Source organism: Nocardiopsis sp. TRM 82005, assembly GCF_056312425.1.
This window is the reverse complement of sequence record NZ_JBWDTQ010000014.1, coordinates 1-113009: the sequence shown is the minus strand read 5'-3', so window position 1 is coordinate 113009 and position 113009 is coordinate 1. Positions and strand designations below refer to the sequence as shown.

103 protein-coding genes, 3 tRNA genes and 1 other RNA gene (1 of these 107 running past the window's edge) are annotated in these 113009 nt (G+C 70.7%); 55 read left to right on the top strand and 52 right to left on the bottom strand.

The window, feature by feature from the left end; genetic code table 11:
- Nucleotides 1-452, top strand: partial view of a GntR family transcriptional regulator gene (locus AC0T5L_RS10985; protein WP_476165313.1) — the 3' portion only. Its footprint begins 238 nt before the window's first position; 452 of the gene's 690 nt are visible here — the last part of the coding sequence; its start codon lies off the left edge, out of view; it ends in the stop codon at nt 450-452.
- Between the two features lie 139 nt (nt 453-591).
- On the opposite strand, the gene AC0T5L_RS10980 is transcribed toward AC0T5L_RS10985, so the two are convergent.
- Both AC0T5L_RS10980 and AC0T5L_RS10975 read right to left on the bottom strand, forming a co-directional pair.
- On the bottom strand, nt 592-768 hold the full coding sequence (locus tag AC0T5L_RS10980; RefSeq protein ID WP_476165312.1) for an antitoxin VbhA family protein: 177 nt from the start codon (nt 766-768) through the stop codon (nt 592-594).
- A 69-nt stretch (nt 769-837) separates the two neighbouring features.
- Nucleotides 838-2301, bottom strand: a complete 1464-nt coding sequence (locus tag AC0T5L_RS10975; protein WP_476165311.1) for an NAD-dependent succinate-semialdehyde dehydrogenase — start codon at nt 2299-2301, stop codon at nt 838-840.
- Between the two features lie 146 nt (nt 2302-2447).
- Here AC0T5L_RS10975 and AC0T5L_RS10970 point away from each other — a divergent pair, with 146 nt between their 5' ends.
- From AC0T5L_RS10970 to AC0T5L_RS10960, 3 genes are all read left to right on the top strand, one after another.
- Nucleotides 2448-3704 (top strand): aspartate aminotransferase family protein, encoded by a 1257-nt coding sequence (locus tag AC0T5L_RS10970; RefSeq protein WP_476165310.1) that lies wholly within the window; start codon nt 2448-2450, stop codon nt 3702-3704.
- Nucleotides 3705-3863: 159 nt separating this feature from the next.
- Nucleotides 3864-4982, top strand: coding sequence for a hypothetical protein (locus tag AC0T5L_RS10965; protein ID WP_476165309.1), 1119 nt, complete (start codon nt 3864-3866; stop codon nt 4980-4982).
- A 151-nt stretch (nt 4983-5133) separates the two neighbouring features.
- A tRNA-Arg gene (locus tag AC0T5L_RS10960) sits at nt 5134-5209 on the top strand.
- Between the two features lie 400 nt (nt 5210-5609).
- On the opposite strand, the gene AC0T5L_RS10955 is transcribed toward AC0T5L_RS10960, so the two are convergent.
- The 6 genes from AC0T5L_RS10955 to AC0T5L_RS10930 all read right to left on the bottom strand — a co-directional run bounded on the left by AC0T5L_RS10955 (nt 5610) and on the right by AC0T5L_RS10930 (nt 9976).
- On the bottom strand, nt 5610-7136 hold the full coding sequence (locus AC0T5L_RS10955; protein ID WP_476165308.1) for an MFS transporter: 1527 nt from the start codon (nt 7134-7136) through the stop codon (nt 5610-5612).
- A gap of 279 nt (nt 7137-7415) precedes the next feature.
- The gene (locus tag AC0T5L_RS10950) at nt 7416-7574 is read right to left on the bottom strand and encodes a hypothetical protein (protein WP_476165307.1); all 159 of its coding nucleotides are present in this window, start codon (nt 7572-7574) and stop codon (nt 7416-7418) included.
- Nucleotides 7575-7742: 168 nt separating this feature from the next.
- The gene (locus tag AC0T5L_RS10945) at nt 7743-7919 is read right to left on the bottom strand and encodes a hypothetical protein (RefSeq protein ID WP_476165306.1); all 177 of its coding nucleotides are present in this window, start codon (nt 7917-7919) and stop codon (nt 7743-7745) included.
- 37 nt (nt 7920-7956) lie between these two features.
- Nucleotides 7957-8529, bottom strand: a complete 573-nt coding sequence (locus AC0T5L_RS10940; protein WP_476165305.1) for a hypothetical protein — start codon at nt 8527-8529, stop codon at nt 7957-7959.
- A 193-nt stretch (nt 8530-8722) separates the two neighbouring features.
- On the bottom strand, nt 8723-9685 hold the full coding sequence (locus AC0T5L_RS10935) for a protein-L-isoaspartate O-methyltransferase family protein (protein WP_476165423.1): 963 nt from the start codon (nt 9683-9685) through the stop codon (nt 8723-8725).
- Between the two features lie 111 nt (nt 9686-9796).
- A complete protein-coding gene (locus AC0T5L_RS10930; RefSeq protein WP_476165304.1) occupies nt 9797-9976 on the bottom strand; it encodes a hypothetical protein in 180 nt (59 codons plus the stop codon).
- 28 nt (nt 9977-10004) lie between these two features.
- Here AC0T5L_RS10930 and AC0T5L_RS10925 point away from each other — a divergent pair, with 28 nt between their 5' ends.
- On the top strand, nt 10005-10244 hold the full coding sequence (locus tag AC0T5L_RS10925) for a hypothetical protein (protein WP_476165303.1): 240 nt from the start codon (nt 10005-10007) through the stop codon (nt 10242-10244).
- 16 nt (nt 10245-10260) lie between these two features.
- On the opposite strand, the gene AC0T5L_RS10920 is transcribed toward AC0T5L_RS10925, so the two are convergent.
- Nucleotides 10261-11712, bottom strand: a complete 1452-nt coding sequence (locus tag AC0T5L_RS10920) for a phytoene desaturase family protein (RefSeq protein ID WP_476165302.1) — start codon at nt 11710-11712, stop codon at nt 10261-10263.
- Between the two features lie 270 nt (nt 11713-11982).
- On the opposite strand from AC0T5L_RS10920, the gene AC0T5L_RS10915 reads away from it, so the two are divergent.
- Nucleotides 11983-13239: an FAD-binding protein gene (locus AC0T5L_RS10915; protein WP_476165301.1), complete on the top strand. Its 1257-nt coding sequence runs from the start codon at nt 11983-11985 to the stop codon at nt 13237-13239.
- 37 nt (nt 13240-13276) lie between these two features.
- Here the strand turns inward: AC0T5L_RS10915 and AC0T5L_RS10910 are convergent, their stop codons facing one another.
- Together AC0T5L_RS10910 and AC0T5L_RS10905 are read right to left on the bottom strand one after the other, a co-directional pair.
- Nucleotides 13277-14164 carry a polysaccharide lyase gene (locus AC0T5L_RS10910; RefSeq protein WP_476165300.1) on the bottom strand — a complete coding sequence of 296 codons (888 nt, stop codon included), beginning with the start codon at nt 14162-14164 and terminating at the stop codon, nt 13277-13279.
- A gap of 168 nt (nt 14165-14332) precedes the next feature.
- Nucleotides 14333-15541, bottom strand: coding sequence for a cation:proton antiporter domain-containing protein (locus tag AC0T5L_RS10905; RefSeq protein WP_476165299.1), 1209 nt, complete (start codon nt 15539-15541; stop codon nt 14333-14335).
- Nucleotides 15542-15832: 291 nt separating this feature from the next.
- Between AC0T5L_RS10905 and AC0T5L_RS10900 the strand changes: the two genes are divergently transcribed.
- The gene (locus tag AC0T5L_RS10900; protein ID WP_476165298.1) at nt 15833-16543 is read left to right on the top strand and encodes a DUF2267 domain-containing protein; all 711 of its coding nucleotides are present in this window, start codon (nt 15833-15835) and stop codon (nt 16541-16543) included.
- 140 nt (nt 16544-16683) lie between these two features.
- On the opposite strand, the gene AC0T5L_RS10895 is transcribed toward AC0T5L_RS10900, so the two are convergent.
- The 4 genes from AC0T5L_RS10895 to AC0T5L_RS10880 form a co-directional block, all read right to left on the bottom strand.
- Nucleotides 16684-17487: a MerR family transcriptional regulator gene (locus tag AC0T5L_RS10895; protein ID WP_476165297.1), complete on the bottom strand. Its 804-nt coding sequence runs from the start codon at nt 17485-17487 to the stop codon at nt 16684-16686.
- Nucleotides 17480-18019, bottom strand: coding sequence for a VOC family protein (locus tag AC0T5L_RS10890; protein ID WP_476165296.1), 540 nt, complete (start codon nt 18017-18019; stop codon nt 17480-17482). The genes AC0T5L_RS10895 and AC0T5L_RS10890 overlap by 8 nt, the downstream gene beginning before the upstream one ends.
- Nucleotides 18020-18116: 97 nt before the next feature.
- Nucleotides 18117-18533, bottom strand: coding sequence for a hypothetical protein (locus tag AC0T5L_RS10885; RefSeq protein WP_476165295.1), 417 nt, complete (start codon nt 18531-18533; stop codon nt 18117-18119).
- A gap of 411 nt (nt 18534-18944) precedes the next feature.
- Nucleotides 18945-19709: a protein phosphatase 2C domain-containing protein gene (locus tag AC0T5L_RS10880; protein ID WP_476165294.1), complete on the bottom strand. Its 765-nt coding sequence runs from the start codon at nt 19707-19709 to the stop codon at nt 18945-18947.
- Between the two features lie 419 nt (nt 19710-20128).
- Between AC0T5L_RS10880 and AC0T5L_RS10875 the strand changes: the two genes are divergently transcribed.
- Nucleotides 20129-21673, top strand: coding sequence for a stealth family protein (locus tag AC0T5L_RS10875; RefSeq protein ID WP_476165293.1), 1545 nt, complete (start codon nt 20129-20131; stop codon nt 21671-21673).
- Between the two features lie 51 nt (nt 21674-21724).
- Here the strand turns inward: AC0T5L_RS10875 and AC0T5L_RS10870 are convergent, their stop codons facing one another.
- The 3 genes from AC0T5L_RS10870 to AC0T5L_RS10860 all read right to left on the bottom strand — a co-directional run bounded on the left by AC0T5L_RS10870 (nt 21725) and on the right by AC0T5L_RS10860 (nt 23641).
- Nucleotides 21725-22456 (bottom strand): L,D-transpeptidase family protein, encoded by a 732-nt coding sequence (locus tag AC0T5L_RS10870; RefSeq protein ID WP_476165292.1) that lies wholly within the window; start codon nt 22454-22456, stop codon nt 21725-21727.
- A gap of 54 nt (nt 22457-22510) precedes the next feature.
- Entirely contained in the window at nt 22511-23368 is an 858-nt protein-coding gene (locus tag AC0T5L_RS10865; protein ID WP_476165291.1) for an ACT domain-containing protein, read from the bottom strand.
- A 78-nt stretch (nt 23369-23446) separates the two neighbouring features.
- Entirely contained in the window at nt 23447-23641 is a 195-nt protein-coding gene (locus AC0T5L_RS10860) for a hypothetical protein (RefSeq protein WP_476165290.1), read from the bottom strand.
- Between AC0T5L_RS10860 and AC0T5L_RS10855 the strand changes: the two genes are divergently transcribed.
- From AC0T5L_RS10855 to AC0T5L_RS10820, 8 genes are all read left to right on the top strand, one after another.
- Nucleotides 23640-24545 carry a DMT family transporter gene (locus AC0T5L_RS10855; protein ID WP_476165289.1) on the top strand — a complete coding sequence of 302 codons (906 nt, stop codon included), beginning with the start codon at nt 23640-23642 and terminating at the stop codon, nt 24543-24545. The genes AC0T5L_RS10860 and AC0T5L_RS10855 overlap by 2 nt on opposite strands.
- Before the next feature lie 357 nt (nt 24546-24902).
- Nucleotides 24903-25475: a hypothetical protein gene (locus AC0T5L_RS10850; RefSeq protein WP_476165288.1), complete on the top strand. Its 573-nt coding sequence runs from the start codon at nt 24903-24905 to the stop codon at nt 25473-25475.
- Between the two features lie 105 nt (nt 25476-25580).
- A complete protein-coding gene (locus AC0T5L_RS10845) occupies nt 25581-27020 on the top strand; it encodes a PepSY-associated TM helix domain-containing protein (RefSeq protein ID WP_476165287.1) in 1440 nt (479 codons plus the stop codon).
- Nucleotides 27021-27078: 58 nt separating this feature from the next.
- Nucleotides 27079-27444 carry a hypothetical protein gene (locus tag AC0T5L_RS10840; protein ID WP_476165286.1) on the top strand — a complete coding sequence of 122 codons (366 nt, stop codon included), beginning with the start codon at nt 27079-27081 and terminating at the stop codon, nt 27442-27444.
- Nucleotides 27434-29035, top strand: coding sequence for a sensor histidine kinase (locus tag AC0T5L_RS10835; protein WP_476165285.1), 1602 nt, complete (start codon nt 27434-27436; stop codon nt 29033-29035). Before AC0T5L_RS10840 ends, AC0T5L_RS10835 begins: the two co-directional genes overlap by 11 nt.
- Nucleotides 29032-29691: a response regulator transcription factor gene (locus AC0T5L_RS10830; protein WP_476165284.1), complete on the top strand. Its 660-nt coding sequence runs from the start codon at nt 29032-29034 to the stop codon at nt 29689-29691. Before AC0T5L_RS10835 ends, AC0T5L_RS10830 begins: the two co-directional genes overlap by 4 nt.
- Before the next feature lie 166 nt (nt 29692-29857).
- Complete coding sequence (locus tag AC0T5L_RS10825; protein ID WP_476165283.1) at nt 29858-30481, top strand: DUF4956 domain-containing protein; 624 nt, start codon at nt 29858-29860, stop codon at nt 30479-30481.
- Nucleotides 30478-31335: a polyphosphate polymerase domain-containing protein gene (locus AC0T5L_RS10820; protein ID WP_476165282.1), complete on the top strand. Its 858-nt coding sequence runs from the start codon at nt 30478-30480 to the stop codon at nt 31333-31335. Before AC0T5L_RS10825 ends, AC0T5L_RS10820 begins: the two co-directional genes overlap by 4 nt.
- A 376-nt stretch (nt 31336-31711) precedes the next feature.
- On the opposite strand, the gene AC0T5L_RS10815 is transcribed toward AC0T5L_RS10820, so the two are convergent.
- The gene (locus tag AC0T5L_RS10815) at nt 31712-32254 is read right to left on the bottom strand and encodes an ATP-binding protein (protein ID WP_476165281.1); all 543 of its coding nucleotides are present in this window, start codon (nt 32252-32254) and stop codon (nt 31712-31714) included.
- Nucleotides 32255-32485: 231 nt separating this feature from the next.
- On the opposite strand from AC0T5L_RS10815, the gene AC0T5L_RS10810 reads away from it, so the two are divergent.
- The 5 genes from AC0T5L_RS10810 (at nt 32486) to AC0T5L_RS10790 (ending at nt 35930) form a co-directional block, all read left to right on the top strand.
- A complete protein-coding gene (locus AC0T5L_RS10810; RefSeq protein WP_476165280.1) occupies nt 32486-33292 on the top strand; it encodes a helix-turn-helix domain-containing protein in 807 nt (268 codons plus the stop codon).
- Nucleotides 33289-33462, top strand: a complete 174-nt coding sequence (locus AC0T5L_RS10805; protein WP_476165279.1) for a DUF397 domain-containing protein — start codon at nt 33289-33291, stop codon at nt 33460-33462. Before AC0T5L_RS10810 ends, AC0T5L_RS10805 begins: the two co-directional genes overlap by 4 nt.
- 461 nt (nt 33463-33923) lie before the next feature.
- Nucleotides 33924-34478, top strand: coding sequence for a hypothetical protein (locus AC0T5L_RS10800; protein WP_476165278.1), 555 nt, complete (start codon nt 33924-33926; stop codon nt 34476-34478).
- Nucleotides 34475-34984 carry an ATP-binding protein gene (locus AC0T5L_RS10795; protein WP_476165277.1) on the top strand — a complete coding sequence of 170 codons (510 nt, stop codon included), beginning with the start codon at nt 34475-34477 and terminating at the stop codon, nt 34982-34984. Before AC0T5L_RS10800 ends, AC0T5L_RS10795 begins: the two co-directional genes overlap by 4 nt.
- A gap of 70 nt (nt 34985-35054) precedes the next feature.
- The gene (locus AC0T5L_RS10790) at nt 35055-35930 is read left to right on the top strand and encodes a hypothetical protein (RefSeq protein ID WP_476165276.1); all 876 of its coding nucleotides are present in this window, start codon (nt 35055-35057) and stop codon (nt 35928-35930) included.
- Nucleotides 35931-36227: 297 nt separating this feature from the next.
- Here AC0T5L_RS10790 and AC0T5L_RS10785 read toward each other — a convergent pair whose 3' ends face one another.
- Nucleotides 36228-38369 (bottom strand): heavy metal translocating P-type ATPase, encoded by a 2142-nt coding sequence (locus AC0T5L_RS10785; RefSeq protein ID WP_476165275.1) that lies wholly within the window; start codon nt 38367-38369, stop codon nt 36228-36230.
- Nucleotides 38370-38701: 332 nt separating this feature from the next.
- Between AC0T5L_RS10785 and AC0T5L_RS10780 the strand changes: the two genes are divergently transcribed.
- Nucleotides 38702-39214 (top strand): SRPBCC family protein, encoded by a 513-nt coding sequence (locus AC0T5L_RS10780; RefSeq protein ID WP_476165274.1) that lies wholly within the window; start codon nt 38702-38704, stop codon nt 39212-39214.
- Between the two features lie 90 nt (nt 39215-39304).
- Here AC0T5L_RS10780 and AC0T5L_RS10775 read toward each other — a convergent pair whose 3' ends face one another.
- Entirely contained in the window at nt 39305-40069 is a 765-nt protein-coding gene (locus tag AC0T5L_RS10775; RefSeq protein WP_476165422.1) for a phosphatase PAP2 family protein, read from the bottom strand.
- Nucleotides 40070-40807: 738 nt separating this feature from the next.
- On the opposite strand from AC0T5L_RS10775, the gene AC0T5L_RS10770 reads away from it, so the two are divergent.
- The 4 genes from AC0T5L_RS10770 (at nt 40808) to AC0T5L_RS10755 (ending at nt 45478) form a co-directional block, all read left to right on the top strand.
- The gene (locus AC0T5L_RS10770; protein WP_476165273.1) at nt 40808-41485 is read left to right on the top strand and encodes a GntR family transcriptional regulator; all 678 of its coding nucleotides are present in this window, start codon (nt 40808-40810) and stop codon (nt 41483-41485) included.
- 509 nt (nt 41486-41994) lie between these two features.
- Nucleotides 41995-43101: a pyruvate dehydrogenase (acetyl-transferring) E1 component subunit alpha gene (pdhA, locus tag AC0T5L_RS10765; protein WP_476165272.1), complete on the top strand. Its 1107-nt coding sequence runs from the start codon at nt 41995-41997 to the stop codon at nt 43099-43101.
- Nucleotides 43102-43114: 13 nt separating this feature from the next.
- The gene (locus AC0T5L_RS10760; protein WP_476165271.1) at nt 43115-44128 is read left to right on the top strand and encodes an alpha-ketoacid dehydrogenase subunit beta; all 1014 of its coding nucleotides are present in this window, start codon (nt 43115-43117) and stop codon (nt 44126-44128) included.
- 15 nt (nt 44129-44143) lie between these two features.
- Nucleotides 44144-45478, top strand: a complete 1335-nt coding sequence (locus AC0T5L_RS10755) for a dihydrolipoamide acetyltransferase family protein (protein WP_476165270.1) — start codon at nt 44144-44146, stop codon at nt 45476-45478.
- A 169-nt stretch (nt 45479-45647) separates the two neighbouring features.
- On the opposite strand, the gene AC0T5L_RS10750 is transcribed toward AC0T5L_RS10755, so the two are convergent.
- Complete coding sequence (locus tag AC0T5L_RS10750; RefSeq protein WP_476165269.1) at nt 45648-46295, bottom strand: HhH-GDP family DNA glycosylase; 648 nt, start codon at nt 46293-46295, stop codon at nt 45648-45650.
- 256 nt (nt 46296-46551) lie between these two features.
- The gene (locus AC0T5L_RS10745; RefSeq protein ID WP_476165268.1) at nt 46552-46899 is read right to left on the bottom strand and encodes a PLD nuclease N-terminal domain-containing protein; all 348 of its coding nucleotides are present in this window, start codon (nt 46897-46899) and stop codon (nt 46552-46554) included.
- A 373-nt stretch (nt 46900-47272) separates the two neighbouring features.
- On the opposite strand from AC0T5L_RS10745, the gene AC0T5L_RS10740 reads away from it, so the two are divergent.
- The gene (locus tag AC0T5L_RS10740) at nt 47273-48016 is read left to right on the top strand and encodes a GntR family transcriptional regulator (protein WP_476165267.1); all 744 of its coding nucleotides are present in this window, start codon (nt 47273-47275) and stop codon (nt 48014-48016) included.
- An 87-nt stretch (nt 48017-48103) separates the two neighbouring features.
- Here the strand turns inward: AC0T5L_RS10740 and AC0T5L_RS10735 are convergent, their stop codons facing one another.
- The 4 genes from AC0T5L_RS10735 to AC0T5L_RS10720 all read right to left on the bottom strand — a co-directional run bounded on the left by AC0T5L_RS10735 (nt 48104) and on the right by AC0T5L_RS10720 (nt 51810).
- Complete coding sequence (locus tag AC0T5L_RS10735) at nt 48104-49165, bottom strand: aspartate-semialdehyde dehydrogenase (RefSeq protein WP_476165266.1); 1062 nt, start codon at nt 49163-49165, stop codon at nt 48104-48106.
- On the bottom strand, nt 49162-50433 hold the full coding sequence (locus AC0T5L_RS10730) for an aspartate kinase (protein WP_476165265.1): 1272 nt from the start codon (nt 50431-50433) through the stop codon (nt 49162-49164). The genes AC0T5L_RS10735 and AC0T5L_RS10730 overlap by 4 nt, the downstream gene beginning before the upstream one ends.
- Nucleotides 50434-50612: 179 nt before the next feature.
- Complete coding sequence (gene recR, locus AC0T5L_RS10725) at nt 50613-51212, bottom strand: recombination mediator RecR (protein ID WP_476165264.1); 600 nt, start codon at nt 51210-51212, stop codon at nt 50613-50615.
- 253 nt (nt 51213-51465) lie between these two features.
- Nucleotides 51466-51810, bottom strand: coding sequence for a YbaB/EbfC family nucleoid-associated protein (locus AC0T5L_RS10720; protein WP_476165421.1), 345 nt, complete (start codon nt 51808-51810; stop codon nt 51466-51468).
- A 429-nt stretch (nt 51811-52239) separates the two neighbouring features.
- On the opposite strand from AC0T5L_RS10720, the gene AC0T5L_RS10715 reads away from it, so the two are divergent.
- On the top strand, nt 52240-53406 hold the full coding sequence (locus AC0T5L_RS10715; protein WP_476165420.1) for a methyltransferase domain-containing protein: 1167 nt from the start codon (nt 52240-52242) through the stop codon (nt 53404-53406).
- A gap of 72 nt (nt 53407-53478) precedes the next feature.
- Nucleotides 53479-54108: a TetR/AcrR family transcriptional regulator gene (locus AC0T5L_RS10710; protein ID WP_476165263.1), complete on the top strand. Its 630-nt coding sequence runs from the start codon at nt 53479-53481 to the stop codon at nt 54106-54108.
- A 52-nt stretch (nt 54109-54160) separates the two neighbouring features.
- Here AC0T5L_RS10710 and AC0T5L_RS10705 read toward each other — a convergent pair whose 3' ends face one another.
- Together AC0T5L_RS10705 and ffs are read right to left on the bottom strand one after the other, a co-directional pair.
- On the bottom strand, nt 54161-56323 hold the full coding sequence (locus AC0T5L_RS10705) for a DNA polymerase III subunit gamma and tau (protein ID WP_476165262.1): 2163 nt from the start codon (nt 56321-56323) through the stop codon (nt 54161-54163).
- A 108-nt stretch (nt 56324-56431) separates the two neighbouring features.
- Nucleotides 56432-56527, bottom strand: an RNA gene (gene ffs, locus AC0T5L_RS10700) — signal recognition particle sRNA small type.
- 118 nt (nt 56528-56645) lie between these two features.
- On the opposite strand from ffs, the gene AC0T5L_RS10695 reads away from it, so the two are divergent.
- The 6 genes from AC0T5L_RS10695 (at nt 56646) to AC0T5L_RS10670 (ending at nt 63011) form a co-directional block, all read left to right on the top strand.
- A complete protein-coding gene (locus tag AC0T5L_RS10695; RefSeq protein ID WP_476165261.1) occupies nt 56646-57998 on the top strand; it encodes a DUF2252 domain-containing protein in 1353 nt (450 codons plus the stop codon).
- 80 nt (nt 57999-58078) lie between these two features.
- Nucleotides 58079-58163: transfer RNA gene (locus AC0T5L_RS10690), tRNA-Ser, on the top strand.
- A gap of 214 nt (nt 58164-58377) precedes the next feature.
- The gene (locus AC0T5L_RS10685) at nt 58378-59175 is read left to right on the top strand and encodes an SGNH/GDSL hydrolase family protein (protein WP_476165260.1); all 798 of its coding nucleotides are present in this window, start codon (nt 58378-58380) and stop codon (nt 59173-59175) included.
- 250 nt (nt 59176-59425) lie between these two features.
- Nucleotides 59426-61435: an oxidoreductase gene (locus AC0T5L_RS10680; RefSeq protein WP_476165259.1), complete on the top strand. Its 2010-nt coding sequence runs from the start codon at nt 59426-59428 to the stop codon at nt 61433-61435.
- 123 nt (nt 61436-61558) lie between these two features.
- Nucleotides 61559-62413, top strand: coding sequence for a Rieske (2Fe-2S) protein (locus AC0T5L_RS10675; protein WP_476165258.1), 855 nt, complete (start codon nt 61559-61561; stop codon nt 62411-62413).
- Nucleotides 62414-62438: 25 nt separating this feature from the next.
- Nucleotides 62439-63011 carry a PadR family transcriptional regulator gene (locus tag AC0T5L_RS10670; RefSeq protein ID WP_476165257.1) on the top strand — a complete coding sequence of 191 codons (573 nt, stop codon included), beginning with the start codon at nt 62439-62441 and terminating at the stop codon, nt 63009-63011.
- Nucleotides 63012-63024: 13 nt separating this feature from the next.
- Here AC0T5L_RS10670 and AC0T5L_RS10665 read toward each other — a convergent pair whose 3' ends face one another.
- Nucleotides 63025-64275: an ROK family transcriptional regulator gene (locus AC0T5L_RS10665; RefSeq protein WP_476165256.1), complete on the bottom strand. Its 1251-nt coding sequence runs from the start codon at nt 64273-64275 to the stop codon at nt 63025-63027.
- Nucleotides 64276-64744: 469 nt separating this feature from the next.
- On the opposite strand from AC0T5L_RS10665, the gene AC0T5L_RS10660 reads away from it, so the two are divergent.
- Together AC0T5L_RS10660 and AC0T5L_RS10655 are read left to right on the top strand one after the other, a co-directional pair.
- Nucleotides 64745-67219 (top strand): glycoside hydrolase family 2 protein, encoded by a 2475-nt coding sequence (locus AC0T5L_RS10660; protein WP_476165255.1) that lies wholly within the window; start codon nt 64745-64747, stop codon nt 67217-67219.
- Nucleotides 67219-68079 (top strand): LacI family DNA-binding transcriptional regulator, encoded by an 861-nt coding sequence (locus AC0T5L_RS10655; protein ID WP_476165254.1) that lies wholly within the window; start codon nt 67219-67221, stop codon nt 68077-68079. The genes AC0T5L_RS10660 and AC0T5L_RS10655 overlap by 1 nt, the downstream gene beginning before the upstream one ends.
- Before the next feature lie 198 nt (nt 68080-68277).
- Here the strand turns inward: AC0T5L_RS10655 and AC0T5L_RS10650 are convergent.
- The 4 genes from AC0T5L_RS10650 to AC0T5L_RS10635 all read right to left on the bottom strand — a co-directional run bounded on the left by AC0T5L_RS10650 (nt 68278) and on the right by AC0T5L_RS10635 (nt 69887).
- Nucleotides 68278-68362 (bottom strand) — tRNA-Ser (locus tag AC0T5L_RS10650).
- 10 nt (nt 68363-68372) lie between these two features.
- The gene (locus tag AC0T5L_RS10645) at nt 68373-68855 is read right to left on the bottom strand and encodes a nucleoside deaminase (RefSeq protein ID WP_476165253.1); all 483 of its coding nucleotides are present in this window, start codon (nt 68853-68855) and stop codon (nt 68373-68375) included.
- On the bottom strand, nt 68852-69340 hold the full coding sequence (locus AC0T5L_RS10640; protein WP_476165252.1) for a tRNA adenosine deaminase-associated protein: 489 nt from the start codon (nt 69338-69340) through the stop codon (nt 68852-68854). The genes AC0T5L_RS10645 and AC0T5L_RS10640 overlap by 4 nt, the downstream gene beginning before the upstream one ends.
- A 46-nt stretch (nt 69341-69386) precedes the next feature.
- Nucleotides 69387-69887, bottom strand: coding sequence for a tRNA adenosine deaminase-associated protein (locus AC0T5L_RS10635; RefSeq protein ID WP_476165251.1), 501 nt, complete (start codon nt 69885-69887; stop codon nt 69387-69389).
- A gap of 325 nt (nt 69888-70212) precedes the next feature.
- On the opposite strand from AC0T5L_RS10635, the gene upp reads away from it, so the two are divergent.
- The 6 genes from upp (at nt 70213) to abc-f (ending at nt 75326) form a co-directional block, all read left to right on the top strand.
- On the top strand, nt 70213-70866 hold the full coding sequence (gene upp / locus AC0T5L_RS10630) for a uracil phosphoribosyltransferase (protein WP_476165250.1): 654 nt from the start codon (nt 70213-70215) through the stop codon (nt 70864-70866).
- Nucleotides 70867-71262: 396 nt separating this feature from the next.
- Nucleotides 71263-71496: a hypothetical protein gene (locus AC0T5L_RS10625; protein WP_476165249.1), complete on the top strand. Its 234-nt coding sequence runs from the start codon at nt 71263-71265 to the stop codon at nt 71494-71496.
- A gap of 306 nt (nt 71497-71802) precedes the next feature.
- Entirely contained in the window at nt 71803-71967 is a 165-nt protein-coding gene (locus AC0T5L_RS10620; protein WP_170293704.1) for a hypothetical protein, read from the top strand.
- A gap of 18 nt (nt 71968-71985) precedes the next feature.
- Entirely contained in the window at nt 71986-72495 is a 510-nt protein-coding gene (locus AC0T5L_RS10615) for a PH domain-containing protein (RefSeq protein ID WP_476165248.1), read from the top strand.
- A gap of 407 nt (nt 72496-72902) precedes the next feature.
- A complete protein-coding gene (locus tag AC0T5L_RS10610; protein ID WP_476165247.1) occupies nt 72903-73133 on the top strand; it encodes a hypothetical protein in 231 nt (76 codons plus the stop codon).
- Nucleotides 73134-73673: 540 nt separating this feature from the next.
- Nucleotides 73674-75326: a ribosomal protection-like ABC-F family protein gene (gene abc-f / locus AC0T5L_RS10605; RefSeq protein WP_476165246.1), complete on the top strand. Its 1653-nt coding sequence runs from the start codon at nt 73674-73676 to the stop codon at nt 75324-75326.
- Between the two features lie 112 nt (nt 75327-75438).
- Here the strand turns inward: abc-f and AC0T5L_RS10600 are convergent, their stop codons facing one another.
- Entirely contained in the window at nt 75439-79149 is a 3711-nt protein-coding gene (locus tag AC0T5L_RS10600; protein ID WP_476165245.1) for a replicative DNA helicase, read from the bottom strand.
- A 351-nt stretch (nt 79150-79500) separates the two neighbouring features.
- Here AC0T5L_RS10600 and AC0T5L_RS10595 point away from each other — a divergent pair, with 351 nt between their 5' ends.
- Entirely contained in the window at nt 79501-80850 is a 1350-nt protein-coding gene (locus AC0T5L_RS10595) for an MATE family efflux transporter (protein ID WP_476165244.1), read from the top strand.
- A gap of 73 nt (nt 80851-80923) precedes the next feature.
- Here AC0T5L_RS10595 and AC0T5L_RS10590 read toward each other — a convergent pair whose 3' ends face one another.
- From AC0T5L_RS10590 to AC0T5L_RS10565, 6 genes are all read right to left on the bottom strand, one after another.
- The gene (locus tag AC0T5L_RS10590; protein WP_476165243.1) at nt 80924-81757 is read right to left on the bottom strand and encodes a peptidoglycan recognition protein family protein; all 834 of its coding nucleotides are present in this window, start codon (nt 81755-81757) and stop codon (nt 80924-80926) included.
- 247 nt (nt 81758-82004) lie between these two features.
- Nucleotides 82005-82451 carry a 50S ribosomal protein L9 gene (gene rplI / locus AC0T5L_RS10585; protein ID WP_476165242.1) on the bottom strand — a complete coding sequence of 149 codons (447 nt, stop codon included), beginning with the start codon at nt 82449-82451 and terminating at the stop codon, nt 82005-82007.
- A 26-nt stretch (nt 82452-82477) separates the two neighbouring features.
- The gene (rpsR, locus tag AC0T5L_RS10580; protein ID WP_017570272.1) at nt 82478-82714 is read right to left on the bottom strand and encodes a 30S ribosomal protein S18; all 237 of its coding nucleotides are present in this window, start codon (nt 82712-82714) and stop codon (nt 82478-82480) included.
- A gap of 105 nt (nt 82715-82819) precedes the next feature.
- Nucleotides 82820-83398: a single-stranded DNA-binding protein gene (locus AC0T5L_RS10575; protein ID WP_476165241.1), complete on the bottom strand. Its 579-nt coding sequence runs from the start codon at nt 83396-83398 to the stop codon at nt 82820-82822.
- A gap of 111 nt (nt 83399-83509) precedes the next feature.
- Nucleotides 83510-83800, bottom strand: coding sequence for a 30S ribosomal protein S6 (gene rpsF / locus AC0T5L_RS10570; protein WP_476165240.1), 291 nt, complete (start codon nt 83798-83800; stop codon nt 83510-83512).
- A 236-nt stretch (nt 83801-84036) separates the two neighbouring features.
- Entirely contained in the window at nt 84037-86982 is a 2946-nt protein-coding gene (locus tag AC0T5L_RS10565) for a transglycosylase domain-containing protein (RefSeq protein ID WP_476165239.1), read from the bottom strand.
- Between the two features lie 1064 nt (nt 86983-88046).
- Between AC0T5L_RS10565 and AC0T5L_RS10560 the strand changes: the two genes are divergently transcribed.
- Both AC0T5L_RS10560 and AC0T5L_RS10555 read left to right on the top strand, forming a co-directional pair.
- Entirely contained in the window at nt 88047-89117 is a 1071-nt protein-coding gene (locus AC0T5L_RS10560) for an inositol-3-phosphate synthase (RefSeq protein WP_476165238.1), read from the top strand.
- 95 nt (nt 89118-89212) lie between these two features.
- Nucleotides 89213-90508, top strand: coding sequence for an MFS transporter (locus tag AC0T5L_RS10555; protein WP_476165237.1), 1296 nt, complete (start codon nt 89213-89215; stop codon nt 90506-90508).
- Between the two features lie 82 nt (nt 90509-90590).
- Here AC0T5L_RS10555 and AC0T5L_RS10550 read toward each other — a convergent pair whose 3' ends face one another.
- Nucleotides 90591-92087 carry a CCA tRNA nucleotidyltransferase gene (locus AC0T5L_RS10550; protein WP_476165236.1) on the bottom strand — a complete coding sequence of 499 codons (1497 nt, stop codon included), beginning with the start codon at nt 92085-92087 and terminating at the stop codon, nt 90591-90593.
- 352 nt (nt 92088-92439) lie between these two features.
- Between AC0T5L_RS10550 and AC0T5L_RS10545 the strand changes: the two genes are divergently transcribed.
- The 6 genes from AC0T5L_RS10545 to AC0T5L_RS10520 all read left to right on the top strand — a co-directional run bounded on the left by AC0T5L_RS10545 (nt 92440) and on the right by AC0T5L_RS10520 (nt 102203).
- A complete protein-coding gene (locus tag AC0T5L_RS10545; RefSeq protein ID WP_476165419.1) occupies nt 92440-94908 on the top strand; it encodes a DUF6049 family protein in 2469 nt (822 codons plus the stop codon).
- A 176-nt stretch (nt 94909-95084) separates the two neighbouring features.
- On the top strand, nt 95085-96860 hold the full coding sequence (gene murJ / locus AC0T5L_RS10540) for a murein biosynthesis integral membrane protein MurJ (RefSeq protein WP_476165235.1): 1776 nt from the start codon (nt 95085-95087) through the stop codon (nt 96858-96860).
- A 134-nt stretch (nt 96861-96994) separates the two neighbouring features.
- Nucleotides 96995-98785, top strand: coding sequence for a murein biosynthesis integral membrane protein MurJ (gene murJ / locus AC0T5L_RS10535; protein ID WP_476165418.1), 1791 nt, complete (start codon nt 96995-96997; stop codon nt 98783-98785).
- A 279-nt stretch (nt 98786-99064) separates the two neighbouring features.
- On the top strand, nt 99065-100675 hold the full coding sequence (locus tag AC0T5L_RS10530) for a protein kinase family protein (RefSeq protein WP_476165234.1): 1611 nt from the start codon (nt 99065-99067) through the stop codon (nt 100673-100675).
- Between the two features lie 35 nt (nt 100676-100710).
- Complete coding sequence (gene sigM, locus AC0T5L_RS10525) at nt 100711-101337, top strand: RNA polymerase sigma factor SigM (RefSeq protein ID WP_476165233.1); 627 nt, start codon at nt 100711-100713, stop codon at nt 101335-101337.
- Entirely contained in the window at nt 101334-102203 is an 870-nt protein-coding gene (locus AC0T5L_RS10520; protein WP_476165232.1) for an anti-sigma factor family protein, read from the top strand. Before sigM ends, AC0T5L_RS10520 begins: the two co-directional genes overlap by 4 nt.
- 30 nt (nt 102204-102233) lie before the next feature.
- On the opposite strand, the gene AC0T5L_RS10515 is transcribed toward AC0T5L_RS10520, so the two are convergent.
- Together AC0T5L_RS10515 and AC0T5L_RS10510 are read right to left on the bottom strand one after the other, a co-directional pair.
- Nucleotides 102234-102926: a response regulator gene (locus AC0T5L_RS10515; RefSeq protein ID WP_476165231.1), complete on the bottom strand. Its 693-nt coding sequence runs from the start codon at nt 102924-102926 to the stop codon at nt 102234-102236.
- Nucleotides 102923-104071 carry a sensor histidine kinase gene (locus tag AC0T5L_RS10510; RefSeq protein ID WP_476165230.1) on the bottom strand — a complete coding sequence of 383 codons (1149 nt, stop codon included), beginning with the start codon at nt 104069-104071 and terminating at the stop codon, nt 102923-102925. Before AC0T5L_RS10510 ends, AC0T5L_RS10515 begins: the two co-directional genes overlap by 4 nt.
- A gap of 197 nt (nt 104072-104268) precedes the next feature.
- On the opposite strand from AC0T5L_RS10510, the gene AC0T5L_RS10505 reads away from it, so the two are divergent.
- The 3 genes from AC0T5L_RS10505 (at nt 104269) to trxA (ending at nt 106327) form a co-directional block, all read left to right on the top strand.
- Complete coding sequence (locus AC0T5L_RS10505) at nt 104269-104715, top strand: hypothetical protein (protein ID WP_476165229.1); 447 nt, start codon at nt 104269-104271, stop codon at nt 104713-104715.
- Nucleotides 104716-105001: 286 nt separating this feature from the next.
- Nucleotides 105002-105934, top strand: a complete 933-nt coding sequence (gene trxB / locus AC0T5L_RS10500) for a thioredoxin-disulfide reductase (RefSeq protein ID WP_476165228.1) — start codon at nt 105002-105004, stop codon at nt 105932-105934.
- A 69-nt stretch (nt 105935-106003) separates the two neighbouring features.
- Nucleotides 106004-106327, top strand: a complete 324-nt coding sequence (gene trxA, locus AC0T5L_RS10495; RefSeq protein ID WP_476165227.1) for a thioredoxin — start codon at nt 106004-106006, stop codon at nt 106325-106327.
- Nucleotides 106328-106525: 198 nt separating this feature from the next.
- On the opposite strand, the gene AC0T5L_RS10490 is transcribed toward trxA, so the two are convergent.
- The 8 genes from AC0T5L_RS10490 to rpmH form a co-directional block, all read right to left on the bottom strand.
- Complete coding sequence (locus AC0T5L_RS10490; RefSeq protein ID WP_476165226.1) at nt 106526-107485, bottom strand: ParB/RepB/Spo0J family partition protein; 960 nt, start codon at nt 107483-107485, stop codon at nt 106526-106528.
- Nucleotides 107486-107551: 66 nt separating this feature from the next.
- A complete protein-coding gene (locus AC0T5L_RS10485; protein ID WP_476165225.1) occupies nt 107552-108376 on the bottom strand; it encodes a ParA family protein in 825 nt (274 codons plus the stop codon).
- A 158-nt stretch (nt 108377-108534) separates the two neighbouring features.
- The gene (gene rsmG, locus AC0T5L_RS10480) at nt 108535-109263 is read right to left on the bottom strand and encodes a 16S rRNA (guanine(527)-N(7))-methyltransferase RsmG (protein WP_476165224.1); all 729 of its coding nucleotides are present in this window, start codon (nt 109261-109263) and stop codon (nt 108535-108537) included.
- 518 nt (nt 109264-109781) lie between these two features.
- Nucleotides 109782-110270 carry a Jag family protein gene (locus AC0T5L_RS10475; protein ID WP_476165223.1) on the bottom strand — a complete coding sequence of 163 codons (489 nt, stop codon included), beginning with the start codon at nt 110268-110270 and terminating at the stop codon, nt 109782-109784.
- A 143-nt stretch (nt 110271-110413) separates the two neighbouring features.
- Nucleotides 110414-111358 (bottom strand): membrane protein insertase YidC, encoded by a 945-nt coding sequence (yidC, locus tag AC0T5L_RS10470; RefSeq protein WP_476165222.1) that lies wholly within the window; start codon nt 111356-111358, stop codon nt 110414-110416.
- Nucleotides 111359-111386: 28 nt separating this feature from the next.
- Nucleotides 111387-111701, bottom strand: coding sequence for a membrane protein insertion efficiency factor YidD (gene yidD, locus AC0T5L_RS10465; protein WP_476165221.1), 315 nt, complete (start codon nt 111699-111701; stop codon nt 111387-111389).
- Nucleotides 111698-112171 (bottom strand): ribonuclease P protein component, encoded by a 474-nt coding sequence (rnpA, locus tag AC0T5L_RS10460; RefSeq protein ID WP_476165220.1) that lies wholly within the window; start codon nt 112169-112171, stop codon nt 111698-111700. The genes yidD and rnpA overlap by 4 nt, the downstream gene beginning before the upstream one ends.
- A 94-nt stretch (nt 112172-112265) precedes the next feature.
- A complete protein-coding gene (gene rpmH / locus AC0T5L_RS10455; RefSeq protein WP_476165219.1) occupies nt 112266-112409 on the bottom strand; it encodes a 50S ribosomal protein L34 in 144 nt (47 codons plus the stop codon).
- Between the last annotated feature and the right edge of the window lie 600 nt (nt 112410-113009).

The following is a 113009-nucleotide window of genomic DNA, read 5'->3' as shown; positions in this document are numbered from 1 at the left end:
TCACCCCCGCGGACGTGCGGGATGTCTACGTGGCCCGGCTCGCCGTCGAGCGAACCGCGTGCGAGCTGATCATGCGCGGCAACCGGGGTGAGGCGGTCGCCCGGCTCACCCCGGTCGTGGACCGGCTCGCCACGGCGGCGGCCAGCCGGGACCGGAACACGATGAGCGACGCCGACCAGGACTTCCACCAGACTCTGGTGAGCTGCGCGGACAACGGCCGGTTGGAGCGCATGGCGCAGACCCTGCTGGTCGAGACGCGGATGTGCCTGACGGTGATGCAGGACGTGTACCCGGAGCCGGAGGAACTCCTGGACGAGCACCGCCGCATCCTGGACGCGATCGTGGACGGGGCGGAGGAGGAGCTGATGCGGCTGATCGAGACGCACATGATGGACACGGTCGACCGCGTCAACGGTGACGTCCAGGAGCCGGAGGCGGACTCCGGCGCCTGACCGGGACGGCGGGCCGGCCTTCAGGGGCTGCGGAACCGGCGGGCACGGCCTCGGGCCTCTGCCGCACCCGCCGAGGACCGGCGGCGCAGCGGACCTCGGGAGCCGGCTCCCGAGGTCTTCCCCGCGGTACCGGGGCCGGTCACCCCTGGCCGCGGTACCTCGCCAGAATGCGCTCCCGGGCCTCCTCGAAGCTCATCTCACCGCGTGCCACCCGCTCCATGTCCGCTCGCGCCTCCGGCGTCGTCTCACGGGCCGCCGCCCTGACGGAGGCCAGGGCGGCGGCGGTATCCCCGTCTTCAAGAATCCACGTATCCATGAGGTGAAGCGTAAGGGGATCCGTGCCCGGCCTCGCGGAAATCCCGAGAGTTTCCGTCATCGGCCCCGGTCAGACCCCGCCGATCCCGATGTACTTGGTCTCCAGGAACTCCTCGATGCCGACGTTGCCGCCCTCGCGGCCCAGTCCGGAGTGCTTCACCCCGCCGAAGGGTGCCGCCGGGTTGGAGACCACGCCCTGGTTGAGGCCGACCATGCCGGTCTCCAGGCTCTCGCTGACCCGCAGCGCCCGGTTGAGGTCGCGGGTGTAGACGTAGCTGACCAGGCCGTACTCGGTGTCGTTGGCGTCCCGCAGCGCGTCCTCCTCGGTCTCGAAGGGCAGCACAGGCGCCACCGGGCCGAAGATCTCGGTGGTGGACAGCTCGGCCTCGAAGGGCACGTCGGCGAGCACCGTCGGCTGGTAGAAGTGGCCGGTTCCCTCGCCGGGACCACCGCCTACCAGTACGCGGGCCCCCCGGTTGACGGCGTCGTCCACCAGGCTCTGCACCTTGTCGCGGGCCTTGTCGTCGATGAGCGGCCCCACGTCGACGCCCTCCTCCGTGCCGCGGCCCATGCGCAGCGCGCCCATGCGCTGGCTGAGGCGCTCGGCGAACTCCTCGGCGATCCCCGCCTGGGCGTAGATGCGGTTGGCGGCCGTGCAGGCCTCACCGATGTTGCGCATCTTGGCGAGCATCGCGCCGTCCACGGCGGCGTCCATGTCGGCGTCGTCGAAGACCAGGAAAGGCGCGTTGCCGCCCAGCTCCATGGAGGTGCGCAGGACCTGCCCGGCGCTCTGTTCGAGGAGCTTGCGGCCCACGGCGGTGGAACCGGTGAAGGAGACCTTGCGGATGCGCCCGTCACTCAGCAGCGGCTCGGTGACCGATCCCGGGTCCGTGGCGGGGATGACGCTGAGGACACCCTCGGGGAGCCCGGCCTCGGCCATGATGCCCGCGAGCGCGAGGGCGCACAGGGGCGTCTGCTGGGCGGGCTTGAGCACCATGGTGCATCCGGCGGCGACGGCGGGGCCGATCTTTCGGGTTCCCATCGCCATCGGGAAGTTCCAGGGGGTGATGAGCATGGAGGGGCCGACCGGCTGGCGCATGACGAGGAAGCGCGACTTGCCGTCGGGTGAGAGGGAGTACTGTCCCCCGATGCGGACGGCCTCCTCGGCGAACCAGCGCAGGAACTCCGCGGCGTAGGCGATCTCCCCCCTGGCCTCGGCCAGGGGCTTGCCCATCTCCAGGGTCATCAGGACCGCCAGCTCCTCCTGGCGTTCCATGAGCAGCTCATAGCTCCGGTGCAGGATCTCGCTGCGCTTCCTCGGCGGTGTCCTCATCCACTCGGGCTGGGCCCGGTGCGCGGCGTCCAGGGCGTCGAGGGCGTCCTCCTTCCCCGCGTCAGCGACCTCGCAGAGCACCTCGCGGGTGGAGGGGTCCTCCACTCCGAAGGTGGCCCCGGAGGCCGCGTCGCGCCACGTTCCACCGATGAACAGCCTCTTGTCCACCTGCGCGACGACCCGTGCTTCCTGATCCGACATGTTCACTACTCTCCAGTCGAGAATCGGCCTGTGGTCAGAACTGCCCAACGTGCGTCCACTGGACACCGTCGCTGCCCGGATGTTTCCATAGCAGCGTCGATTGTCAACAATCCTACGGAACACGCGACACGGAATCGAGGCATCGCATGGCGGAGCTCTCCCCGATCCTCAAACAGGCGACACAGGTCATCGCCGCACGAGGCGAGGGCGCCTACATCTACGACGAGGATGACCGCCGCTATCTCGACTTCACCGCGGGCATCGGCGTCACCAGCACGGGGCACTGCCACCCCCGGGTCGTGGCCGCCGCGCAGGAGCAGGTGGCCACCCTGGTCCACGGCCAGTACACCACCGTGATGCACCGTCCCCTGCTGCGGCTCACCGAGCGGCTCGGGGACGTGCTGCCCCCGGGCCTCGACCGGCTCTTCTACGTGAACTCGGGCAGCGAGGCCGTGGAGGCCGCCCTGCGGCTGGCCCGGCAGGCGACCGGTCGACAGAACGTGATCGTGTTCCAGGGCTCGTTCCACGGCCGCACCATGGGCGCCGCCTCACTGACCACGTCCGGGGTCAAGATCCGCGCGGGCATCGGCCCCCTGATGCCCGGCGTGGCGGTCTCGCCGTTCCCGCACGCCTACCGGCTCGGCATGTCCGAGGCCGACGCGGTCGCGTACGCGCTGCGCGAGCTGGACCACCAGTTCGCCACGGTGACCTCCCCGAAGGACACCGCGGCCGTGTTCATCGAGCCGGTGCTCGGCGAGGGCGGCTACGTGCCGGCACCGGACGCCTTCCTCCAGGGGCTGCGCGAGCGCGCCGACCGGCACGGGTTCCTGCTGGTCGCGGACGAGGTGCAGACCGGCTTCGGGCGCACGGGCACGTTCTGGGGGCACGAGCCCTCGGGCATCCGCCCGGACGTGGTCGTCACCGCCAAGGGGCTGGCCAGCGGCTTCCCGCTGTCGGCGATCGCCGCGCCCGCCGCGGTCATGGAGAAGGCATGGCCCGGTTCGCAGGGCGGGACCTACGGCGGCAACGCGGTGTCCTGCGCCGCCGCGCTCGCCACCCTGGACGTGATCCAGGAGGAGGGCCTGGTGGAGAACGCCGCGCGCATGGGCGAGCGGCTGCACCAGGGCCTGGAGAAGGTGGCCGAGGCCAACCCGGTGATCGGTGACGTACGTGGCCGGGGGCTGCTGCTCGGCAACGAGTTCACCACCGCTGACGGGATGCCCGACGGCGCCACCGCACTGCGCGCCCAGCAGGCCGCCGCCAGGAACGGACTCCTGCTGCTCACCTGCGGCCCGGAGGGGAACGTGGTGCGGATGATCCCGCCGCTGGTCGTCGACGGCGACCAGGTCGACAACGCGGTGTCGCTGTGGGCGGCCTCCGTGGAGGAGGCCGTCGCGGGCTGACTCCGGCGTATCCCGCCTGTGGAGCGCCGCCCCGGCACGGTTCTGCGCGCCGGGGCGGCGCCGTGCGCGGGCGGTACCGTGTACCGGCGGACGCCCCCGGGCAACCGTGCGCCGGATCCGTGCGTCGGACACGGGAGGAGTCGGATGGAAGGGGCCCCGATGGCAGGTCGCGGGAAGAAGGCCATGAACACCATGGGCGGCGGTTCGCGCCCCGTCCTCGATCCCGCGCTGCCGCCCCGCGTCGCCCGGAGGCTCGTGAAGCGGCCGTCCGCCCTGCTGCCGGGAAAGGCCCGGGCGAGGCAGCCCCGGTTCCCGAACCGGACGCGCATGGCGGTGGGCGGGACGGCGGTGGCCGCGCTGAGCACGGCTTGGGCGCTGGGGAGCGCCCCGCTCCTGACGTGGTCGGCGCTTCTGTACTTCGTCGCCTTCCTGGCCCAGAGCGCGGCCGTGGGTGTGGCGGGGTTCGCCGCCACCCGCGTACGGTTCCGGTCCCGGCTTCCCCCATGGTTGAACACCAGGTCCGGGCAGCGCTGGTGGAGGGTGCTGTCCCTGGGCTTCGCGCCCGTCACCATGGCGACATGGTTCCTCTCCCCGGCACCGGACTGGGTCTTCACCGCCGGATGGTACGCACCGGGCGCCGTGTACACGGCCGCCGCCCTGTGGGCGGGCTGGTGGTGGCCCCGGGACGACCGGCTGGCGGCGGCGTACGCGGACCGCTACCTGGTGGCCGGCGACCTCGGCGGGTACGGCTCCGAACTCATACTCCGCGTTCGGAGGACGATCGACGCCGTCGAGGAGGCGGAGCGGCGGCTGGGCGGCTCCTTCGACCCGACGCGGTCGCTGGCGGTACTGCGCGACGAGGAGTGGCGGATCGCCTCGATGCTGTACCACCACGACCGGATTCGCGAGGAGCACCGCGCCGACTCCCGTGACGCCGTCTCCGGCCGGGTGCGTGCCCTGCTGAACCAACAGCACGAGCGGCAGGAGGCCGCCTACCGTGAGCTGGCGGCACGGGTCGACGCGATCCGGGAGTACGGTGTCGCCGTCGAGGAGGCGCTGAGCGCCCACACGGAGTGGGAGCAGCTCGAACGGGCGGAGGCGCGCAGCGCACGGCTCACCGAGCTCCTCGCCCGCTCGGCGTCCGACGGGGGCAACGGTGAGCTGCTCCAGGACGGGTTCCTGGATGCCCGGGCCGCCAAGGAGGCGCGGGACGAGCTGATCGGCCGGGCGTTGGAGGCCGGGCGCTTCCTGGAGGCACCGTCATCCGCGACGGTGTGAGCGGCGGGCGGCCCGGCCGGTTCCCCCCTGTCGGGGGCACCGCCTCGCGGTGGGCCGCCTCACACCAACAACGTGGTCTGACCCTGCTCTACACCGTGATAGAGTCAAAGACGTCGCCAGGGAGACCGGGTGACACACAACTGAACAACCCGCACTCGTAGCTCAATGGATAGAGCATCTGACTACGGATCAGAAGGTTGGGGGTTCGAGTCCTCCCGAGTGCACCACCTTGAGACAGTGGCAGAGCGGCCCTGAGCAGCGTCGAACGCAGCTCGGGGCCGTTCTGCGTCCGGCCTGCTCTCACATCCGCTCCCCGCGTGGGAGCGAAGTTGGTTCCACACGGGCCACCGCGCTGACCTGCACTCACACAGAACGGCTCAGAAGGTAGCCCGCACCCCGGGGTGTACTTTCCCGACAACCGCGTTCTCGAAGGCACTCCGACAGTGCCTCGACGGTGACCTTGTCCAACGGCCGAGCACACCTCGCTCAGACGCGATCACGGACTCCGGTGCCCTCTCTGTCCCAGAATCCGAAAATCCGTGCCGACCGGCCCCGCTCCTGGCCGAGGGGGAGCTGGTGCTGCCCCGCAGGATCACGGCGGTGCAGCTCCAACAGGCGGCGAGCACGTCAGCGTTCGACGGTGTCAACCACCGCCTCATGTGTCGTGCCGTCCTGACCGGGTGCAGACTGACCCGCTCCAGCAGCGTCCCGGCGCCGAACCAAAAGCACGAACACCCCGACCGTGGCGACCAGCGACAGGGCCGCAACCCCCCAGGACGTGATGTCCCAGGCCGCCGTGAAGTGGTCGGCGAGCTCCCCGGAGCCGCCCACATCCCCCGCGGTCACCCGCGCGGCGACCTCGAACGATCCCGTACGAGCGGCCACGATGCCACTCAACGCCGCCCCGAAGACAGCGATGACCAAAGCCTCGGCACCACCACGAAGCGTGTTGAGGAAACCCGCAGCCATACCCACCTTGCGGGACTCGATGACACCCATCGCCTGACCGTCGGTGATACCGAACGACAAGCCCATGCCCGTGCCGATCAACACCAGCGGCAGAGCCAGCCCCAGAGCGCTGATCTGCGGATGGAGCACGGTGAGCAGCGCGTTGCCCCCAGCCACGGACAGCAACGCGAGAACGATCATCCCGCGGGCCGACACCCCCTTGGTGACCAACCACCCACCCAGGGACGGAGCCACCAGGACCGGAGCCGTGAGCATGAGCATCATCAGACCTGCGGTCTGGGCGGACACCCCCTGCACTCCCTGGAGGTAGGTCGGCAGGAAGACCAACACCCCCAGGAAACCGATCGAGGTGGTCAGCGTCGCCAGACACCAGGCCATGAATCGGCCGTCACGGACCAGGGTCAGGTCGAGCACCGGGTGGGCCACCCGGCGTTCGATGGCCAGGAAGACCACCATGAGCACCACCCCGGCCGCCAACGCACCGATCACCACCGGGGTCCCCCAACCCGCCTCGGGCGCCTCGATGACCGCGTACATCACCAGCGTCAGGCTGAGCACGAAGGTCACCGCACCACCCCAGTCGACGCGGGGGCGCTCGGAGGCGCGTGACTCGGCCACGAACGCCGACCCGAGCAGGATGAGCAGACCGACCACGGTGTAGGTCAAGAACGCCGTGCGCCAGCCCACGGCGCCGATCAGCAGACCCGACAGGGTCGGGCCGACCGCGATACCGACCCCCGCCATGGTGCCCATGGCGGCGAAGGCCCGGGTTCGCGCGGCGCCGTCGAAGGCGGTGGCCAGCAGGGCCCCTCCGCTGGCCATGATCGCCGCGCCGCCGACGCCGGTGAGCAGGCGCGCCGCGTCCAGGAGGAGGATGTCGCCGACCAAGGCGCTGGCCAGGTTGCCCGCGGAGAAGACGACCGCGCCGACGACGAACAGCAGCCGCCGCCCGAACAGGTCGGCCAGCGATCCGCAGACCAGGGTGAACGCGGCGAAGGTGAGGTTGTAACCAGCCACCACCCAGTGCAGCGGAGCACCGGAGGCCTCCAGGTCCACCCCGATCTCGGGGACGGCCACCGCCGTCCCCGAGATCGACATGGCCACGATCAGAACGCCCAGCATGACGCTGGCGAGCAGGATCCCCGGACGTGATCTCTGCCGCGGTTGACTACGCGTCGTACGCACGCGCCTCTCCTTCGTGTCGTGAGTCTTGACCGCCATTCTTGAACCTCAAGTTCAGTTGAGGTCAAGGCTCGCGACGCCCCCTCCCTCGGCAGTGCCTCCTGCGTCAGCGCACGACCCGGACTGTTCGGCCTGGAGATGCCCGCAGAGGTCGTCGCGGCTGCGGTCACCGTGGTCGTCGCGGTCGCCAGGTACCTGGCACCGCACACCCAGCGGTAGACCCGACAGCACGGAAGCCCCACCCACCGTGGTGGTGGGGCGGAGCACTTTCGCCATGTCCGCCTACAGTGCGATCTCCACGGGTGTGGCCGATTCGGCCTCTGCCTGGTCCACGGTCACCTCGGCGGTGACCTCAGCCCCGGAGTCGTCGCCCTCGAAGAGGCTGACGATGTCGAGTCCGATGGTGGTGACCTCGATGGTGTAGAAGTCCGCAGCCGCCACACCCTCGGCAAGGAACGGCAGTACGCACAGGTAGGGGTCGCTGGTGCGCTGGCGGCCGAGCTCTGCCCGGTGGTCGGCTGCTTCCGCGTTGCCTTTCAGTGTGCTGGTGGCTTCTCCGATGGCGGTGATCTCGTCGGCTCCGTCGCGAATGGTGTAGGTGGGATCGCGTCACACGCACTGCTTGTCGTCACCGTCGGGGGCCTGGCCGATGTTGTGACTGCTGGTGGTCAGGGTGACGTGGATGTCGACGGACTGCGAGGCGGCGGGGTCGGCCTCGTCCTGGGTTGCGCAGGCGGTGAGCAGACATAGCAGGACAGCGGAGAGCACAGCGGTGGCGCGGCGCACGGGGGATTTCCTTTCTGGCTGAGGGCGGAAGATCCGGCTACGGCACGTCCCCGGCGAAAATCGCCGTGTACATCAGCTCGCTGTCCGGGGTGTACAGCTCCAAGGTGTACTGAAGCGCGGACTCTTCCTCCCCCATCCAGCAGTCCCCGCCCCAGGTCGCCGCCTGCCCGTCCGCCAGCGCATCCGGTGGGTTCAGGGAGTCGGCCAGATGCGGCTGCTCGGCTTCGGCCAGCGGGTCACCGACGTGGCAGGAAGTCGTCGTACCGCCCAGCTGTAGCGCCTGGCCGCTGTCATTGGTCAGCTCCCAGTCCCACGCCGCATACGGCAACTCCCCTTCCTCGCCCGTGGAGCTGTTGAATCCGTCCTCGTCGATCTCACGGCGCAAGTTCGCCATCGCGATGGTGACGCCGTCTCCGAAGTCGTAGGTCTCCTCGAGCCCCACCAACGCAGGGCCGCCAGCTCCACCCGTCTCCTCTTCGTACTCCTCCATGGCCTCCATGTCAGCTTCCTGCTCGGCAGCCGGGTCAGCGGGGGAATCTTCCCCGCCGGTGCAGGCGGTGGCCGCAAGGATGACGGCGAGTAGGGCGGGGGGAAGGACGAGTGCGCGCATGGGAGCTCCGTTCTGGGCGTGTGGTCTGAGCGTAGAGATGCAGGTGGTGGCTGCGCGGTGAGTGGCCGGATCCGGTCACCGCCCCCGCTGGCCGCTCCTGGCCTCCGCAGGCGGAGCGGCCGCTGAACCGGCCCCGCGGCTGTCGACCACGTTCCCCTCCTCCGTAGAAGTGGTGTGGACCGCGGGGCGGGGGCTATGTGACCTGCCGGTGGGTGGACCACACCGCGTGCTGGGGTCCGTGCAGCCACACGGTCTGGCGGCCGCTGTCACGGTCCACGGTCAACCCGAACCGGTCCACAGTCGGGTTCCCCTGCGCCTCCCACCACCGCCACGCCATTCGGGCCTCTTCCACCAGCAGGCGCCGGCCGCCCTGCTCAACGCGGCCGTCCGCGTGCAAGCGCGCCCACGACTCGCACTGGGTGGAGGCCAGCCACACGTGGGGTTCGGTGGCACCCTCCTCCACGCGCATGCCGTGGGTCCACCCGGGGCGCAACAGGGCGAGGAGGAGCGCGCGTTCGCCGTCCAGCCACGGCTCGCGCGGGTCACCGTCGACCTGGTCGTTGTGCTCGGCGACCGCGTCCGGATCGGGTGCGGGCTGGCCGGGCCACCGCTGACCGCGCGCCCACATGAACGCCAGCGATCCCTCGAAACGCCCTTCCGCGAGGCTGGGCCCGTTCGTGTCCAGGACAGCGAGCACTCCACCCGGGGCACCCGGTGTGGGCGACCACGGGGTGACGATCCGGCCCCGGCCGCGCACCTGTTCCAGCCAGCGCCACGGCACCCGGGACACGGTGCATGTGGAGATGATCCGGTGGTACGCCGTGTACCGGGTCTCCACGTGCTCGCCGTCGCCGGAGACCACGTCGGGCGTGTACCCGGCGGCGTACAGAGCGCCGCGCGCACGGTCGGCCAGGCCCTCATCCACCTCGACGGTGGCCACCCGCTCAGACCCGAGCATCTCCGACAGCAGGGCGGCGTTCCACCCGCTGCCGGCGCCTACCTCCAACACCCGGTGGCCGGGTTCGATGCGCGCGGCGGCCAGCATGCGCGCCATCACCGACGGGGCGGAGCTGGACGAGGACGGGACGCCCATCCCGCTCTCACGCCCGTCGTCGCGCTGGGTGGTGAGCGGCTGGTCCGAGTAGGCAGTGCGCAGCCACGTCCCGGGGGCGCCGACCCCTTCGGCGAAGGTGAGGACGTGGCCGTAGGAGACGGCGGCCAGGCCGGGGCGATACCGGATTCGGCGCCGGTGGGGAGGGGGACGCGGCTACTCACCGGGAACCACCGGCGTGGTGCGTGCGACGCTGGCACGCAGAGCCGTGGCGGCGATCGTGGGGCGGCGAAGGCCGTGGGCGGCTGCGACCCGTTCGGCCACCTCACGGGCCAGGGGTCGCGCGAGCCGTTCGGCACGGGTGGACTTACCGGTAGGCGTCGGTATCAGCGCCATCCCCGCTGCCCCAGGAGTCCCCCACGGTATGAACAGCACGAAGCTTCCCGTCTGGATCCTGGTGTTGTGTCTTGGTATGTTCGCCGCTCATCTGGGTCTGCTGCTGTCGCACTATGAGCCGCCCCGGCCGGACCGTTTCTGGGCGGCATTCGTGTGCTCGGCGATCGCAGCTGTCGGCGCGACCGGCATCTTCGTCAACGAACGATGCATCGAGCCCCGTCGTCACAAGCCCTCCCCAGACGAGCGCTTCCGGAAGCCGAAACCGTAGACGTCGGCCATGGCCCTCACGAGGGCGACAGGTCGGGCGGGGTGCGCACGCCGTGCTCGCGGCGCAGCGCGGACAGCGCCGCGAGGTAGCCCGACATACCGTGCACACCAGGCCCTGGCGGGGTGGAGGCCGAGCACAGGTACACCCCCGGCAGGGGCGTGCGGTAGGGGTCGATCCCGGCGGTCGGCCGCAGGACGGCCTGGCGTACGGACATGGCTCCCGACGCGATGTCCCCGCCGACGTAGTTGGGGTCGTACTCCTCCATCCGCGCCGCCGAGACCCCGCGTGAGGCGAGGACCGTGTCCGTGAACCCGGGGGCGTAGGCCTCGATGCGCCGACGCACCATGTCCACCGGGTCGCGGTCGTCACCGTGGGGCACGTGGGCGTAGGCCCACACAGGACGTTTGCCGGGCAGCGCCCGGCCCGGATCGGTCACGGCGGGGTCGACGAGGAGGACGAAGGGATCCTCCACCCGTTCCCCGCGCGCGGTCGCGGTCTCGGTCCGAAACATCTCCCGCTGTGTACCCCCCAGGTGCACCGTGCCGGCCGTCCCCACCCCGGGAGCGGCCCAGGGGACGGGTTCGGAGACGAGGAAGTCCGCCTTGGCCGCACCCGGGCCGTAACGGAAGCGCCGCAGGGCCCGGGCGTAGCGGCCGGGAAGGCGTCCGCCCGCGATGTCGAGGAAACCCTTGGGTGAGACGTCCAGGAGCACGGTGGCGCCCGTGGGCAGGTCGGCGAGGTCCCCGATCCTTCGGCCGGTGTGGATGACCCCGCCATGGGCGGTGATGTCGGCGGCCAACGCGTCGGCGATGGCGCAGCTCCCTCCTCTGGCCAGCGGCCAACCGGCCTCGGTGTGCGCGAGATGCCCGAGGAGGAGGGCCACGGCGGCCCCCGGCAGGGAGGGCAGGGCGCCGATCACGTGGCCCGCGACCCCGGTGAGGAGTGCCTTGGCCGCCTCGGTGGCGAACGGCCCCGAGCCCAGTCCGTGCGACAGTACGCGCCGCGCCAGGAGCAACGCCCCCGCCGGGTCCGGGGGCAGGGACCGCTGCTCCGACATGACGAGGTCCACCACGCCGCCGCTGTGCGCGACGAGCGGGGACATGAGGCGGTGCCAGCGGTCTCCGTCCCTGCCCAGGCCCGCCCGGGTCTCGTCGAGGTCGGCCCTGGCGAGGGCCGCTTCCCCGTGGGGCAGCGGATGCGCGTAGGGCGTGGCGGACCGCAGCATGGCCACGCCCCGGCCGCCGAGGTCGAACTCCCGGAAGAAGCGTGACGCCATGGCCATGGGGTGGACCGCGGAGCATATGTCGTGCCGGATCCCGGGGTCGAAGAGCGCGGCGGTGCGCAGGCCTCCGCCGACCGTGTCGCGTTGTTCGTAGAGCTCGACACGGAGACCGGCGCGCGCGAGCGTCACCGCGGAGGCGAGCCCGTTCGGCCCCGTTCCGACGACCACGGCGTCGACGTTTCCCACCGGTACCTCCTACAGGGTTCAGGGTCTGGTGTGGACGCGGGCGAAGGTCGCGGACCGCTTCCGTAGCGGTGTGCCGCTCCCAGTCCCCGTACGCCGCCGGACGGTCCCGACGGTTTCCTCCTTCCCCGCGGAGCCCCGCCGCACCGCGTTGGTCGTGCACCTGCCCGAACCGTGCGCGAGGCCCTCCGTCTATCCTCCGGGGTGCCGCCTGCTGTGGCGGTGCCCGGACGACCGGGACCGTACGCCGCTCGCCTCACCAACGGAGGGCCCATGCCCACGCCGCACACACAGGTCACGAACTGGGCCGGCAACGTCACCTTCGGCAGCCCCCGGGTCCACCGGCCCCGGACCGTCGACGAACTGCGCCGCGTCATCCGAGGCAGCGCACGGATCCGCGCACTCGGCAGCGGCCACTCCTTCAACCTCGTCGCCGACTCCGACCACGACCTGGTGCGCCTGGACGGCCTTCCCGCGGAGACCGGGATCGACGCGGAGGAGTCGACCGTCACCGTCACCGCCGGTACGCGTTACGCCGAGCTGGTCACCGAGCTGGACGATCAGGGGTTCGCGCTGGCCAACCTGGCGTCGCTGCCCCACATCTCTATCGCCGGATCCTGCGCGACCGGTACCCACGGATCAGGGGACGGCCAGCGCTGCCTGTCCGCCGCGGTCCGCGCGGTACAGCTCGTCGGACCCGACGGCGAGCTGGCCTGGCTGAGCCGTGACACGGATCCCGAGGTCTTTCCCGGCGCGGTGGTCGCGCTCGGCGCACTCGGCGTCGTCACCCGGCTCTCGCTGGATATCGAGCCGGCGTTCGAGATGTCCCAGCGTGTCCGTGTCGGGGTATCCCTGGACGAGGTCGCCGACCACATCGACGACGTGTTCGGGGCGGCCTACAGCGTCAGCCTGTTCACCGACTGGCGCGAGGAGGGCGTCGTGTGGCTCAAGCACCGCGTCGACCGGCCGGAGGGCGCGTGGAGCGGCGGCCGACCGGCACCGCGACCGATGCACCCCGTCCCCGGCATGCCGCCGGAGTCCAGCACCGAACAGATGGGGACCGTCGGCCCCTGGCACGAGCGCCTCCCCCACTTTCGTCCCGAACTGGAGCCGAGCGCGGGTGAGGAGTTGCAGTCCGAGCTCTACGTACCCCGGGCCCTCGCGGGAGCCGCCTTCACCGCCCTCCGCGGGATCGGGCACCTGCTGGCCCCGGCACTGCACATCGCGGAAGTGCGGACGGTCCGCGCGGACGACCTGTGGCTGAGCCCCGCCCACGGCCGGGACTGCGTCACCTTCCACTTCACCTGGATCAAGGATCCGGCGGCCGTGAGACCGGTCCTGGCCGCCATGGAGGAACGCCTCCTGCCGCTGGGCGCCCGCCCGCACTGGGGCAAGCTCACCACGATGGCCGCACCGGACATCATCGCCGGGTACGAGCGCGCCGCGGACTTCGAACGCCTGGCACGGAACCTCGACCCGGCCGGGAAGTTCCGCAACACCTTCGTCGACGAACTCTTCCCCGGCGTGTGACGGCGGCTCCGGGGTGTGCTCCTGTGCACCGGAGCGGTCAGAGGCAGCCGCTGAAGCCGCAGACGTCGGCGCGCGCGGTGGAGGCCTTCAGGTCGTCGTACCAGACGTAGCTGTCGTTGGTCGGGGCGAACCTCTCGGCGGAGCCGCCGAAGAAGGACGAGAAGTAGGCCTTGTCCACCAGGTCGTCGTTGGCCACCAGGCGCAGACCGGTGACCAGGGCGGCGGGCTCGCCGTTGTAGAAGACCTCGATCTCGCCGTCGGGGTTGGCCCGGCCGTTGGCCACGGTGTTGACCCTGAGCCGCTGGGTGATGTTCACCCACTCGCCCCGGGGATAGTGGACGTCGGTGCCGCCAGCGCGCAGGACCGCGTAGTCGCCGTACTTTCCCTCCTTGTCCATGTGGTAGTAGTACACGGCCGCCTGGCCGTCACGGCGCCAGATCATGCGCGAGGTGAAGCCGTTCTCGCCGTCGCAGACCCGCCCGCCCGCGCACGCTCCGCCCCCGGCCAGTCCTACGCCGAGCTTTCCGGCGAACGAGGTGGTCCCCCAGCTGAAGTCCTCGCTGAAACGCGCCCAGTAGGACAGGTAGTACTCACGTGCGGGGGTGAGCTGGAACGGCGCCAGCGCGCCGGAGTCCCGCGCACCGAACTCTCCCTCCGGGTAGGACACGCGCAACGACTGCCCGCCTCCGTGCGCGGCCGAACCGTCGACGAGGGTGCGCTCGTCCATGCCCAGGTCGTAGTCGGCGTGCCACCCGTCCTTCTCCCACTCCGTCAGAGGGTAGGCGCCGCCCGCCGCCGGGCGCTCGAAGGAGTTGTGCTGGTACGTGGAGGAGAAGGTGATGTCAGCGGCCGCGGGCGCCGCTGCCAGCGCGGTCGATACCGCCGAGAGGACGAGGGCGGAGGCGAACAGGGCTCTGGCGGTCACGGGTGTCTCCATTACACGGGGACGGCAGAAGGAACAGGGCCGCTGTGACGGCGGCTCTCCAGGAGAGCCAGCGCGCCAGCGCATCGGCGATGAGGCCATCCTCTTCTTTGGACCGCGCGCGACCGGTGTACGACACGGACGGCCTTCCCCACGTGTCCGGGAACGCGGTCAGTCCGGGTCGGAGGCGTGGGCGTACCACCGGCGGAAGGGCGACGAGGAGAGGCCGTGCGCGACCACACTGGCCGTGACGGCCAGGCTGACGGCGGCGAACAGGCGCGGGTCGTGCACGCCCTCGTGGGCAGCGTGCGCCGCGTAGAAGAGCGCGCTGACGCCCATCGGGCCGAACCACCCCGCGAAGGCGCCGCCGCGCGGCCGCAGCCCCAGCGGCCGGGTGAAGGCCATCAGCACGGGCGGGCGGCGCAGCAGCAGGACGGCGAGCACGAAGGCGAGCGCCGCCGGTCCGAAGTCGATCCACACGTCCCACGGAAGCTCCGCGCCCAACAGGACGAACACGGGCAGGGCCAGGTAGCGGTTGACCGCCTCGTCGATGTTCTGCTGCGGACCGCGCTCTCCCCTGCGGACCGTCCAGTTGTAGGCCAGCCCCGCGACGAAGACGGCGAGTACCCCGCCCGCCCCGGTCAACCGCGCCACCCCGAGCACGGCGACGGCGAGCAGCACCGTGAAGACGAGGGAGGGGCCCTCCTCCAGCTCCCGCCAGCGGGTGGCCGCCTCCATCGACTTCCCCGCCACCGCTCCCATGACCGCGCCCAGGGCCACGCCCCCCGCTACTTCCCACAGCATGCGCCCCGCCGCGTCGCCGGGACCGGTGAGCGGCATCACGGCCGCGACCGCGGCCCCGACCAGGATCAGGGCGAGCCCGTCATTGGCCCCGCTCTCCCCGGTGAGGAGCTGCCGCACACGTGCGGGCAGGTCGCGCTCGGCCGGCTTGCCGGTCACCACTGAGGCGGCGAGCACCGGGTCCGTGGGGCACAGGCAGGCGCCCACCAGCGCGGCCAGGGCCACCGGCAGTCCGAGCATCAGCGCCGCGGTACCGGTCACGACCGCCGCGAGCGGCATGACGACGCACAGCAGCAGCACGAACTGGGGCACCAGACCGCGGAGCGAGACCGCGGGAAACCGCAGCGCAGCGGTCATGACCGATGCCGCCAGCAGGACACGGGTCCCCTCCAACAGGAGGGAGTCCCGCGTTTCGGGGGTGAGGGGGACCAGGTCGAGTGCGTAGGGCCCCAGGGCCGCGCCGAGCAGCAGGGCGAGCAGGGGCTCGCTCAGGGGCAGTGACCGGAGCCGGTTGCTGAACAGCGCGAGAAGCACACTGAGCGTACCGATGGCCGCGTACGCCAAGTGAAGGGAGTTCATGGTGTTTCCTCCACTGCCTCGCATCCTTGTTGGACACAGGGCTGTGTGTCCCGTACACCGGAGCAGGGTAACCGCCGCGGGCGCCTTCGATCCGCACCCTGGACCGGCAAGGCGGAAACCGGATCCGGCCGGGGAGGGCGCGCCCGGGCCCGGCAGCGGGGCGGCGCGCCTCCCGCAACCGTGGTGAAGGCGGGCCGGCGTCCGGTCCGCGTGCGGAGTTTGAGCAGATGGCGGCAGGTCAGGGGGAGGGGCACAGGTCGGACCGAGACACGCCAGTGCTCTGGAGGGACGATGATCACGTACCAGGAACTCATGGACCACGTCACCCAGCGCGAGAACGTGTCCGACGACGAGGCCCGGCGGGCGCTGGAGGCCGTGACCGACGGACTGGCCCGACACGTCGATGCCGAGACGCGCGGCCAGCTCATGGACCAGCTTCCCCCCGCGCTGCGCGACCGTATCCCGGGTCCGCGCCAGGAGTCGGCGCCGGACACCTCGGGCCAGCTGGCCCAGGAGGTCGGGGAGCGGGTCGGCTGCCCGCCGGAGAGGGCGACGCACCTGACCAGGGCGGTGCTCTCGGGCATCCACTTCAGCGAGCCCGAGCTCGCCGACGCCCTCGCCTCCCGGCTGCCCGAGGAGTTCGCCCAGTGGGCCAGTGACCCGGACGGGGCCCTGGGACGTGCCGACACCGGGGAGTCGGGCGCGCCGAGCCGCCTGGACCAGGCCACCCTCGAACACGCGCTGGAACGGCTCTCCCAGTGGGAGGGCGACGCCACGGGCCTGACCAGGTCGGTGGAGCTGCCGAGGGTCCGTGTCACGCCGCTGCTGAACCGGGTCGACCGGGCCGCGAACGCGCTCAACCACTCCTACGAGCACGAGCTCACCGACTCGGGGGTCGCGTTCACCGTCCGGACCGCGTCGGCGGGCGCCGTGACCACCAGGGACGTCGAGATGGCCGAGCGCATCGACGAAGCAGTGGCCGAGATCGGTTCGGGCGGCTGAGCGCCCGGACGGCGAGGAGGCCCGCGCCGCAGGCGTCCGCTGAGGTGCGGCGGCGGGCGGGCGCTCGCGCTGGTCGGGAGGGCCTCCGTGTTCGTTGAGGCGTCGGACGCCCCCGGGCGCAGGCGTGCCGGATCCTCGCCCTACTGCCAGGTCGCGGTGTCGGGGTCGATGCCGTGGGCGCGCGCGCTGGCGTCGACGATCCGGCGGAACCACGCGGCGAGGCCGGGGCGAATGCCGTCGTAGTGGGCGGCGAAGGCCGGATCGGCCTCGTACATGCGGCCGAGGCAGACCTGCATCTGCCTGGTGAGGGGAAAGTACGAGGCGAAGACCTCGCGGTGCCGCTCGACGAGTTGGTTCGCTTCTGGGCTGCCAGGTGTGGCGCCGGCGTCCATCGCGTCCCCGAGGGCGCGGTCGAGGCCGGCGACGGCGTCGGCGACGGCCTGCCATTCCTCCGGGCCACGGGAGGCCGAGAGTTCGGCGTACTGCGACCATTGCGCCGTGTCTCCGTAGCGCTGACGGGCTTGGGCGGGCCAGTCCGGGTTCCACTGGGGGCCGAAGACAGCGGCCTGCTGCTCGGCGGTCAGCAGCAGACCGCGCTCGTGGGCGTCGATCATCCGGTCCAGTCCGGCGCCGAGCTGCTGGAGGCGGTCGATCCGTTCGGCGACCCGGGCGCGTTGCGCGCGCAACGCGCCGGGCACGTCCGCGGTCGGGCCTTCCAGGACGGCCCGGATCCCGTCCAGGCCGAGACCGAGCTCGCGGTAGACGACGATGCGGTGCAGGCGTTCCAGGTCACCAGCGGTGTAGAGCCGGTATCCGGCGGCCGTGCGCAGCGACGGCCGCGCCAGACCGATCTCATCCCAGTGGTGCAGCGCGCGGACCGTCACGCCCAGACGCGTCGAGACCTCGCCGACGGTCAGGCCATCGGCCTCAGTGGCATCAGGCATGTTCCCCATTGTCGCCGCGGCCGCCGCCCGGTGGGGTGATCCCGACCGCTGCAAGGTTGCGCGCCTCCTGGCTGTCCGGATCGAAGGGCTTCGCCGCGGTGAGAACGATCCGTGCGTTCTCGGGGGTGGTCACCACCGCGTCGCGGGTGTTCCAGGGGGTGTCCCGTGGACCGTCGACCGAGTCCGGTCGCAGCGCACGGCAGGCCTCGGCGAGGGGATCGACCTGGCTGAGCACGCACGCGAAACTGAGGCTCATCGCTGGTGCCTGCTCCGCGACGCTCGCCGCCGGGACGAGCAGTACGTCCTGGAACACCCACCGGCGCAGATGCACGACCTCGCCGGGGATGCTGAAGAGCTCGAAGAACCCGAGCCCACGGGTCCAGAAGTCCACCGACGCCGCCACATCGCCCGTGGGGATCGTCGCGAACGCGGGCATCGCGTAAATGCCGTGGAACGGCTCCGGCGGGACCGCGTCCGGGCCGGGAGGAGTGGGCACGGGACTCATCTCGAACGCGTCGTAGTAGTCACTCATGCGCCCCACCCTCAGGCCTCACGCGGCGTGAGGGTCAAGCCGGGGCCGTGAACCCCGCCCTACTCCAACGACGCGGCCAGCGTTGGGCCGGGTGCGTCTAGTATCCGGCGGCGCGGAGCCTGCGCCAGGCGGTCATCCAGCGTTGGCGCTCGCCCGCGTCCTCACCGGCACAGGCGGTCACGAAGGCCATCAGGAACACGTACCCGGGCAGCTGGGTGCCCTCCAGGACCTGCTGGAAGGTGGACCGCTTCACCGCTCCCCCGCACAGGTACTCCAGTTCCAGGTAGGACCAGTCACCCGCCCAGACGAGGTAGCGGCGCATGGTCAGCAGGAACTTGGCGGGGGTATCGGCGTCCAGGGGGTTGGGACGCCGTTCGTAGCCTTCCAGGGCACGGACGGGCAGGTGACGCTCGACGACGGTGGCACTGGGGGTCGCGAGGACCCGGTCCAGCCAACTGGTGCGGTCGAGAGACCTGTTGGGGCCGGTGGGTTCGAGAACACCCGTGGTGGTCAACCTTCTCCTTTCACCGGTCGTATCGTGGATTTCTTCCGTGGGGGACGCGCCGGTTCGGCGCGCATGAGCACAAGGGGGAGAGAGAACCCCGAAGGTCGGAGACCGGCTGTTGTGGAGGCAACCCCGACTGTTCGGTTACGGGGAAATCTACCGGATGAACACGACACACGAAAGCGTCGGACGTTCCGCCCCTGAGAGGTGTTGGTCTCCTCGGGGTGTGATGTCCCCACTCCTGCTGAAGTCATCGTGAACTTCCATGGCAAAGCGCATCAAAGGACATCCGGAGCCCCGAGTGGAACGTCCACTATGACGGGAAAGGCCCAGAAGGGAACCACCTGGGACATCAGGAAAAGCGACCACGAACCCCAGAAAAATAGCAGGACCGAATATCCATTTTAGGGTTGACCGAAACTAGTACTCGGATGCCCACGCCAGCACCGTGGCGTCGTCGCTCACCTTGGCCCGAGGATGGTTCGCCCGCTCCGGATCAGTGGCCTCCAGCGCGCGCACCCGGTCCAGAAGGGCCCACGGCCCCGTGTCCAGAACCAGGGTGAACGCCTCGTCCCAGTCCAGGTCGCCGAACATGTCGACCGCCCGGCTCGCCCCGTCCGTCATGGCGGTGAAGCGGCCCACGGGCAGGGTTCCGGTCAGTGCCTCCCCCGCCGCACGCGGATCCGCGCCCGCCGTCCAGAATCCGTCGGCCACGTTGCGGTAGGCGCGGATGGCCTCCCCCGGCCGCCCCTGACGGGCCAGCTCGTCCCTGAGGTCGTCGAGCCGGGTGTCGGTGAGCACCCGTACCCCGTCCTCCCCCTCCACCAGCAGCACCGAGTCGGACAGCACCAGGTACTCCAATCCGTCGGGGCCCACCCGCACCGCCACGACCGTGGCCGACGGGCTCTCCTGGTTGCGCAGATCGCAGGTGTCGGCGTGCAGGGCGGAAGCGGTCGTGACCGCATCCGCGAGCGCCTCGCGCAGGGGGATCCCCGCGTCGGCCCCCGCCAGCAGCAGCGCGCCGAGCCGCCGGGTGTACCAGGCCACTCCGTGGGCGCATCCGGTGTCCACTCCCGGCGGCGCGCTCGCCCCGTCCAGGAGGACCGCGCTGGTGGCGGTCGCCGCGGCGAAGTCCTCGTTGGGCCGTCCGGGGTCCCCCGGCTCCATGGCGACGCGGAAGGACATCCCGGCTCCCCTGTTCCTGGACGGCGCACATGCTCGCGGACCCGCGGCCCCCTCCGAGGCCGCGGCGATCGCACCGTACCCCGCGAGCGCCGGACCCATGTGGAACACCGCGCCTTCCAGGGTAGGGGAACAATTCGTTACTTTCCGTCATGTTGCGGACAAGGCACGGATCAACACGAAAAACACGGACACCCCCAGGTCCAACACCAGGAAAGACAACCGCGCACAAGAGAAGAAGAGGAAATCACGGCATCCCCCATTTAGATCAGACGACGACGGGATGGATCCAGATGCAGAATCTCCCCTACTACTTCCGGAGGGCCAGAAAGGTATTCAGGAGAATGGTTCCGCTTCCGGCCAGGAAGGCCCTCTTCCTTCCTGTTTCATGGAGGCACCGGAAGAGGGATCCCGGGCTCACCGTGTCCACCTACCGGAGAGAACCCGTCCTCGCGCGGCGGTGGTCCGGCCCCTTCAGCGTCGAGGAGTTCACCGCCCGCCAGACGAACCGCTTCACCGATCTCCTCCAGGAACGGGGGATCGGATACTTCGTCGTCCGGTCCGACAACACGTACCACCACGCGGTCGCCGTGTCCGAGGACGACAGAGCCGACGTCCTCGCGGTCCTCGCCTCCCGTTACAGCCTCCGCGGCTCGTACGTGAAGACCGTCAACGGGTACCGGCCGCTCTCCCCGCTCCGGCTCCGCGGGCTCCGCCGGGCCCCCGTGATCCGGCTCGGAGAGCACGTGGTCGGTGACCGGGGACCCGTGGCCGTCGGCCCCGCCCACGGTCTCACCGTGGAGTTCTGGCAGGAGGGCGAGCGGTTCCTGGAGTCGCCCGACCGCGAGGAGCGGCTCAACCAGCTCAGGGTCGTGGCGCCCGAGCACATCCTGCGGGACTCACTCATCGCGCCCCAACCCAACCCGGTGAGCGAGGTGATCCCCGGAAAGGGCCGGGAGACCGCCGAGGCCAGGGTCGGTGACCGGACCCATCCCACTCTGAGCGCCTTCAACTGGGAACTCGCCACCGACCTCACCTTCCCCGTCGACGCCGTCTACACCTGGGTCGACGGAGCCGACGAGACTTGGCGCGCCAAGCGTGACTCCTACCTCGGCAGCGACGCGCCGTCCAACCCGGAGTCCGTTTCCGACTCCCGCTACGCCAACCGGGACGAGCTCCTCTACTCCCTGCGCTCGCTGGAGATGTTCGCCCCCTTCGTGCGCAACGTCTACATCGTCACCGACGGACAGACGCCGCCGTGGCTGGACACCGGCAACCCCCGGGTCCGCGTGGTGGACCACAAGGAGGTCTTCAGCGACCCGTCGGTCCTGCCGGTGTTCAATTCGCACGCCATCGAGTCGCAGCTGCACCACATCGAGGGCCTGGCCGAGCACTACCTGTACCTCAACGACGACGTGTTCTTCGGCCGCCCCGTGTCCCCCTCCCTCTTCTTCCATCCCAACGGGGTCGCGAAGCTGAACCCCTCGCCCTACCGGTTCGGTCTTGGAGAGGTCAGTGAGGAGGACCAGCCCGTGGACGCCGCGGCGAAGCGCAACAGCGTGCTGTTGGAGAGGCACTTCGGCAAGGTGCCCACGACCAAGTTCAAGCACACGCCGATCCCGCAGCGCCGGTCGGTGCTCCAGGAGCTGGAGAGGGAGTTCCCCGAGGTGTTCGCACGTACCGCGGCGTCGCGGTTCCGGCATCCGGACGACCACTCCGTGCCGTCGTCCCTGCACAACTACTACGCGCTGTTCACCGGCAGAGCCGTGGTCGGGGGCATGCGCTACACCTACCTCAATCTGGCCGACCTCGACGCGGTGCGGTCCCGGACCGAGACACTGATGGGCCACCGGAACTTCGACACCTTCTGCGTGAACGACACCGCCGAGCCGGAGGAGTCGGCCGAGAGCCACGTCAACGAGTTCCTCGGCGACTACTTCCCCTTCAGGAGCAGCTTCGAGAAGTGAGGGGCGGGGCGGGCGGCTCGGGCCGGTCCGGGCCCGGGCCGCCCCCTCCGGTCAGCGCACCAGGACGGTGGTGTGCACGTCGATGCTGCCGCTCGCCCAGAGCCAGTCCATCGCGGCCAGGCTCACCCGGGCACACCCCTTGGAGGCCGGCTCGGACGGAACGCTCGGGTACCCGTGCACCGCGATGCCGCCGTTGAAGTACTTGGGCCTGTACAGCGCCCCGTAGGGGCCGGGGTCCCAGGCGTCGACCCCGCGAAAGACGGTGTAGGTGCCGGTCGGGGTGGTGGCGATCCGCTCGGTGCCGTCCGAGGCCTCGTAGGGCCGGCCGGAGCCGGTGGAGGTGTTGACGACGCGTTCGACCTCGCCTCCGGCGACCACCAGCAGCAGCTGCCTGTCCAGGTCGATCTCCAGCAGGTCGCCGGAGGCGGTCGCGGCCTCCGGGTACGCGCCCTCGCTGAGTGCGGAGCGGGTGTTGGGGCCGACGACACCGTCACGGGTGATCCCGGCGGCCTTCTGCAACGCCACGACGGCCTGCTCGGTGTGGAAACCGAACTGGCCGTCCACGCCGTCGATCCAGTATCCCAGCTCGCTGAGACGCTCCTGGACGGCGGTCACTTCGGGCCCGGTGCTGCCCTGGCGCAGTTCCGGGCCGCTGGTGACCGAGGCCGGCGCGGCGTACGCGGCCGGGGCGGGAGCGGCCGCGGCCAGGGCGCACGCCGCGGCCAGTGCCAGGGCGGCGGTTCGTATCGTGTTCCGTGCGGGGAGTGATCGGGGGGTTGCCATACGTTCCCTTTACCCACCGCGCCCGGAGTTCTCCCGGGTCGCCGGTGGGTGTGTTCATCCACGGCGCGAGTGGGCGCGCAGGGACGAGGCGACGTGGACCAGGGCCCGGCATCGGGCGAACTCCACCGCGGTGAAGGGCACGCCCCGCCTGCGGACCGCCAGAACGCCGCCGTCGGGCGCGGGGAGGGTCATGGTCGTGCCGGCCAGGTCCTCCCGGGCCGTCCCTGCCGGCGGGTCGGCGACGTGCTCCACGCCCTGGGCCGCCGACAGGGAGAGCAGGGAGCCCTCCAGGGTGGCCGCCCCGTTGACCAGGGCGCCGACCAGGGCGAGCGTGCGGCTGGTGGTGTCACTGAGCTCGTGGACGTCGGCGCGGCGAACGACGGCGTCGCGTCCGCCCGCCTCCCGTACCGCGGTGTACAGGGCGTCCTCGCCCAGATGCGCGGGGGCGCTGACGAAGAACTCGTCTATGGCGTCGGTCCCGGCCGGGTGCACCTGCATGAGCCTGATGTCGACCCCGAGGGCGGCGAATCGCGTGGTGAGCGCGGCCAGGCCCCCGGGCACGTCGGAGACCGTGACGCGGACGCTCCACAGCAGGTCGTCGAAGACGTGCGAGACCCCCGCCGCGACCGGCGCGCCGTCCGCGGCGGCAGGCGGTGCGGCCCCGTCGCGTTTCCCGTTCCGGGGAGCGGACACGGACCGGTGGCGGTACCACCGGTGTACCGCGGAAACCGCGAGCAGGAGCAGGCCCACGGCGATCAGGGCGCGGACACCGGTGTCGCTGTGCCCGAGGGAGAGCACCACCAGGTGCGCCGCACCCGCGGCGAGGAGCAGTGTGCCCAGTTCCAGTGCCTCGCGGCTGAAGAAGCCGTGGCGGTGGTCGTTGGTTCCGTAGTCACCTTCGGAAACGTCCATGGGTCCGAAGATGCCAAACCGACGTTGCGTCCGTGCTCCGTTCCGTGACGGCCCGGTAACGACATGGGGTGAAGCCGGTCACGGACCGGAGCCGCCGACCGGCCAACCGACCATGGTGAACAGTTCGCCCCTGGCCCGGTCGGCGTCGAAGTCCTCGTCCCCGGCGAGGAGGAACACCGCGTCCACCAGGTGCTGGACCCGACGGGCCGCGCGCTCGGGAGGGAAGGCGAGGGCGGCGCACCGGTCCGCGAGGTGCGGGATCATCGCTGGCATGGATTCAGGCGTGGTGTTGGGGATCGTGTTCGCGGTGCTCTCGTGTGCGGCCTACACGGTCGCGGCGGTGGCACAGCGCAGACTCGCGGTGCGGGTGGAGGAGCCGCTCAACGAGGGCGGGCAGCTGGTGGCCCTGCTGCGGCACCCGCTGTGGTGGGTGTCCCTCCTGTTCAACGGGGGGCGGGCCGGGTTTCAGGTGGCGGCGGTGAGCAACGCGCCGCTGACCGTGGTGCAGCCGCTCGGCGTGCTGGTCCTGGTGTTCGGCATCCCGTGGTCGGCCCGGCTGGGCGGGCGGCGGGTCACCCGGACGGAGTGGCTCGGTGCGGCGTTCACCTCGGTGGCGCTGGGAGTGCTGCTGGCGGTGACGGTGACCGAGGGCCCGGGCGGCGTGCTCGGCGACGCGGACGCGGCGGTGGTCGGCACCGGCACGGCGGCGCTGCTGCTGGCGACCGCGTGGCTGGCGGGAAGGGTGCGGTCCGCCGCCTGGCGCAGCTACCTGTTGTCGGGGGCGGCGGGTGTGGCCTTCGGGGTCTCCTCGGCCACGGTCAAGACCGCGGTGTCGGTCATCGGTGGGACCGGGGCCGCCGGTCTGCTGCACGCTTCGTCGCTGGCCACCCCGGTGATCGCGGTGCTGGGCCTGTTCCTGGCCCAGGCGGCCTACCAGGGCATGGAGCTGGGCGCCCCGCTGGGGATCACCACCTTCACCAACCCGGTATCCGCCGCCGTGGTGGGTGTGGCGTTCATGGACGAGGCCTATGTCGGCGGGTGGGCCGGCGGCGTGGTCGCCGTGGTGTGCGCCCTGCTTGCGGCGTACGGGATCCGGCTGCTCACCGTCCCCCAGGACGGGGCTGCGGAGCGGGTACCGGGGAAGCCCGCGCCGAAGGGCTCCGAGCCCGCTCCGTGACCGGACGTCGGGGCCGCCCGTTCGTCGGCGGTGTCGCGCCCTTTCGTTGGCGCGGCACCGTTCCCCCCGGAGCCTTTACGTTCCCGCCTCGGTGACGAAACCCCGTCAGACGACGTTCGCGGTTTCGTTGCGTCGTTTCGTCACCCGCAAACGCGTAGGCACCGAAGGGCGAGAGGGAGCCGTGCCGGTTCCCTCGCACCCGGCGGGCGCCGTGGACGGGAGCGCCCCCGAACGCGTCCCGCCCCGCCGAGGGCGCCCGGAGGGGCGTTTTCCGCGCCCGTGTGCGCACGATGCGATGGGAGCGACCCCATAAAGGGGGCGTGGGCACCCTCGCGTAAGTGCGCCACACTGTCCGTCATGGCTGGAACGGTCCCGCTCCGTCTGCCGCGCGCCACGGTGTTCGCCGCTGTGTGCACGGGCGTGTCCTCGGTCGGTCACACCCTGGCCGCCGGACACGCGGTACCGCCGCTGGGCCTCGCGACGGGTTTCGTGCTCGTCCTCGCCGTCGCCCACGGGCTCTTCCGCTCCGAGCAGCGCCTCGGCCTCCTCGTCGGGACGACGCTGTGGGGGCAGGCCGCGCTGCACCTGCTCTTCGCGCTCATGGCACCGGGCGGGTCCGCGTCCCACGCGGCCGGACCCGAGGCACTGTCCGGATCCGGCGCCGGGCCGGGCATGCTCCTCGCCCACGCCGTGGCCGGAGTGGTGTGCGCGTGGTGGCTGCGCCAGGGGGAGCGGGCGGCCTTCGCCCTCGCCGGACTCGTGGGTTCCCTGCTCCACCGCCTGCTGGTCCTCGCGGCGGAGTTCACCGCCCCGCTCCGTCCCGTGAGCGTGCGGGGCCTGGGGTGGACGCCGCCCCGGTTCCCAGCCCCCCTCCTGTTCCTGCGGCACGTACGGGTCCTGCGCGGACCGCCCGCGACCGTCCTGATCTGAAGCCACCCGCCGGCCCTCGCGGCCGGCCCGCACCGACACGCCGGTGTCCCGCATGCCCGAAAACCCTGTGGGCTGCTCCGAAACCAGACCAGGAAGGTCTCCACGATGACGTCCCATGCCCCCGACCTGCCCGGTTCCCCCGAACCGTCTCCCCCGCCGGGCCGGCGGCGCCCCCGCTCCACGTGGACGGCGCTGCGCCAGCTCCTCCTCCGCCTGCACTTCTACGCCGGTCTCCTCGTCGCCCCGTTCGTCGCCGTCGCGGCGCTGACCGGGCTGCTGTACGCCTACGCGCCCCAGATCGAACAGGCCCTCTACGCCGACCAGCTCAGCGTCACCCCCGGCGACAGCGCGCTTCCCCTACGGGAACAGGTGGACACCGCGGTCGCGACCCGTCCCGAGGGGACGCTGAACGCCGTCCGCCCGCCCACGGCACCCGACGAGAGCACCCGTGTCCTGCTGGACGTGGACGGGTTCCCCGAGAGCTACCGGCTCGCCGTCTTCGTCGACCCCTACACCGGTGAGGTCCTCGGCGACATGACCAGCTACGGCAGCAGCGGCGCCCTGCCGGTGCGGTCGTGGCTGTCCGAGCTCCACCGCCACCTGCACCTGGGGGACTTCGGCCGCCTCTACGGCGAACTCGCCGCGAGCTGGCTGTGGGTGGTCGGCCTCGGCGGGGCCGTGCTGTGGATCGGCCGCAGGCGCAGGAACCACCGCCTGCGCCGCACCCTGCTTCCCGAGAAATCCGCGGCCGGCCGGAACCGGACCATGTCCTGGCACGGGTCGGTCGGGCTCTGGGCACTGGTCGGCCTGCTGACGCTGTCCGCCACCGGGCTGACCTGGTCCCAGTTCGCCGGGGCCAACGTCGGCCAGGTGCGGTCGGCCCTCAGTTGGACGACCCCGTCGCTGGAGGCGTCCGCCGCGTCGGGCCATGAGGGCCACGGCGGGGAAGACACGCACGGCGACCACGCTGACCATGGCGCGGCCGGGCAGGGGGCGGACCTGGACCGGGTACTGGAGTCGGTGCGCTCGGCGGGGCTGGACGGCCCGGTGGAGATCTCCGCTCCCGTGGCGGAGGGCGCGCCGTTCACGGTGGAGGGGACCTCGCGGACCTGGCCCGTCAACCAGGACGCGATGGCCGTCGACGCGTCGAGCGGCGAGGTGGTCGAGGAGCTGAGGTTCGCCGACCACCCGTTCATGGCCAAGATGACCGCGTGGGGGATCGCCTTCCACATGGGCCTGCTGTTCGGCCTGCCGAACCAGCTCCTGCTCACGGCGGTCGCCCTGTCCGCGCTCCTCCTCGTGTTCTGGGGCTACCGGATGTGGTGGCTGCGCCGCCCGACGAAGGACACCGCGCTCTCCGTGGGACGGCCGCTCGTGCCGCGCGGCACCTGGCGCGCCCTGCCGTGGTGGTGCCTGGCCGCCCTCGTCGCGGCGGCTGTGGGCGTCGGCCTGTTCCTGCCGGTGTTCGGAGTCTCCCTGCTGGTGTTCCTCCTGGTGGATACCGCCGTGGGCGTCCGGCGCCGGGCCGCGTACGGGCGCGGATGAAGGAATCCTCATTCCCGTTTCATCCCGGCTTCGCCGGGGCCCGGGATGCTCGGCGGGTATGAGATCACCACTGTTGTTACTGGCCGTCGTCGCGGCGGCCGCCCTGGTCGCGGGCGCGGCCCTGGTGTGGGCGGTGTCCGGGCAGGACCCGGGCACCGGCCCCCCGGGCGAGGTGGTGGTCGGGGAGTCCCCCGCCACCGGCTCCGCCGCGCCCTCCGACGGGGACGTCGTCGCCCCTCCGCCTCCGGTGACCGGCGGCGGAGGGGCCCCGGCTGAGGACGTCCCCTCCCCCGCGCCCTCCGGGGCGCCGGATCAGAGCCCCGCCGCCCCCTGCGGCGACGATGACGGCGATGATGATGACGACGACTGCGACGACTGCGACGACTGCGGCGAAGAGGACGACGGGGACGACGATGACGACTGAGGGCCGCTTCGACGGGGACTCTCCGACGGAGGACCTCAGCGGCTCGCCCGGCAGGGGCTCCTGGGGGCGGACCGGGCGCACGTCCCTGTACCCCACGGTGGTTCTGGAGGGGCCCCAACCGGAGGTGCCGCAGCGGCGCCGCGTCCCCGCCCGGCTCCTCATCATGACGTGGGTCGTCCTGCTCATGGCCGCCGTCCTCGTCCTGGTCAACATCGTCACCTGGAGCGCGCTCACCACCAGGAACGACGAGCGCGTCGACCGCGCGCTGTCCCAGGAGATCAGCGAGTTCCAGGAGTTCGCCGCCGTGGGCGTGGACCCCGGCACGGGTGAGCCCTTCACCGACGTCTCCACCCTCGTCCGGGTGCACCTGGAGCGCCAGTACCCCGACCAGGCCGAGATCCTGTTCGGCTGGGTGGAGGGGGCGGCCGTCCCCGGCGGGGGCGCGGGCAGTGCCCCGGGCGCCACGGAGCAGGCAGGACGCATCCGCCAGGGCCAGGATCCGCCCTTCGACGTGTCCGCCGACCCCGGCATGGTCGCGGACGTCCTGGAGTCCCCCGACGCCCGCGGCACCCTGGACACCCCCGCCGGGCCCGTCCGCTGGGAGAAGATCCGCGCACTGCCGCCGGACGGCCAGGAGGGCGCCGCGGGCTGGTTCGTCATCGGCTACTTCACCGAGGCCGACGAGGACACGGTCGTCACGACCGCGCAGACGATCGCGCTGGTCAGCCTGGCCGGGCTGCTCGCCGCGAGCACGGCCGCCTGGTGGGTGGCGGGCCGCATCCTCGCGCCCGTCCGCCTGGTCCGCCAGGCCGCCGCGCACATCACCGAGGAAGACCTCACCCGACGCATCGACGTGTCCGGGCGCGACGACATCGCCGCCCTCGCCGAGCAGTTCAACAGCATGCTGGACCGGCTGGAGGGGGCCTTCACGGCCCAGCGGCGGTTCGTGGACGACGCCGGGCACGAACTGCGCACACCCATCACCATCGTGCGCGGCCATCTGGAGCTGATGGGCGACGACCCGGGGGAACGGCGCGAGGTCGTGCGCCTGGTCACCGACGAACTGGACCGGATGGGCCGGATCGTGGAGGACCTGCTGCTGCTCGCCAAGGCCCAACAACCCGACTTCCTGCGCGAGGAGGAGGTCTCCCTGGCCGAGCTGACCAGCGACGTCGACGCCAAGGTGCGCAAGCTCGGCGACCGCGACTGGCGGTTGGAGTCGGTGGCTGAGGGGTCCGTCCCGCTGGACCCGCAGCGCCTCACCCAGGCCGTCGTGCAGCTGGCCGCGAACGCGGTCCGGCACACCGCGCCGGGCTCCACCCTGCGCCTGGGCTCCGCGCTCGACGGTGACGACGTGCTGTTCTGGGTCGCCGACCAGGGTCCCGGCATCCCTGCCGAGGAGCACGGCCGGATCTTCGAACGCTTCTCCCGGGGCGGAGGCGCGGCCAGGGGCGGCCGGGGCGCCGGTCTGGGGCTGGCCATCGTCCGCGCCATCGCCGAGGCCCACCACGGGCGGGTGGACCTGCGCTCCGCACCGGGCGCCGGGTCCACGTTCACCCTCGTCATCCCCGTTGGAAGGGAGCACGTGTGAGTCGCATCCTCATCGTCGAGGACGAGGAGCGGATCGCCTCGTTCGTCCGCAAGGGCCTGGACGCCAGCGGGTTCACCACCACGGTGGTGGGCACGGGCGCGGAGGCCGTGGACTACGCGGTGACCGGCGGCTTCGACCTGGTGCTGTTGGATCTGGGCCTGCCGGACACCGACGGGTTCGACGTGTTGCGGCGCGTGCGCTCGCTGGGCGTGGACGTCCCCGTGGTCATCCTGACCGCGCGCGACGGCGTGAGGGACACGGTGACCGGGCTGGAGACCGGGGCCGACGACTACGTGACCAAGCCGTTCCGGTTCGAGGAGCTGCTGGCCCGCGTGCGGCTGCGGATGCGCGCGGACCGGCCCGCCGACCTGGCGGTGCTGCACGCCGGCGGCCTCGCCCTGGACCTGCGCACACGGCGGGTGGCGGTGGAGGGGACCTCCGTGGACCTGACCGCGCGCGAGTTCTCCCTGCTGGAACTGCTGATGCGGCACCCCGGCCAGGTGCTCACCCGGCAGCAGATGCTGTCGCACGTGTGGGGGTACGACCACGACCCGGGGTCGAACGTGGTGGACGTGTTCGTGCGTGCGCTGCGCCGCAAGGTGGGCACGGAGCGGATCGTGACCGTGCGGGGGATGGGATACCGGCTGGCCGGGTGACGCCGGGCGCCCGGGTGGTGCGGGCGGCGTCCCGGTGACGGGGCGCGGGCGTGCCGGTGACGCCCGCGCCCCCGCGCGTGGCGGCCCACGACCCCCGATACGAGGATGAGGGTTCCCTCATCCTGTTCTCACGGACCCCTCACCGCCCGTCCAGAGGATGGTCACCATGTTCTGGTTCGCCCTGGCGGTCAACACGACCGCGATCACGGTCCTCTCGTACGTCCTCTACTTCCGCCGCCACGGACGGCGCGACCTGCTGCTGGCCTACGTGGCGCTCAACACGGGCATCTTCGCCGTGGTGTCCATGCTGACCAGCCAGGAGGTCGGGCTGGCGGTCGGGTTCGGGCTCTTCGGCGTGCTGTCGATCCTGCGGCTGCGGTCGGACCTGATCAGCCAGGGCGAGATCGGCTACTACTTCACCGCGATCGCCCTGGGCCTGGTCAACGCGGTGGCCGCGCCGATGCCGTGGGTGCTGCTGGGCCTCAACGCGCTACTGCTCACCGGCCTGTACGCGGCCGACCACCCGCGCCTGCTCGCGCGGCACGAGCGCCGCCTCCTCACCCTGGACGTGGTGCACGAGGACCCCGTGGCGCTGCGCCAGGACCTGGAGGCCCGTCTGCGCGCCCGGGTGAGGAAGGCGGAGGTCACCGAGGTCGACTACGTGCGCGACCTGATGGTGGTGGACGTGCGGTTCCGGGTGCCCCGGGCCGTACCCGGCCCGGCCCCCGTGCGCGGGTACGCGCGGAGGTCCGGTTCCGCCCCGCTGGCGGGCTGGCTGGGCGTGCGATGAACCCCGCACCCGTGGAGAACCCCGTATCCGTGGAAACGCCCGCGTCCGCGGCCACGAACTCCCCCGTGTACGCGAACGCCCTGGCGGCGCTGCGCCCGGTGTCGCTCGACGAGCTCAACGAGCGGGCCGCCCTGGTCACCCGGACCTGCCGCAAGTACCTGGTGCCCGCCGACCTGCTGGAACCCCTGTTCGCGGGCGCCGACAGCCGGTTCGGGGTGCTGACCATCGACGGGCGGCGGGACTTCCGGTACTCGTCCACCTACCTCGACACCCCCGGCCTGCGGACCTTCCACGACCACCGCCAGGGGCGGCGGGTGCGTTTCAAGGCCAGGACGCGCACGTACGTGGACACGGGGACGCGCATGTTCGAGGTCAAGCTCAAGGGTGCGCGCGGGATCACCGACAAGGTGCGGACTGAGCACGCGGGGCCGCCGGACCGCCTGGTCCCCGCCACACGGCGGTTCCTGGACGACACGCTGCTCTCGTACGGCATGGAGCCGCCGGACGTACTGGCGGCCAGCGCGGTGACCGACTACCGGCGCACCACCGTCGTGGCCCTCGGCGGCGAGGAGCGGGTGACGGTGGACACCGGCCTGGTCGGGTACCGGGGCGGCTGGTCGGTGCGGATGCGCCCGGACGCGGTGCTGCTGGAGGTCAAGACCCGCGGCGGGCTCACCGCGACCGAGCGCGTACTGCACGGGCTCGGGTTCCGTGAGGCGCGCTTCAGCAAGTACGGGGCGACGGTGGCCGCGCTGGAGCCCCGGCTGCGGGGCAACCGGTGGCACCGGGCGATGGGAGCGTGTCTGGACCACCCCGTGCCGTGCGGCCCGGAGCACGCACAGGTGGACCGCTGACCGTCGAGGGGAACGGACGGTGAGGGCCTGTGGTGAGGTACCGCGTGCACCCGCCCGGGTTTGCCTGTCCGTCCTGAGGGGATCGGTATCGGAGTCGGCCCCACCGGAAGGCCCCCGTGTCCGGCTCCGCCGCTCCTCCGCACGCGCCCGACGGCTCCCGGAGAGCCGGACCGCCCTCACAGCGTGGAGGCGGCCGCCCCCCCGGCCCTCGGACCCGGTCCCGCCGCCCTCCCGGGCCGGGAGGGTTTCACGTGAAACCCTCCCGGCCCGGGGACCGCTTCCCCAGCCTCCGCCACCGGTCACGTCGGCGGGCACCGTGGTCGCCGAACCTCGCAGCGCCCCTCCCCCTCTCCCTCCCCACCGGCCATGGCGGCCCTCAGGTGCGTGCGCCGATGGTGGCGCGGGGCGGCGCGGGACCCGTACTGCGGTCGAGAACGGCGCGCACGGTCAGGGGTTCTCCGGCCGTACCGGTCCAGTCCCAGTAGGCGCAGAGGGCCTCAAGCAGGCGAAGCCCGTTACCGGTGGGGTCCAGGGGGTCGGTGGCCGCCTCCACCCGGGGGAAGGGGATGGTCGGCCCCGGCCTGGGGCCGTTGTCGGTGACCGAGAGGGTGTAGGTGGCCGGGCGACGGTGGAGCACCACCTGGACGGTGCCGCCGGGGTCTCCGGAACGGGTGTGCTGGAGGGCGTTGGTGGTCAGGACGCTCACGGCCAGGATGAGGTCGTGGGCTTGGCGATGGGTGGCGCGGGCGTTGCGGCGGGCCCAGGCGCGGGCGAGGCGGACGTGGCCCGGATCGGGGCCGAGGACGATGCCGCACCGATCAGGATCGGAGAACCGCAGCCGCCACGGTGGCGCGATGGTGGCGGAGCGGTGGCCGTGCGCGGCGGCCGGTGTGGAGCGGGCCGGAGTAGTCTCGTTCATGTTCGTGCCTGTGTCGTGAGAAAGCGGGCGTGGACCGTGCCCCGGGGCCGTGAGCGCGGCCGCCGGGGCATTGTGCTGCCCAGGCCGGAAGAAGTGGATCGGACTGCCGCAGCGATTTCCTTGTGTGGACCTTCGCACCTGCGGATACGACGGGGAAAGGGGTTGTACGAGATGGCCGCGAACTGGCCGATTCCGTATACGCGCGTATGTATTCAGTGACAAGCTGTACGCATGGACGAGCCCCGGAAACAGGAGTGGATCAAGTTCGGCCTGCACCTGAAGCGATTGCGTACCAGGCAGGGGCTCTCGCTCAACAGGCTCGCGGAGAGAATCGAGTGGTCGGCGACCTATCTGGGGAAACTGGAGAACGCGAAAAGGGCACCGAATGCGGACGTAGTACGGGATCTGGACAGGGAGCTGCGTACGAACGGCGCTCTGCTCCGGGCTTGGAGCGACGTGGTCCGAGCCCAGTCGGCGCTCGACTGGTACGAGCAGTCACGCGGGTACGAGAAGCGGGCACACGAGCTCCGCTTCTTCCATCCGCTTGTGGTTCCGGGATTCTTCCAGACACCCGAGTACGCGCGGGTCATCGTCACACACACCGTGCCCACCGCCTCGGAGAAGCGCGTCCAGAACGTCATCAGGACACGGGAGTCCTGGCGTAAGGACCTGGACACGGACGGGGGTCTCGTACTCAACGTGATCGTGACCGAGCTGGCCCTCACCAGGCCGATCACGTCCGATGTCATGCGGGAGCAGCTGGACCGCCTGATCCAGGAGGCCGAACAGCCCACGATCACCCTCCAGGTACTCCCCTCTGGGATAAGCGACCTGGCCTGGCTCAGCGGCGCGTTCCGGTTGGTATACATCGAGGGTGAGCAACCCCTTCTGTGCGCGGAGCACGCCATTGGGGAGCACCTCACCGACGACGAGCAGGAAACCCGGAAGTTGGAGACTGTGTTCAGCAAGCTCCAGGCATGGGCGCTTTCCCCTGACGTCACGGCGAGGAAGCTGGGAGAGATGAGGCAGGCACTGTGAACGGCTGGCACAAATCGAGTTACAGCTCCACTGGAGAGAGCTGCGTGGAGGTCAACGAGGCCCCTGACGCAGTCCTCATGCGGGACACGCAGAACCGGGAACTGGGACACCTGTCGTTCGCCGCTGACGAGTGGACGGCCCTCCTGCGTTCCACCACGGACCACGGCTGAACCGAAGTTCTGGGGGTGGTGCTTCCCCGGGAAGCGCTGCCTCCTGACGCTGCTCAGGCCACGTCGATGAGCACGGCCAGGGCGGCTCTCAGACCGCCCACGGCCTTCCGCCCCGGCCCCTCCCCCACCGGCGGCGGTGAGGCCCTGGCCCAGGACGGCCGAGGCTGGGAAGAAGCCCGGACCACCCCACGAATAAATGCCACCAATTCCGACATGAGGGATTGTTTGGGCAGGGCCAGCGAATACAGCTGTCCCTTTTTTTATGCGCTCTGAGCTGGCATGATGCTCCGACGAGCCAAATTTTTCCAGCCGCTTCCCAGAAAACGACACCGCCCGAACATCCGTGCTCTAATCTGGCACCGTCCACACAACTCAATACACACGATGACCCCGCGACGGTTGATATCCGCCCGGGGCCGTGGCCAGCAACTTCGTACCTTTAGAGAACAGGACTTGCCAGCGTGCTCCAGTTTAGCGCTGCGCTTCTCAGCCGTGCCCTCGGCCCGCTGATCGCGCTCTTCTCCTCCCCCTGCGGACGCCACTCGAACGTGGCCGGTCGCCGCCGCCGCTCCACCCGCGTGCGCCGCTACGCACCCGCACCCCCTCCCGCGTCCTCGCAGGCCAGCGGGACCGACGTACCACCGGTACCCGCCTCTCCCGCTCCGCGCCTGGCGCCACCGAGCCAGACCAGCCGGGCCGGGGGCATCGCCCCGGTCCGCCCCTACCTCGCCGCGCACGAGCGCCTCCGCACGGCCGAAGCCCGAGTCCCCGCGCCCCGCAGGCCCGGACCCGCCCCGGCATCCGACGATGTACGGCGCGAGTTCGCCCGTGTCCAGGAACGCGCCGCCGCCCTCCTGCGAGAGTGGTCGGCCGCCCAGGAGGGCGACCTGCTCGCCGGTCCCGCGCCCCGGTTCGGGGTCGTCCGCGCCAGGCCCGCCGAGCCCTCCGAGTGGGACGAACTCGCCTCCCTCACACGCACCTGGCTCGGCCAGCGGCGACAGGGGGTCCCGGCATGAACCCGACGAACGGACGCCCCACACGAGAGCCCAAGCCGGTCGTGTCCTGGGAACACCGCCTCTATCCGGGCGACCTGGCACGCCTGCGGCGGGTCCGCGAGGACCTCGCCCGCGATCTGGCCGGGTTCGACGACGACCTGGTGGAGACCGTGCGGCTGTGCGCGAGCGAGCTGTTCGCCAACTGCGCCAGGTACACCGACTCCGGCCGCGAGGGCGGCGAGGTCCTGCGCGCGCTGTCGATGCCGGACCGGCGCACCCTGCGCTTCTCGGTGAGCGACTGCGGGGGCGGCGGGGGCGTTCCCCGCGTTCCGGCCGAGCGCGGTGAGGACGAGTGGGACTGGGCCGAGGGCCAGCGCGGCCTGCTGCTCGTGGAGAACCTGTCCCGCGCGTGGGGGCACTTCCGCCTGGCCCCCTGGGCGGACCTGGGCACCCACGTGTGGGCGGTCTTCGACGTGGCCCCCGGGCAGGCCCCGCACCGCCTGCGCCCGTACGTCTTCACCTCGTGACCCCGAGACCTCCGGGCCGTGGGACCGGTTCCCACGGCCCATCCCCTCCCGACCACGGTCAAGGAGCCGTATGCCCAGCCGAGAACACGAGATCCCGCTGCGGATCGTCCAGAACCAACCCGCACTCGCGGCGGTACTGCTCGATGAGTCCCTGGGGTTCGACGTGCCCCACCACACCGAGGCCCTGCCCACCACCTCGGTTCTGACCAACTGTGACCCGAAGGAACTCAACGGCGACGGCGCCACCCTGCTCCGGGACGGCGACCGCAACGTCCTGGCCATCGTCGTGGAGCGCCAGAACAGCCCCGACAGCGGCAAACGGGCGAGCTGGCCCGCATACCTGGTCAATCTGCACGTGCGCCTGGAATGCCCGGCGGTGCTCGTCGTCCTGTGCCCCGACGAGGCGATGGTGCGCTGGTGCGCCAAACCCATCGGTGTCGGCCATCCCGGCTTCGTCCTGACCCCGCTGGTGGTCGGCCCGGGCAACACACCGGTCATCACCGACGCGCACCGGGCGCGGACGATGCCCGAGTTGGCGGTGCTGTCGGCCTACGCGCACGGCGACACCGAACCGAACACCCTGAAAGCCGTGGTGGAGGCGCTCGACGCCACCGCTCCGAGGAACCGTCCGTTCTACTATGACTACGTACTGGCCGGTCTTAACGAGACCGCCCGGAAGGAGCTGGAGGGCTTGATGTCCGTGGACACCTACGAATGGCAGAGCGACTTCGCCCGCGAATACGTCGGCATGGGCCGTGAGGAAGGCCGTGAGGAGGGCCGGACGGCGGAGGCCGCGAACAACGTCCTACTCTTCCTCGACGCACGCGGACTGGCCGTGCCCGAGGAGATCCGCCGGCGCGTCGAGACCTGCACCGACCTGGAGACCCTGCGGACGTGGGTCCGCCGCGCCTCCACGGTCGAGCGCGCCGAGGACCTCTTCGACTGACCCGCGCCGGGCCCCGGACGGGGGTCGCCCGTGGTACCCCCGCCTGGTCAGCGGGAACGGGGCGGCCACCGCCGCCGTATCCGATCGGGGCGGTGGCCTGTCGTGGTGCCCCTCCCGCTACCAGAGGGGTTTCACGATCTTCTAGGCGTTCCCGGGACCGGCGCGGCCACTCACGATCGAGGGGACGTCCTCGGCCGGGTCCGGGGACAACAGTGGAAGGGCGCCCTCCTGGAGTTGGAGGACGCCCTCGCGCGGCCGGGAGGGGCTCTCGGCGACAGCACCGCGCGCACGGGCCGCTCAGTCGGCGGGGCGCAGGTCCACCCGACGCAGGAGCTGGGCGTTGAGCGCCACGATGATCGTGGACAGGCTCATCAGCACCGCACCCACCGCGGGAGCGAGCACGAACCCGACCGGCGCCAGCACACCGGCGGCCAGCGGAACGGAGACGACGTTGTACCCGGCGGCCCACACGAGGTTCTGCACCATCTTGCGGTAGCCGGCCAACGACAGCTCCCGGACCGCCACCACGCCGCGAGGGTCGTCCGAGGCGAGCACGACTCCGGCCGACTCGACCGCCACGTCGGTGCCCGCGCCGATCGCGATGCCGACATCGGCCCTGGCCAGGGCCGGCGCGTCGTTGACACCGTCGCCGACCATCGCCACCCGGGCGCCCCGGGACTGGAGGAGGCGCACCACTTCGTCCTTCTGGTCGGGCAGAACCCGGGCGAACACCTCGTCCAGGCCGAGTTCCCCGGCCACGGCGTCGGCGACGCTACGGGCGTCACCGGTCACCATCGCCACGCGGATCCCCCGCCCCCGGAGCCGACGGACGGCCTCGGCCGACTCCGGACGGACCTCGTCAGCCAGGGCCAGGGCGCCGGCCACCTCGCCGTCCACGACCACGTGCAGCACTGTCGCGCCGCGCTCGCGCCAGGGCCGGGTGCGCCCGGCCAACTCGTCCGGCTCGGTGAGTTCCAGTGACTCCAGCAGGGCCGGACCGCCCACGTGCACGGTGGCGCCCCCGACCCCGGCCCGGACCCCGTGTCCGGTCAGGGAGCGGAAGCCGGTGGCGACGGGCACCGCACCGGCCTCGTCGGCGGCGCGGACGATCGCCCTGGCCAGCGGATGCTCGGAGTCGGCCTCGGCCGCGCCGGCCAGGGCCAGCACCCTCCCGGAGGTGTGTCCCGGGGCGGCGGCGGTGTCGGTGACGGCGGGGACGCCCCGGGTCAGCGTGCCGGTCTTGTCGAAGAGCACGGTGTCCACGAGGCGGGTGCGCTCCAGGGCCAGGCGGTCCTTGACCAGGATGCCGTCGCGGGCCGACATGGCCGTGGAGATCGCGATGACCAGCGGGATCGCCAGGCCCAGTGCGTGCGGGCAGGCGATGACCAGGACGGTGACGGTGCGTTCGACGGCCTCGGTGGCCTCGCCGAGCAGGGACCACACGGCCGCGGTCATCACGGCGGCGGTCAGCGCGAACCAGAACAGCAGGGCGGCGGCCCGGTCGGCGAGCGCCTGAGAGCGCGAACGGGACTCCTGCGCCTCACCCACCAGCCGCTGGATACCGGCCAGGGCGGTGTCCTCGCCGACCGCGTCGATCCGCACGCGTACGGCGGAGTCGGTGGCCACGGTCCCGGCGACGACCCGGTCACCGTCGGAGCGGGTGACCGTGCTGGACTCACCGGTGATCATCGACTCGTCCATGGCCGCGCCGCCCTGGACGACGGTGCCGTCAGCGGGAACGCGTCCGCCGGAACGGACCAGGACGGTGTCACCGTTGCGCAGGTCGGATACGGCGACCTCCTCCGTCCCGCCGTCGCCGCCGACCCTCTCGGCGCGGTCGGGTAGGAGGGCGGCCAAGGCCTCCAGCGCCCCGGACGCCTGGCCCAGGGCACGCATCTCCAGCCAGTGGCCGAGGAGCATGACCACGACCAGCAGGACCAGCTCCCACCAGAAGTCGAGTTCCGCGCCGACCGCGCCGAGCGTGGCGAGCATGCTGGACCCGAAGGCCACGGTGATGGCCATGGCGACCAGGGTCATCATGCCGGGTCTGCGGTCCCGGAGCTCACCGGCGACGCCGGAGAGGAACGGCCAGCCACCGTAGAGGAAGACGACGGTGCCCAGGGTCGGCGGCACCCAGGTCAGGGCGGAGGGGACGTGGTAGCCGAACCACCCGGAGACCATATGGCTGGTGAGGACCACGGGGACGCTGAGCAGCAGGCTCCACCAGAAGCGGGTCCGAAACACCGCGGCGTGGTCGCCGTGCCCCCCGTGGCCCCCGTGGCCCGCGTGTCCTCCGTGGCCGGAGCGGCCGGAGTGCTCACCATGGCCGACGTGCTCGCCATGGCCGGGGCCGTCCCGGTGGTCCATGTGGTCGCCGTGGTCGGGACGGCCGTCGTGGAGTTCCGTGCGTCCGTGCGGACCGTGTCCACCCGTGGTCATGCCAGCCTCCCTTTCATATACCGCTAGGGGGTATATGACGGACGGATGTCCGCCTTCTGCCCCCTCTCTGCAAGTGGTATACCCCTTAGGGGTATTAATGCAAGAGTTCGGGGCTGAATACCTCGGTCACGCGTCCCGGGAGGGGACCGGCGAGGCCTCTGGTCACGGAGGCGGGGTCGCCCGCCGGGCCCCTCGGGGCGGCCGTACCGGGCCACGGAGGCGGACGCGCGGTCGCCGGTGGCGGAGGAGCGCGACGGCGTCCCGGCGGCCGGGGCGGGGATTCCCCCCGGGGATGCCGGGTAGGCCGTCCCGGGAAACGACGCGGAGGGGCCATGGCCGGACGAGGGACCGACGAACGCGGGCCGCTGAGCGGACCGCACACCACCGAACGCCCCCGGACCACGAGCACGGCGGTCTACACGGCGCACTTCGCAGCGCCGCCCGGGCGGGTGTTCTCCTTCTGCACGAGCAGGTCGGGCCTGGAGGGCTCCATGCCCGGCGGGGTGCGGGTCCTGGACTGGCCGGAACGGGGGTTCGCCGAAGGCGAGACGATGGTGATGCGCTGGCTCCTGGCCGGTGTGCTCCCCGTGCGCTGGGTCGGCGTCATCGACTCCTTCGAAGACGGCGAGCACTTCACCGACCTACAGCTCCGCGGCATGTTCCGGTACTTCCGGCACACCCATTCGGTGGCGCCGGAGGGGGCCGGAACCGCCTACACCGACCGGGTGGAGTTCGCCAGCCGCTTCGGTCCCGTCGTGGACAGGACCGTTCTGCGGTTCGTGATGACCCGGATGTTCCTCAAGCGCCTGGCACGGATGCGGGACCTGCTGGAGGAGGACGGCTGACGTCCGCCGTCCGAGACAGGCGGCCGCGGGAAACGACGGCGCCCGCCGGACGGGTCCGGCGGGCGCCGTGTTCGGAGGCCGCGGGAGGACTCACTCCCCCGCCGCGAGGGGGGCTTCCCGCCTGCCGTACCAGGGCCACCACTCGGCGGTGCGCCCGTGCGGGAACATCCGGTCCAGGCGGATGGTCACCCTCAGCGCGAAACCGCCCGCGATCATCCCCGCCACCAGGTCCGTGAACCAGTGGAAGTGCAGGTAGATCGAGACCGTGGACTGCAACAGGGCGATGGCGACGATGCAGTACGCCAGGCGCCGGATGATGTGCGGCCGGGCCGCGCCGAACCGGATGATCAGGAACAGCACCAGCCCGTAGATGAGGATCGCGTTCGCCCCGTGCCCGGAGGGGAAGGCCACGTTGCCCGGGCCCACGAAGAAGTCCGGGTCGAAGTTCTTGGCGTGCCCCCTGTTGATGCCGAGCTTCATCACCGAGACCATGGACATCATCCCCACGACCCCGACCGCGCCCAGTACTATCGGACGCCAGCTTCGGTGCCAGTAGGTCAGCTGGAGCACGGTGACCCCCAGGACCGGAAGCGCGACCGCACGGGAGGCGACCGTGTCCAGCCAGTGGATCAGCGGCTCCCGGAGCTGGTCCCAGTAGGGCCGGGGCATCTCGTTCAGGAAGTTGTCGACCGGGTGCAGAGGCCCCGCGGCGAGCATCGTCATGACGATCAGCGCGACGGCGAGCATGATGGCGACGCGGTCCGAGGCCAGGCCCCACGCGATCTCGCTCACACTCGGCCACCTGACCGCGCGCACGACCGGGGGACCGGGGGCGTACTCGGTGGTACGCACCACGGGGATGGGCCCGCTGTACGGACCCGCGACCGGGGTCAGCCGCTCTTCCCTGTCATATGGCTTGGTCAACTGCCTGGCCCGTGGATGTCGTCGGGTCCTCGAAGAGTGCGTCATGTGCTCAGTGCTGTCTCACGTGTCGTGGGCTTGCCTGTGGCACTTGCGAAGCGTGGGGGAACGGGCTACCCGTGGTTACTGGAACAGATCTGACGTCCTCAGGGCCGACTCGGAGTGGATGGCTGGGGGCGGGTGCCTCCGCCCACTCCATGCGACGGCTGGTCCTTGGGACTGGTTCACCGCTTCGGGAACCGCCGCGGGCAGGATCAGCGTCCGAGGCGCAGGGGGTCGACAGTGGCGTCTGCGTCACGCTGCGCACCTCCGTAATGTGGTGTGCGCAGGTCAGGGCGCTCCCATCGAACTCCTCGCCGTTACGTGCGTCACGCTACGTACGGCTTTGTGTGGATATTGCCAACAGATAAGCCTACCCGGACACTTCCCCTGATCGATGGTGTGGTCACACACGTATCTTCTCCTTCACTTCGGACTCTGCCCGAAACCCCGATACCGGGCGGCGGTGGTTCACCGCCATGCGACGTGTTCGTGATCCTTCCGTTAGCGCTTCGAGGCCTGCTGTCCGGTTGACCCGCCTGTGTGTGGCACTCTTCAAGGAGCTTGTACGACGCTGAGCGAGCCGGTCCGCGCACAGGCCGTGCGCTGGCCGTGGAAACGGAAGGGCCCTGGATGGTCGACCTGCCACAGTTGCCGGATGATCCCTCGAAACTGGCCCGCGAGCCGTTGAGGGAGCAGATCCGGCAGGTACTGGTCGAGGGCCTGCTGTCCGGACGCTGGCAGCCCGGGGAGCGGATCGTGGAGCGCCGCGTCGCCACGGAGCTGAAGGTGAGCCAGGCGCCGGTCCGCGAGGCGCTGCGCGAGCTGGAGACCCTGCGCCTGATCGAGACGGTGCCCAACAAGGGCGCCCGGGTCAGGGCTTTCGGGGTTCAGGACATGGCGGAGATCTACCCCGTCCGCGCCGGGCTGGAGCTGGTCGCCGCACAGCTGGCCGCGCCCCGGCTGGCCGTGGACCCCTCTCCGCTGGAGCGGGAGGTGGAGGCCCTCAAGCGGGCGACGGCGCAGGGCGAGGTGTCCGAGCAGATCCGGCACAGCGTGGAGTTCCACCGCGAGATCGTGCGCGCCGCCGCCAACAGCGTGCTGCTGCACACCTGGGAGTCGCTGGGCGTGGAGGTGTGGACCGCGCTGTCGGTGCGCTGGCTGGACATGGAGCTGCACGCCAAGGCCGCCGACCACGCCCAGATCACCCAGGCCTTCCGCGAGAGCGACCCCTCCGTGGGGCAGATGCTCAGCGACCACGTACTCAACTACGTGGAGGCGGCGCTGAAGTCGCACGGGGGCGTGCGCTGAGCCCCGTGTAGGCGCCCCGGCCCCGGGCGCCACCGGATCCCCCGCAAACCCGCACCGCCGGTGAACTGCCCCGTTGCACCGGATCTGAGCTGTCTGTCATAGAGTTGTATTGATCGATCATCGATCAGACCGTAGAGTGTGCGCGACGCACGTCACACGCGCGTGCGCCCCCTCCGGGCACCTGGAGTCGTTCATCCGGCCGGTGAACGAACCGAGTGACCGACACTGCCACGCCGGACCACGGATGCATAGGCCGATGCAGACCGGGAAGCAATGCGGTCAGGGGCCCGGCGGACAACTACACACGAGACCCCACCAGCGCTTCGTGTCCGGAGAGGATGAGCCACGCTCCCCGGACACGCCCCGCATACAGCCACAGAGCGCCGACGCCGCATGAGCCGGGCGGAGGCGCACGCCGCGATCGCGCCCGACAGCGGGACCGCGGCGGGCCTGGCACGCCGGTCCACAGACCGGGACGACAGGCCTTCTCGCACGTAGAAAGGCACACCATGGCTGACACGGCCAAGCCGAAGGGCCGCCCCGCCAGGTCCTCAGGGACCCGTCGACGCGGCCGCAAGGACACCTCCCCCGGCCTCACCGACGAGAAGCCCGACACCCTCCTCGACTACTACCGCAAGATGATGTTCGTCCGGCGGTTCGAGGAGCGCACCGCCCAGGCCTACACCCAGGCGAGGATCGGCGGATACTGCCACCTCAACCTCGGTGAGGAGGCCACCGTCATCGGCCTGATGACGGCCCTCCAGGAGCGCGACTACCTGTTCACGAACTACCGTGACCACGGGTACGCGATCGGCAAGGGCATGGAGCCCAAGCGGGTCATGGCCGAGCTCTACGGACGCGTCGACGGCGTGTCCAAGGGCTGGGGCGGCTCCATGCACATGTACGACACCGCCACCCGCATGCTCGGCGGCTACGGCATCGTCGGCGGGCAGCTGCCGCTGGCCGCCGGGGCCGCACTGGCCATCTCCTACCGGGGCGGCGACGAGGTCGTCATGTGCCAGATGGGCGACGGCACCACCAACATCGGCGCCTGGCACGAGACCCTCAACATCGCCAAGCTGTGGAACCTGCCGATCGTCTTCGTGGTGGTCAACAACTTCACCGGCATGGGCACCACCGTCGACATGTCCTCCGCCGAGCCCGACCTGTACAAGCGCGGATCCGCCTTCCGCATCGAGGGCGAGCGCGTGGACGGCCGTGACGTGCTCGCGGTCCGTGACACCGCGGCACGGCTGATCGAGCGCGCCCGCGAGGAGCAGACGCCGTTCCTGCTGGAGGCGTGGAGCTACCGGATGAAGGGCCACTCCGTGGTCGACCCGGCCAAGTACCGCACCGACGAGCAGAAGGACGAGGCGCGGTCGCCGGAGAACGACCCGATCGCCCTGTTCGGCGACAAGCTCACCCAGGAGGGCATCCTCACCGACGAGCTGCGCGACGAGATCGCCGCGTCCGTCAAGGCCGAGGTCGCCGAGGCCGCGGAGTTCGCCGAGAACAGCCCGCACCCGGACGTGTCCACGCTCTTCGACTACACATACGCCACCCCGGTGGCCAACGAGTCCACCCGCATGCCCGCCGACCCGGTGTTCGCGGAGTAGGGAAGGAACCCACATGTCTGTGATCACTTACCGCCAGGCTCTGCGGGACACCCTTCGCGCCGAGATGGTCCGCGACGACAACGTCCTCGTCATGGGCGAGGAGATCGGCGTCTTCGAAGGCTCCTACAAGATCACCGAGGGCCTGCTCAAGGAGTTCGGCCCCCGCCGGGTCAAGGACACCCCGATCGCCGAGGAGGGCTTCGTCGGCTCGGCCGTCGGCGCGGCCATGCTGGGCCTGCGCCCGGTCGTCGAGCTGATGACGATCAACTTCTCCCTGATCGCGATCGACCAGATCATCAACCACGCCGCCAAGATCTACGGCATGTTCGGCGGCCAGACGAGCGTGCCCATGGTTATCCGCACGCCCGGCGGCGGCGGCCAGCAGCTCGGTGCCACGCACTCGCAGAACATCGAGCTGTTCTACTCCTTCATCCCCGGTCTGAAGGTACTCGCTCCCAGCACCCCGGCCGAGGCCTCGGAGATGCTGCGTGCGGCCATCCGCGACGACGACCCCGTCCTGTTCCTGGAGAACCTGGGCCTGTACAACTCCAAGGGCGAGGTTCCCGAGGACTACGCCGAGCCGTCGAGCGACACCGTCGCCACGATCGGCCGCGCCAAGGTCACCCGCGAGGGCAGCGACGTCACCCTCATCGGCTACTCCCGGATGGCGATGGTGGCCAACCAGGTCGCCGAGAAGCTGGCCGAGGAGGACATCGACGTCGAGGTCGTCGACCTGCGCAGCCTGCGCCCCCTGGACCGCCAGACCTTCGTGGACTCGGTCAGGAAGACCGGCGCCGCGGTGATCTGCGAGGACGACTGGCTGACCTACGGGATCGGTGCGGAGATCGCCGCCTCGATCCAGGAGGGCGCCTTCGACTACCTGGACGCCCCGGTCCGCCGAGTCGCGATGGCTGAGGTGCCCATGCCCTACGCCAAGCCGCTGGAGACGGCGGCCCTGCCGTCGGTCGAGTCGATCAGCACCGCCATCAAGGAGACCCTGAGCGCCGTCGGCAAACGGGTCGGGTAGAGGGAGATTCCAAGCATGAGCGAGATCCAGATGCCGCGCCTCTCCGACACCATGGAGGAAGGCGTCATCAGCACGTGGGTCAAGAACGTGGGCGACAAGGTCGCCTCCGGCGACGTCCTGGTCGAGATCGAGACCGACAAGGCCGTCATGGAGTACGAGGCCTACGAGGACGGCTTCCTGGTCAAGCAGTCCGTCTCCGAGGGTGAGACGGTGCCGATCGGCTCGGTCATCGGCGTGATCGCCGACTCCCCCGACGCGGTCCCCGAGGACTCCGGCGACGGCGGTGCGGAGCAGCCCGCCGAGCCCGCCGAGGAAGGGCAGGCGGAGAAGGCCGAGGAGCTGAAGGAGGCGGCCGAGGGCTCCGAGGCGAAGGCTGAGGAGACCGCTCCGGCGCAGAGGCCCGCCCAGGCGCCCGAGCCGTCCGCCGACGGCGAGGCCCCGCGTCCGCGCACCTCCCCGCTGGCCCGCAGGCTGGCCAGGGAGTACGGCCTGGACATCACGAGGATCAAGGGGTCGGGCCCCAAGGGCCGGATCGTGCGCGCCGACATCGAGGCCGCCAGGGAGGGTGCCGCCGAGGAGACCGCTCCCGCCGCCACCGCCGAGGAGGAGGCCGGGCCCGCCGCGGAGAAGGCCGTGGCCGCTCCGTCCTTCGACGACGGCCGCGACTCCGAGGAGCTCAAGGTCAGCAACGTGCGCAAGGTGATCGCGCGCCGCCTGACCGAGAGCAAGCAGACGGTGCCGCACTTCTACCTGCGCCGCACGATCGACGCCGATGCCCTCAAGGCCTTCCGTACGCAGGTCAACGAGCAGCTGTCCAGCACGGGTGCGAAGATCAGCTTCAACGACCTGATCGTCAAGGCCTGCGCGACGGCGCTCAAGCTGCACCCGGAGGTGAACACCTCGTGGGTGGACGACAAGCTGCTCCAGCACCACCGGGTCAACGTGGGTGTGGCCGTGGCCGTGGAAGCCGGGCTGGTCGTACCGGTGCTGCACGACACGGACAAGGCGACGCTGTCGGAGATCTCCACCCGTACGCGTGACCTGGCGGGCAAGGCCCGTGACGGCAAGCTGAAGCCGCAGGAGATGAGCGGCGGCACGTTCAGCGTGTCCAACCTCGGCATGTTCGGCGTGGACAGCTTCTCCGCGGTGATCAACCCGCCGGAGGCCGCCATCCTCGCGGTCGGCGCGATGCGCCAGGAGCCGGTGGTCGTGGACGGCGAGGTGGCCGTGCGCAACCGGATCTCCCTGGAGCTGTCGGTGGACCACCGCGCGGTGGACGGCGCCGTGGGCGCCGCCTTCCTCAAGGACCTCGCCGAGATCCTCGAGGAGCCGATGCGGATCATCCTGTAGTACGGCGCGACGGACGCCCCGGCCGGGTTCCGGCCGGGGCGTCCGTCGTTCCAGCACCCTGGCCGACCCCGTCCACAGGCTGTGGACAAGCGGACAGATCGCCGAATCGACATGGCGACGTCCCGGGTGCCCCGGTCCTCACCGGCCTGGCGGAGCCGCCGTAGCGGCCTCACCCGGCTCTCTGGCGGACCCGGTCAGCGAGGTCGCCGTCGCGCGCGACGCGGGCGAGCCCGGCGGCGAGCGGCGCGATGCCGTCGCCCTCCACCAGCTTCCCGAGCTTGCTCCCGTCCTCGGGCAGACCGACCTTCCCGGCACCGGTCAGCACGAGCCGGTCCGTGTAGGGCCGCAGCCAGGGCCACACCGCCTGCACCTCGCGGCAGAACATCGCGGCGCCCGTCGGACCGATGCCGGGGAACCCCCGTAGCCCGGACTCCAGTCGCCCGACCTGCTGCTCGGAGCACTCCCCGAGCCGGCGCAGGTCTCCCCGGTACTCCTCGCGCACCCGGTCGGCGCACTCGCCGAGCCTGGTGGCGGTGCTCTCGTCGTAGCGGACGTAGTGTCCGCGGCCCAGCGCGTCCACGCGTTCCTGCCAGGTCAGCCCGGCCATCCCGTCAGGGGTCGTACCGCCCGCCCCGTTGAGCTCGCGCGCGGCGTCGATCGCGATCCCCGCCGAGATGCGCGCGGACATCAGGTTCACCAGCACCAGCAGCTGCCACAGCGCGGCGGGCTTGGACGCCAGCCTGATCCCGGCTTCGGCGGCGAGGGTCGTCCCCGCCTCGTTCACCACGGCGCGGGCGATATCGGCGTGCTTGGCCATCGGTCCCCTCCAGGCGTGGTCGGCGCTTCCGTCACAGGTCTGGTACCCAGCCGACCGGTGCTGACCCGACCGTCCACACGATGAGGCGCACGCGGGCCTCCGCCGACCGGTACCCGTGGACCTCCCGCCGGCCCGCGCCCCCGCGGAGGCGACGCGGGGCCTCCCCTCCGGCCGCTGACACGCGGAAAGGCCCCGGAACCGGGCCCCTCCCGGTTCCGGGGCCTCCACGACGTGCCTCCCGGAGCGCCCGACGGGCTCAGGCGGGATACAGGCCGTTCCTCTGGGGCAGCACGTCGCTGTGCTGGCCGACGCTGACCGGAACCGTGTGGCGCGCCTTCCCCCTGTCGATGCCGAGGAAGCGGTTGAGGTGGCCCTTCTTGCCCACGACGAACCAGGCGATCGCACCGAACAGCGGAAACCAGAGGATGAAGACGACCCACAGCAGTTTGCCTCCCCCGGACGTGTCGCGGTCGACCAGCGACGAGATGACCGCCGCGAGCACCAGCACGACCAGGGCCACGGCGACGAGCAGCAGGAGCACCCCGGTGATCCCGCCCATCCAGGCGACTGCCGTCTCCGCACTGTCCGCGAGACTCGTGATCATACTTCCCCCAAGCAATGCGTACCCATCTTGTTACTCAGGGTAATCATCAGCGTGTCCTGTCCCGCCTATTTCATGGTTTTCGGGCGTTTCCACTGGTCTCCGACCTGGACTCCGGTTCTGGGTCTCGCGCCCGAACGGAGGCGACTACTTTCAGGTAACGCCCACTACCAGGCCTTTTCACTGCTTTACTGGGAAGCATGGGCGAGCTTCGGCGATCTGGCAGGTTCACTCACCCCCTCCCGACCGGGGTCCCCACCGGCGACGGTGGCGGCACCGGCACCCCCGGCCACCGATCCGCACGCGCTGCCGTTCCCCACCAGGAGCACAGAAGCCGACGACGGACGGAAGGCGCGCCGGCCGGAGCCCTGTGACCATGGCCAGGCGACCCCGGTACCTCTGGCTGGCCGAACAGCTGCGCGAGCCGATCCTGAGCGGGGAGATGCCGCCCGGTACGCGGCTCCCCTCACGGACCCGGCTGGCGCGCTCCTACCGCGTCAGCGAACAGATCTCCCGCACCGCGCTCCGCCTCCTGGTCACCGAGGGCCTGGTGGAGGCCCGGCCCGGATCCGGATACTTCGTACGCACCGTCCCCGAGGTCTTCCGGCTCTGCCGGACCGACTCCTCCTCCGGCTCCGGCCTGGGCCACCTCGGCCGTGAGGAGATCGGTACCGAGCAGAAGCGGTGCCCCTCGCCGCTGGCCTCCCGGCTCCTGCTGCGCGAGGGCGACCCGGTGTACCGCACCACGTCACGGGGGCTGTCCTCGCGACTGCCCATCACCCTGCACCGTTCCTGGGAGCCCGCGGCCCTCACCACGGGGACCACGCGCACCCCGTTCGACGGCGCGCCCGGCGTCGGGCTGCTCGAACGGCTCAGAGCCGCGGGGCACCCCGTCGACCGCGTGGTGGAGGAGGTGGGCGTGCGCGCCCTGCGCGACTCCGAGGCCTGTCTGCTCAACTCGGCCCCCGGGATGCCCGTGCTGGTGGTGGAGCGCACCCACTACAGCGGCAACCGGCCGGTGGAGACCTCCGACCTCATCGGGTCGGTCGAGCAGTGCCGGCTCCTCTACCAACTGACGCTGGCCCGGCCCCGCCAGCCCGGCGACCCGCGGCGGTACTGACCCGGACACACGCGGGGGCGGTGACCGGTCCGAAACCGGTCACCGCCCCCGTCCACCGCTCTCCGGTGCCTCCCGGAGGGAAGCGGGTCAGGCCTGGGTGAACTCCCGGGCCACGACCTCGGCGATCTGCGCGGTGTTCAGCGCGGCGCCCTTGCGCAGGTTGTCCCCGCACAGGAACAGGTCCAGCGACTTCGGGTCGTCCAGCGACTGGCGGATGCGGCCGACCCAGGTCGGGTCGGTGCCCACGACGTCGGCCGGGGTCGGGAACTCCCCGTTGGCCGGGTCGTCCTGAACCATGACGCCCTCGGAGGAGCCGAGCAGCTGGCGGGCGGCGTCAGCGGTCACCTCGTCGGCGAAGGTCGCGTGCACGACCAGCGCGTGCGTGGTGACCACCGGGACGCGGACGCAGGTGGCGGAGACGCGCAGGTCCGGCAGGTCCAGGATCTTGCGGGACTCGTTGCGGACCTTCAGCTCCTCCGAGGACCAGCCGCCGTCCTTGAGCGAACCCGCCCACGGCACGACGTTGTAGGCCAGCGGCGCCGGGAACGGGCCCAGCTCGCCGACGGCGGCGCGTACGTCGCCCGCCTCCTCGCCGAGGCTGCGGTCGGCACCGGCCTTGGCCATCTGGTCGCGCAGGGTGTCGATTCCCTCCTGGCCGGCGCCGGAGGCGGCCTGGTAGGAGGAGACCACCAGATCGGTGACGCCGTGGGCGCGGTGCAGCGCGCCGATCGCCACGATCATCGACAGGGTGGTGCAGTTGGGGTTGCTGATGATGCCGCGCGGGCGGTTGCGGACATGGTCCGCGTTGACCTCGGGCACCACGAGCGGGACGTCGGGGTCCATGCGGAACGCGCCGGAGTTGTCGACGGCGACCGCGCCGCGTTCGGCGGCGATCGGCGCCCACTCCTTGGAGACCTCGTCGGGGACGTCGAACATGGCGACGTCCACGCCGTCGAAGACCTCGGGCGCCAGGGCCTGGACCACGACGTCCTCGCCGCGTACTCGCAGGACCTTGCCGGCGCTGCGCGGGGAGGCGACGAGTCGGATCTCGCCCCAGACGTTCTCGCGCTGGGTCAGGATGTCCAGCATCACGGTGCCGACGGCGCCGGTGGCACCGACGATGGCCAGGGTGGGAAGACGGTTGCTCATCGGCCGGTACCTCCGTACACGACAGCCTCGACCTGTTCGGAGTCGAGCTTGAACTCGCTGTGCGCGGCGCGGACGGCCGCGTCGATCTGGTCCTCTTCGACGATCACCGAGATACGGATCTCCGAGGTGGAGATCATCTCGACGTTGGTGTCGGATCCGGCGACGGAGTCGAAGAACCGGGCGGTCACACCCGGGTAGGAGCGCATGCCCGCGCCGATCAGCGACACCTTGCCGATCTTGTCGTCGTACCGCAGGGACTCGAAGCCGACCTTGTCCTGCACCTTCTTCAGCGCGGCGATCGCCTCCTTGCCGAAGTCCTTGGGGACGGTGAAGGAGATGTCGGTGCGCGAGGTGGAGACCGCCGACACGTTCTGCACGATCATGTCGATGTTGATCTCGGCGTCGGCCAGGGCCCGGAAGATCGTAGCGGCCTCACCGATCCTGTCGGGCACGCCAACGACGGTGATCTTGGCTTCGCTCCGGTCGTGTGAGACACCGGAGATGATCGGCTGTTCCATGCCTTCGCTTTCCTCGACTTCTGGGACGACCCAGGTCCCGGGCTTCTGGCTGAAAGATGAGCGGACGTGCAGGGGGATGTTGTACTGACGTGCGTACTCGACACAGCGCAGGTGCAGGATCTTGGTCCCGCACGCCGCCATCTCCAGCATCTCCTCGTAGGAGATCTGGGGGATGCGCCGTGCGCTCGGCACGATGCGCGGGTCAGCGGTGAACACACCGTCGACGTCGCTGTAGATCTCGCAGGCGTCGGCTTCCAGAGCGGCGGCCAGCGCCACGGCGGTGGTGTCCGAGCCGCCCCGCCCCAGAGTGGTGATGTCCTTGCTGTCCTGGGAGACGCCCTGGAAACCGGCGACGATGCAGATCGCCCCCTCGTCCACGGCCTCCTGGATGCGGCCCGGGGTCACGTCGATGATCTTGGCGTTGCCGTGCAACGACGTGGTGATGACACCGGCCTGGGAACCGGTGAACGACCGGGCCTCGAACCCGAGGTTCTCGATGGCCATGGCGACCACCGCCATGGACATGCGCTCACCGGCGGTGAGCAGCATGTCGAGTTCGCGCGCGGGCGGCAGCGGGGACACCTGCTCGGCGAGATCGATCAGTTCGTCGGTGGTGTCGCCCATGGCCGAGACCACGACGACGACGTCATATCCCGCCTTTTTCTGAGCGACGATCCGCTGGGCTACTCGCTTGATGGCTTCCGCGTCGGATACGGAAGACCCACCGTACTTCTGCACGATTAGGGCCACGATCGATGCTCCTGAGGAGTTGGGATCAAGACAATGAAATGGAGTGTAGCCAGCGACGTCCTCGTCTACCCCGTCCGACCTGCGACGGGAGGGCGTGGCGTCTTGACACACCAGCGCTCGGGCTTACCCGATCAGGCAGAGGTTACTCATATTTCGCCGAGATCAAGGCTGAATGTGAGCTAGAACTCCAGGCTGCGGCGTCCCTCGAAGGCGCGTCCGAGGGTGACCTCGTCGGCGTACTCCAGGTCGCCGCCCACGGGCAGGCCGCTGGCCAGACGGGTCACCTTCAACCCCATGGGTTTGACCAGCCGCGCCAGATAGGTCGCGGTGGCCTCCCCTTCCAGGTTGGGGTCCGTGGCCAGGATCAGCTCCGTCACCTGGCCGTCGGCCAGGCGGGTCATGAGCTCCTTGATACGAAGGTCGTCGGGGCCCACGCCCTCGATGGGGCTGATGGCGCCGCCCAGGACGTGGTAGCGGCCCCGGAACTCGCGGGTGCGCTCGATGGCGACGACGTCCTTGGACTCCTCGACCACGCAGATGACCGCGGGGTCGCGGCGGGCGTCGCGGCAGATGCGGCACTGGTCCTCTTCGGCGACGTTGCCGCAGATCTCACAGAAGCGCACCTTCTCCTTGACCTCGACAAGCGCGTTGACGAGGCGTTTGACGTCCGCGTGCTCGGCGGACAGCAGGTGGAAGGCGATACGCTGCGCACTTTTCGGACCGACGCCGGGCAGCCGCCCGAGCTCGTCGATCAGATTCTGTACCGCGCCTTCGTACATCGCCTACCCACCAGGTCGGACCGGATTTTTCGGGGCGATCCGTCTCCCCTGTCCCCACCGTATCCGCAGCGACGACCCTCCTGGAACACGGAAGGGCCCTCACCTGGTCCGGAGCCGTCCTGGGGCCCGACCGCCCCCGTCCGGCGCGATCTTGTACTTATAGCGCGACTCGACGGTCCAACCTCGCTATAAGTACAAGATCAACGGGCGTGGAACCTCCCGCTCCACGCCCGCGACGTCTACGGCCAGCCCGCTAGAGGCCGGGGATCCCGGGCATGCCGCCGGGCATCCCGCCGCCCATGCCCTGGGCGAGCGGCCCCATCTTCTCCTGCTGGAGCTGCTCCACCTGCGCCTCGGCGTCACGGATGGCCGCCAGGACCAGGTCCGCGACGGTCTGCGCGCTCTCCTCGGCGTCAGTGGGTTCGATCGCCTGGGAGTCGACGGTGATGTCCTCGACCTGCCCGCGCCCGTTCAGCTTGACCTTGACCAGGCCTCCGCCGGAGGTGCCCTCGACCTCAGCCTCCTCCAGTGCCTCCTGGGCCTCCGCGAGCTGCTGCTGCATCTGCTGGGCCTGCTGGAGCAGGGCCTGCATGTCCATTCCGCCAGGGTTCACGGCCGTCTCCTCGCCGCACCACTCGGTGCTGGGTCTCGCTGTCATGTAGCTGTTTCTGCGAGCGTAACCGGTCATCAGCACGCATGCGGGCGCCCCTGGCGAACACCGGGCGAAGCCGTGGACGGAATCCGTCCGCCGACGGGCTCGGGGCGCGCCCGACCACCATGTCCAGTGCTTCCACGGTCCTTTCCCACTGACGGGACCGGCTACCCGTCCGCCCCTCGGAGACACGTGGACTATCCGCTTCGCGGCGTGGGAAAGACTCACTCGGACGGGGTTTCCGCCAACGGGGAGAACCAAGGGTACCGATATCATCACTCTCGGTTGAAAAGGTGCCTCGCGGGGCACAAAAGTCCCGGCAGTGCTCTCGGGCACCGCCGGCACTACCGAGAGCCACGGGGGACTGAGGACGTGTTGACCGCCAGAGAGCGCCACTCGGCGCTGGTCGAGGCGATGGTCGCGGACGGCACGCTGACCGACGCCGCTCTCATCGACGCGTTCCGGTCGGTGCCCCGGCACCGGTTCATCCCCGAGACGGGAGCGCTGACCGCGTACGGGACCGCTCTCAACGCCAACAGCAGCCCGGAGCGGTGGCTCGCGGCCGTCTACACCGACAACGCCATCGTCACCCAGCTCGACGACCCCCTCTTCCCCGAGAGCCGGGAAGTGTACGCCCCCCATGATTCCAGCTCCCGGAAGAGGAGGGAGGCCGCGACCTCGTCCAGCTCGGCGCCCACGGTCCTCGCGCGCCTGCTGGAGCTGGCCGACCTGGCCAACGGGCGGAAGGTGCTGGAGGTGGGCACCGGGACCGCCTGGAACACGGCGCTGCTGGCGCACCGGTTGGGCGACGGCGCCGTCACCTCCCTTGAGACCGACCCCCGCCTGCTCGGAGCGGCCCGGGAGGCCCTGAGATCGGAGGGCTACTCCCCCACCCTCCACCTGGCCGACGGGTACGGGGGGTATCCGCCCGGTGCGCCCTACGACCGGATCACCTCGACTTGCGGTGTGCGTCGGCTGCCGCCCGCGTGGCTGGAGCAGCTGCGTACGGACGGCCTGGTGGTCTGCCCGTGGGGGATGCTGGAGGGCGCCGGGGTGCTCGCGCGGATCGAGTGCCCCGGAGACGGGTCAGCGCGGGGAAGCTTCCACGGCGGAGTGGGGTTCGTTCCGCTGCGCACCCCCGGTTCCCCGCTGCGGCCGGTGCGGGACTCCGGACAGCAACCCGACGAGTACCGGCTCACCCAGACCGACCCGGTGGCGCCGTTGATGGCGTTCCCGTCAGCGTTCGCACTGTCGGTGATGGTGCCGGGCTGGCGGATGCGGCGCCGGTGGATCGGTACCGGGTCCGGTGTGTGGGTGTGCGACCAGGAGGGCGCCTCGTGGGTGCGCGTGTACCCCTACGGCACCTCGTGGATGGTCGAGCAGGGCGGCCCCAGAAGCATCTGGGACGAGTTCGAGGACGCCCTGGAGCTGTGGGCGGAGCTGGGCGAGCCGGAGCCGGACCGGTTCGGGCTGTCGGTGGACACCGACGGCGCGCACCGGGTGTGGCTGGACTCGCCGGACGGCCGGAGCTGGCAGCTGTGAAGCCGACGGCCCGGAGGACAACGAAGGCAAGACGAAACGTCTCGTCATTTTTCAGCGGCTACCGTGGCGGGTATGGCAGAGAGCACCGAGCAGGAAGAACCCCCGGCCCGCCGTAGCCCCGCCCCCCACCGCCGCAGCGAACGCGCGCGCCGCGCCATCCTGGACGCCGCCGCCGGGCTGGTGGGCGATGTCGGCTACGCGAGGCTGACCATGGAGGCGATCGCCGCCAGAGCCGGGGTCGGCAAGCAGACCATCTACCGGTGGTGGCCGTCCAAGGCGGCCGTGGTCTTCGACGTGTTCGAGGAGCTGACCGGCGGAGCCGCCGGGGAGCCGTTGCCCGACACGGGTGACCTGGCCACGGACCTGCGGACGGTGCTTCGCGCCACGGTGGACGAGTTCCGCGTTCCGGAGATGGACCGGACCACCCGGGCGTTCACCGCGGAGATCCAGACCGACACGGCCCTCGCCGAGGCCGTCAACGAGCGCCTGGTCCGCCCGAACACGGAAGCGGTCAAGGACAGGCTGCGCTCCGCCGCCGACGCGGGGGAGGTGGATCCGGAGGTCGACCTGGAGCTGGCCGCGGAACTGTTCAACGGGCCGGTCCACCACCGCTGGCTGCTGCGCACCGCCCCGCTCACCCACGAGTACGTGGACGAGCTGGTGGACACGGTGCTGCGTGCCCTGCGCCCCCGGGACCGGTAGCGCTCGTGGCCGGCGAAGGCGCGCCAGCCCGGCGGCATGCGCGGCCGGCACGCTAGAAGGGCGCGTCCGGGGCCTCGTGCTCGATCTCATCGATGACACGGCCGCCGAGTTCGGCCTCGATGAGCGCGGCACCGGCCCCCGGGGACACGGAGCCCCCCGAAGCCGAGCCCCCCGGAGCGGCGGTTCCGCCGGAGGAGGCCGGGGCCTCCGTCCGGGGCTGCTGCTTCGGTGCGGGAGCCGGGGAGGAGGGCGCCGCGGAAGCGGGGCCGGCGGGTGCCGAATCGACGTACTCCGGCGGCGGAGCCGCGGACGCGTCCTCGTAGGGGTCGGGCGGCGGCTCCTGGAGGCCGGTGACGATCCGGTCCGGCGGCGGGCCGGCGGGCTCGGGGGCCGGAGCGGGTTCGGGCGTGCTGGAGCGCGCGGGTTCCGGAGCGGACGCGGGCGCGTCCCATCCGGCGGGCTCGGCCCTGCGCGCGGCGGACTGAGGCGCGGCGGACTGAGGCGCGGCGGCGGCACTGCCCGCGGCGGCGACGCGCACCTCCACCCCGAGGACCTGCTGGATCGCGGCGGCGACCACCTGGTCGCTGCCGCTGTTGCTGAACCCCTTGGCGTCGTTGGGCCGGGTGAAACCGAGCAGAACGGTGTTGCCCTCGACCGAGACCGGGCGGACGTTGCTGCCGAGCAGCACCGACCAGGTGAACTTCCGGAGACGCATGACCGTCCCCATGATCTGCTCCCAGGCGCCCTGTACCCGGCCCAGGTCCAGGGCACCGCCGGACGGCGCGGGTGCCTGTTCCCGCTCGGGGGCGCTCTGCCGGGCCGGTTCGTCCCAGCCCGTGGGCTCGGAGCGACGGTCCGTGTCCGCCGCTGCCGGGGCGGGGCTCGGCGGAGACGCCGGAGCCGGTGCCGGGGTGGCCCGTGCGGGCTCGGGCGGGGCCGCCGGGGCAGTCGAAGGTCCCGGTGAGGCCTGAGGGGCCTGGGAAGCCTGGGGGGCGGGAGGAGCCTGTCCGGGCGCGGGCTGGGCCGGTGCGGCGGTGGGAGCGATGGCCCCGGAGGCGACCCGACGCTCCATCTGTTCCAGCCGGGCCAGCAGGGCCACGCCCTGGTCGCCGTCAGTGCCCGGCAGCAGCACCCGCGAGCACATGAGTTCCAGCAGCAGTCGGGGAGCGGTGGCCCCCCGCATCTCGGTCAGGCCCTGGTTGAGGATGTCGGCGGCGCGGGTGAGCTCGGCCGGGCCCAGGCTGGCGGCCTGGGCCTTCATCTGCTCGACCGCGCCCGGGTCGACGTTGATCAGGCCCTTGTCCAGGGCGTCGGGCACGGCGGCCAGCACGACCAGGTCGCGGAAGCGCTCCAACAGGTCCGTGGTGAAGCGGCGCGGGTCGTGGCCTCCCTCCACCATGCGGTCGATGAGGCCGAACACGGTGGCGCCGTCGCGGGCACCGAGCGCGTCGACCATCTCGCCGAGCAGGCTGGAGTCGGTGTAGCCCAGCAGGGAGACAGCGCCCTCGCGGGTGATGCCGCCCTCGTCCGAACCGGCGATGAGCTGGTCCAGCACCGAGAGCGTGTCACGCGCCGAGCCCGCGCCCGCGCGCACGACCAGAGGCAGCGCGGCCGGCTCGTAGGCGATGCCCTCCTGCTTGAGCAGGTCCTCCATGAGCTCTTTGAGGGTGCTCGGCGGAATGAGGCGGAAGGGGTAGTGGTGGGTCCGCGAACGGATCGTGCCGATGACCTTCTCGGGCTCGGTGGTCGCGAACACGAACTTCAGGTGCGGCGGGGGTTCCTCCACCAGCTTGAGGAGCGCGTTGAAACCCTCGCGGGTCACCATGTGCGCCTCGTCGATGACGTAGATCTTGTACCGCGAGCTGACCGGGGAGAAGAAGGCGCGTTCACGCAGTTCGCGGGCATCGTCCACACCACCGTGGGAGGCGGCGTCGATCTCCATGACGTCGATGCTGCCGCCGCCGTCCGGGGCCAGCGCCACACAGGAGTCACAGGTGCCGCACGGGTCCGGGGTGGGGCCGTCGACGCAGTTGAGGGAGCGCGCCAGGATGCGGGCGCTGGTGGTCTTGCCGCAACCGCGCGGACCGCTGAACAGGTAGGCGTGGTTGATCCGTCCGCTGCGCAGCGCCTGGCGCAGCGGGTCCGTCACGTGTTCCTGTCCGCGAACCTCGCCGAACGTCGCGGGCCGGTACTTGCGGTACAGCGCGATGCTCACGGTGTGATCACTCCCCTGGTCCCTGCCACGTGTCCATTCAACCCGCGAGCAGTGACAGCTCGCGCCGGTTGGCGCAGACCGGGAGGGGTTCGACCGGGCCGGAGAAAGAGAAAGGACCCCCCGCGCACCCGCCAGAGCCCACTTATCCTTGCTGCCTTCCGGCCCTGGGGAGGTTCATAGGGTGACGCCGCACGAGGGGTCTGCATCGAGTGTATCCGACGTGCGGACTGCTCGGACAACCCCGCTCGCGTCCGGATCGGAGGACCCTTCCGAGGCCGGCGGCACGCGTCACGTTTGGATAAGCCGCCCGTACGCGGACATCATGGATGGCATGCTCGACCCCCTCAACTCCACCGACAGCTCCACGGACCGCCGCGATCTCATCGTGAACACCCTGGAGAACGCCTTCTCGGACCTGATGTCCGCCGACCCGGCCGCGTTCCGCGTCAAGTTCCGCAAGATGGCGGCCACCCCCTTCGCGTTCTACCGGGGCAGCGCCGCGCTCTTCTACACCGACGTCTCGACCATGGACGACCCCTGGGCCAACGACCGCACCTCCCGGGTGTGGATCCAGGGCGACCTGCACGCGGAGAACTTCGGCACCTACATGGACTCCACCGGGCGGCTGGTGTTCGACGTCAACGACTTCGACGAGGCCTACCTCGGCCACTTCACCTGGGACGTACTCAGGTTCGTGTCCAGCATCGCCCTGATGGGATGGCAGAAGGCCCTGTCCGACGAGGACATCGGCATGCTCGTGCCGCGCTACGTCGACGCCTACGTCACCCAGGTACGCGAGTTCGCGACGAAGGGCGGCGACTCGGAGTTCTCCCTCAAGCTGGGCAACACCGACGGCACGGTGCACGACGTGCTCCAGCAGGCCCGGCTCAACAGCCGCGCCGAGATGCTGGTGTCCATGACCGAGCGCGAAGGGTACGCACGCCGGTTCCGCGAGGGCCCCCGGGCACGCCGCCTGGAGGACGGGGAGCGGGAGAAGGTCCTGGCCGCCTACGACGCCTACCTGGAGACCATCCCCGAGGACCAGCGGTTTGCGTCGCTGAGCTACGGGGTCAAGGACGTGGTGGGCAGCGGCGGCTTCGGGATCGGCTCGGCGGGGCTGCCCGCCTACACCCTGCTCATCGAGGGTCAGTCCGAGGCGTGGGACAACGACGTCGTGCTGTCCATGAAGCAGGGGAACGTGGCCGGACCTTCGCGGGTGGTGACCGACCGCAGCATCATGGAGTACTTCAAGCACCACGGGCACCGCACCGCCGTGTCCCAGCGCGCGTTGCAGGCGCATGCCGACCCGCTGCTGGGCCACACCGAGATCGACGGCGTGGGCTTCGTCGTGAGCGAGATCTCCCCCTACACCAACGACCTGGACTGGGACGGGCTCACCGAGCCCGCGGAGATCGCCCCGGTACTGGACTACCTGGGACGCGCCACCGCCAAGGCGCACTGCGTGTCCGACTCGCACGCGGACTCCACCGTGGTGGGCGGCGAGACCGAGGCGGCCATCCTGGAGGTGCTCGACGGCCGCGAGGAGGAGTTCACGCGGTGGTGCGTGGACTTCGCCCACCGGTACGCCGCCCAGGCGCGAGTCGACCACTCGCTGTTCGTGGACGCCTTCCGCAACAACGCCATCAGCGGCGTGAGGTCCAGCCGCCTCTCCTGATCCGGGCTCCGGACCGGCGAGTCATCGGAGTGACCCGCGAGCGTTCGAAGCATACCGCCACAGCATGTAGAGTTGCTCGCGGAGGATTCGCCTAGTGGCCTAGGGCGCACGCCTGGAAAGTGTGTTGGGGGCAACCCCTCATGGGTTCGAATCCCATATCCTCCGCCGCAGCCCGAGAGGGCGGACGCAAAGGCCCCGACCGGACACCGGTCGGGGCCTTCGTCGTTCCCGGGGCCGGGCCCGCCGACGCGCCTACCGGAGTCCCGGGGGCCGGTGACCGGGAAACCGTCCGACCGCCGGCTCCTGAGTACTACTCAAGTTGAATAGTCACCTTGGGGAGTATCCTTCCCTTCGGCGTCCGTGAGGGTGAGGAGAAGGCATGCGGCTTGACGGGGACCTGCGTTACGTGGCTCTGGGCGACAGCCACACCGAGGGTGTCGGGGACGGCGACGACAGCACCGGTGTCCGGGGCTGGGCCGACCGCCTGGCCGTCCACCTCGCCGCCACGGGTGCGCGGGTGGAGTACGCCAACCTCGCCGTCCGGGGCCGGCTCTCGCGACAGGTACGCGAGGAGCAGCTGGCCCCCGCGCTGGAGATGCGCCCCGACGTGGCCACCGTGTTCGCCGGGGTCAACGACGTCATCCGCTCCGGGTACGACGCCGACGAGGTGGTCGGCCACCTGGAGGCGATGTTCGCCGAGCTGACCGCCTCCGGCGCCCGCGTGGCGACCCTGACCTTCCCCAACATCGCGAAGGTCGCTCCGCTGACTAGACCCCTGCTGCCACGGGTCCTGGACTTCAACGAGCGCGTGCGCGCGGCGGCCGCCCGGCACGGCGTGGTGGTGGCCGACGTCGCCGCCCACGGGATCTCCACCGACCGGCGCCTGTGGGCGCGGGACCGGCTGCACTGCACCCCGCTGGGACACGAGAGGATCGCGGGCGCGCTGGCGTCGGCGCTCACCCTGCCCGGCGCCGACGAGTCGTGGGGCGACCCCCTGCCCCGCCTGCCCCGGCCCGGCGTGCTGCGCACCGTGGCGGAGGAGGTCCGATGGCTGGGGGCCTTCCTCGGTCCGTGGATGATGCGGCGCCTGCGCGGACGGTCCTCGGGGGACGGCCGCGTGGCCAAGCGCCCCGCTCTCCTGCCGGTGGCGGCCGGGGAGGGTTCCAGCGGCGCCTGAGGAGCCTCCGAACGCCGGAACGCGCCCCGCTGGCCCGGCTCACCGCACCGCCGCTCCGGAGCTGAGCGCGCCGCCACCGCACCGCGCGGCCCCTCCGCGGCCCCTCCGCGGCCCCTCCGCGGCTCCGGTCCGGAGCCCCGCGCCAGCGCACTGGTGTGACCGTCGCCACCCGCACCCTTTTGCAACTTGTTGCATAATGGAGCCCGGACCGACCGGACACCGGCCCGAGGGCACCGCGCGAGGAGACGATATGGGCGACTACCCCCACCTGCTGGAACCACTGGACCTGGGCTTCACCACCCTCCCCAACCGCGTGGTCATGGGGTCCATGCACGTCGGCCTGGAGGAGGTGCCCAGCGGTTTCGAGCGGATGGCCGCCTTCTACGCCGAACGTGCCAGAGGCGGCGTCGGCCTCATCGTCACCGGCGGCATCGCCCCCAACCACGTGGGGGTCACCTACACGGGCGCGGCGAAGATGACCACCGAGGCGGAGGCCGAGAAGCACCGCGAGATCACCGACGCCGTGCACCGCGAGGGCGGCCGCATCGCCATGCAGATCCTGCACACCGGCAGGTACGCCTTCAGCGAGGACTCGGTCGCCCCCAGCGCCCTCAAGGCCCCCATCAGCGCTTTCACCCCCCGCGCGCTCACCGATGACGAGGTCGAGCAGACCATCGAGGACTTCGCCCGCGCCGCCGAGTTGGCCAGGTACGCCGGATACGACGGTGTGGAGGTCATGGGCTCCGAGGGCTACCTGATCAACCAGTTCATCGCCTCGGCCACCAACAAGCGCGAGGACCGCTGGGGCGGCTCCTTCGAGAACCGCATGCGCTTCCCCGTGGAGATCGTGCGGCGCGTGCGCGAGCGCGTGGGCGACGACTTCATCCTGGTCTACCGGCTGTCCATGCTCGACCTGGTGCCCGGCGGTTCCACGTTCGACGAGGTGGTCCGGCTGGCCGAGGCCGTGGAGGAGGCCGGGGCGACCATCATCAACACCGGTATCGGCTGGCACGAGGCGCGTGTACCCACCATCGCCACGTCCGTGCCGCGCGGCGCCTACAGCTGGGTGACCCGCAGGCTCAAGGGCAAGGTGTCCGTCCCGCTCGTGGCGGTCAACCGCATCAACACCCCCGAGGTCGCCGAGAAGGTCCTGGCCGGAGGCGACGCGGACATGGTCTCCCTGGCACGCCCCTTCCTGGCCGACCCGGACTTCGTCGCCAAGGCCGCCGCGGGGGTCCCCGAGGAGATCAACACCTGCATCGGCTGCAACCAGGCGTGCCTTGACCACACGTTCAGCCTCAAGGTCAGCTCCTGCCTGGTGAACCCGCGCGCCTGCCACGAGACCGAACTCGTGCTCTCCCCCACCCGCGTCCGCAAGAGCGTGGCCGTCGTCGGCGCCGGACCCGCCGGGCTCGCCTTCTCCGTGTCCGCCGCCGAGTGCGGGCACGCGGTCACCCTGTTCGACGCCGCCGAGGAGATCGGCGGCCAGCTGAACCTGGCCCGCCGGGTGCCGGGCAAGCAGGAGTTCGACGAGACCCTGCGCTACTACCGGGTCCAGCTCGACAAGCACGGCGTGGACGTGCGGCTCGGAACCCGGGTGGGCGCCGCCGACCTGGAGGGCTACGACGAGGTGGTTCTCGCCACGGGCGTCACTCCGCGCGTGCCGGGGATCCCGGGCGTGGACCACCCCAAGGTGGTCGGCTACGCCGACGTCCTGCGCGGGAGCGCGGCCGTCGGCGGGAAGGTGGCCGTCATCGGCGCGGGCGGTATCGGCTTCGACGTCGCCGTGTACCTCACCGACGACGGCGAGGGGGGCGGCTCCGAGGAGTTCCTCCGCAGGTGGGGCGTGGACACCGACCCCGCCTCGCCGGGCGGGCTCCGGGAGCCCGAGCGCCCCGCCGCACCGCGCACAGTGCACCTGCTCCAGCGCAGGAGCAGCAAGGTCGGCGCCGGTCTGGGCAAGACGACCGGGTGGATCCACCGTCTGGAACTGCGCCACCGCGGCGTGGAGATGGTCGCGGGCACCGACTACGACCGGATCGACGACGAGGGCCTGCACCTGACCGTCGACGGGGAGAAGCGCGTGCTCGACGTGGACACGGTCGTGGTGTGCGCGGGCCAGGAGCCGCGCCGGGACCTGGCCGACGAGCTGGCCGCCGCGGGACGCGGCGCCCACCTGATCGGCGGTGCCGACGAGGCCGCCGAGCTGGACGCCAAGAGGGCGATCGACCAGGGAACCCGCCTGGCCGCGGCGCTGTGACCCCGTCCCGGCCCCCTTCGGCGCCCCGGGTGTTCGGAGAGGGCCGGGAAAGGCCGGTTCAAGGATCCGCGGAACCCGGTGGCACGCGAGTGGCGACCCGCTGCCCGGGGTAGCCGACCGACCATGAGACTCGGTGAGAGCATCCGCAAGATCGAACGCGAGGGCCGCCTGGATCCGGCGGTCTCCCGCATGAAGCGACTGGCCGGGCGCGTCCCGCCCGGCCGGATCCGTGACGTGCTGCACGGCGTACAGCTCGGCCACGCCACCCACCCGATCCTGGTGCAGCTGCCCATCGGCACGTGGACGGCGGCGGTCCTGCTGGACATGCTGCCCGGGGACCACCGGCGCAGCGCGCACGCGCTGGTCAACGCCGGCCTGGTCACCAGCATGCCCGCGGCGGTGAGCGGCCTGGTGGACTGGTCGCAGCAGCACGAGCGGCAGCAGCGCGTGGGCGTGGTGCACGCGGCGACCAACGGTGTCGGAACCCTGCTGTTCGCCGCCTCCTCTCTGGCCCGGGCTCGCGATCGCGAGGGCTGGGGGAAGTGGCTGGCCCTGGCCGGTGCGGGCGTCATCGGGTTCAGCGGTTCCCTGGGCGGCCACATCGCCTACTACCGCGCGGCGGGCGTCAACAGCGCGGACTACCTGATCGACCTGGTGCCCGACGGCTGGCACGACCTCGGCCCGCTGACCGGGTTCCCCGACGGCGGGATCGGCGGGGGCGACGTGGACGGCGTCCCGGTCGCGGTGGCGCGCACTGGGGACTCCGTGTCAGCGGTGCTGGGAACGTGTCCCCACATGGGCGCTCCCCTGGCGGAGGGCGAACGGGTGGACGGCTGCCTGCGCTGTCCTTGGCACGGCAGCGAGTTCCGCATGGATGACGGAACGGTCGTCCACGGGCCCGCGACCGCCTCGTTGGAGACCATGGAGGCGTCGATCGTGGAAGGGCGGGTGATGGTCCGCCTACGCGACCCCGAGTAGTGGCCGGGGTTCCTAGAATGCGCTCATGTCCCTGCCCCACGCCATCCTGACCGCCCTGCTGGAGAAGCCGTCCTCCGGCCTGGAGCTGGCCCGGCGCTTCGACCGCTCGATCGGGTACTTCTGGTCGGCCACCCACCAGCAGATCTACCGGGAGCTGGGCAAGCTGGAGCGGGAGGGGCTGATCCGTGCGCTGCCGCGGGGAGCTCCGAGCCGCGGCCGCAAGAAGGAGTACGAGGTGCTGCCCGCGGGACGGGAGGAGCTTGAGCGCTGGGTGGACGTGCGCGAGGACCCCAAGGTCGCCCGTGACCCGCTTCCTGTGCGGCTGCGCGCCGCCGGGGTGGTGGGCGTGCGCGGTCTGGTCCCGGAGCTGCGCCGCCACCGCGACCTGCACCTGCTCCGGTTGGAGGAGTACCGCGGGTTCGAGCGGCGCGACTACCCCGGGGGGCCGGCCACCGACCAGGAACGCGTTCAGCGCCTGGTGCTGCTCGGCGGCATCGACGTGGAGGCCGGCTGGGTGTCGTGGCTGTCCCGCGCCATCGAGGAGCTTGAGGGCGCCGGACGGACGGAGGACGCCCTCCCCGGAGCGGCCGACCGCTGAGACGCGGTGCCCCTCAGGGCCCGTCGGCCTCGGACTCCGACAGGTTCCCGGGCAGCCGCAGCCCTGGGCGCAGCGGCACCAGCTGGCTCTGGAGCACCATGGTGGCCGCGCCGATGGCGGGCGCGGTCGCGGCCGAGGTGGACAGGCGCACCTCGACCGGGTGGGTGGCGCGGGCGAAGAACGCCCGTTCCAGCTCCTGCTGGATGGCGGGCAGGTAGACGGACCCGGCCACGGCCAGGCCCGGCCCGGTCAGCACCAGCAGGTCCAGGTCCATCACGTTGGCCATGCCGCGGACCGCGACGGCCAGATGGCGCGCGGAGCGGTCCAGCAGGGCGCGCGCGGTGGGCTCGCCTCGGCGGGCGGCACGGACGACGGCGGTGAACTCCGCCGACGTCGACGGCCAGGTCCGTCCTCCCCCGCGGGTCAGGTCGGCGCTGCGGGCGAGTGCCTCGTCGGCGCGGGCGTCCGCCACGACGGCGGCGGGCCCGGCGATCGCCTCGACGCACCCCCGCCCACCGCACCAGCACGGCGGCCCGTCCACGTCCAGGCACACGTGCCCGATCTCCCCGGCGTTCCCGCTGGCCCCGTGGTAGGGGATGCCGTTGACCAGCACCCCGGCGCCGACACCCGTGCCCATGTACACGGCGGCGAAGATCGACGACCCGTTGACCACACCGGACCAGTACTCGCCGAGGGCCGCGGCGGAGGCGTCGTTCCCCGGTACCACGGGCAGACCGGTCCTGCCCTCCAGTTCCCCGGCCACGGGGTAGTCGGCCCAGTGGCGCAGCGACGGCTGCTGGTGGAGTCCTCCGGTCGGGGTCACCAGTCCCACCCCGAGCACCCTGCCGCGTTCCACCCCGGCGCCCTCCACGAGCGCGTTCACCTGCTGGGACATGCGGGCGGTGATCTCAGCTGGGGCCTCGTCGCCCACCCCGGCGCGGGTCATCCGGGAGATGACGGCACCAGTGAGGTCGGTGAGGGCGTAGGTGATGCCGATGGGGTCGATGTGGACGCCCACGGCGTAGCGGGACTCCTGGTTGAGCTGGAGCAGCACACGGGGCTTGCCGCCGGTCGACTCGGCGCGCCCGGTCTCCAGGACCAGGCCGTCGTCGATGAGCCTGCGGACGACGGTGGAGATCGTGGCCCCGGTGAACCCCGTGGCCTCCGCCAGCCCGACCCGGCTGATCGTGCCCGCCGCCCGAATGACGTCGAGGACCGCCGCCCTGCTCGTCGTGTGCGGAATGGCCCGACCTGACCCGCCCAATGAATCCTCCACCGCTCCCGTGGCGTGACTGCGGGCGAAGCCCCGCGGTGCCCGCCACCGTGCCCCCCGAAAGGCGCGTATCAGCGTACTCGCGGCTCGCGACGGACCGGGAACCGCTCCGGTGGGGCCCGTCTCCAGGACGGGCCGTACACGGCGACCCTACGCCGTCCGCGTCCACGGGAACGGATCCCCGCCCTCACAGCACTGGCGCGCTGGCAGTGAACGTCACGGGTGGGGCGCACGAGGTTCCTTCGCCGATGATCTTGCCCGGTCGGCAGGTCCGCTGGGAGTCAGACGTCCGCGCCGGGCACCCCCTCCTCCGGAACCGGGGCCCTCACACTGTTGACTTACTTTATTCAGAAAAGTAAGAATCCTCAGGGGCCGGTTCGCGCAAGAGGGGACCGGCGCCCCGACGACGGGCCGCACCCGGCCCCGAGCGGTCTCGACCCCCACGAGCCGAGAGGCACAGATGATCCGTCACACCCTTCACGACGGCTGGCAGCTGTCCGCGACCACCGGACCCGTCCCGGAGGACGTCGCGGGCCGCTCCGTTCCCGCCCAGGTCCCCGGGAGCACCCACGTGGACCTGCTGGCCGCCGGGCTGATCCCGGAGCCCTACCTGGACACCAACGAGACCGAGCTGGCCTGGATGCACCGCGCCGGCTGGCGGTACACCCTCACGTTCGAGGCCGAGGCCCCCGCTCCGGATGAGCGCGTCGACCTGGCCTTCGACGGCCTGGACACCGTGGCGACCGTGGAGCTCAACGGCGTCGAGCTCGGTACCACCGCCAACATGCACCGGGGATACCGCTTCGACGTGCGCGACGCGCTGCGCGCCGGGTCCAACGAACTCGCGGTCTCCTTCCGCCCCGCCCTGGAGTACGCCGAGGAGGTCCGCGAGGAGCTCGGCGCGCGCCCGCACGTCAACACCCACCCGTTCAACATGGTCCGCAAGATGGCCTGCTCCTTCGGCTGGGACTGGGGGCCGGACCTCCAGACCGCCGGGATCTGGAAGCCCGTGCGCCTGGAGCGGTGGGAGACCGCACGCCTGGCGCAGGTGCGCCCGCTGGTCACCGTCGGCGAGGACGGCACCGGCCGAGTCGAGGTGCACGCCGACGTCGAGGGGGCGGGCGCCGGGAGCGGCACCGGCCTCGTCCTGGCCGCCGAGGTCGCCGGGCACCGGTCCACCGCGACCGTGGCCCCCGGCGCCGACCGCGGCGTGGTCGTCGTCGAGGTGCCCGACGCCCGCCTGTGGTGGCCGGTCGGCCACGGCGACCAGCCCCTCTACGACCTGGACGTCACCCTGGCCGCGGACGAGGGCGCCGACCCGCTGGACTCCGCGGCCCGCCGGGTCGGCTTCCGGACCGTCACCGTGGACACCGAGCCCGACGAGCACGGCACCCCCTTCACCCTCGTGGTCAACGGCAAGCCGATCTTCGTCAAGGGCGCCAACTGGATCCCCGACGACCACTTCCTCACCCGGATCACGCGCGAGCGCCTGGCCAGGCGCGTGGACCAGGCCGTCGGCGCGCACATGAACATGCTCCGCGTGTGGGGCGGCGGCATCTACGAGAGCGAGGACTTCTACGACGTCTGCGACGAGCGCGGCGTCCTCGTGTGGCAGGACTTCCTCCTGGCCTGCGCCTCCTACCCGGAGGAGGAGCCGCTGTGGAGCGAGTTCGAGGCCGAGGCCAGGGAGAACGTCGCCCGTCTCACCTCGCACGCCTCCCTCGCCCTGTGGAACGGCGGCAACGAGAACCTCTGGGGCTTCATGGACTGGGGCTGGCAGGAGGAGCTGAGGGGCCGCACCTGGGGCCACGGCTACTACACCGACCTCTTCCCCCGGATCGTCGCCGAGCTCGACCCCACCCGGTTCTACGCCGACGGCAGCCCCTACTCCCCGGGGTTCGCCCTGGACGACGTCCACCCCAACGACGAGGGCCACGGCACCCGCCACGAGTGGACCGTGTGGAACCAGACCGACTACCGGGCCTACCAGGACCAGGTGCCCCGGTTCTGCTCCGAGTTCGGCTTCCAGGGCCCGCCGACGTGGGCCACGCTCACCGACTGGGTGCACGACGAGCCGCTCACACCCACCGGGTCCGCGTTCCTGCTGCACCAGAAGGCGGAGGACGGCAACGGCAAGCTCGACAGGGGCCTGTCAGCCCACCTGCCCACGCCCCACACCTTCGAGGACTGGCACTGGGCCACCCAGCTCAACCAGGCCCGCGCGATCGCGTTCGGGGTCGAGCACTTCCGGTCCTGGTGGCCGCGTACCGCGGGCTCCCTGGTCTGGCAGGTCAACGACTGCTGGCCGGTCACCTCCTGGGCGGCCGTGGACGGTGACGAGCGGCCCAAGCCGCTCTGGTACGGGCTCCGACAGGCCTACGCACCGCGCCTGCTGACCGTCCAGCCCAGGGACGGGCGCCTGGTCCTGGTCGCCGTCAACGACACCGACGAGGCCTGGTCGGCGCCGGTGCGGTCCGAGCGCCAGACCTTCGGCGGCGAGGTACTCCACACCGACGAGGGCGAGCTGGCCGTGCCGCCCCGGTCCGCGGCGGAGCTCGGCCTGTCCCGGGAGCTGCTCGCGGCCGGGAACACGAAGGAGGAGGTGCTCGTCGCCACGACCGAGGACGCCCGCCTCGTGCGGCCCTTCCGCGAGGACGTCCACCTGTCCTACGACCCCGACGCCCTGACCGCCGTCGCCGAGCCCGTGGAGGGCGGCTACCGGGTGGATGTGCGCGCGGCGTCCTTCGCCAGGGACGTCTCCCTGCTGGCCGACCGCGTGGCACCCGACGCCGAGGCGGACGACATGCTCGTGGACCTGCTCGCCGGGGAGACGCACAGCTTCCTGGTGCGGACCGAGGAGAAGGTGGACACGGACGCGCTGACCAGCGCGCCCGTTCTGCGCTCGGCCAACTCGCTGCACGCACGGCGGGTGTGATGGCCGGACACGGAGCAGCGGGCGCGGTCGGGCTGGTTCTGGCCAGGCCGCGCCGCCTGCTGGCCGCCGAACCCTTCTTCATGGAGTTCATCGCCGGGATCGAGGAGCGGCTGGCCGACGACGACATGTCGGTCCTGCTGCACCTGGTGACCAGTCAGGAGGCCGAGGTGGCCGCCTACCGCCGGTGGGCGGAGCGGCACCTGGTGGACGTGGTCGTGGTGGTCAACCCGGCCGAGGACGACGAGCGCCCCGCCATGCTGCGCGAGCTCGGCCTGCCCGTCGTGATCGCGGGGACCCCCGATCCGGCCCCCGGCGCACCCGCCGTGCGCGCTGACCACGTGTCCCCGGTCCGGGAGGCGCTGACCCGCCTGCTGGACTTGGGGCACCGGGACATAGCCAGGGTGACCGGGCCGGGGGAACTGCTGCACACCCGCGTCCGTACGGAAGCCCTCGTCGAGGGCTGTCGGGCGGCCGGGGCGGCCGATCCGGTGCTCGTCGAGGGCGACTACTCCGCCGAGGCCGGGGCCCGGCTCACCGGCGAGCTGCTCAAGCGGAAGGACCCGCCGACGGCGATTCTGTACGACAACGACGTGATGGCGGTGGCCGGGCTGGACGCCGCCAGCGTTCTCGGGATCGCGGTCCCGGACCGGTTGAGCATGGTGGCCTGGGACGACTCGACCCTGTGCCGCCTGGCCACACCCGCTCTGACCACCGTGAGCGTGGACGTGTACCAGTACGGGGTCTCGGTGGCCGAGTCGGCGCTGGAGTGCGCCGCCGGGCTCCCCGTCGCGGAGCGGTGGTCGCCCACGGCGCACCTGGTGCAGCGGGACAGTACGGGCCCGGCTCCCGTGGAGAGGTAGGTATGTCGGTTCCGCGTTCTGTCGGCATGTCGACAGAACGCGGAACCGACACCGGGTGGAGATGGTCCTCGGGGAAGGACCCCGGACACGCGAAGGGCCGGTCTCCCCGGACCACGTGCACTGTGTGCACCGGCCCGGGTCAACCGGCCCTCGCTACCTCTACGGCCCCGCGTTCACCTGGGTGAACACCGGCCCAAGCGGTGGAGGAGGGATTCGAACCCTCGAAGGGTTGCCCCTTACCCGCTTTCGAGGCGGGCGCCATCGGCCACTAGGCGACTCCACCGAGAGGAACTCTACCGGATACGGCGCCGTGCGAAAAACCGGGTGAGGAGATCGGTACACCTGTCGGCGAGATCCTCGGCGATCAAGTCGGGCGGGAGGACCTCCGGGCGGTGGTTGAGCCGGGGATCGCGGACCAGGTCCCACACCGATCCGACCGCGCCCGCCTTGGCGTCCCGGGCCCCGTAGACCAGCCGGTCCACGCGGGAGAGCACCGCCGCGCCAGCGCACATGGTGCAGGGTTCGAGGGTCACCACCAGGGTGCAGCCGCCCAGCCGCCACTCGCCGCGCGCTCGGGCGGCGGCACGCAGCGCCAGCACCTCGGCGTGTGCGGTGGGGTCGCCGGTCGCCTCGCGCTCGTTGCGCCCCGCCCCCAGGACGCTGCCGTCGGCGTCCAGCACCACCGCGCCCACCGGCACGTCACCCGTATCCAGGGCACGCTCGCCCTCGTTGAGCGCCGTGCGCAGGGCGGCGTCGACAGCGTCCCGTCCGGTCACAGCCTCATGCCGTCGAGGAGTTCACCGAACCCCGCGCGCTCGGCCACCACCGCGAGGACGTCACCGGGCAGGACGCCCCCGCCGACCGCGAGCGAGCGCAGCTCGTCCTCGGTCATCCCCAGGTCGGTGAGCAGGTCCGCGTCGCCGTCGGGTACCGGGTTGGGCCTGGCGCCCGCGCTCTCGGAGGGCGGCGGCGCGCCCAGCCCTCCGGCCTCGGACAGCACCGAGGCGAGCGGGTGGTCGTGCACCACCCGCGCGTCGGAGAGGTACACACGTGGTTCCTCGCCGTCGTCACCGGTGCGCACGACGGCGAACCACTCGTCGTCGGCCTCCATGAGCAGGAGCGCGAGGTCACTTCCCCGTTCGGTCGCGAAATCGAGCATCAGCTCGGTGACGTCGTCGATAACGTCCACGTCCCCGAGTTCGACCTCGGTCCCCCGCCACGTCTTCCCATTGGGAGCGAAGACAGCTGCGAAGATCGACACCGCGTGCTCTCCTGTTCGCCGGGATGCTCTTTACTCCAGCAGGTCCTTACCCCATACCGTCGAGTACACGCTGGAAGGGCTGGGCGAATCCCAGCCGCTCGGACACGCTGGCCAACACCTCGTCCGGATACAGGTCCAGATCGCCCGCCAGGGCGCCCAGCTCCATCTCGTCCAGACCCAGATCGGCCACGATGGACAGGTCGCCCGCGGGCAGCACCTGGTCGAGGTCGTCGTCGTCCGGCAGGTCGATGTCCAGGTAGTCCAGGACGTCTCGGGCCACCTGCCAGTCCACGGACGCGGTCACGTCCGAGAGGAAGAGGTTGGTCTCCTCGCCGTAGACGCGCACGATGACGAAGAAGTCGTCGCCGACCGAGACCAGCCCGAGGGAGCCGCTGATGCTCGGCTGCTGGCGCAGTACGTGGATCAGGCCCTTGAGGTCATGCGTCAGTTTCGCGGGGAGCAGGTCGACGTCCCAGTACTCCTCTTCCCTGTACGCGATGGCCGCGAAGTCGCCCGAGTCGTCGTCACCATGATCAAGCACTGTCATCGTCACCCCAACCCGGCCGGTGTATCGGTGCGGACGAAGGTACCCCGGATCGCCCGTGCGAGTGCCATGGTAACGATCACTCCGGCACCACCGTGGCCCTTGTTCCGCGTCAGTCCGGACCACGTTCTCATGAGAACCAGGTCTGCGCTCCCCCTCGGCTGATCCGATGTACCGGGGAGGAGGCGTATTCCGGCCCGTACCGCTGCCCCGGGAAGGGGCGGGCGGGGCCTGCGGCGGCCCTGGTCCGGGTGGTGCGCGCGGTTAGACTCGGGCTGGCCACCTCCCCAGCCACCGTCCCGTTATCCCAGTTCACCCGGAGAACGCTTTGGAAACCCTGGTCGTCGACCATCCCCTGGTCGCGCACAAACTGACCACCCTGCGCGACGTGCGGACCGACTCCCCGACCTTCCGGCGCCTGACCGACGAGCTGGTGACCCTGCTCGCCTACGAGGCGACCAGGGACGTACGAGTGACGGACGTCACTCTCAACACCCCGCTCGTGAGGACCACCGGAACGCAGCTGACGCGTCCGACCCCCCTCGTCGTGCCGATCCTTCGCGCCGGTCTGGGCATGCTCGACGGGATGACCCGTCTGCTGCCCACCGCCGAGGTCGGCTTCCTGGGCATGGCGCGCGACGAGACCACCCTCCAGCCCGCCACCTACGCCGACCGGCTGCCGCAGGACCTGTCCGGCCGCCAGTGCTACGTGCTCGACCCGATGCTGGCCACCGGCGGAACCCTGGCCGCCGCGCTCAAGCTCCTGGTGGAACGCGGCGCGGACCACATCACCGCGCTCTGTCTGCTCGCCGCCCCCGAGGGCCTGACCGCCGTGACGCAGAAGCTGACCGAAACCCTGGACCCGAACCACGGCGCCACCCTGCGCGTGGTAACGGCCGCGGTGGATGAGCGGCTGAACGAACACGGCTTCATCCTCCCTGGTCTGGGCGATGCGGGCGACCGTCTGTACGGCTGCACCTGATCCGTACACCGTCCTCAAGCGCCCGCCGGACCACCGGTTGGGCGCTTTTTCGGTTCTTTTTGGGGTGACGTGAATGAACGTCCAAAAATCGGGCATGCCCCTCCCCGATCCTCGCGTCAACCCAGGTGACGGCCACGGTCGTTGTGAACCGATACACAGCTTTGCATCAGCCGAATTCGTTTTGAGACGAGAACGTAACAGATAGAAGTGATGATGGTTCCTGACCGCCCGTAACTGGGAAGACCCGTCGGACCGAAACCGCCCCCCTTGGGGTTCAGCCCGCTGACAACGCACGTCCGCTCCCTTTCCGGCGTGACGCTCTCGCAACCCTCCAGCGGCTACTGAAAGACCCTGAACGAGCACCCCGTGCAACCACCGTAGCCCTCAAGGAGTGAGATGCCCGAGATCCCCTCCCCCACGACCACCCGCGACACTCGCTTCGGACCCGTCCTGTACCGACTGTCCGAGGAGTTCTCCGGCGTGCACCACACCTCCACCGTCACCCGGTGCGTCGACGCCGCGCAGCACGGCGCGGAGGATGTGACCGGCCGGGCCACACCCGAGCTCGTGGAGCGGATCGCTCGGCAGCACCTCCAAGTGCTCGCGCTGGCCTTCGCGGAGCAGAGATAGCGGTTTCACGCGACACAGAGCTGCGTTTTCGGGCTGTCCGGCTCCAGTGGTGGAGTTCTGACGAAGAAGTCCTCCTCTTATATCCACCTATGTCCAGAATGCCCTGACCTGCGATGGGCCCGAATCACATTCCGGACCACCAATCACTGGATTACCAACACCACCAGAACCGGACACAGCCCGCAAGCGCGGAAGGTCCGACATACCGCCACGCCGAGGGTGCGCCCCAGGCTTTACGGGCATGATGGTCGGTGCGACAATCGCTGCTGGGTTGGTGGGTCAGGTGGATTCCAAAAGGAGTCAGTCGTGGCGAAGTTGAAAAAATGGGGCGGCTACGCGCTCATCGGTTTCGTAGCGTTCTATCTGCTCACGCAACCGGAAAGCGCCGCCGGGGTGATCCAGAGCGCACTAGGCGGTCTGATGGGCGGCGCGGAATCGATGTCCCGCTTCGTCAACGCACTGCTGCCGTAGTGGGGATGGTCGGGTGCCATGCGGCTCGTAGCGTCGAGTAACAGCGCTCCAGCGTCGGTCAACCGCTACCTTCTGCCACACGAGCAGGACGTGGTGACCATCCGTCGGCACCCCGCGGTGCTGATCGGACCGGTCGGAGCGGTCCTTGTCGCGCTGATCATCGCCGGGATCCTGAGCAACACGTCGATCGCGGACAGCGCCGCCGCCCTGGCGATCATCTGGTGGTTGTGGCTGCTGGTTCTGGTGTGGTTCGTCTGGCAGGTCGCGGAGTGGTCGGTGGACTACTTCGTCATCACGTCAGCGCGGCTGCTGCTGACTCAGGGCCTGATCACGCGGCAGGTGAACATGATGCCGCTGGGCAAGGTCACCGACATGAGGTTCGAGCGGACCCTGCTGGGCCGCTTCCTCGGCTACGGGACCTTCGTGATGGAGTCCGCGGGCCAGGACCAGGCGTTGAGCAGGATCTCGTTCATTCCGTATCCGGAACAGCTCTATCTGGAAGTCGTGGGGCTCATCTTCAAGGAGTGACCACACTGGAGGCATCCGACAGGACGTTCGGGCACCCGCCGTCTCGGCGGGTGCCCGCTCTCTGTTCCGCCCCCTGACCTGAGGCGCTTCACCGGATGCGGCTCACAGGACGGGGCCTTCCGACCGCGATGCCGCCCACGCCCCGCGCGGCCCTCGATTCCCCTATCGTTCACCTTCCGTTCATCTTCCCTCGGAGTGACACCTTCCTGCCCCTTCACCGGTGGGCGCGCCCCCACGGAAGGTTTCCGCGCTGGAGGGCATAGAGACCCCCTGTCCTGGGCAGTTCCGCCTCAGGCCCGCAATACGCCGGCAGGCCCGACAGACTGGCCCTCCGGAACCGGCGAATTGACTTAAAGGTGAACATAGGGTTAACCTGATCCATCTGATACGGAAACGAGGAGGGTCCCATGGCGCGCAGAACGGAACGTGCACCACAACCCGCCCGCTCCATCACGACCCGTCGGCGTACCCGTTCCTCCGCTGGGACCCACCGCCTCTCCGGCATCTCGCCCGAGCCCGTGCACGTCCCCCAGCCGCGTGAGGACGCCGACGCCATCGCTTCAGGACACCCGATCATGCACTGGGTGCTGGTCACCGACGAGAGCGGCCGGAGCCGCCCCGAGGTCCGCTGGCTCTGAGCGACACCAGGCTCCGGCAAGGCCGCGCGGGTACCCCGGAGAAGGCCGACGGGACACGACGCGGCGAGTGGGAGGGGCCGTCCTTCGGGCGGCCCCTCCCTCATGTCGAAGACACGGCCAGCCCGGGTTTCCCGGTGTCCCCTCATCACTTTGTCGACAAATCGGCTTGGACATAAAGAGCGATTCGGCTGGCCATTACAGGACTCCTACGTCCAACGGACAGTGGTGTACGTCTCACCGGGCGTCCACTTGCGCTTTAGTGAGACGAGACGTACCGTCTTACTTATGAGGCTCTACTTCTTCCTGTGATCCCGCGCCGGATACCGCGTTCGAGCACGTCCGCCACCAGTCGCGCCCTCCCCGGCGCCGCACGGCGGACGCTCCGCGGGCATCCCCTCACCGCGGTCGACGAGGAAGCCTCACCGTCCCGTTTCCCGGCCCCGCACCACCACGTGCGCCCTGTCCGAAACCTGTGACGCACACGCCTCGCCGTCGATCCGCGGGCCCCTCCCCAGCCACACCGCAGATCAGGAGGCGCGCATGCCGACCGCCCGGGTACGAGCACAGTCCCAACTCACCCTGAACGAGATCACCAAACGCTACGGCGACCGCACCGTCCTCGACCACGTCACCCTCACCGTCAGTCCCGGTGAACGCGTCGGAGTCATCGGCGACAACGGCTCGGGCAAGAGCACACTGCTGCGCCTGCTCGCCGGAGAGGAGGAACCCGACAACGGGGAGCTCACCGTCCGGGCGCCAGGCGGCACCGGCTATCTGCCCCAGACCCTCGAAGAGGTCGGGGTGCTGACCGGCACCGTCGGTGACGCGATCGACTCCGCCCTGGCCGTGCTGCGCGACATGGAGACGCGTCTGCGTGAGGCGGAGTCCGCTCTCGCCTCGGCCGCCCCGGAGGAGCTGGAAGCCTACGGCGACCTGCTGGCAGAGTTCGAGGCCCGCGGCGGCTATGACGCCGACGCGCGTGTGGACGCCGGCCTGCACGGCCTCGGCCTGCCCGGCCTGGACCGCGGCCGCCCGCTGCGCACGCTCTCCGGCGGGGAGCGCTCACGGCTGGCCCTGGCCGCGATGCTGGCGGCCTCGCCCGAGTTGCTCCTGCTGGACGAGCCCACCAACGACCTGGACGACCGAGCGGTCGCCTGGTTGGAGGACCGGCTCCGCCGTCACCGTGGCACGGTCGTCGCCGTCACCCACGACAGGGCGTTCCTGGCCGGGGTGACCGACACCGTCCTGGAGGTCGACCACGACCTGCGCCGGATCCACCGGTACGGCAACGGATACGACGGGTTCCTGGCCGCGAGGGCCGCGGCACGGGCCCGGTGGATCCGCGAGTACGAGGAGTGGAAGGCCGACCTGGCCCGCCATCGGCGGCTGGCCGAGAACAGCGTCCAGCGTCTGGACGCCATCCCGCGCAAGGTGAACAAGGCCGTCTTCGGGTCCGGAGCGTTCCGGGCCCGGGGCCGCGCCCACGGTGCCATGAGCCGGGTCCGCCAGGCGAAGGAGAGGGTGGAGCGGCTGACGACGAACCCGGTGCCACCGCCGCCGGTGCCGCTGCGGATGACCGCTGGGTTCACCGGCCCCGGGGAGGGGGACGCACCGGCCGCCTCGCTGGAGGGGGTCCGGGTCGGCAGCCGACTCGACGTCGCCTTCCTGGAGCTGGCCCGGGGCGAGCGCGTGCTGGTCACCGGGCCGAACGGGGCGGGCAAGACCACCCTGCTCCGGGTGCTGTCCGAGGACACGGTCCCCGACACGGGGCGGGTGTCCGTGCCCGGCCGGGTCGGCTACCTGCGCCAGGAGGACGGCTCCGTCGCCTCCGGCCAGACCGTGCTCCAGGCCTACGCGTCGGGACGCCCCGGCTCCCCGGAGGACCACCGTGACGAACTGGCCTCGCTCGGCCTGTTCCGGTTCTGGGAACTGGACCAGCCGGTGGAGTCACTTTCGGTCGGACAGCGCCGCAGGATCGAGGTCGCCCGGTTGACCTCGGGTGTGTACGACCTGCTCCTACTCGACGAGCCGACCAACCACCTCTCCCCCGGACTCGTGGAGGAGCTGGAGGAGGCGTTGTCGCACTACGGCGGGGCCCTGGTGATCGTCAGCCACGACCGCAGAACGCGCGAGCGCTTCACCGGGCGCCGGCTGGGGCTACGGGAGGGGGCCGTTTCCAGCGACTCCGCGTGACATGGCCCCAGCAATTTGTCGACAAATCGGCTTGTCCATAAATATCTAAGATGACTGACCGATATCCGGGCCCGTCGCACCTCGTCGCGGCGGGCCCGGCTGAGCGGGAGGCCTATCCGGGCGCCATGTCGACGAAGCGGCTGTAGTGGCCCTGGAAGGCCACGGTCACGTCGGCCGTCGGACCGTTACGGTGCTTGGCCACGATGATGTCAGCCTCACCGGCGCGCGGCGACTCCTTGTCGTGCACGTCCTCGCGGTAGAGCAGGATGACCATGTCGGCGTCCTGCTCGATCGAGTTGTGGACGTTGATCCCGTTGGCCACGAAGTTGTGCGTGCCCTCGACCGTGGCGTCGAACACCTCCCGCTCTCCCAGCGGCTCGACCTCCACGACCTCGTCCCAGAAGACGTCGTTGGTGGCCAGGAGCTCCATGTCCGCGTCATCGAGCACGTCGGCCACCAGGGAGAGCCGGGTCCGGCTGGGCGACCGTCTCCGTAGCGTGCTCCCGCCGGGCTCCGCCCCCACGGCGGAGGCGGGTTCCCGCTGGGGCGTCTCCTTCGCCTCGGCGTCCGACCGGCCACCGTCCTCCGCATGAACCCGGATCGTGTCCAGGTCCGTGGCGGGCTTGCGGTCGGTGAGTCCGCCCATGCACCGGGCCAGCTGCTCCGCACGCGCTCCGTGGCAGCCGACCAGTTCAGCGAACCGCCGCTGGTTGTCGGTCCCCTGGACCTCCAGGGTGTGGCGGACCCCGTGGCCGCCCTTCCGGCTCTGTTCGGTCCGGGTCATGATGTTGAGCCGCGCGAGCAACCTGGCGACGTCGTCGACCAGGCGGCGGCTCGTGGTGTCGTAGTGGATCCGGGCCTGGTCCTCCCCCTGGTCCCAGTACACGCGTCCCTCGGTCGCCCACAGGTGTCGGAGGAACAGGGCGATCTGCCGATCCGGCAGGGAGAAGACCTCCTGGGGGACGAACCTCTCGTGACCACCCGGGCCGAACAGCCCCAACCCGTCGAGCCAGGCCGCGATGGGGTCTTGCTTCCCGTCGGGCGGGTGGAAGGGTTCCGGCAGCCTGAGCGTGGTCGTCCGTGCGTCGTGACGGTCGTCCCGGACGGCCGTGGCGCCGAAATGCCGGGCGGCCTCCTCCACCACGGAGAGGTTGGCCCCGTCGGTGCTGGCGTACAGGATCGGCTGGCGGCGCACGAAGGACCCGTCGCCGATGAGATGAGCGAGCATGACCACCTCGGCCTCGGGCCACTCGGTGGTGTGCTCCGGTTCCGGGACGTTTCGTGCCACCGCGACCTTGTCACCGTCCCGGAGGCCTTCCAGCGCCCTCCACCCGTCAAGGGTGAGGAAAGGGTGGTTCCCGGAGGCGGTGACCTCCCGCCCGGAGGCCAGCCCCAGGCGGAACACCTCCTTCACACCGCTGGGGAAGACGTGCGTCAGCGTGCGCGGGACCAGGCGAAGCCGTTCGTCGAGCGACCAGACCGAAGCACCGCGCTCCCCGCTCCGGAGAAGCTCCCCCATGGTCGTCTCAGCGCCCGTGTCCGCGCGCAGCACCCGGGTCTCCTCGACCAGGCACCCCGACTCACGGAGGTCGGAGACCTGCGGGCGCTTGTCGGTGCGCTGCTCGGGACCTCGGTTGAGCTGGGAGAGGGCCACCACCGGAACCTCCAGCTCCTTGGCCAGGAGCTTGAGGGACCGGGACATCTCCGAGACCTCCTGCTGGCGGCTCTCCACCCGGCCGGGCGAGCTCATCAGCTGGAGGTAGTCGACGATGACCAGCTTGAGGTCGTGTTGCTGCTTGAGCCGCCGACACTTGGCCCGGATCTCCATCATCGACATGTTCGGGGAGTCGTCGATGAACAGGGGCGCGTTGGCCACCTCGCCCATGCGCCGGGCCAGCCGGGTCCAGTCCTCGTCGGTCATCAGGCCGGAGCGCATGGTGTGCAGGGGCACACGCGCCTCCGCCGACAGCAGGCGCATGACGATCTCGTTGCGCCCCATCTCCAGGCTGAAGAAGACCGCGGTCATGTCGTTCTTGATCGACGCCGCGCGTGCGAAGTCCAGGGCCAGGGTGGAGTTGTGCGTGGGGATCATGGACCGGGTGGCCAGGAAGAGGTGGCCCGGGTGGTCCACCTGGACGCAGCGAACCGGGACGCTCTCCACCGGGCGCACGTCGGTGACGAGTCGTGATCCGCGGGCGTCACCGCGGCCCGCTCCCCGCTCCTGGTGCACACGCCGCTTGCGCTCGGTCCCGAAGACCACGTTCGCGGGGTCGAAGGCGACCGTGTGAAAGGTGGAGGAGTCCTCCGCCGGTCCGGTGACCCTCCTGGTGGACGCCCCCGTGCGGTAACCCAGGCTGTGCGCCAGTTCCCGGAAGCCGTTCGCCAGGCGCTCGGTGGCGGCCGCGAACTGGACGGAACCGTCGGCGTTCACCGTTCCGCCGGAGTCCAGGAGTCCGGCCAGCAGGGCCCGGCGCTGGGAGACCGAAGCGCGCAGGTACCCCTGGGGAACGTGCTTGTCACCCAGGACGCCCAGGGTGCTCAGCAGCGCCCGCACGCTGCCGTGACGGCCGGCGCGCTCGCGGACCGGTGCGGCCTCCTCCTCGGGCAGGAAGACACCATAGGTGTGCTCTGTGGCGCCGACGGGCTTGGTGACCAGGCCCTCGGCCTCGATGTTGAGCAGGACCTCGGGATCCGTGCTGGTGACGCGGGCCTCCGAGGACGACCCGTCACCGAGCCACGCGCCGAGGAAGTAGGACGGCAGGGGCAGCTCCCGATCGGGCAGCTCGACCGGGGCGGTGTTGCCCACCGAGTGGTTCGGCCCCCGGTCGGCGGTCTCCAGGCGCAGGGTCCGGGCGATCTCCCGTGTGGTCCGCACCTCGGGAAGCACCCGGGGCGCGGTGCCCCTCGCTTCGGCCTCCCTGGCCGCACGCCGTGAGGCACTCGTGTGGGTCGGCCACTGGTGTTCCGCGTCCGCGACCACGGTGGTGCCGTCGTCGAACACGACCTCGAAGCACGGCCGGCCCGTCATCACCTCGGTGGCGGCGGTCACCCGGGTGGGAGTCCCGTCAGCGGCGATCAGCTCGGTGCCTACCTCCACCTCCCCCATGGTGGTCCATCCGTCGGGGGTCGGAAGCGGTGTGTCCAGGGCCAGCGCCTTACCCACGGCGGGGCGGGCGGCGATGATGACCATTTGGCCCGGGTGGAGGCCGTTGGTGAGGGCGTCGAAGTCGGCGAAGCCGGTGGGCACACCGGTCATGCTGCCGTCGTGGGCGCCGATCGCCTCGATCTCGTCCAGGGCGCCGGGCATGATGTCGGCCAGCGCGAGGTAGTCCTCACCCGTGCGGTTCTCCGCGACCTTGTAGATCTGGGCCTGGGCGTGGTCGACGAGGTCGTCCACCTCGCCGTCGCCGGAGTAGCCGATCTGCGCGATGCGGGTGCCCACCTCGACCAGGCGGCGCAGGACCGCGCGGTCGGAGACGATCTTGGCGTAGTAGCCCGCGTTCGCGGCGGTCGGGATGGCCTCGGTGAGGGTGTGCAGGTAGAGGGCGCCGCCCGCCCTGGTGGCCTCACCGCGTTTGGTCAGCTCGGCGTTGACCGAGATGGCGTCCACTGGCTCGCCACGGGAGAAGAGGTCGACGGCGCTGTCGTAGATGATCTGGTGCGCGGGCCGGTAGAAGTCGACCGAGCGGATGATCTCCACGACCTGCGTGATGGCGTCCTTGGACAGGAGCATGCCGCCGAGCACGCTCTGTTCGGCCTGGATGTCGTGGGGTGGAGTGCGCTCGTATCCGCCTTCTTCAGGTGGCTGCTCAGCGACACTCACGAACGCTCTCCCGGGGACGGTGCTCGGCAGCGGCCCAGGAACGGGCCGCCCCTTCCAGGATGCCCCATGACGGACCCCAAGGACGCCTTGGCCGGAGGTTGTGGACACGTCCCTTACCACCATGTCCGGGTACCTGTAGGGCATTGGGAACATAGGTTGTGCACATCACCTGTGGATAACTTTGCCGCGACCCTCACATATAGCCATTGACCTGCGAAAACACAGTACGTAGGCAGGGCGTGCAAGATGTCTCACAGGGTGTGTTTCCACAGGTTATCCACAGGCTTCGGAGGAGGGTGTGGATAACTCCACATCCCCCGTAGAACCCCTGACCGATACTGTGGCCGGGTCATGCCACAACTCCTTTCGGCTGCCCCTTTCCGGCACCGCCACGACCGCGAGATCTTCGCCCTGGCGATCCCGACGTTCTTCGCCCTCATCAGCGAACCGCTGTTCCTGCTCACCGACTCCGCGATCGTCGGCACCCTGGGGACTCAGGCGCTGGGCGGCCTCGGCGTAGCCGGACAGGCCCTACTCACCCTGGTGGCGGTCTGCATCTTCCTCGCCTACGGCACCACCGCCGCGGTCTCCCGCAAGTTCGGCGCGGGTGACGTCCCCGGCGGGGTCCGCGACGGCGTGGACGGCATGTGGCTCGCGGTCCTGCTGGGCGCCGCGGCCGTGGCGGTCGGCTGGCCGCTGGGCCCGGTGCTGGTGGACGCGCTGGGCGCCTCAGCGGACGTGGCCCCGCACGCCCTGACCTATCTGCGGATCAGCCTGCTCAGCACACCGTTCCTGCTCGTCGTCATGGCGGGTACCGGAGTGCTGCGCGGATTGCAGGACGCGCGTACGCCGCTGATGGTGGCGGTCTCCTCCTACGTGGGCAACGCGGCGCTGTGCGCGGTGTTCGTGCTGGCCCTGGACTGGGGCATCGCGGGTTCGGCCTGGTCCACGGTGATAGCCCAGGGCGCGGGCGCGTTCTGGTACGTGGCGATGATCGCCCGCGCCGCCCGGCGCGAGGGTGTGTCCCTCATGCCCACCGCGGCGGGGCTGCGCGCCTCGGCCTCGGCGGGGTTCGCGCTGTTCCTGCGCAGCGTGTCGATGCGCGTGGTGGCGCTGGTGACCACGGCGGTGGCGGCCAGGTTGGGCGACGCTTCGATCGCCGCGCACCAGGTGAGCTACAACATCTGGGCGCTGCTGGTGTTCGCCATGGACGCGATCGCCATCGCCGGGCAGTCGATCGTGGGCCGCTACCTGGGCGCGGGGGACGTCCAGGGCACCCGTGACTCCACGCGGCGCATGGTGGAGTGGGGCGTGATGCTGGGCCTGGTGTTCACGGCGGCGGTCTTCCTGGCGCTGCCGTGGGCGTGGGTACCGTTCACCTCCGACCCCGAGGTACGCGTCCTCATCATGGCCTCGCTGGTGGTGGTGGCCCTCATGCAGCCGCTGAGCGGGGTGACCATGGTGCTGGACGGCGTCCTGATGGGCGCCGGGGACCAGCGCTACCTGGCATGGGCGTCCCTGTGGACGATGCTGGCCTTCCTGCCGTTCGCCCTGGTCCTACCGCGGTTGGCGACTGGCCCCGTGTGGGGCCTGGTAGGCCTGTGGACCGCCTTCGCGGTATGGATCCTCGCCCGCGCACTCACTCTGGGCGCCCGGGCCCGGAGCACGGCTTGGCTGGTCACCGGCGCGCACCGGCCCTGAGGCCGGGGCCCGTCACCGCAGCGCCGTGACGGGCCCGCCGACGACGTGTGTCCGCGGTCAGTCGCGACCCTGGTCACAGGGACGTGTCTTGGTCCCCGACCGTGGGGCCGTGGTAGAAGGTCGCGGTCCGCTCCGCCCGCGGTACCACGGGGTAGGTGGGCAGCTCCTCCAGGGACAGCTCTTTGCCCACCACCTCACTCAGGTGCCTGATCTGCTCGCGCAGCTTGCCCTTCACGTTCCTCCGCAGCTTGGGGAGCATCGCGTAGAGCTTGTCGCCGGGGCAGCCCGTCGCGTTGTAGTCGCGGTGCCCGACGATCGCATCGTCCGGGTCCAACCGGTACACCAGGCACAACCAGGTGCAGGTGTCCACCAGCGAGTCCATCAGGGTGCCCGGCGGGGCCGCCGAGGTGTAGGTGCCCTCGTTCTCGATCCCGAGCGTGTGTCTGTTGTGGTTGGCGGTGTGCGCGCCGACCACGTGGTGCCCGGCGCCGATGGCCCGCAGGCTCTGGTCGCGGCCCTCCATGATGTGCCCGCCCCGGCTGATGGTGAGCTGCTGCCCGGTGTCACTCCACCCGTTGCTGTCCATGTGGTAGCGCTGGATGGAGCGCGACAGCGCCGCGGCGTGCGAGGCCGAGGTGTCGGACGAGTTCGCCGTGGCGGTGTGGTGCACGACGATGTGCGTGGGACCCCGGCCCAAGACCTCGATCTTGTTCTTCGGATTGCGGGCGCCCCAGTCGGAGCGCGTGTACACCTTGGGCTTGGCGGCCGCGAAGGCCCCGTCCGGCGTGGAGATCTCCATCATCCCGCCGAGGATCACTCCTCCGGCGGCGAAGGCGGTCGCGCGCAGGGCGGTCCTGCGGTCCACCTGTGTGTGTCGGCCCGACTCGTCTCTTCTTTCCTCGTTCATCGGTCTGCCGTCCTCTCCGTGCGGGGTGGCGCAACATACGACACCAACACAGAGAACACGATAGATTACAAAGGGTGATCAAAGGGTTGCTTGGACGGTCAGGCGTGTCAGGAAGTATCCCACTTCGTGGAAGTGGATCCCGGTAGTGAGGAGGCCAGGAAGGGGAGGGAGACCAAGGGAGGCCGAAAACAGCGAGGCCCCGCCCCTTCCGGAGAAGAGGCGGGGCCCGACGCGTCCGGTGCCCGAATCAGGCGCCGACCACGTCCAGCTTGATCGTCGCGGAGACCTCAGGGTGCAGGCGAACCTGGACCTTGTGGCTTCCGACCGACTTGATCGGGTTCTTGACCTCGATCCTGCGCTTGTCCAGCTCGGGACCGCCGGTCGCCTTGACGGCGTCGGCGATGTCCGCGGGCGTGACCGAGCCGAACAGGCGGCCGCCCTCGCCGGCGCGCTGCTTGAGGCGCACGGTGAGCGCGTTGACCCGGCCCGCGACCTGCTGGGCCTCGTCCAGGCTGCGGATGTCACGCGCGGAACGCGCGCGCCGGATCAGGTCGATCTGCTTCTGACCGCCACGCGTCCACCGAATGGCGAACCCGCGGGGCAGCAGGTAGTTGCGGCCGTAACCGTTCTTCACCTCGACGACATCGCCGGGGGCTCCGAGACCGTTGACCTCGTGGGTCAAAATCAGCTTCACGACAAAAACCTCCCTCGATATCGCCGTTAGCGAGCGCTGCTGGTGTAGGGCAGCAGTGCCACCTCGCGCGCGTTCTTGATCGCGGTCGCGACGTCGCGCTGGTGCTGGGTGCAGTTACCCGTGACACGGCGAGCACGGATCTTGCCGCGCTCGGAGATGAACTTGCGGAGAAGCGTGGTGTCCTTGTAGTCGATGTAGGACTGCTTCTCCTGGCAGAAGAGGCAAACCTTCTTCTTGGGCTTGCGCGCTGCCGGCTTCGCCATCGTGGTGCTCCTTCGCAAGAGCCCCGGGGTCCTCCCGGGGATGGGCTGGGACATGTGGAAAACGGCCTGGCGCCTCGGGGCGCCGGACCGGGTACTACTGGCCGACTAGAACGGGGGCTCGTCGGAGAAGCCCCCGCCGCCGCCACCGAAACCGCCGCCGTTGGTTGCCCACGGATCCTCGGCCGGGGCACCACCGCGGCCGCCGCCCTGCGGGCCGCCGAAGCCGCCGCCCTGGGGCTGGCCACCGCCGAAGCCGCCGCCCTGGGGCTGGCCGCCACCGAAGCCGCCGCTCTGCGGGCCGCCGAAGCCGCCACCCTGACGCGGGGTCTTGGTCACCTTGGCGGTGGCGCTGCGCAGGGCCGGACCGACCTCGTCGACGTCGATCTCGTAGACGGTCCGCTTCTCACCCTCGCGGGTCTCGTACGAGCGCTGCTTCAGACGGCCCTGCACGATGACGCGCATGCCGCGCTGGAGGCTCTCGGCCACGTTCTCCGCGTACTGCCGCCAGACGGTGCAGGTGAGGAACATGGACTCGCCGTCCTTCCACTCCCCCGACTGGCGGTCGAAGGTGCGAGGCGTCGAGGCCACACGGAAGTTGGCGACCGCGGCTCCACTGGGCGTGAAGCGCAGTTCAGGGTCGTCGACCAGGTTGCCGACGAGCGTGATCTGGGTTTCGCCTGCCATGGATGGGCTCCGGTTCGAGGTAGTCGGATCAGACGGTTTCGCCTGCTCCCCCGATCATCCGTGTCACCGATGACATAAACGAACGGGACGGGGGTGCGAAGCGGTGTCGCCTCAGTGGACCTCGGGGCGGAGCACCTTGGTGCGGAGCACGGCCTCGGCGATACCGAGCTGGCGGTCCAGCTCCTTGACCGTGGTGGTCTCGGCGGTCAGGTCGATCACCGCGTAGATGCCCTCGGAGTTCTTGTCGATGTCGTAGGCCAAGCGGCGCTTGCCCCAGATGTCGACCTTCTCGACCGAGCCGCCGTCGTTGCGGACGACGCCCAGGAAGTTCTCCAGCGACGGAGCGACGGTGCGCTCGTCGAGGTTGGGGTCGAGGATGATCATGATTTCGTAACGACGCATAGGCGTACGTTCCTCCTCTGGACTGTTGCGGCCATGGAATCTCCATGGCAGGAGGGCAGGAGCCCGCCGGTGTGCACCGCGCCCTCAGCGGGTGTCAGCGGGCTCAGAGCCATACGAGAGCCAAGATTACCAGCAGCCGCGTACCCCCCGGTGCCGCCTGTGGAAACCCCCGGCACGCACAAGGGGGCCGGCGCGCTCTCGCGCACCGGCCCCCGCCCGTCTCACCGGGGACCGCGTCAGTCCTCTCGGCTCAGGACGACCATCCTGTTGGCCCCGCCGCCGTCGGCGTCACTCCGCCCCCACGGGAAGGAGCCCTCGCCTTCCTCCGTGGACTCCTCCTCCGAGGTCTCCTCGTCCGTGGGCGAGTCGTCCGCGCAGTGCTCGGGCTGGTCGGGACCGCGGCACTCCTCCGGGTCACCGGGACCCGAGCTCTGCTCGCACTCCGGGTCCAGGAGCACGTTGCACTCGTCCGCGGGCGGCTCCTCCTCGTCCTCGCACTCCGGACCGCGCTGGTCCCGTGGATCGCACTCCTCCTCGGTCTCGGACGGCTCGTCGGAGGGCTCCTCCTCGGTGGCCTCGTCGGAGGGCTCGTCACTCGGACTCTCGGAGGGCAGGAAGCGCTGGTCCGTACCGACCCGCTGGGCCGGCGGGAACTGCTGCTGCTCCACGCCGTCCATGGCCACCGTCATGAACTCGCGCCAGACGTTGGCCGAGGTGGTGCCACCGAAGATCTCACCCGCGGGCTGGCCCTCGAACTCCAGGGCCACGTTGGCGTCCTCCCGGCTCAGGCTGACCGCCGCGACCAGCTGCGGCGTGTATCCCACGAACCACGCGGAGACGGCGTCACTGGAGGTACCGGTCTTGCCCGCGACGGGGCGCCCGTCGGGCAGCGCGGCGTTGGAGCCACCGCCGCCGTCGACCACCTGGGTCATGGCGTAGGTGACGTCGGACGCGACGCCGGCGGAGACCACCTCGGTACCGTCCTGCAACTCGTCCTCGTCGTCGGGGGGGACGATCTCGCCGTCGGCCCTCCGCAGCTCCGTGACCATGTGCGCCGGGTAGTGCGTCCCCCCGGCCGCGAAGGTCGAGTAGCCGGTGGCCTGGTCCAGCGTGGTCACCTGGTGGGTGCCCAGCGCGACCAGCGGCCCCTGCGCGGACGTAGTGGTCTGCTCCTCGTCCACGCCGGCCCTGACCGCCAGGTCGTCCACCGTGGCCGGACCCAGCTCCACCGCCAGCCTCACGAAGGGGGTGTTGATCGAGTCCGCGGTGGACTGGACCAGGTTGACCTCGTCGTAGCTGGCGCCGCCCGCGTTCCTGACCTCTTCCTGGAGGTTCGGAAAGTTCTGCGGTGAGGAGCCGTCGAACCTGCTCTCCAGGCTGATGTCGTTGCTGAGCGCGGTGGCGAGCACGTAGGGCTTGTACGACGAACCCGCCTGTGTGCGGTGGGACAGCGAGTTGTTGTAGTCCACGGCCACGCCGTCGCCCCCGTGGAAGGCGACGATCTCCCCCGTGGTGGGTTCGACGGCGGTCAGGCCCTTCATCGTGTCGTCGGGGGTGGTCGGCAGGACGTCGAAGGCTCCGCGCGCGGCGTCCATGAGGTCGGGGTCCAGCGAGGTCTCCACGACGAAGCCCTTGGTGGCGATGTCCGCGTCGGTGATGCCCGCCTCGCTGTAGCGCTCAGTGATCTCGTTGAGGACGGCGTCGCGGACGTAGCCGTACTTGGGGTCGTCCTCCCCCTCCACCTCTTCGGTGCCGTACGGGATGAGTTCGGGGATCTCCAGGGCCTCGGCCTCGGCCCTGGGCAGGCCGCGGGAGGAGTCCTCCTCGTTCATGAGCGCGAGCTGCTCCTGCATGTAGGGCCAGCGCTCCTCCTTCAGGTACTTCTCGGTCCAGGGGCCCATGTCGCCCTCGAAGTTGCTGGGCATCTGGATGATGAGGCCGAGGAAGGCACCCTCCGCGGCGTCCAGCTCGCCCACGTTCTTGTCGAAGTAGGCCTGGGCGGCCATCTCGATACCCGAGGCGCCACGGCCGAAGTAGATCGTGTTGAGGTAGGTCGTGAGGATCTTGTCGCGGTCCATCTGCTGGTTGAGCTTGATGGCGATGAAGATCTCGCGGACCTTGCGGACGATCTGGTTGTCCGAGTCCAGGTCGCTGTAGTAGTTGCGGGCCATCTGCTGGGTGATGGTGGAACCGCCGCCCGCCTCGCCTCCCGAGAGGGCTGCGCGTGCGATACCGGCGATGTTGACACCGGGGTCGGTGTAGAAGGTGCGCTGCTCGGCGGCGAGCACGCCGTTGATGACCTCGGGGGGAATGTCTTCGCGCTCGACCTCGATGCGTTTGACCTCGCCCGTGGTGACCGCGACCTCGGACTCCTCGTCGCCCTCCGCGGCCCACATGATCTGGGTGGCGGAGCTCTGGTTCTCCGTCTTGGCGTTCAGATCGCCGACGTCGGGGGCCTGGGCGTACAGGATCGCGAAGGCGGCCACACCACCGATGATCATCAGGCCGCAGGCCGCCAGGACGGGCTTCCAGGCCTTGGACAGGAAGCGCTTGAACCACGGGCGGTCGTCCGGCTCCTCCCCTCGGGAACGGCGGCGGCCGCCGCCACCGCCCCTGCCTCCGCCGCTGCCCGCGGCACGGGTACCGCGCCCCGGGCGGCGGCCCTCGGAGCGTGCTGCGTTCTCACGGTCGCGGGGGTCGCGCGGGCCGTTGCCCGCCGCCCTGCGGCGGCCGCGGGGGTCCTCGTCCGGGCGGCGGCGGGGGCGCTGGCCGTCCTGGGGACGTCTGGGGCGCTCGCCCTCGGGGCGACGACGGGGCCGGTCACCGTCCTGGGGGCGCCTGGGGCGCTCGCCCTCGGGGCGACGACGGGGGCGGTCGCCGTCCTCCGGGCGGCGGCGCTGCCTCTCCGGGCCGCGCGGAGGCTCACCGTCGGAGCGACGGCGGGCACCACGCCCCTCGGAGCGCGCCTCCTGTTCCGGGGGGCGCCTGCGCCGCGGGCGCTCGGGGCCCGCGCCCTCCCCTCGGACACCGCCTTCGGCGCCCGCGCGTCGGCGTCCTCCGGAACGCTCGTCCCGGGCCGGGCCGTCAGCCCGGCGTTGTCCGCCGCTGCCGCGTGGACCGTCGACCGGGCCCTCGGCCCGGCGACGGCCGCCGTCGGCGTTCCGTCGTCGTTCGGTACTCACGTGGTCCTCGATTGCCTCTCACGGCCGGTCGGCCTGACGATTCCTTGGTGGAAACGGGGGGACGGTCCCCCTGGGGGATCGGTGGTCCGCGACCTGTTCTCGCGGTGACCGGCGTGGAGCGGCCCTGGGGAGCCGCGTCCACCGTTCTGCCTGATCGTTCAAGGCTTGATAAAGGACGCCCGAGGGCGGGCGGGGGTTTTCAACAGGTCGCGAAGACGTTAGCCGCTTCTTCCTCCTGGTCGTTGGCCTGCGGGAGCACAGCCCTCGTCGGTACTCCGTGCCGACGGAAACGCCACCCGCGGCAGGGGCTTGGTTCGGGGGCTCTACCGGCTACGCACGCAAATCACAGGTCACGTTAGAGCGATCGAACGGTATAGCACAACCCACGCGCGAGGTTATCGCGCATCATGGGACACCTGGTCATGTTTGACCGGTAACCGCCCGTAGTGCCAGTTCGGGACGGAGAAACCGGGCACCAACAGGCGGGACAGGGCGAACTCCCGTTCGAGAGCGGAGTCGGATTCGGGCGGGCGGGGGCGAGCGGGTGAGATTTTCCCCGCAGTATCCCGGGGTACACCACCGGCCACCGGCACGGCGTGCCCGCCCGACCCCGCGTGTCAGTGGTCTGACATGCGGAGCCGCCGATGGGCAGGGATAGAGTCAGACCTGAACAAAACAGCCAGACATGCACGTTCCCCCCTGCGGTCCCCGGGCAGGTAAAAGGAACCGCGCCGAAAACGCCCCCGAGGGCGGTGGTGGAGGGTGACGGGGAAGAGGAACCGCGCCGAAGGCGTCCGTTGAGGGCGGTGGAGGACGACAGGTCAGGGAGACCGCGCCGAAGGCGCCCTTTCGGGGGCGGTGGAGGACGACAGGGGAAAAACCGCGCCGAAGGCGCCCGTTGGAGGGCGGTGGAGGGCGACGGGTGGGAACAGAAACGTCGTGTGCGCTGCTGACCACATACGGGAAGCGAACGCGGGACGACGAGACCCGTACCGCCATCGGCGCGGAACCCGTCGTCGCGCGCCGTGGAATCCATGTTCGCGAAGAAGAAGGAGCAAGGACCAATGGGTTCGGTACGTGTAGCCGTCGTGGGCGTCGGCAACTGTGCGGCGTCGCTCGTCCAGGGCGTGCACTACTACAAGGACGCCAACCCCGAGTCCCGGGTACCCGGCCTTATGCATGTGCAGTTCGGCCCGTACCACGTGAGTGACATCGAGTTCGTCGCTGCCTTCGACGTGGACGCCAAAAAGGTCGGACACGACCTGGCCGACGCCATCAAGGCCAGTGAGAACAACACCATCAAGATCTGCGACGTGCCACCGACCGGCGTCACGGTCATGCGCGGTCCGACCCATGACGGTCTCGGCAAGTACTACCGCGAGATCATCCAGGAGTCCCCCGAGGACGCGGTGGACGTGGTCGCCGCCCTCAAGGCCAGCGAGGCCGACGTTCTCGTGTCCTATCTCCCGGTGGGCTCGGAGGAGGCCGACAAGTTCTACGCCCAGTGCGCGATCGACGCGGGCGTCGCCTTCGTCAACGCCCTGCCGGTGTTCATCGCCTCCGACCCCGAGTGGGCCGAGAAGTTCACCCGCGCCGGTGTGCCGATCGTCGGCGACGACATCAAGTCGCAGATCGGCGCGACCATCACCCACCGCGTGCTCTCCAAGCTGTTCGAGGACCGCGGTGTGATCGTGGACCGCACGTACCAGCTCAACTTCGGCGGCAACATGGACTTCAAGAACATGTTGGAGCGGGAGCGCCTGGAGTCCAAGAAGATCTCCAAGACGCAGTCGGTCACCTCCCAGATCCCGCACGAGTTGAACGCGGGCGCGGTGCACATCGGCCCGTCGGACCACGTGCCGTGGCTGGACGACCGCAAGTGGGCCTACATCCGCCTGGAGGGCCGCGCGTTCGGTGACGTGCCGCTGAACCTGGAGTACAAGCTGGAGGTCTGGGACTCCCCCAACTCCGCGGGGATCATCATCGACGCGGTCCGCGCGGCGAAGATCGCCAAGGACCGCGGGATCGGAGGCCCGCTCCTGGAGCCGTCCTCGTACTTCATGAAGTCCCCGCCCGTGCAGTACAGCGACACCGAGGCACACGCCGAGGTCGAGAGCTTCATCGCGGGCCGGTAGCGCGTCCGATGGGCGCGGCGGTCCCCGGACGTGGAGGATCGTGGACCGCCGCTGTCCGGGGCCGACGCGCCCCGGGCACGTTCTACTCTGGTGACGTGTCCTTCTTCGGCGATCTGCGCGCGGTCCTCCAGGGGGCCCGGTTCCGTCGGCTGTTCGGTACCCGGCTGGTCTCGCAGTTCTCCGACGGGGTCTACCAGGCCGGGCTGGCCGGCTTCGTCTTCTTCAACCCCGAGCAGCACACCAGTGCCGCGGCCGTCGCTGCGGCCTTCGCGGTGCTGCTCCTGCCGTTCTCGGTGGTGGCGCCGTTCGCCGGGGTCCTGATCGACCGGTGGCCCCGCCGCCAGGTCCTGTTGCTGTCCTCCCTGTCGAAGGCGGCGCTCGCGGCGGTGAGCGCGCTCCTGGTGGCGGGCGGCGAGGGCCCGGCCTTCTTCGCCGCCGCGCTCCTCGTGCTGAGCGTCAACCGCTTCTTCCTGTCCGGGCTGTCCGCCGGTCTGCCGTACGTGGTGCCCCGGGAGAAGCTGATGATGGCCAACGCGGTGACGCCGACCAGCGGCACCGCGGCAAGCTTCCTCGGCGCCGGAACGGGTGCCGCGATCGGGTTGCTCGGCGGAGACAGCACCCTGGGCACCGGGGCCATCCTGTTCGTCGCCGCGCTCGGCTTCGCCGGTGCCGCGCTGGTCTCCCTGACGCTGGGGTACCGGGAGCTGGGCCCGCACCTGGAGCGGGAGCCCGAGGAGGTCCGCACCGCCGTCGACGACGTGGTCCGGGGCATGGTGTCGGGGATGCGCCACATCTGGGCGCGTCCGGCCCCCCGGGACGCGCTGGCCACGATCGGCGGCCACCGGGTCCTGTTCGGGATCTCCACGCTGGTGACGCTGCTGCTGTACAACAACACGTTCACCGACGGAGGCGTGGCCGGACTGGCCGGTTTCTCGGTGGCGATGGGCCTGTCCGGGGCGGGGTTCCTCCTCGGCGCGGTGGCCACGCCGTGGGCGACCGCACGCACGACTCCGGGAACGTGGATCGCTCTGCAACTGGCGGCGGCGTCAGCGGTTCTGCTGGTGTTCGGACTGCCCTTCGACCCCGCGCTGTTCCCGGTGGCCGCGTTCGTGCTGGGGTTCGTCTCGCAGGGGGTGAAGGTCACGGTCGACACGTTGGTTCAGCGACATGTCGACGACGCGTTCCGTGGACGGGTGTTCTCGGTGTACGACGTGCTGTTCAACGCCACGTTCGTGCTGGGCGCGGCGCTGTCGGCCGTGCTGGTGCCGCCCTCGGGGACCAGCCCCGCGGTGGTCGCCGTGATGGCCGCCGCCTATCTGGCCATGGGCGCCGCCTGGGCCGCTCGGGAACGCCGCGCCCCCGAGCCCGAGGCGGAGCGGGAGTCGGCTTAGCGACCTGTCGACGGGGTGGCGGGTCGACAGGTCGCCCTGTCGACCCGCGGCACGGGGACCCGCTCCCGTACGCCGGCCCTCCTCACAGGTGCTCGGACGCCCAGGTCCGCAGTTCCCCGGCCGCGGCCTCCTTGCCCATCGGCCCGTTCTCCAGACGCAGTTCCAACAGGAAGCGGTACGCCCGGCCGACCACGGGCCCCGGCCCGACCCCCAGGATCTCCTGGATCTCGTTGCCGTCCAGGTCCGGGCGGACGCGGTCCATCTCCTCCTGCTCGGCGAGCTTCTCGATGCGCCGCTCGATGTCGTCGTAGGAGCGCGAGAGCGCCGCCGCCTTGCGCCGGTTGCGGGTGGTGCAGTCGGCCCTGGTGAGGATGTGCAGCCGCTCCAGCTGGGATCCGGCGTCGCGGGCGTAGCGGCGCACCGCGGAGTCGGTCCACTCTCCCCGGCCGTACCCGTGGAACCGCAGGTGCAGGCTGACCAGGGTGCTGACCTCGGACACCACGTCCTTGGGGAAGCGCAGCGCCGTCAGCCTCTTGCGGCTCATCGAGGCGCCCACCACCTCGTGGTGGTGGAAGGTCACCCGGCCGCCTGATTCGAAGGCGCGCGTCTTGGGCTTGCCGACGTCGTGGAGCAGAGCCGACAGGCGCAGCACCAGGTCGGGTCCGTGGCCCCGTTTCCGCTCCAGCTCGATGGCCTGGTCCAGGACCGTGAGCGAGTGTTCGTACACGTCCTTGTGCCGGTGGTGCTCGTCGATCTCCAGGCACAGCTTGGGGATCTCCGGCAGCACGTACTCGGCGATGCCCAGGTCCACCATCAGCTCGATACCGCGGCGCGGGTCCGGACTGAGCATCAGCTTGGTCAACTCGTCGCGCACGCGCTCGGCGGAGACGATGGACAGCCGGTCGGCCATGCTCCTGGCGGCCTCGACCACCTCGGGAGCCAGGGTGAAGCCGAGCTGGGCGGCGAAGCGAACCGCGCGCATGATGCGCAGCGGGTCGTCGCTGAAGGAGTCCTCCGGCCTGCCCGGGGTGCGCAGCACCCTCGCCCGCATGTCGGCCAAGCCGCCGAACGGGTCGGTGAACTCCAGGCCGGGCAGGCGCACCGCCATGGCGTTGACGGTGAAGTCGCGACGCAGCAGGTCGTCGTCGATCTCGGTGCCGTAGGCCACCTCGGGCTTGCGCGACTTGGGTGAGTAGGACTCGCTGCGGTAGGTGGTGATCTCCAGTTGGAGACCCTTCTTGCGCAGCCCCACGGTGCCGAAGTCGATGCCGACGGTCCACACGGCGTCGGCCCAGCCGTCCACGAGTTCCAGGATGCGCTGGGGCACCGCGTCGGTGGTCAGGTCGATGTCGTTGGACGGCCTGCCGAGGAGCGCGTCACGCACCGGCCCGCCGACGAGGGCGAGCTGCTGGCCGTGCGCGGCGAAGCGGTCGCCGAGCTCCTCCGAGACGGGGAGGGAGTCGGCCAACGCCGTGATCGCCGCCCGCTGCGCGCCGGTCAGCGCTCCCCCCTCCGGGGTGGCCTCGGCGTCCTGCTTCTGGACGGTGTCGCTCTCATGCGAAGACTCTGTGTTCGGCACACAACGAGAGTAGGCGGCGCTCACCGCAAACGGCGAATCGCTGCCACCGGTCGCAAGCACGCCGTACACGGCACCGGGGCGGCTCTGGTGGAGCACCACCGTTCGGTGAGAGGGTGGGCTCCCGCCACGCGCCACACCGCGGACCGACTCACGGCACAGGGGAGACGGTATCTTCGGGTGGAGTGGTAGGACGCCGCGGCTGCCCCGCGTCCACCCGTCCCGCGTACGCCGTGTGCGCCGTGCGGGCACTTCTCGACCGTCCCCTCCACCGCAGCCCCGGTGGGACGGCCACCTGGACCCGAATCAGGAAACCGGTCAAGCGTTGCGTCGATTCTCCTCCGCGACGGTGGTCATGGCCATGGCCACCGCGCTGTTCCCGATAACGGCCACGCCCGCGCACGCGGAGCCCGAGCACGACGGGCCGGCGGAGCCGCTCGTCGTCGAGCGCATCACTCCGGACGCCGTCAGCGAGGAGAGCACCCTGCGGGTCACGGGCGAGGTGACCAACACCACTGACGAGGACCTTCACGGCGTCAGCGTACGGATCCGCTACTCGCGGCACCCCTTCACCGAACGCGACGAGCTGGACGGGTTCGCCTCGGGCGAGGGCTGGCAGCCCGACGCCTCCGGGCCGGACGAGGACGTCGCCGAGGAGATGCCGCCCGAGGCCGGCGAGGAGTACTCCCTGAGCGTGCCGGTCGAGGACCTCGGCCTGGACTCCTACGGCGTGTACCCCCTGGTCGTCGAGGCGGTGGACGATGACGGGGACGTCGTCGGCGCTCAGTACACCTTCCTGCCCTACACGGGCGGGGAGGACGACGACGTGCCCTCCGTCGACGTCGCCTGGACGTGGCCGCTGATGGCACGGCCCCAGCGCGCGGACGAGGACACCTTCCTCAGCGACGACCTGCACGGGTCCGTCACCGCCGACGGCCGCCTGGGCCGCCTGTTGGCCGCGGGCGCGCAGAGGCCCCTGTCCTTCGAGGCCGGTGACGAGGACCTGGCTGAGGTACTCGGCCTCAACGAGGACCCCGAGGAGCCGCCCGAGGGCGGCGACGCCACCGCGGAGGAGACCGCCGACCCCCTGCCCACCGAGGAGGCCGCCGAGGACGGGGACGGGGACGAGGAGGAGTCGGAGGGCACCGGCCGCACCGAGGGCGTTCCCGTCACCTGGACGGTCGACCCCAGCACGCTCGACGACGTCCTCCGCATGGCCCGCTCCGGGCACGAGGTCCTGGAGGAGCTCCCCGACGTGCCCACCGAGGACGGTCCCGTCCGAAGCGACGCCGAGGTGAGCGAGGCCGCCCAGGTGTGGCTGCGCGAGGCCCGCCACGTGCTGGCCGCCGACACCGTGGTGGCCACCCCATACGCCAACGCCGACCTGGCCGCCCTGCTGCACAACGGCATGGACGCCGACGCCGAGGCGTCCCTCCGGATCGGCCAGGAGGCGGTCCTGCGGGCACTGGCCCTGGAGGCGGACGAGACCTTCGCCTTGCCCGCGAACGGGCTGATGGACGAAAGCGTCCGCGAACTGCTCAGCACGCACGGCGCCACCCGTTTCCTGCTGGACGAGGACGCCGTTCCCGCGGTCTCCTGGCTGTCCACGACCCCCAGCGCGCAGGCCCCGCTGCCCGCGCCGGAGTCCGGGACCGACGAGGAGCAGTTCGCGCTGGTCCCCGACTCCGGGATCACCGACGTGCTGTCCATGCCGACGTGGGGGCCCGGCCAGTCCGAGCTGGCCCTCCAGCGCTTCGCCGCCGAGACCGCGATGATCGCGGGTGAGGACGCCGGGGACGACCGGGCGGTCGTCGCCGCACCGGACCGGGGATGGGACCCCAGCCCGGAGTTCGCTCAGGGTGTACTGGACGCCTCCGAGGACCTGCCCTGGCTGTCCCCGGAGCGGTTGGACGCGATCGAGCCGCCCGCGCCCGAGGAGCGCGAGGAGACCCGCAGGCCCCTCACCTATCCCAGCAGCGCGCCGGAGGAGGAGCTCGGCTCCACCTACCTGGGCCAGGTCGAGGACGTGAGCCGGGACGTGCGCCTGTTCAACAGCGTCCTGGTCGGCGACAGCGACCCGTTCCGCCCGGCGCTGCTGCGCCTGGAGTCGGCGTACTGGCGGGACGAGGAGGCCCTGGCCGGCACGGTACGCTCCCTGGTCGGGACGGCGGTACAGGACCGCATGGACGACGTGCGGATCATCCCCGGTGAGCCGGTCACACTGGCCAGCCGCACCGGGACCACCGGCATCCTGGTCGCCAACGACCTGGAGGACGAGACCGTCGCCGTGCACCTGTCGGTGTTCTCGGAGAACTCCGAGCGGCTGAGCGTCGGCGAGTACGCCTACTCCTTCGAGATCCAACCCGGCGCCAAGACCACGGTGTACGTGCCGCTGACGGCGCGGATCAACGGCCGCACGGTCCTGAACGTGAGCTTGCAGAACGCCGAGGGTGAGCCGATCAGCAGCCAGGACACCGAGATACCGGTGAACGCCACCGGTCTGGGCACCCAGGCGCTGATGATCAGCGGTATCGGCCTGTTGATCCTGGTCGCCGCGCTGGCCCCGCGCGTGCTGCGCAAGTGGGCGCGTAAGAGGCGCTCCGGCGCCACCGGCTCGGAGGCTTCCGCCGAGGACGCCGAGCGGACCCCGGACGGCTCCCCGGCGGAGCCCGGGGACACCGGCCGGGACGGAGGCGCCTCGGAGTCCGAAGAGCCGGGCTCCGAGTCCCCGGACCCGGCCCCGCCGGTCCAGGACGACCAAGACTCCGCCGCGGCGCCCGAGGAGGACGGCGCGGAGCGGGACTCCGGCGGCAGGGGGAGGTGACCCCGCGCCCCCGGCTGACCGGTGGGTGACATGGCCCCTTACCGACAGGACACCATGTCGACATACCCGCACGTCTTCATGTCGGTACACGCCGCACGTGTATACGACCGCGGGCGCCGGACCACGGCACCGCGACCGGACATTCCCCAGTCGGACGAAAGGAACCCTGATCCACCGTGGTCACCGACTCTTCGAACGGCGGCGGGAACCACCGCCGTTCCCCCCATCCTGAGAACCCGCTCCCGGGTGAGAGCGCGGCCGGTGCCGGCCCCGGCTCCGCCGACGGTGCCGGGGCCGGTGCCGACGAGGGCTCCGGCCAGGGAACGGACTCCGGAGGCGGCATGATGCGTTCCAGCGCCATCATGGCCGTGGGCACCCTGGCCTCCCGGCTCACAGGGTTCGCCCGCACCATCGTGCTCGGCGCCGCCATCGGCACCCACCTGCTCGGTGACGCCTACCACACGGCGCACACGATCCCGTTCATCCTCAACGACCTGCTCATCGGCGGTCTGATGGCCAGCGTCATCATCCCGTTCCTGGTCAAGAGGCGCAAGCGTGACGCGGACGGCGGCAAGGCCACCGAGGACCGCCTGTTCACCACCACGGTGCTGGCACTGTTCGTCCTCACCGCGGTCGCGATCCTGGCCGCCGAGTTCCTCATCTGGATGTACGGCTCCCGGTTCACACCGGTCCAGTACGAGGCATCGGTCTACCTGGCGCGGTTCCTGCTCGCACAGATCTTCTTCGTCGGCCTGAGCGGCCTGCTTAGCGCCATGCTCAACACGCGGGGCAAGTTCGGCGCCGCCGTATGGGCACCCGTGCTGAACAACGTCGTCATCATGTGCATGGCTGGCGTGTTCCTGTGGGTGGCCGGTCCGGGCCGCACCCCCGAGACCGTCACCGACGGCCAGCTCACCCTGCTGGGCGCGGGCACGGCGGGCGGCATGGCGCTCCAGGCGCTGGTGCTGTTCGCGGCCCTGACCCGCACCGGATACCGCTGGCGCCCCCGCATGGACCTGCGCGGCTCCGGGCTCAGCGACGCCCTGCGCTCCGCCGGGTGGATGATGCTCTACACCCTCCTCACCCAGGCCGGGCTGTGGATCACCACCAACATCGCCAACGCCGCGAACGTGGAGAGCATCGAGCGAGGACTGGACGTCGGCGCGGGTATCAGCGCCTACAACCTGGCGTACCAGCTCTTCCAGCTGCCGTACGCGATCATCGCGGTCTCCCTCATCACCGTGCTGCTGCCCCGGATGAGCGCCCACGCCGACGACCGGGACTGGGACTCCGTGCGGTCGGACTTCTCCCGCACCCTGCGCGTATCGGCGTTCGTACTGGTGCCGACCGCGTTCGCGGTGGCGATGTTCGCCGAGCCGCTGTCCGTCCTGGCGTTCGCGCGCGGGTCCATCTCCGTGCAGGACGCGGCCAGTATCGGCCAGATCCTCGCGGTCATGTCGCTGGGCCTGGTGCCGTTCACCGTCTTCCAGCTGATGCTGCGCGTGTTCTTCGCCATGGGCGACACCCGCACCCCCGCGATGATCGGCCTGGCCAACCTGGCCGTTCACAGCTGCCTGGCCCTGGCGGCCTACCTGCTCCTCCCGCCGAACCTGGTGGTCGTGGGCGTGGCCGCGGGCTTCATGGTCTCGTTCCTGTCGGGCCTGACCATCGCGGGCCTGGTGCTGAGCCGGCGTATCGGAGGACTTGACGGAAAGCACATCATTGGCACAATGTTGCGCCTGCACCTGGCCGTCGTCCCGAGCATCGCGGCGGGCCTCGGCGTGCGTTGGGCCTTCGACTCCCACGTCGGCCCCGGCCTGGCCACCTACATCGGCGCCCCGCTCACCGGGTGCGTCCTCGGTGCGCTGCTCTTCCTCGGGTTCGCGCGGCTGTTGCGCGTTCCGGAGCTGAGCGCGGCGGTGGAGCTGATCCGCGGCCGCCTGCGCCGTTGATCCCGTACCGCGCTCCCCGGCCCTGACCTGCCGGGGACCGAAGCCGCCCGACCGAGATTAAGGACAGCTCGACGGTGTCCAGCGACCAATCCGAACAGGTGCCCCCCACGGAGCACGACCCCCGCCGACGGCACATGGTGATGCCGGAGGACGTGCTCGACACCTACGAGCGCGAGGACCCGGACACCGCTCCCGAGACGGGGCTGAGGACGCTCCGGGACCCCAGCGACATCGGTGACGTCGGCACCGCGGACCGCGCCGGCCTGGAGGACGGCGACGAGATCGGCGGCAGTTCCCACACCGCGCCGGGCAATATCGCCCGTTCCAGTGCGATCATGGCGCTGGGCACCGTCTTCTCCCGTGTGACGGGGTTCGTGCGCACCATCGTCCTGGCGGCGGCGATCGGCACCCAGCTGCTGGGGGACGCGTACCAGACGGCCGGCATGGTCCCGTACATGATCTACGACCTGCTCATCGGCGGGTTGCTGGCCAGCGTGTTCGTGCCGTTCCTGGTCAAGCGGCGCAAGCTGGACGCCGACGGTGGGAACGGGACCGAGCAGCGCCTGGTCACGCTGATGCTGCTGGCGCTGTTCGCGCTCACGCTGGTGTCGGTGCTGATCGCGGAGTGGTTCATCCGAATCTACGCGGGCGGCTTCTCCGGGGACCAGCACGAGGTCTCGGTCGTCCTGGCCCGGTACCTGGTCACGCAGATCTTCTTCATCGGCGCGAGCGGCCTGGCCAGCGCGATGCTCAACGCGCGCAACAGGTTCGGCGCCCCCATGTGGGCACCGGTACTGAACAACCTGGTCATCATCGGTGTCGGGGTGTGGTTCCTGAACCTGGCCGGACCGGGCCGGACCCCCGAGGGCGTGACCTCCGGCGAGCTGATGCTGCTGGGCCTGGGCACGGCCGCCGGACAGGTGGTCCAGGCCGCCGTCCTGGTGTGGGCGCTGGCCGCGGCGGGCTTCCGCTGGCGGCCACGCCTGGACCTGCGGGGCTCGGGCCTGGGCGAGGCGGCCAGCGCCGCCTCGTGGATGATGCTCTACATCGCCGTGGCCCAGCTGGGCGCTCTCGTGTCCACCAACGTGGCGACCCGGGCCGGGGCCCGCGCCGCCGAGTCGGGCATCGACTCCGGCGCTGGTATCGCCGCGTACAAGTTCGCGTCGATGCTGTTCCAGCTGCCGTACGCGGTCATCGCGGTCTCGGTGATCACCGCGCTGCTGCCGCGCATGAGCGAGCACGTCGCGGCGGGCCGCAAGGACCAGGTGCGCAGCGACTTCTCGCGCGGCTTCCGGTTGTCGTCGGTGCTGATCGTGCCGATCTCGGTCGCGATGATCGTCTTCGCCGTCCCGTTCTGCGTGCTGATCTACGCGCAGGGCAGCACGAGCGCGCAGGACGCGGAGGCGATCGGGCGGATCCTCATGGTCTTCTGCCTGATGCTGATCCCGTTCACGCTGTTCCAGCTCCAGATGCGCGTGTTCTACGCGCTGGGCGACACCCGGACCCCGGCCCTGGTGTCGATCCCCTCCGAGATCGCCCACGCGGCCACCGCGGTCGGCCTGTTGTTCCTCATGGAGCCGCAGCACATCGTGGTGTGGCTGCCCGTGCCCTACGGCCTGTACTACGTCATCGGTTCCGCCATCATGTGGTACCTGCTGCACCGGCGGCTGAACGGCCTGGACGGCCGCCGGACCGCGGCCACCCTGTTCAAACTGCACCTGGCGACCGTCCCGGCGGCGGTCTTCGGGGTGGCGATGCTCTACCTCTTCCAGGGCCTGCCGGGCGACGTCTGGCCGGGTCTGGCGTCGATGGCGGCGAGCGGTGTCGTCGGTGCGGTGCTGTTCGTGCTCGCCGCCAGATTCCTTAATGTGGTAGAAGTCACATCATTCATCGATTTGCTCAAGACACGGCTACGACGCCGCTGATCACCAGGAACAGACGAGGTTGGGTGGTCCTGTACGGGTACGCCCCGGAAGGCGAACGAGTATCCGATGTCCTCCAAAGCTGCTGTTCAGGCGTCCTAGCATGGACAAGCATCGCTTTACCGCTACAGCAATGTTCATCCGAGCTGCCCGAAGGGAGGCTGGGGACAGCAGGCAGGGCCGACAACCCCCACGCGCGCACCCCGTACCGCTCCGGTCCACAGGCGACCACGGAGCCCGGAAGCGCACGGAACAACGGCACTGGCGCCCGTCACTCCCATCATGAGCACCTTCCTCATCGAACCCGGGGCGAAGCTGGCCAACCGCTACCGCCTCGACCAAGTGGTGAGCGAGACCGGTGGAGCCACCCGCTGGAAGGCCACCGACGAGACGCTCGCGCGGCCCGTCGCGGTGTGGACCTTCACGGAGGGCTTCCCGCGCACATCCGAGGTCGTGCGCGCCGCCCGGGCCACGAGCCGCATTCCCGACGCCCGCGTCACGCAGGTGTTCGACGCCGACGACTCATCCCCCACCCCGTACGTCGTCGAGGAGTGGGTCATCGGCTCCTCCCTCGCCGACCTCCTCGCACAGGGCCCCATGGAGCCCGAACGCGCCGCGGGTCTGGTCGCCGAGGCGGCCGAGGCCATCGCCGCCGCGCACGTCGGGGGTCTGCACCACCTGTGCCTGACCCCGAGCAAGCTCATGTGGAGCAGCGGCGGCGCGGTCAAGGTCACCGGCATCGGCGTGGACGCCGCACTGCTGGGCTCCGGTATCGCCGACCCCGCGGCGGCCGACGCCCAAGGCTTGGGCAACCTGCTCTACGCGGCGCTCACCGGACACTGGCCCGGCGGTCCGCAGAGCGGTCTGCCCGCCGCCCCGCAGGGCCCCGCCGGCCCCTACCCGCCCCACCAGGTCCGACAGGGCATCACCGACCCCCTGGGGGCCATCACCACCCGCGCGGCCCTGCCGCAGCTCGCCGGGCAGATGGTGCCCGGGCCGCCGATCACCTCCCCGGCCGACTTCTGCGCGGCCATGGCCGAGGTGCCCCGACTCATCCCGCTCCCCGTGTCCCCCGCCGAATCGACACCACCGCCCGAGCCCGGGACCTCCCGCCGTACCGGGGAGTTCGACAGCACCGGCCCCCGCCGCAGCGCCCGGGACGGTGCGTCGGCGACGCGCGGCGGTTCCGCCCCACGGGGCGGGAGCGCTCAGCGGGGAGCGGGGCGGCCGGCGCCCTCGCGTATGGACCAGCGGGCCGCCCGCACACAGCCATCCCCCAGGAAGGTCCTGGTCGGCATGCTCGCGGTGGTCCTGTTCGCCGCCGTGGTCGTGGGCGCGTGGACGTTCGGGAGCCAGATGCGGGGCGAGGACGGCGGGGAGGCCTCCCCCAGCGGTGACACCACCGAGGAGGTACCGGACGAGGGGCCCGAGCTGACCACCCTGGAGATCACCGGCTCCCAGGGCTTCGACCCGTTCGACCCGTCGGGCGACGGCGATGAGCACTCGGACAAGGCGCCGAAGGCCTACGACGGCGACCCCGGCAGCGGCTGGAACACCCAGGGCTACTGGGACCCCCTGGAGATGCAGAAGGAGGGCGTCGGCCTGCTGCTGGACCTGGGCTCCGGCCAGGAGGTCCGTGAGGTCGCCCTGGAGATGCCCGAACTGGAGCACGAGACACAGATCCGTGTCGGCGACGACAAGTCGGTCAGCAGCCAGGAGAGCCTGGACGCGAACCTGCCCGTCGTCGCCCAGGAGACGATGAGCGGTTCCACGACCGTCTCCATCGAGGGCGGCGCGACCGGACGGTACGTGCTGATCTGGTTCACCGAACTGCCCAACGACGGCAGCAACTGGCGTGGGACCATCAATGAGGTCGAGGTACTCGGTCTCTGACGGACACCGATGTGTGGGATATGTGATCAGCGCTGATGGACGCCGTCCAGGAGCTTCCTGACCGGGAGCTGTTGACGATGCACGCTCAGGGTGACGACCAGGCCTTCGCGGTCCTGGTGCGTCGTCACCGTGAGCGTCTTTGGGCTGTCGCCGTACGCATGATGAGCGACTCCGAGGAGGCCTCCGACGCCCTCCAGGACGCGTTCGTGTCCGCGTTCCGCGCCGCCCACCGCTTCCGCGGCGAGTCCCAGGTGAGCACGTGGCTGCACCGGATCGTGGTGAACGCCTGCCACGACCGGCTGCGCCGCCGCAAGGTGCGTCCGGCCACCCCCACGGAGGACTCCACCCTGGACGTGATGTCCAACGAGCGGCTCGGGCGCATGGGCGGCGCCCCGGACCACGCCTCCCAGACCGAGGCGCGGCTGGACGTACACGCCGCCCTGGACCTGCTCCCGTTGGACCAGCGCATGGCGCTGACCCTCGTGGACATGCTCGGCTACCGCGTGGAGGAGGCGGCGCAGATCCTGGACGTGGCGTCGGGGACGGTCAAGAGCAGGTGTGCGCGAGGTCGCGCCAAACTTCTTCCCTCACTGGCCCATCTGAGGAACCCTCAGCACCCCGGAGACGTCACAACTGGGAGAGGAGGTGCCAACCCATCGTGACGTCCCACCCAGACGTGGAGGCACTCGCCTTCTTCGCCGAGGAGCTCCTGGAGCCCGACGAGGAACGCACCGTCGCATCCCACATAGACACCTGCGCGACCTGCGCCGCGACCCTGGACGAGCTGACCGGGGTCAGTGAAGCGCTGGCCGCGGTACCGGCTCCCGCCATGCCCCGGGACGTCGCCGACCTCCTCGACCAGCGCGTCGCGGAGGCGGTGCGCGAGCGTTCGGAGGGCTCGGCACCGGAGGAAGCCCAAGCTCCGGCCGACGCGGCCCCGGAGCCCGTCGCCACGGTGGTCCCCCTCTCCCGCCGTGGGCGGAAGGGGGTCCGCGGCTTCAACATGCCGCGGCTGATGGCGGTGGCCGCCGCCGCGGTCGTCATCGGGGGCGGGGGCGCGGCCCTGTTCAACGGCCTGTCCTCCGAGAGCCAGGAGGGGGCGGGGGTCGCGGCCCCGCTCCAGGAGAACGGGGAGGAGGCCGCACCGGACACCGCGCACTCCTACACGCCGCAGGTGGTACGGAGCGAGACCGTCTACACCGAGGGATCCCTTCCCGAGCAGGCCGCCCTGACGCTCGACCTGTCCCCCGTGGGCGGTGTGCCCTCGGACGGTGGCACCGAGCCCATGGCCCCGCTGGAGACCGTGCCCGTCGGTGTGGAGGAGTGCGCCACGCTCCTCGGCGAAGCGGTCGGAACGCACTTCGCCCTGGTGGACGACGCCTACTACGGCGACGACACGTCCCGGGCGTGGGTGCTGTTCGCTCCCCGGGACGAGGAGTTCGACGTGTACGTGGTCGACCCGCGCTGCGCCCAGGGCGGCGACACCAGGCAGAGCGTCCTCGGCCAGGAGACCGTCCAGGCTCCCTGAGACGGGTTCACGGGGCCGTGCCGGCACCTCTCAACCGCCGGGGCGGACCAGACCCGTCTCGTAGGCGATCACCACCAGGCCCACCCGGTCGCGGGCCCCGAGCTTGGCCAGGAGGCGGCCCACGTGGGTGCGCGCGGTCGCCGGGCTCAGATGCAGCTCGGCACCGATCTCCTGGTTCGACATGCCCCGCCCGACCAGGGCGAGCACGTCCCGCTCCCGGTCGGTCAGCACGTCCAGGCGGGCCGCCGCCTCCGGGGCGACCGAGGTGTCGGCGAGCCTCTCGATCACCCGGCGGGTGACCCCGGGTGAGAGCAGCGCCTCCCCCGCCGCGACCGTGCGCACCGCCTCCCGCAGCTCACGCGGACCGGCGTCCTTGAGCAGGAAGCCGGAGGCCCCCAGGCGCAGCGCGGCGAACACGTTGTCGTCCTCGCCGAACGTGGTGAGCACCACCACCCGGGTCCGTCGGTTCGTCGACGTGTCGACATGTCCCTCTGGCGACCCGTCGACTCGCCGCTCCAGCTCGCGGAGCACGGAGAGGCCGTCCATCGCGGGCATCTGGAGGTCGAGCAGGACCACGTCGGGGCGGTACCGGCCGATGTCGGCGAGCGCCTCGCGCCCGTTCCCGGACTCGGCCGCGACCTCGATCCCCCCGTCCCGCTCCAGCAGGGCCCGCACACCGGTGCGCACCAGGGGCTGGTCGTCCACGAGCAGAACCCGGATCACCGGACACCCCCGAGGGGCAACCGCGCGTGCACACCGAACCCGCCCCCGGCCCGGGGCCCCGCCTCCACCGAGCCGCCGACCAGGCGCACCCGCTCGCGCATCCCCCCGAGCCCGCTTCCGGCCGGGGAACCAGCCGGTGCGGCCGTCCCGTCGTCGGTCACCGCCACGTCGAGCACTCCGTCCTCCCTCGTGAAGTCCACTCGCGCCCGGCGGGCACGCGCGTGGCGCAACGTGTTGGTGAGCGCCTCCTGGACGACCCGGTAGGCGGTCGCGTCCACCATGCCCGGCACATCCCCCGGCTCCGGGGCGCCGGTCACCACCACGTCCACCCCGGCCGCGCGGACCGTCTCCACCAGCTCGTCCAGATGCGCCAGGGAGGAGACCCGGTCGTCTCCCGGGTCGGTGTCGCGCAGTGCGCGCACGGTGGCACGCAGCTCGCGCAGGCCGGTTCGGGACGCCTGCGTAACGTGCTCCAGCTCGGCCCTGGCGGCGGGCACGTCCGCGGGGTCGTCGTCCAGGGCCTCGGCGGCCACCGCGGTGTGCAGGGAAACCACGGACAGGTGGTGCCCCACGGCGTCGTGCAGGTCCCGGGCGATACGGGTGCGTTCGAGCGCCAGGCGCTCGGCCGCCTCGGCCCCACGCGCCTGCCGGTCCAGGGCGGCGATCCGCGCACGCTGGTGGTCGGCCCTGCGGCGCTGCCACTGCACGTGGCCCAGGGCGATGGCGGCGCCCATGACGGCGACGGTGGAGGACAGCTCGTATCCGAGCAGATAGGCGGGGTCCTGTCCCTCCTCCAGACGCGCCGCGGTGGAGACCGAGACCAGGACGACCGCCGTGACCACGGCCCAGGGGGCGCGCCCCGCCTCCGCAGCCGAGTACAGCGCGGCGGCCGCCGGGACCGCCAGGCCGATGACGGGAAGGTCGAGTACGTAGTTGGCGATGACGAGGACCGACGTGGCCGCCAGGACCGCGATCGGCCAGCGGCGGCGCACCAGCATGAGCGCACCGAGCACGACGGCCATCCCGTATCCCAGGGGCAGGTTCCCCCTGTCGCTGACGTCGGATCCGACGGCGATCGCCACCACGGAGAAGACGGCGAACCCGAAGAGCGCGTCGACGACGACACCTTGGCGGTCACTGGGCATGCGGAAGATTCTACGGATCCGCGCCCCGTCCGGCCCGGGACCGCGGGCCCGGGCCGCTACGCGTCTGGACGTAGGCCGCGGGAGCCCGGGCGCGTAGGGGCCCGGGACCGGCGGCCGACGCGCGACCAGGACCGTTTCCCTAGCGTTGGAGTCGTCCTTCCCGGCGTGCCGACCACGTCCGAACCCGCGAGGTAGCCGTGAACCACCAGCCGACACCGCCCGAACCGCACTCCACGGGCCCGTTCTCCGGCGTCACGTGGTCGCTGGTGCTGGGACTCGGAGCGCTCGCCCTGCTGCGCCCCCTGCTCAGCATCACCGGTATCACCGAGGCGCTGGACTGGAGCCCCTTCCTCCAGCTGGGGACGACCGTCCTCGTCACCGTCGCCTGGGTGGTCGCCGTGGTGGCCACCCGCGTTCCGCGACCACTGCTCACCCTGGTCTGCACGGGGCTGGCCTACGCGGTGTTCTCGACCGTGCTGAGTGCGATCCTGTCCCCCGTCATGCTCGGAGGGCTCCAGGGGCCGGTCACCAACCCGTTCGGGCTCGTCTCCGTGCTGGCCCTGAACGCCCTGTGGGGGCTCGCCGCGGGCGCGATCGCCCTGGTGGTGCGATCGGCCCTCGGAAGCCCCCAGGACGGCACCTGAGCGGCGAATGGGGGTACTCCGCGCGGGAGGAGCGAAAGCCGGAGGGTGAGAGGGCCCGACCAGTGCCCGAGGCGGACCGGAGACGGGAGCCCCCGGCCGCATCCCGAGGGGCACGGGGGCCTGTCCGGGTACCTGCCGAAAGGCTCTTTCCCCATACCCCGCCCCGGTAACCTGGGGGGATGTTCCGGAGGGAATGCCCTGCGCCTAACATCGGTTGTGCTAACCATCCTCCCCCTGGGGTCACACCACGTGGCCCGGGCAGCGACTGTGTGAAGGGCCAACAAGCGTGAGTGACGTCCGCAATGTCATCATCATCGGTTCCGGACCGGCGGGATACACCGCCGCCGTGTACGCCGCCCGTGCCGAGCTGCGGCCCCTGATGTTCGAGGGCTCCATCACCGCCGGTGGCGCCCTGATGAACACCACGGAGGTCGAGAACTTCCCCGGCTTTCCCGACGGCATCATGGGTCCCGACCTGATGGACCACATGCGCAAGCAGGCCGAGCGGTTCGGCGCCGAACTCGTACCGGAGGACGTCACCGACGTCGACCTGACCAAGCCGGTCAAGGAGGTCGTCGCGGGCGGTGAGACCTTCCTCGCCCACACGGTCATCCTCTCCACCGGCTCCGGCTACCGCGAGCTGGGGGTGCCCGGCGAGAAGGAGCTGTCCGGACGCGGTACCTCCTGGTGCGCCACCTGCGACGGCTTCTTCTTCCGGGACCAGGACATCGCGGTGGCCGGTGGCGGTGACACCGCCATGGAGGAGGCCCTGTTCCTCACCCGCTTCGCGAAGTCGGTGACCGTGATCCACCGCCGCGACGAGCTGCGCGCCAGCCGCATCATGGCCGAGCGCGCGCACGCCAACGACAAGATCAGCTTCCTCTGGGACTCGGAGGTCACCGAGGTCCTGGGCAAGGAGCGCGTCACCGGCCTGAGCCTCATCAACAACAAGACCGGCGAGTCCAGCACCCTGGACGTGACCGGCCTCTTCGTCGCGATCGGCCACGACCCCCGCGTCGAGCTGTTCGACAAGCAGGTCGAACTCGACGAGGAGGGCTACGTGAAGGTGGACTCCCCGTCCACCCGGACCAACCTCGAAGGCGTCTTCGCCGCGGGCGACGTGGTCGACCACCAGTACCGGCAGGCGGTCACCGCCGCGGGAACCGGCTGCGCCGCCTCCCTGGACGCCGAGCGCTACCTCGCCGAGCGCGGCAACTGACCTGGGCGGGTCCTTCCGGCCCGCCGCCGACCACCCTCGCTGCCCGGTTTCGTCGAACCAAGGAGAACCATGTCCGCTGTCAAGCACGTCACCGACGCCACCTTCAAGGAAGAGGTCCTCGCCAGCGACAAGCCCGTGCTGGTGGACTTCTGGGCCGACTGGTGCGGCCCGTGCAAGCAGATGGCCCCGGTCCTGGACAAGCTGGCCGAGGAGTACGGCGACAAGATCGATGTCGTCAAGCTGAACACCGACCAGAACCCCGAGACGCCGCGCACGTACAACGTCATGTCCCTGCCGACGATGAACGTCTACAAGGACGGCGACGTCGTCAAGCAGATCATCGGCGCCAAGCCCAAGCGCGTCCTGGAGAAGGACCTGGCGGAGTTCATGTAACCCGGCAGAGCTTCTGACCGGCGGCTCCGCCAGCCGGCACCACGCACACCGAAGGGCCCTGGACGGATGTCCGGGGTCCTTCTCCCTTGTCGGCTCACCAGCACCAGCACCAGCACCAGCACCAGCAAACCGGTGTTTCACGTGAAACAGCCCGGCGGCCGTGTTTCACGTGAAACACGGCCGCCGGCTCAGGACCTGTCAGGTGTCCATCTGCTTGATGATGCGCTCCAGGTCCTCCATCGTCGCGAACTCCACGACGATCTTGCCCTTCTTCTTGCCGATGTCCACCTTCACGGAGGTGTCCAGACGGTCCGCCAGACGCGTCGCCCACTCCTCCACCTGAGGCGGGTTGGCGATCCGCGCCGAAGCACGGCGGGTCTTCTCCTCCTCCGGCTCCTCCCGGAGCGCGACCATCTCCTCCAGGGAGCGGACCGAGATCCCCTCCTGGATGACACGTGCCGCCAGCCGGTCCTGGAGATCGGCGTCGTCCACGCCCAGCAGCGCCCGCGCGTGCCCGGCGCTGAGCACACTGGCGGCCACCCGCGTCTGCACCTTCGGCGTCAGGTTCAGCAGCCGCAGGGTGTTGGTGATGTGCGAGCGGGACCGGCCGATCCGCTGGGCCAGCTCCCCGTGGGTGGCACCGAAGTCGTCCAGCAGCTGCTGGTACGCCGCCGCCTCCTCCAACGGGTTGAGCTCCTGCCGGTGCAGGTTCTCCAGGAGGGCGTCCCGAAGCAGCTCGTCGTCACTGGTGCTCCGGACGATCGCGGGGATCCGGTCGAGACCGGCCTCCTTGCTCGCCCGCCACCGGCGCTCGCCCATGATCAGTTCGTACCGGGGGGTGCCCTCCCCCTCCAGCTCGCGCACGACGACGGGCTGGAGCAGACCGACCTCGCTGATCGAGTCCCGGAGCTCCTCCAGGGCCTGGTCGTCGAAGTGATGCCGCGGTTGGCGGGGGTTCGGAGTGATCGCGCCGAGCTCGATCTCCTCCAGGTACGTCCCGTCCGGCAGACCCGAGGGCGGTCCCTGCTGTTCCACCGGCTCTGGCGCGGGTGCCGCCGCCGCCGTCTCCTCCGCGCCCTCCGACGGCGCGGGGGCGGTCGGCCCCTGCGGGATGAGCGCCCCCAATCCCTTACCCAGTCCGCGCCGCTGCTGGCTCACCGGCAACTCCCTCCACACTCCTCGCAAACTCCGCCCGGCGAGGCCCGCCGAGCCATCCCGTCGTCATCAGCCGCTGATGCCCCGCGCCCGATGGGCGATCTCCCGGGCGGACTCCAGGTAGGCCACCGCACCGGTGGACCCCGGGTCATAGGTCATCACCGACTGGCCGTAACTGGGGGCCTCCGACACCCGGACGCTACGGGGGATCAACGTCTCCAGGACGGTGTCCCCGAAGTGCGAGCGCACCTCGTCGGCCACTTGCTGGGAGAGCCGGGTCCGGCCGTCGTACATCGTCAGCAGAATGGTGCTGATCGCCAGCCCCGGGTTCAGGTGGGACTGGACGAGCTCCACGTTGCGGAGCAGCTGCCCCAATCCCTCCAGGGCGTAGTACTCGCACTGAATCGGGATCATGACCTCTTCGCACGCCACCATCGCGTTGACCGTGAGCAGGCCGAGCGACGGAGGACAGTCGATGAGGATGTAGTCCAGTTCCGAGGTGTCGTAGGCGGCGAAGGCCCGCTTGAGCCTGGCCTCGCGCGCGACGAGCGAGACCAGCTCGATCTCCGCGCCCGCCAGGTCGATGGTGGCTGGAGCGCACCACAGGTTGGGGATGTCCGGCACCGGCTGGGCGAGCTTGCGGATCTCCTCGTCCTCTACCAGGCAGTGGTAGATGGACCGGGTCTGGTTGTCCCTTTCCATGCTGAGCGCCGTGGAGGCGTTGCCCTGTGGGTCGAGGTCGACCACGAGGACGCGCTGTCCGTGCATTGCCAGGGCGGCCGCGATGTTGACCGTCGTGGTGGTCTTGCCGACGCCGCCCTTCTGGTTGGCGACGCTGATCACCCGACAGGATTTGGGCCGGGGCCAGGTGTCGTCGTGCCCGCGAACCGCCATGGCCGCCTGGGCCGCGCGAGCAAGCGGGGTGTCGGGGACGCTGTAGGCGCCTTCGGGCGGTGTTTCACGTGAAACACCGAGCAGGTCTCCATAGGAACCCTGAGGCGTTTCACGTGAAACACCGGAGTTTTCGGCTGGGTTCTGGGGCACGAATGAGTTCACCTCTTCCGTCCGCGCTTCTTCTTGCCGCCTCGCGCCTTCCTTCGTGACTCAGACGGAGGCGGACCACCGTCGGATGTCACCGTGACGCGAACGACCGTGGTAGCGGGATCGACTTTACCCCGCCCCACCCGGATCACATCGCTAACGCTCGGCCGCAGTTTCGAAACGTCTTGCTCCGCGGCGGCCAACTCGGCCTCCGCCTGTTCCCCCTTGAGCGCCAACAGGCTCCCTCCCTTGCGCAGCAGCGGCAGGGCCCACCCGGCGAGGCGCGGAAGGGGCGCGACCGCCCGCGCGGTCACGAAGTCGGTGTACAGCTCGCCGTGGACCTCCTCGGCCCGGCCGCGCCGCACCTTCACGTTGGGCAGGTCCAGGAGGCCGACCGCCTCATCGAGGAAGACCGTCCTGCGCAGGAGCGGCTCCAGCAGGACCATCCGGATGTCGGGGCGCAGCAGACCGAGCACCAGGCCGGGCAGGCCGGCGCCCGAGCCGATGTCCACCACATCGGCGCCCTCGGGAAGCAGTCCCTCCACGACGGCGCAGTTGATGAGGTGCCGCTCCCACAGGCGGGGAACCTCGCGGGGGCCGATCAGCCCCCGCCGCACCCCGTCGTCAGCGAGCAGTTCGGCGTAGCGCCGTGCCTTCGGCAGGGAGTCTCCGAAAACAGCCTCCGCCTGAACGGGCGGAGCCGGGGGCGCGGCACCGGGCTCCTCAACGCCCGAGGTCATCGGTCACCACCTGTGCACTCGTCCATCATCACTTCCATACTCGGTTCGCCACAGCGCCCCGCACCCGAGGGCACACCGATCGGCGAGGGGGATGTGGTACGCAGCGGACAGCGGTTCCGCGCGCGAAGGGAAAAGACCCTCCATGATCCTACGCGGGGGACACACCAGGGTTTCACGTGCAACGTCCCCGGCCCGGCGCCGGGTCGGCTTCCCACACGATTCCTGCGTTCCCCACCCGTAGGCGCCCGACACCCGGGCAGGGGACCGCGCCGGCACGGCCCTTCGACACGTTTCACGTGAAACACCGCCACGCCGCCCCTCCCCCGACTCCTACCGCCAGGCGCCCAGTGCCCAGAAGGACGCAAGGCGGCGGCACGGTACGTCGCGCACGGCGCCCGTGGAGAGAAGTCGACACAGCCACATGTCGGTGCGGACCATCCGGGCAGGGCTCCGAACACGAAAGGAGGGGGTGGCGGGTTTCACGTGAAACACCGCCACCCCCTCCTGAGTACACGGCCCTACGAGGCGGGGTGCACCACCACGTAGCGGTGGGGTTCCTCGCCCTCCGACTCGCTGCGCAGCCCCGCGGCGGCCACCGCGTCGTGCACGACTTTGCGCTCGAACGGGGTCATCGGCTCCAACGGGTGGATCTCGCCGGTCTCCTTGACCTTGTCGGCGACGTCGGCCCCGATCTGGAAGAGCACCTTGCGGCGTCCTTCCCGGTAGCCGCCGATGTCCAGCATCAGGCGGCTGCGCTCACCGGTCGCCCTGTGCACGGCCAGCCGGGTCAGTTCCTGGAGCGCCTCCAGGACCTCGCCCTGGTCGCCGATCAGCTCGTCGAGGGTGGCGCCGACGACGGAGACCAGCGCACGGTCGCCCTCGACGTCCATGTCGATGTCACCGTCGAAGTCCGCGATGTCGAGGAGCCCCTCGATGTAGTCCGCGGCGATGTCACCCTCGTTCTCCAGGGCCTCGACGTCGATTCCGCCCTCAGACGCCTCAGCCACCGCTACTCCACCGCTTTCTTCCTCGCTACTTGCCACAGCGATCCCGTCTCCTCATCCTTCACGCCCTGGCCGTCGTACGCCTCAGGGGCTTTGTCGCCTGCGCACTCGAACGTCTCCGCAGCCGGGACCAAGCTGGAGCGCCCCTAGCGGGAACCGCCACCGGTGCGCTTGGAGCGCGGCTGCTTCTTCGGCTGCTTGCGTTCGATCTTAGGCTGTTCCTTCGGTTCAGGCGCGGATTCGGCCGCCTTCTTTCGGCTGAGCATGCCCTTGGCGGAACCGTTGGAGGAGGCGTTGCCCTTGGCCTTGTCGCCGTCCTGGCCGGGAGCCGGCTGCTTCCGGTAGAGGAAGTGCTGCTGACCCATGGTCCAGACGTTGGAGGTGACCCAGTAGACCAACACACCGACCGGCATCATGAGACCGAAGAGCCCGAAGAGGGGCGCCATGTACATCATGATCTTCTGGGTCTGCATCATGGGGTTGTCGGGCATCTGCGAGACGCTGCGACGCATGCTCTGACGCATGGTGAGGAACGTCGTCATACCCATGGCCACACAGGCGACGGCGATGATGACCTTGGCCATGATCGGGTCGCTGGAGCCGAGCGCGGTGAGTTCCTCGGGGGAGCTGTTGAACTGGGCGGCGATGGGCGCCTCGAAGATCAGCGCGGCGCGTGCGCTCTCCACCAGCTCGGGGGTGAAACCGTAGTCCGCGTTGCCCTCGGCCACGCTGCGCAGCACGCTGAAGAGCGCGAAGAAGACCGGCATCTGGAGGAGGAGCGGAAGGCAACCCATGATCGGGTTGGTGCCACTCTCCTGGTAGAGCTTCATGGACTCCCGCTGCAAGCGCTCCTTGTCGTGCTTGTAGCGCTCGCGGAGCTTCATGATCTTGGGCTGGACGTCCTGCATCTTGCGCTGCGTGTTCATCTGTTTGACGAACAGCGGCACCAGCAGGAGCCGCATCAGCACGGTGAGTAGGATGATCGACAGGCCCCAGGCCCAGCCGCTGTCAGTGTCAAGGCCGATGAAGGTCAGACCCGCGTGGATCTTGACCAAGATCCAGCCGACGATGTTGTAAAGCCAGTCCAGCACCGGCCAACTCCTATTTGCTTCGGTTCAGCTACTTGTCCCCGGGATCGGTTCCGGTCCGCCCGGCTCCGCCCGCGGGCTCCTCGGACTCCTCGTTCCGGCGCCTCCCGCGTGGTGGAACCGGATCAAGACCCCCCGGGTTGAAGGGGTGGCAACGGGCGATACGCCGGATTCCCAGCCACAACCCGTACAGGGCCCCGTGCACGCGTAGCGCCTCCACGGCGTACGCGCTGCACGAGGGGTAGAAACGGCAGACCGGGGGAAAGAGCGGGCTGATGAAGCGTTGGTAGCCGCGGATGGGCAGGATCAGCACGCGCGCGAACGCCGTCGGTCTGTGCTCGGTCATCGGCCCCACCGTTCTCCGCCCTCGGCGGGGCGGCGGTTACCTGCTGATTCGCTCCTCGCCGGGTCCGCCGCCGGAGGCCGTGGGCGGCCACGGCCGGACCGACGGCGCGACGACGTCCCACGGGGTCGCATGGCTGCGGCGATCGCGCTGTCGAGTTGCGTGTCCAGTTCCCCGTACCGCGCGGTGGCGGCAGAGGGTTTGGCACGCACTACCAGCAGGCTACCGTTTGGCAGAACGGCCAGTCGGGGCCGCATCAGGTGACGCAGTCTGCGCTGCACCCGCTTGCGCACCACCGCTCCCCCGACCGCCTTGCTCACCACGAACCCGACCCGGGGCGGGGCGGCGTCCATGGCGCCGGAGGGCGGTGCGAGGTAGACGACGCCCAAAGCGTCCCGGGAGGCGCGCCGCCCCGAGCGCATGACGGAGCCGAACTCGGCGCTGTGGCGCATCCGGTTCCTCGGCGACAGCATCGGCTTCCTTAGGGCTCGGTACTTCTTCCCACGAAAAAGGGACCGGCCGGCGAGAAGGCCGGACCGGTCCTGAGAACTTGGGGCTGAACGTGGCCTAGTGGGCCACGGTCAGCGCCGCGCGCCCCTTACGACGCCGCGAGGCGATGATGGCGCGACCGGCGCGCGTACGCATGCGCAGCCGGAAGCCGTGGACCTTCGCGCGACGCCGGTTGTTCGGCTGGTACGTACGCTTGCTCACTACTGGCTCCAGGGGCGTGTCAGGAAAGTACTACGACGGACCCCCAGGATATGCGGGGCCTCCGGGTGCGTGAACCGTGGCCGCGTCACCGTGAGCACACGGGCGCAGGCAGATCATCGGCATTAGCATAAAGAACATACGGCCTGCCCCGGTCCTGGTCAAATCGGGCCGCCGGACGCTGAGCCTCCCGCCGGCGACGCGGACGACAGTCCCCCGCCCGGTCCGGACCGGTCGGCTCCACGGGCCCGCTCCGTACCCTTCCGCGGCCCAGGGGAGCCCCCGCGCCGGTTCGGGCGACCGGGTGGGCCGGTGCCAGGCGCCTCCGCCGGCGCGAGACTCCCCGCATGTTCTCCACGATCCTGTGGACAACCCGTTGTCCACAGGCGTGTGAGACTTCCCCAGCCCTTGCTGTCTGTGGATAACCTCAGCCTGTGGATAACTTGCCTCCCGCACTTCCCAGTGCGCCCACACCCCCAGAAGGAAACTTCGTACATACCTTCTGACCTGCATATTGTGGATAACTCTGCATCGCGCGCGAAGGTCTGCCATCCTGTGGACAGACCTGTGGAAAACCTGTGGACAACCTCCAGAAGCTGTGGA

Bases quoted from the DNA above. Each gene is read 5' to 3' on its own strand.
- AC0T5L_RS10980 (WP_476165312.1), bottom strand. From the start codon at position 768: ATGGATACGTGGATTCTTGAAGACGGGGATACCGCCGCCGCCCTGGCC.
- AC0T5L_RS10975 (WP_476165311.1), bottom strand. From the start codon at position 2,301: ATGTCGGATCAGGAAGCACGGGTCGTCGCGCAGGTGGACAAGAGGCTG.
- AC0T5L_RS10970 (WP_476165310.1), top strand. From the start codon at position 2,448: ATGGCGGAGCTCTCCCCGATCCTCAAACAGGCGACACAGGTCATCGCC.
- AC0T5L_RS10965 (WP_476165309.1), top strand. From the start codon at position 3,864: ATGGCAGGTCGCGGGAAGAAGGCCATGAACACCATGGGCGGCGGTTCG.
- AC0T5L_RS10940 (WP_476165305.1), bottom strand. From the start codon at position 8,529: ATGCGCGCACTCGTCCTTCCCCCCGCCCTACTCGCCGTCATCCTTGCG.
- AC0T5L_RS10930 (WP_476165304.1), bottom strand. From the start codon at position 9,976: ATGGCGCTGATACCGACGCCTACCGGTAAGTCCACCCGTGCCGAACGG.
- AC0T5L_RS10925 (WP_476165303.1), top strand. From the start codon at position 10,005: ATGAACAGCACGAAGCTTCCCGTCTGGATCCTGGTGTTGTGTCTTGGT.
- AC0T5L_RS10915 (WP_476165301.1), top strand. From the start codon at position 11,983: ATGCCCACGCCGCACACACAGGTCACGAACTGGGCCGGCAACGTCACC.
- AC0T5L_RS10905 (WP_476165299.1), bottom strand. From the start codon at position 15,541: ATGAACTCCCTTCACTTGGCGTACGCGGCCATCGGTACGCTCAGTGTG.
- AC0T5L_RS10900 (WP_476165298.1), top strand. From the start codon at position 15,833: ATGATCACGTACCAGGAACTCATGGACCACGTCACCCAGCGCGAGAAC.
- AC0T5L_RS10895 (WP_476165297.1), bottom strand. From the start codon at position 17,487: ATGCCTGATGCCACTGAGGCCGATGGCCTGACCGTCGGCGAGGTCTCG.
- AC0T5L_RS10890 (WP_476165296.1), bottom strand. From the start codon at position 18,019: ATGAGTGACTACTACGACGCGTTCGAGATGAGTCCCGTGCCCACTCCT.
- AC0T5L_RS10880 (WP_476165294.1), bottom strand. From the start codon at position 19,709: ATGTCCTTCCGCGTCGCCATGGAGCCGGGGGACCCCGGACGGCCCAAC.
- AC0T5L_RS10870 (WP_476165292.1), bottom strand. From the start codon at position 22,456: ATGGCAACCCCCCGATCACTCCCCGCACGGAACACGATACGAACCGCC.
- AC0T5L_RS10865 (WP_476165291.1), bottom strand. From the start codon at position 23,368: ATGGACGTTTCCGAAGGTGACTACGGAACCAACGACCACCGCCACGGC.
- AC0T5L_RS10855 (WP_476165289.1), top strand. From the start codon at position 23,640: ATGGATTCAGGCGTGGTGTTGGGGATCGTGTTCGCGGTGCTCTCGTGT.
- AC0T5L_RS10860 (WP_476165290.1), bottom strand. From the start codon at position 23,641: ATGCCAGCGATGATCCCGCACCTCGCGGACCGGTGCGCCGCCCTCGCC.
- AC0T5L_RS10850 (WP_476165288.1), top strand. From the start codon at position 24,903: ATGGCTGGAACGGTCCCGCTCCGTCTGCCGCGCGCCACGGTGTTCGCC.
- AC0T5L_RS10845 (WP_476165287.1), top strand. From the start codon at position 25,581: ATGACGTCCCATGCCCCCGACCTGCCCGGTTCCCCCGAACCGTCTCCC.
- AC0T5L_RS10840 (WP_476165286.1), top strand. From the start codon at position 27,079: ATGAGATCACCACTGTTGTTACTGGCCGTCGTCGCGGCGGCCGCCCTG.
- AC0T5L_RS10835 (WP_476165285.1), top strand. From the start codon at position 27,434: ATGACGACTGAGGGCCGCTTCGACGGGGACTCTCCGACGGAGGACCTC.
- AC0T5L_RS10825 (WP_476165283.1), top strand. From the start codon at position 29,858: ATGTTCTGGTTCGCCCTGGCGGTCAACACGACCGCGATCACGGTCCTC.
- AC0T5L_RS10820 (WP_476165282.1), top strand. From the start codon at position 30,478: ATGAACCCCGCACCCGTGGAGAACCCCGTATCCGTGGAAACGCCCGCG.
- AC0T5L_RS10815 (WP_476165281.1), bottom strand. From the start codon at position 32,254: ATGAACGAGACTACTCCGGCCCGCTCCACACCGGCCGCCGCGCACGGC.
- AC0T5L_RS10810 (WP_476165280.1), top strand. From the start codon at position 32,486: ATGGACGAGCCCCGGAAACAGGAGTGGATCAAGTTCGGCCTGCACCTG.
- AC0T5L_RS10795 (WP_476165277.1), top strand. From the start codon at position 34,475: ATGAACCCGACGAACGGACGCCCCACACGAGAGCCCAAGCCGGTCGTG.
- AC0T5L_RS10790 (WP_476165276.1), top strand. From the start codon at position 35,055: ATGCCCAGCCGAGAACACGAGATCCCGCTGCGGATCGTCCAGAACCAA.
- AC0T5L_RS10785 (WP_476165275.1), bottom strand. From the start codon at position 38,369: ATGACCACGGGTGGACACGGTCCGCACGGACGCACGGAACTCCACGAC.
- AC0T5L_RS10780 (WP_476165274.1), top strand. From the start codon at position 38,702: ATGGCCGGACGAGGGACCGACGAACGCGGGCCGCTGAGCGGACCGCAC.
- AC0T5L_RS10770 (WP_476165273.1), top strand. From the start codon at position 40,808: ATGGTCGACCTGCCACAGTTGCCGGATGATCCCTCGAAACTGGCCCGC.
- pdhA (WP_476165272.1), top strand. From the start codon at position 41,995: ATGGCTGACACGGCCAAGCCGAAGGGCCGCCCCGCCAGGTCCTCAGGG.
- AC0T5L_RS10760 (WP_476165271.1), top strand. From the start codon at position 43,115: ATGTCTGTGATCACTTACCGCCAGGCTCTGCGGGACACCCTTCGCGCC.
- AC0T5L_RS10755 (WP_476165270.1), top strand. From the start codon at position 44,144: ATGAGCGAGATCCAGATGCCGCGCCTCTCCGACACCATGGAGGAAGGC.
- AC0T5L_RS10750 (WP_476165269.1), bottom strand. From the start codon at position 46,295: ATGGCCAAGCACGCCGATATCGCCCGCGCCGTGGTGAACGAGGCGGGG.
- AC0T5L_RS10745 (WP_476165268.1), bottom strand. From the start codon at position 46,899: ATGATCACGAGTCTCGCGGACAGTGCGGAGACGGCAGTCGCCTGGATG.
- AC0T5L_RS10740 (WP_476165267.1), top strand. From the start codon at position 47,273: ATGGCCAGGCGACCCCGGTACCTCTGGCTGGCCGAACAGCTGCGCGAG.
- AC0T5L_RS10735 (WP_476165266.1), bottom strand. From the start codon at position 49,165: ATGAGCAACCGTCTTCCCACCCTGGCCATCGTCGGTGCCACCGGCGCC.
- recR (WP_476165264.1), bottom strand. From the start codon at position 51,212: ATGTACGAAGGCGCGGTACAGAATCTGATCGACGAGCTCGGGCGGCTG.
- AC0T5L_RS10720 (WP_476165421.1), bottom strand. From the start codon at position 51,810: ATGGACATGCAGGCCCTGCTCCAGCAGGCCCAGCAGATGCAGCAGCAG.
- AC0T5L_RS10710 (WP_476165263.1), top strand. From the start codon at position 53,479: ATGGCAGAGAGCACCGAGCAGGAAGAACCCCCGGCCCGCCGTAGCCCC.
- AC0T5L_RS10695 (WP_476165261.1), top strand. From the start codon at position 56,646: ATGGATGGCATGCTCGACCCCCTCAACTCCACCGACAGCTCCACGGAC.
- AC0T5L_RS10685 (WP_476165260.1), top strand. From the start codon at position 58,378: ATGCGGCTTGACGGGGACCTGCGTTACGTGGCTCTGGGCGACAGCCAC.
- AC0T5L_RS10680 (WP_476165259.1), top strand. From the start codon at position 59,426: ATGGGCGACTACCCCCACCTGCTGGAACCACTGGACCTGGGCTTCACC.
- AC0T5L_RS10675 (WP_476165258.1), top strand. From the start codon at position 61,559: ATGAGACTCGGTGAGAGCATCCGCAAGATCGAACGCGAGGGCCGCCTG.
- AC0T5L_RS10670 (WP_476165257.1), top strand. From the start codon at position 62,439: ATGTCCCTGCCCCACGCCATCCTGACCGCCCTGCTGGAGAAGCCGTCC.
- AC0T5L_RS10660 (WP_476165255.1), top strand. From the start codon at position 64,745: ATGATCCGTCACACCCTTCACGACGGCTGGCAGCTGTCCGCGACCACC.
- AC0T5L_RS10655 (WP_476165254.1), top strand. From the start codon at position 67,219: ATGGCCGGACACGGAGCAGCGGGCGCGGTCGGGCTGGTTCTGGCCAGG.
- AC0T5L_RS10635 (WP_476165251.1), bottom strand. From the start codon at position 69,887: ATGACAGTGCTTGATCATGGTGACGACGACTCGGGCGACTTCGCGGCC.
- AC0T5L_RS10625 (WP_476165249.1), top strand. From the start codon at position 71,263: ATGCCCGAGATCCCCTCCCCCACGACCACCCGCGACACTCGCTTCGGA.
- AC0T5L_RS10615 (WP_476165248.1), top strand. From the start codon at position 71,986: ATGCGGCTCGTAGCGTCGAGTAACAGCGCTCCAGCGTCGGTCAACCGC.
- AC0T5L_RS10610 (WP_476165247.1), top strand. From the start codon at position 72,903: ATGGCGCGCAGAACGGAACGTGCACCACAACCCGCCCGCTCCATCACG.
- abc-f (WP_476165246.1), top strand. From the start codon at position 73,674: ATGCCGACCGCCCGGGTACGAGCACAGTCCCAACTCACCCTGAACGAG.
- AC0T5L_RS10595 (WP_476165244.1), top strand. From the start codon at position 79,501: ATGCCACAACTCCTTTCGGCTGCCCCTTTCCGGCACCGCCACGACCGC.
- AC0T5L_RS10590 (WP_476165243.1), bottom strand. From the start codon at position 81,757: ATGAACGAGGAAAGAAGAGACGAGTCGGGCCGACACACACAGGTGGAC.
- rpsR (WP_017570272.1), bottom strand. From the start codon at position 82,714: ATGGCGAAGCCGGCAGCGCGCAAGCCCAAGAAGAAGGTTTGCCTCTTC.
- AC0T5L_RS10575 (WP_476165241.1), bottom strand. From the start codon at position 83,398: ATGGCAGGCGAAACCCAGATCACGCTCGTCGGCAACCTGGTCGACGAC.
- rpsF (WP_476165240.1), bottom strand. From the start codon at position 83,800: ATGCGTCGTTACGAAATCATGATCATCCTCGACCCCAACCTCGACGAG.
- AC0T5L_RS10560 (WP_476165238.1), top strand. From the start codon at position 88,047: ATGGGTTCGGTACGTGTAGCCGTCGTGGGCGTCGGCAACTGTGCGGCG.
- AC0T5L_RS10545 (WP_476165419.1), top strand. From the start codon at position 92,440: ATGGCCATGGCCACCGCGCTGTTCCCGATAACGGCCACGCCCGCGCAC.
- murJ (WP_476165418.1), top strand. From the start codon at position 96,995: ATGGTGATGCCGGAGGACGTGCTCGACACCTACGAGCGCGAGGACCCG.
- AC0T5L_RS10530 (WP_476165234.1), top strand. From the start codon at position 99,065: ATGAGCACCTTCCTCATCGAACCCGGGGCGAAGCTGGCCAACCGCTAC.
- sigM (WP_476165233.1), top strand. From the start codon at position 100,711: ATGGACGCCGTCCAGGAGCTTCCTGACCGGGAGCTGTTGACGATGCAC.
- AC0T5L_RS10510 (WP_476165230.1), bottom strand. From the start codon at position 104,071: ATGCCCAGTGACCGCCAAGGTGTCGTCGTCGACGCGCTCTTCGGGTTC.
- trxA (WP_476165227.1), top strand. From the start codon at position 106,004: ATGTCCGCTGTCAAGCACGTCACCGACGCCACCTTCAAGGAAGAGGTC.
- AC0T5L_RS10485 (WP_476165225.1), bottom strand. From the start codon at position 108,376: ATGGCGGTTCGCGGGCACGACGACACCTGGCCCCGGCCCAAATCCTGT.
- rsmG (WP_476165224.1), bottom strand. From the start codon at position 109,263: ATGACCTCGGGCGTTGAGGAGCCCGGTGCCGCGCCCCCGGCTCCGCCC.
- yidD (WP_476165221.1), bottom strand. From the start codon at position 111,701: ATGACCGAGCACAGACCGACGGCGTTCGCGCGCGTGCTGATCCTGCCC.
- rnpA (WP_476165220.1), bottom strand. From the start codon at position 112,171: ATGCTGTCGCCGAGGAACCGGATGCGCCACAGCGCCGAGTTCGGCTCC.